This window comes from Enterobacter cloacae complex sp. FDA-CDC-AR_0132, assembly GCF_003010695.1.
Lineage (GTDB): Bacteria > Pseudomonadota > Gammaproteobacteria > Enterobacterales > Enterobacteriaceae > Enterobacter > Enterobacter ludwigii.
The window spans coordinates 3841424-3956071 of sequence record NZ_CP027618.1 but is presented as its reverse complement, the minus strand read 5'-3'; the positions used below and the strand labels follow the sequence as shown (position 1 = coordinate 3956071).

Sequence of the window (114648 nt, the reverse complement as noted above, 5' to 3'; positions counted from 1 at the left end):
AGTACGTTGTCACCACTGAGGGTACTGAAGCCCACGGAAGGCAGACCGGTATCGACGGTCACGTTATGGGTGCCTGATCCGGTATTGCCCGCGGCATCGGTGACGCTGACGCTGACCGTCACGGTGCCGTCGCTGAGGCCAGAAATCACGTTCGCCGGAACGCCCACGCTCCAGTTACCCGCGGCGTCCAGCACGGTGGTGTAGGTCTGGCTGCCAAGGGTCACGGTGACTTTATCGCCCGCCGTCGCGCCGGTGGCGGAGCCGCTGACGATCTGCGCCTGCGCATGCTCAGCCACGTTAATCACGTCGTCGCCTGCCACGGTGTTGATGGTCACGACCGGCACCGTCACGTCGACCGTCAGGTTATGATCCACCGAGGCCGGGTTACCCGCCTTGTCACTGACGGCGGCCGTCACGGTCACGCTGCCGTCCGTGAGCGCCGCCAGGTCGGCTGCCGGAACGTCCAGCGCCCAGTTGCCGTCTGCGCCCACGGTAGTGGTGTAGTTCTTCCCGTTCAGGCTCACGGTGACCGTCTGACCCGCTTCGGCGGTGCTGGTACCGGACACCGTCAGGTCAGCTTTCGCTTCGGTCGCATTCAGGATGTCGTCAGCCGCCAGGGTGTTAATCGTTACGGACGGCGCGGTGGTATCCACGCTGTACTCGCGGCCCGCAGACGCGCTGTTGCCGTTGACGTTGGTGACGCTCACCTGCACGCTGGCATCGCCCTCTTTCAGACCGGCCAGGTCGGCAGACGGCACCGTCGCCGTCCATTTGCCGTCAGCATCCACCGACGCCGTATAGGTTTTACCGCCGAAGAGGATGCTGACGGTCTGATTCTCCTCCACGTTGGAGGTGGTGCCAGAGAGCACCAGGTCCGCGCCCTTCTCAGCCGCGTTAATCACATCATCCGTGGCAATGGCGTCAATCCCGATGGCGACCGCCGCAAGGTCCACCGTCACATTGTGGGTAATGGACACCGGCGTACCGGCGCTGTTCTGCCCCTCAACGGTGACAGCTACCGTGCCTGCCGCCAGCGCGCCAATATCGGCCGCCGGAATAGCCGCACTCCAGGTGCCGTCAGCCAGCATGGTGGCCGGATAGGTTTTATTATTTACCGTTACGGACAGAGCGGTCCCTGCCGCCAGTCCTTCGCTGGTGCCGGTCACGATCAGGTTCTGACCATGCTCGATGCTGTTGATCACATCGTCACCCGCCACGGTATCCACGCGCAGGCCCGGCAGGCTGGCGTCGATGGTGATATCGCGCTCGCCGGTGCCGCTGTTGCCCACGCCGTTAGTCACGCTGGCGGTGACGGTCAGTTCGCCGTTACCCAGTGCGGTTAACACGGACTGCGGGACGTTGACGGACCAGGTCAGGTCATCCTGCACCGTGGCGGTCAGGGTGTTACCGCCGAGGGTCACGGTGACGGTGTTGCCCGCTTCGGCATTCACCACGGTACCGCTGAGAGTCTGGCCGGTCGCCAGCTCCGCGGTATTGATAATATCGTCGCCAGCCACGGTGTTGATGGTGACACCCGGCAGGACAGACTCCACGTTCACGGTGTGAGTCACGCTGGTACTGTTGCCAACAGCATCGGTTGCAGACGCCGTGAGGGTGTAGATCGCTTCACCCAGTGCGCCGACCTGATCCGCCGGAACGGTAGCCGTCCACAGCCCGTTATCATCCACCGTTGCGCTGTAGGCTTTGCCGTTCAGCATCACGGTGACGATCGCGCCCGCCGCCAGACCTGACGCGGTGCCGGTGAGGGTGAGATCCTGCGTTTTCTCGGTGCTATTGATGACATCGTCGTCTGAAACGGTGTCAATGGTCAGCACCGGAGCGGTAAGGTTGACGGCCACGTCGTGCGTCGCACTGTTGCTGTTACCCGCTTTATCGGTCAGGGTCGCGGTGATGGTGTGATCCCCGGCGGCCAGAGCAGTGACGTCGGCCGCAGGCACTCCCACGCTCCAGTTGCCCGCGGCATCCAGCGTGGCGGTGTAAGATTTATTATTGATGGTGACGGTGACCACATCACCCGCTGCCGCGCCGGTGACAGACCCGGTGACAATCAACGCCTGCGCGTGCTCAACGCTGTTGATGACGTCGTCATCCGAAACGGTGTGAATGGTCAACTGCGGCACCGTGGTATCCACCAGCACGTCACGATCCACCGAGGCCGGGTTACCCGCTTTGTCGGATACCGCCGCGGTGATGGTGTAGTTTCCGTCGATAATGCCGCTCAGGTCGGTTGACGGTACGCTCAGGCTCCAGCTGCCATCCGCCTGCACGGTGGTGGTGTAATCCTTGCCGTTCAGCGTAACGGTCACGGTCTGACCCGCTTCCGCGTTCGTGATGCCGTTAACCACCAAATCCTGCTGCGCTTCAGACGCATTAATGATGTTGTTGTCGCTGACAATGTCGATAGTGACCGTCGGCGCGGTCGTATCCACGCTGTATTCACGGCCCGCTGACGCGCTGTTGCCGTTCACGTTGGTGACGCTCACCTGCACGCTGGCATCGCCCTCCTTCAGGCTGCCTAAATCAGCAGAAGGCACGGTAGCGGTCCAGTTACCGCTGGCATCCACGGTCGCGGTGTAAGACTTGCCGCCGAAGGTGATATACACGGTCTGGTTAGCTTCGACATGGGTGGTGGTACCCGACAGGACCAGATCAGTGCCTTTTTCCGCCGCGTTGATCACGTCGTCGGTGGCAATCGCGTTGACGCTGATCGCCACCGCGGCCAGATCGACCATGACGTCATGCGCAATCGTCACCGGGTTTCCTGCGGTGCTCTGACCCTCAACGGTTACCGTCACCTTGCCTGCGTTCAGCGCGCTGACGTCGGCGGCCGGGATCGCTGCCGCCCAGGTCCCGTCTGCCAGAACCGTCGCCGCATAGGTTTTACCATTGACGGTCACCGTCAACGCAGAGCCAGTTTTCAGCCCATCACTGGAGCCGCTAATAATCAGGTTTTGACCATGCTCGATGCTGTTAATCACATCGTCGCCCGCCACGGTATCGACCCGCAGACCCGGCAGGTTGGCATCAATGGTGATGTCGCGGCTGCCGGAGCCGGTATTGCCGTGACCGTTAGTGACGCTTGCCGTCACGGTCAAATCGCCGTTGCCAATGGCCTTTAAGACTTCAGGCGGCACATTGACCGACCAGCTCAGATCATCCTCAACGGTGGCGGTCCAGGTGTTGCCCCCCATTGAAATAGTGACAGTGTCACCACTCGCGGCACCGCTGACTTTTCCGCTCAGGGTCTGTCCCGCAGTCACTTCCGCCGCATTGATGACATCATCAATGGCGACAGCGTTAATGGTCACCACCGGTAGCGCACTGTCGACAAGTGCCTGATGGCTGGTGCTCGCGCTGTTGCCTGCGGTATCGGTCACGCTCGCGGTAACGGTGTAGTTCGCTTCGCCCAGCGCCGAGACGTTTGCTGCCGGTACCGTCACGCTCCAGTTGCCGCTGGCGTCAGTCGTGGCAGTGTAGTTAATGCCATTCAGGGTCACGACGATCGTGGTGCCGTCCGGCTGGTTGCTGGTGCCGGAGAGTTGCAGATCTTCGCCTTTCTCGATGGCATTGATCACATCATCGCCCGCAACGGTATTGATAGCGATAACCGGAGCGGTCAGGGAAACCGCAATCTCATGCGTCTGCGTGGTGCTGTTGCCCGCTTTGTCGGTGAGGGTCGCAGACATCGTATGGTCGCCATTGCCCAGCGCGCCCGCGTCAGCCGCCGGAATACCCATACTCCAGTTGCCGGACGCGTCCAGCATTGCGCTGTAATTTTTACCGTTCAGCGTCACGGTGATCACGTCGCCTGCCTGTGCCCCGGTGACTGTGCCAGAAACGATCAGCGCCTGACCGTGTTCAGCAATATTCAGAATGTCATCACCGGCAACGGTGTTGAAGGTGATCTGCGGCACGGTAGTGTCCACCAGCACAGACGCATCCGTGCTGGCCGGGTTACCGGCTTTATCCGACACGGTCGCCGTAACGACGGCAGTGCCGTCGGTGATACCGGCCAGATCGGCTGCCGGCACGTCAAGCGTCCAGCTGCCGTCAGCCTGTACCTGTGCGGTGTATTGATTGCCATTAAAGGTCACCGTGACCGTCTGCCCCGCTTCGGCAGTCGAGGTGCCGCTCAGGGTGAGATCCTGTGCCGCCTCTGCCGCATTGAGCATGTTGTCGTGACTGACCGTATTGATGGTGACCGCCGGCGCAGTGGTATCGACGCTGAATTCGTGTGACGAAGACGCCGGGTTGCCATTCACGTTGCTCACGCTCACCTGAACGCGGGCATCGCCCTCTTTCAGGCCGCTTACATCCGCAGCCGGAACGGTGTAAGCCCAGTTGCCATTCGCATCCACGGTGGTGGTGTAGCTTTTGCCACCAAAGGTGACCGTCACCGTCTGACCGGCTTCGATCCCAGACGTGGTGCCGGAGAGCGCCAGATCGTGTCCCTTCTCTGCCGCATTGAGCACGTTATCAGGGGTCACGCTGTTAACGCTTATCGCGACCGGGGCGAGATCGACATCCACCACGGTCCCGATATTCACCGGGTTGGCGGAAGCATCCTGTGCGCGGGCTGTAATGTTGAGAGGACCGTCCGGCCACTGGCTGACATCCGCCGCAGGCACAGCCGCTTTCCAGGTTCCATCGGCCAGGACCGTGGCGACGTACTCAATGTTGTTAATGGTCACGGTAACGGTGCTGCCCGCGGCCAGATCGGTGCTGGTACCGGAAACAATCAGATTCTGACCGTGCTCGATGATATTGATAACATCGTCGCCCGCCACGGTATCAATACGCAGACCAGGCAACTGGGCGTCGATGGTGAAGTCCAGCGCGGCAGAACCGGTGTTTCCGTGCGCATTCGTCACGCTGGCCGTAACCGTCAGCTCACCGTTACCGAGCGCGGTTAACTGACTCTGGGTTAACGGCAGGCTCCAGGTAAGATCGTCCTGCACCGCAACGGTATACGTCTGGCCGCCCAGGGTAAGGGTGACAATGTCGCCTGCCGCCGCGTTGGCGACTTTCCCCGTCAGGGTCTGGCCTGCCGCCAGTTCCGCCGCGTTGATGATGTTATCGCCCGCCAGCGTGTTGAGCGTGACCACCGGCAGCGAGCTGTCTACCAGCACATCGTGCGTGGCCGACGCGCTGTTACCCACACTGTCCGTGACGCTCGCCGTCACCGTGTAGTGCGCCTCGCCCAGCGCGCTTACTGCGGATGCCGGTACGGTAACACGCCAGTTACCGCTGGCATCCGTAATGGCGGTGTAGTGAATGCCATTCAGGGCCACGGTGATCGGGGTGCCTTCTGGCTGGTTGCTGGTCCCGGAAAGCAGCAGGTTTTCGCCTTTTTCCGTGGCGTTAATCACGTCGTCCGCTGCCAGAGTGTGAATACCTATCTGCGGCGTCACGGTATTAACCACCACCTCCAGGGTGCTGCTGCCGGTGTTGCCAGATTGATCGGTCACAGAGACCGTAATCGTCCAGGTTCCGTCCGCCAGGCCCTGTACCACAGACGCAGGCAGGCCGAGGCTCCAGTTGCCCGCCGCATCCACCACGGTGGTGTAATCGACGTTATTGATGGTCACCGTGACCCAATCACCCGCTGCCGCTCCGGTCACGGAGCCGCTGAGGACCTGCGCCTGGGTATGGGCAAGCTGGTTTATGGTATTGGTATCGGTGACAAAATCGTTAATGGTCACCTGCGGTACGGTGGCATCCACCAGCCCGACGCGATCCGTGCTGCTGCTGTTACCTGCCACATCGCTCACAGTTGCCGTTATCGTGACGGTGCCATCGACCAGTGCGCCGACGTCCGCGGCAGGTATTGTCAGTTGCCAGCTACCGTCATGTTGAACGGTGGTCTGGTAGGTTTTACCGTTCAGCGCGACGGTGACCGTCTGGCCCGCTTCCGCCGTGCTGCTACCGCTTAACACGATATCCTGCTGCGCTTCGGCGGCACTGATGATGTTGTCATCGGTCAGATTATTGATCGTGATGTCCGGAGGCAGCGTATCGACCGTCACCACGCGCGACGCATCGGCGCTGTTGCCGTTAACGTTCGTCACGCTAACGCTCACCTGCGCGCGGCCGTCAATCAACGTTTCCATGGCGCTGGCCGGTACGGTCAGGCTCCAGGAGCCATCCTGCTGTACCTGCGCGGTATAGGTCCGATCGGCGAATTTCACCACCACAGTCTGCCCGGCTTCCACGCCCTGCGTCTGGCCAGAGAGCGTGAGATCGCTGCCTTTTTCCGCCGCGTTCAGCCGGTCATCACCGGAGATGACATCAACAGTCACCACCACGGCGTTCAGGTCGAGTTCGATCGGATGTTCAGCGGCAACGGCATTGCCCCACGCATCTTCTGCACTGACGTGCACCGCGATATGGCCCGGCGTCCAGGACTGGAGGTCGCTCGCCGGGACACCAATCTGCCAGCCACCGGTGGCGTTGACCACGGTGACATAGTCGACGTTATTGATGGTGACGGTGATCTGCGTGCCTGCGGCCAGATGGCTGCTGGAGCCGGTCACGGTAAGATCCTGATGCTGCTCAATGGCATTGATCACGTCATCACCGGAAAGGGTGTTGACGCGCAGACCCGGCAGCGCCGCGTTGATATTGATATCGCGCTCGCCGCTGCCCGTATTGCCGTGGCTGTTGGTGACTGACGCGGTAATGGTCAGGTCGCCGTCGCCGAATGCCCTGAGATCCGCAGACGGGATAGTGAGGTTCCAGGTCAGATCGCTACCCACGGTGGCGCTGTAATGCTTGCCGCCAACGGAAACAGACACCGTATCCCCCGCCGCTGCACCCGTGACACGACCGCTGATCGTTTGATCGGCGGCCACTTCGGCGTTATTCACCCGGTTGTCGCCGGCAAAGGTATTAATGACCACCTGTGGCAACACGGTATCAACCAGCAGTGTGGCCTCCGCTGAGCCGCTGTTGCCCACGCTGTCGGTACCGCTGACGCTGACGGTGTACAGCGTGTTCGCCAGTTGCAGGACGTCGGAAACGGGTACCTGAACTGACCAGCTCCCGTTCTCGACAACGGTTTGATAATTGACGTTGTTCAGCGTCACGGTGATGGCGCTGCCGTCTGGCAGCGTGCTGGTGCCGGTCAGACTCAGCGGCTGCATAGCCTCCTGAGCATTGAGAACGTTATCCTGGCTGATGGCATGAACGGTAAATTCCGGTGGGTTACCGCTCAGCGTAATGCCGTGTGTGGCGCTGCCGGTATTGCCCGCGGCATCGGTAACGGAAACCGTAATGTTGTGGTTGCCTTCTCCCAGCAAGCCCACCACGGACGCAGGCACCCCCACGCTCCAGCTGCCGTCCGCCTGCACCACACCGGTGAAGGTCTGACCGCCAACGGTTACGCTCACGACATCCCCTGCTGCGGCGCCGCTCGCCGTACCGGAAATAATCTGCGCCTGGCCCTGCTCGCTGGTATTGAGGATATTGTCGTCAGCAACGGTGTTAATCGTCACGACCGGGGCGGCGGTATCCACGGTGAAATCGACGGTCGTGGAAGATCCGTTCCCCGCTTTATCGCTGACGTTCACCGTTAGCGTATGGTCGCCATTCGCCAGCGATTGCACCTCGCTGGCGGGCAGCGTAACGGACCACGTGCCGTTGCTCCCCACCGTGGCGGTATGATTTTTCCCGTTGAGCGTTACCGTCACAATCTGGCCGGCTTCCGCATCGGTTTTACCGGTGAGCATCAGCGCCTGGTTGTGCTCAGCCGCGTTGATGACGTTGTCCTGCGCAATCGTATCAATAGAAAGCGCTGGCGCGTTGGTATCCACACCTATCGTCTGGCTGCCGCTCACGGTATTGCCCGCGGCGTCTTTACCGCTGACGTTCACGGTCCAGGTGCCATCACCCAGCGCCTGTGCATCCGCGGCAGGCACGTTCACGCTCCATGCGCCGCCGGCCCCCACTTCCGCCGTGTAGGTTTTACCGTTCAGCGTGACGGTAAGCCCGGTTCCCTGCGCCAGATTTTTGCTTGTGCCGGACAGCGTAAAGCCAGCGGAGTGTTCGCTGGCATTGATCACGTTGTCACCGGCCGTTGTCCCCAGCGTGATGCTGGCGTCAGCGGTAGAGATTGTGACGGTAATGCTGCCCGCCTGCGTCGTTTTGCTCCCGTCGATTTGCACGACAGACCAGGTATGTTCGCCGTCAGCCTGAGTCGGGAGTTTTACGGTCCAGGTACCCTCTTTCCCGACCATGGTGCTGGCAATGGTGCTTCCGCTGCTGTCTTTAACCTGAATGGTCGCGCCCGGCTGCCCGGTACCGCTAAAGGTTGGGGTGTTGTCGTCCGTGATCGCTTTGCCACTCAGCACACCCTGCTTATCACCCGCGTTGTCCGTCAGCAAAAAGGTCGGCGTCGCGCTTTCAACATCTTTGGTGTTGTCGATGACGTTGGTTTTGGTTTCGCCGTCACCCCCGTGCGCCAGCAGTGCGCCAATGGCACCGCCGCCCAACGCAGCGCCTGCAATCCATCCCCATGGCGCGTCATTGAGAACGCTTCCCTGCTCAAGGAAAGGCTCAATGCTGGCAACCGGCGTAGCCTGCGCGGTTAACTCGGTAACAGCAACGCCAGACGCTTCCCCGGCATCGGCAAAAGAAATATGCGTCAGTTCCTGCTGATCGTTGAAGACCAGTTCTGATTGATTATGGGTCTGTGGATCTTCAACAAAATAGTTATTGCAGCGAATAACGCTGCCGTCTTTCATATAAATAAGCAGGTCTTTACCCTGGCGAACATAACGCACAACATCCTGAGCAGAACCCTGAATTTCAATCACACTCGGCGAAGAAATAGAAACCGACAAATTACCCTCTCCGGTTAATTTCGTTTTCTCGGCCGTTTTGCGAATGATGACATCAACAATTTTTACGTTACTCATTTTCCTCTCCTTGCAGGTGTCCGGATTCCTGTGGATATGTCCACCAAATGGATGTAGCTATCCCTGGGAAAAAGCACCCATTATTTTCTTACTTATTTCGCACAAAAAGACGCGTGTTTTTTAACTCAAATCAGGTAATTTTGCGGCAGCGTTTTTCTCTATGCCGATCATTGGCATCAAATTATCAACGGCAGATGCGTAATTAATCGCCGAACTCCAGCCATCATATTCAGCCATTATTTTGGCTGAGGTGGCTTGCCAGACATCCTGTTCAACGCTGAGCAAATCGTTAATGCTCCGCTTGCTCAGGGTATATTCATTTCTGTAAACATCCCGGGCGCGTAACGCGCTTTCCAGCTGCAGCTTCCCCGCCTGCATTCTCCCCTGCGCGCCGGTCCAGTCAGCCTGCGCGACAGAGGCTTTTTGCAGGACATCGAACCGCGCCTGGTCAACCTGAGACGATGCCATGGCCCTTGCCCCTTCGGCCTGGCGAACGCGGGCTGAAACGGCGCCCCCCTGGTATAGCGGTGCGTCAATATTGAGCTGAATCTGGTCATCCCAGTAAGAACGGTTGTCGGACTCGTAGCGGGTGCGGCCTCCTTTCAGGCTTAACGTCGGCCAGTGCTGAGACTTTGCCGTTGCCACGCCATACTGAGCTGAACGCTCCATATTCTGCGCGGCCATGACCGCGGGAATGGACGAGTAATCAATGCGATTAAGCGAGTCTTGCTCAATGGCAAGCTTCGCCGGTACAGGTGAATAGCGCTCGGCCTCCATGCCAGTCAACACCGCAAGCCGTGCGCGGGCGCTGTTTAACGCCGCGTTATACTGCTCGACCGTGGCCTGCATACCGGCAATGCGCGTGCGCGTCTGAAGCTCGTCAGAGGTTGAACTGACGCCTGCGTCGGCGCGGAGTTTGGCCAGTTGTTCAACGTTTTTGAGCGCCTGAACGTTCTCTTTGGCGGCCTGCAACAGGTCGGAATAGCGTTTGACTTCTACGTAGCTGAGCGCCGTTTTTTCCGCCACCGCAGACAAAGTGCTCATCAACTGGTAACGATAGCTATCGCGCTGCGCCGTGGACTGGTCGATGCTGTTGTTGGTCTTGCCAAAATCGTATACCAGCTGCGTCAGACTCAATCCCCAGGCCGCAGAATTGCGCAGCGAGCCGCTGGAATCGGTGGTCTGGCTATGGCCAGTGCTACCGTTTAACGATATTTGTGGCATCCAGCCGCTGCGTGCTTCATCTATTTGTGCCTGACCTATTCCCAGTTGCGCGGCCTGCTGGCTAATCGACGGATCGCGATCGATGGCAAAAAGAATACTCTCTTTTAATGTTGTCGCGGCAATCGGAGCAATCCCCACCTGGCGGCTATTCGCAGAGGCCGTATTAAAGGCTAGCGAAATTAATGCCAGGGCGACTGGAAATCTCAGCAACATATTATTTCGCATGATAGTCATTTTTATCTCCCTGACTCTGAATGACGCTTAAATATTTACCCCTAAAGGGGTATAAATAATTCGACAAATATCTTACCTAGGTCCGAATAAATATTGGACAAACGCTCCCCAACCCCATTTCCATTGGAGATGAGAGCCGACCATATTCTTATGACAATAAGAATTTACTTATTTCTTTAACTGGTTTGCAGCATAACAAAATGCGCTATAGGCAACTACACCCACAATGTTAATGTGGTGTTACAGATAAGAAAAAAGATGGGGTTTCTGGACAAAACCTTAAAAAGGGGCTTTCAAATGAAACAAATAAAGTCTTTGTTATTTAAGTAAAATTTTAGAATCGCCGGATGCACATTTTTGCGTTAATTTCAGCATGCGTCAGACACAAAGATTTTCAAAGAAATGTCAATTTAAGTAACCATAATGCCATATACAACATTAATATCTATTAATATAAAAATACACAGAATTTATTGCTATTTATTAATTTCATTAAAGCATTAATGGTTGCATATTGGTATCACAATGGTTATATACGCCAGTGTGTTTAATAAAACACAACAATAACATTGCTGTTAACATTTGGAATGAATCACTCACACCGTATTAATAACATTTTAATAATAACCAATCTGAACAATACCGGACATTGATACTTACTGGCGATCAACACCCTTCCCTCTGCGGTAAAATGCTGTAATATGCAACTTATTGCGTCATTTTGCGGGATTTACCCATGCACAAAACGGCCAGACAAAAATATGTGCTTGATATCATTAGTGAGCACGGGCAGGCCAGCATTACGGAACTGGCGGACAAACTGCAGGTCTCAGCGGACACCATCCGCCGGGATCTGACCGATCTCGAGAAACAGGGGCTGGCGCAAAAGAACCACGGCGGGGCAATTGCCCTGAATCTGTCGGCCATGAATCGTCAGGGGCGCAATACACTGCTGCCGGAAACCAAACAACGTCTTGGTAAACAGGTGGCGCAGGCTGTTCCGCCAGGTTCGACGCTGTTTCTGGATGCGGGGAGCACGGTAATGGCTGTCGCCTCGTTCCTGAAGGGACCGCTGACAATCATCACCACCTCGCTGGATATCGCGTGGCACTTCAGCGACCGTGACGATATCGAACTGATCCTGCTCGGCGGAAAATGGGATCACAAGCAGCGACTGTTTGCCGGCAGCGCCACCCTCTCCCTGCTGTCACGCTACCGCGCGGATATCGCCATTCTGGGAGCCTGTGCTATCCATGCTGAACTCGGTCTGAGCGCCGGAAAAGAGGCCGATGCCGAGGTCAAACGGGCGATGCTCGCGGCCAGCCGTGAGCGCTGGATTGTCGCCGACCATCTGAAACTAAACCGCTGTGAACCGTATCTGGTCAGCGGATTATCCAACATCCAGCACCTCTTTTTAGATCGTCCCTGGCCTGAGCTTGGGGACCCTGGCGCAATGCACATTACGGTTTGCGCGAAATAACGTGGAGAAGGTCATGAGTAAAGTGAAGACAATCAACATTGCGCTGATCGGGTATGGATTTGTAGGCAAGACCTTCCATGCCCCGCTGATCCAGTCCGTGGACGGCCTTAAGCTGACGGTGGTTTCGTCTCGTGATGAAGAGAAGGTTAAACGCGATCTTCCTGATGTTCAGGTGGTGGCAACCCCGGAAGAGGCAATTCAGCATCCCGATGTCGATCTGGTGGTGATTGCCTCCCCTAACGCCACCCACGCGCCGCTGGCAACGCTTGCCCTGAATTCAGGCAAACATGTGGTCGTGGATAAACCGTTCACGCTCGACATGCAGGAAGCCCGCGACCTGATTGCCCTGGCGCAAGAGAAGCAACGGCTGCTCTCCGTCTTCCATAACCGCCGCTGGGACAGCGACTTCCTCGGCATTAAGCAGATTATTGAGCAAGGAACCCTTGGCAAGGTCAAACACCTTGAGTCGCACATTGACCGTTTCCGCCCGGAAGTGCGCGTACGCTGGAGAGAGCAAAACGTGCCCGGTAGTGGTCTGTGGTTTGATCTGGGGCCGCACCTGATTGACCAGACGCTGCAGCTCTTTGGACTGCCACAGTCGGTACAGAGCAATATCGCCACGCTGCGTGACGGCGCGGAAATTAACGACTGGGCACACGTGGTCTTAGATTATCCGCAACATAAAGTGATTCTGCACTGCAGCATGCTGGTGGCTGGCGGAACGGCACGTTTTACCGTTCACGGCGATAAAGGCAGCGTGGTGAAAGCCCGAATCGACCAACAGGAAGCGCAACTGCTGGCGGGCGTGATCCCCGGCAGTGAGGCCTGGGGCGAGGACAGTGACAGCATGGTGTTCTTTGGTGCAAACGGTGAGCCGCAGACCGTTACCACGCCGAAAGGCGATCAGCGTCAGTACTACATCAACGTGCGTGATGCGCTACTCGGAAAAATCACCAATCCGGTTCATCCGGTCGAGGCGCTGGCGGTGATGGCGGTACTGGAAGCGGCCGTGAAATCCTCAGAGACGGGCACCACTCAGGCGCTGGAGTTAACCCCGGAAGAACGCGCTCAACTGCAATAAAACGCTAAAAAAAAGCCCTGCAGACTGCTGCAGGGCTCGCGGTTATAGGTTACTGGCGTTTTTTTGGCATCATGCGCAGGAGGGTGTTGTCTTTCCAGAAATAGTGATGCATCAGCGCCGCCATCGCGTGCAGACCAATCACAACGTACCCCACGTTGGCCAGCGTCTCGTGCCACTCTTTCAGAACGTCGACCAGATCAAAATTCGATTCTGCCGCGTGCGGCATCACCAGACCAAAGGCTAACCAGTCAGTACCGCGGTTATACATCATGACAATACCAATCAGCGGCAACGCGATGAACAGTAGATACACCACCAGATGACCAAGATGGGACAGTCCGGTCACCATCGGTTTTGGCTTCGGTTCAATCGGCGGTGCGCGGAATTTAAGGCGAACCACTAAACGCGTCACCATCAACACCAGTACAGAGATGCCGCACGAAACGTGGATCATGTTGATTACCGGCCGGGCGGTGCGTGGGAAGAAGCCTTTGAACTCCATCGCGCAGTAGGCGACGATGATTAACAAAAACACCAGCCAGTGGATAGCAATTTGCAGGCTTGTATATTTAGTACGCATGAGATTTCCTGATAAATAACCGATATCGCGCCAACATAATCCCCTTTCCTTAAAAATTCATTAATTTTTCTGTATGGTTTTTCAAATACTTCCCCTCGCATGAAGCTTCTTCAATTGCCGCCCTGTCCGTGATGGTCTAAGCCTGGATGAGTTCAAACTGTCGCAAAGACGCGTTCACAGGAGTACACCATGAGTAAAATTGGCATTAACGGATTTGGACGCATAGGACGCCTTGTCCTGCGTCGCCTTCTTGAAACCCAGGACAGCAACACCGTCGTCGCCATCAACGATCTTACTTCTCCCAAAGTACTGGCTTATCTGCTCAGGCATGATTCCAACTACGGTGGCTTCCCGTGGAGCGTAGATTTCACTGAAGACGCCCTGATTGTTGATGGAAAAACTATCGCCGTGTACGCCGAAAAAGAGGCAAAACATATCCCGTGGAAAGCCGCGGGCGTCGATATCGTCGTGGAATGCACAGGCTTCTACACGTCGGCAGAAAAATCACAGGCACACCTCGAGGCCGGTGCCAAAAAAGTGCTGATCTCTGCCCCTGCCGGTGAGATGAAAACCATCGTGTATAACGTGAATGACGATACCATTGACGCCAGTGATACGATTATTTCCGTTGCTTCCTGTACCACCAACTGCCTCGCCCCACTGGCAAAAGCCCTGCACGATGCGTTTGAAATAAAAGTGGGCACCATGACAACCATTCACGCCTATACCGGCACGCAGGCGCTGGTGGATGGCCCGCGCGGGAAAGACCTTCGCGCCTCACGCGCCGCGGCGGAGAATATCATTCCGCACACCACCGGGGCGGCCAAAGCCATCGGTCTGGTGATTCCGGCCCTCAGCGGCAAGCTGAAAGGCCACGCCCAGCGCGTACCGGTGAAAACCGGTTCAGTGACCGAGCTGGTCTCGATTCTGGGTAAAAAGGTCACCGTTGAGGAGATCAACGCCGCGCTGAAAAAAGCGACGCAGGGGAATAAATCTTTTGGTTATACCGATGAAGAGATTGTTTCGTCTGATGTGATCGGCTCCCACTTTGGATCTGTCTTTGACGCCACACAGACCGAAGTTTCAGAGGCTGGCGATCTGCAACTGGTGAAAACCGTCGCCTGGTATGACAACGAATACGGTTTCGTCACCCAGCTGGTGCGCACGCTGGACAAATTCGCCTCGCTGTAATGCCTGTCCCCTCTCCGCGGAGAGGGGAATACCGCAAACGGCCTCTGCTCAGAGAAGCGACCGGTGGTTCAGGGCTTCCGTAAGCACAGGATCCTGCTTTAACCGTGCCCACGCTGCAGTCACCTCGTCAGGGAATTCAACGTGTGCAATAAAATCACGCCCGGCCGGGCCATAGCCGTTCATGTCATCACAGAGTCGCGGAAGCTCGCCTAAAATGAGCGAGAGGTAACGCTCTACCGGCCACAGGCCAGCGCTCTCCCCGCTGAACACCAGCCCGTTTTCGCCATTTTTCAGCACCGGTGTATAGCCCGGGTGGCTGACCCACTGCGGCGAAGCAGACTCGTCACGGCACACGCGGGCAAAGGTTGCCATCGTGCGGCGCTGCATGGTCGGATCCTGCACGACCAGCACGCGCCCGGACGTCTGTTGATGCTGTTTGAGCATGTTCCAGCTAAAACGCGCGTTTTCTCCGCAGTTGGTTGATTGATCGTCAACCCACACGCGCGCATCAGGGATTTGCCAGAACTGGCGGGCAATATCGGCCAGAATGCTTGCTTCCGCTCGCCCCGTTACCGGGACAGTGTGATAACGCGGATGCTGAGCGATGGCCGCATACAAAAACGCGGTCGAATGGCCAATCCCTCCGCTAATCAGTAACGGAACGTCGTGTTCAGCGGCAATACGGCAGGCAGCGTCGATGGTCGGCATCACCGCGTTTCCGGCCAGAATAACCCTGTCAACCGCCGCCACGTCGCGGGTATTGCCCAAATCATCCTGTGCCAGCCACTGGCCGACCGTGTTGATTGCCGCCAGGGTTGACTCCGGCAGAAGGGGAAAGTGCGTCTGAACCATGGTGATGTCCTCAGTTGCTCTGGTTCAGATTAACGACTTCAGATCGACAAAACAACGGCCTCCCGGGCCGCTCTTTTTCCTTAACCTGTTCTTCAACATTTGATTAACCTGCGAAAATCATATTCACTTGAATTATCATTTGCGGCAAACGTAGAATCGTTAGCCCACTCATTATTCAATTTTTTCTAAGGTAAAAGACGTTATGCGCCTGCCCGAACGCGACCCTTATGCTCCTCGCGAGTGGCAGCCTCATGAGAAACCCGCCCTGTTGGGTTCGCCCTCCACGCCAGAACACAGCACGCCAAAACGGATTGCCTATGGGGTTGTCGGTCTGCTGGTGTGCCTGACGGGGGCGCTGGGTAATGCGGTGGTCACCGCCAATCTGCAAAATCTGCAGGGGACCTTCGGGGCCTGGTCGACAGAAATCGCCTGGCTCCCGGCGGTGTATGTAATGACCAACATCTCCATCAACCTGCTGCTGGTGAAATTCCGCCAGCAGTATGGTTTGCGCGCCTTCACGGAAGGTTTTCTGGTGCTGTATGTGCTGGTCACCTTTTTCCACCTGTTTGTAAACGATCTCAGCTCCGCGCTGATGGTGCGTGCCGCACACGGGATGGTGGCCGCCGCGCTCAGCTCCCTCGGTATTTACTACCAGATACAGGCCTGGCCCGCGAAACACCGTCTGAAGGCACTGACCATCGGGATTACCGGGTCATCGCTCGCCATCCCCCTCGCCCGCCTCTTTTCGACCGAGCTGCTGCAGCTTGACGAGTGGCGCGGGCTTTACTTCTTTGAGCTCGGGCTGGCGCTCATTTCACTGGCCTGCGTGATAGCGTTGAAATTGCCTCCTGGCGACCGGCGCAAGGTCTTCGAGAAAAAAGACTTCATCACCTTCTTTTTACTGGCCCCGGGGATGGCGCTGCTTTGCGCGGTGCTCTCCTTAGGCCGTCTTTACTGGTGGTTTGAAGCGCCGTGGATCGGCTGGTCGCTGGCATTAGCGCTGGTATTAATCGTGTCTGCGATCGTGTTTGAACATAACCGTTCTAACCCGTTGCTGAATACCCGCTGGCTATCGAGCGGCAGCATCGTGCGTCTCGGGCTCATTATGCTGCTGATCCGCATCGTGCTGGCGGAGCAAAACACCGGCGTTATCGGCTGGCTGCAGTATGTCGGCCTGCAGAATGAGCAGATGACCCACCTGGCGTGGTCTATTTTTGCCGGTATTGTCTGCGGGATTGTGACCAGCTGTTTGACCATCAAGCCCACTAAACTGGCGTGGCCGATCATTACCTCGCTGGCGCTCATGATTGTTGCCTCCCTGCTGGACAGCCAGTCGAACAACCTGACCCGCCCGGACCAGCTGATGCTCAGCCAGTTCCTGCTGGGCTTCGGCAGCGCCTTCTTCCTCGCGCCCGCCATGCTGGCCGCCATTGGCGGGGTTATCGCCGATCCGCGCAACCTGGTGAGCTTCTCGGTGATGTTTGGCATGAGCCAGAACCTCGGCGGCCTGCTCGGCTCTGCCATCCTGGGGACCTTCCAGACCTGGCGCGAGAAATACCACTCCAGTATGCTGGCCGATCAGCTCACAACCCTGAACCCGCTGGTGAATGACCGTATTCAGGCTTACACCGGGCTGTACCGGAACCTGATTGGCGACAGCTCGCTGCTGGGCACCCAGGCCATCACCCAGCTGCAAACGGTTTCAACGCTTGAGGCAAATATTCTGGCTTATAACGATACTTATTTACTGACGGCGAGCATTGCCGCCACCACCCTGGTCTGGATTTTATGGCGCTTGCTGCGCCTGCGCCTGACTGCCCGTATGGCCCTGAAGAAGGCAACAGGCAACAAGTAATGAATATGAAGATGATTTCTCTGGAGATGTTATGAGTCAGCAGGATGCCGCTAAAGAGCAGGCCAACACCCGTAAAAATGTCCGTATCGTTTCGGTTTTCACCGCGGCGGCAATCGGTATTGTCGGCGTACTGGTGATCCTCTACGCCTGGCAGCTACCCCCGTTCACCCGCCACTCGCAGTTTACTGATAATGCCTACGTGCGCGGACAGACGACCTTTATCAGCCCGCAGGTTAACGGCTATATCACTGAGGTGAAGGTGCAGGATTTCGACCGGGTTAAAAAGGGCGAGCTGCTGCTGCAGATTGATGACCGTATCTACCGCCAGCGGGTGCATCAGGCCGAGGCACAGCTGGCGATGAAGATTGCCGCCCTGAACAACAACCTGCAACAGCGCAAGAGTGCCGAAGCGGTGATCGCCAAAAACGAAGCGGCTCTGAAAAATGCCCGCGCCCAGAGTCTGAAATCCCAGGCGGATTTGAAACGCGTAAAGGACCTGACGGCGGATGGTTCACTGTCTATCCGTGAGCGCGACGCCGCGCTGGCAAGCGCAGCCCAGGGCAGCGCCGACATTGACCAGGCGAAAGCCACGCTGGAAATGTCGCGCCAGGATCTGCAAACGGTGATCGTCAATCGCGGCGCGCTGGAGGCGGATGTAGAAAACGCCAAAGCGGCGCTGGAGCTGGCGCAAATTGACCTGCAAAACACGCGCATTGTGGCGCCACGCGACGGCCAGCTTGGTCAGATCGCCGTTCGTCTGGGAGCTTATGTTACCGCCGGAACCCACCTCACCACCCTCGTGCCACCTCAGCACTGGGTGATCGCCAATATTAAAGAGACGCAGCTGGCGGAGCTTCGGGTGGGTCAGCCGGTGAAATTCACCGTCGATGCGTTAAATGATAAGGCCTATCAGGGCCGCGTGGAGAGCATCTCTCCGGCAACCGGCGTTGAGTTCAGCGCCATCACGCCGGATAACGCCACGGGTAACTTTGTCAAAATTGCCCAGCGTATTCCGGTGCGAATTGAAGTATTGGGTGACCAGGAAGCCTATCAGCTTCTGCGTCCGGGCATGTCGGTGCAGGTGACCATTGATACGCGGGAGGCGAAGCAATGACCCTTCGCCCGATAGCCGTTCTGATGATGATGACCGTGCTGGCCGGTTGCCAGTCGGTCGACGTGAAACCGGCGCAGCCGTCGCTGCACATCCCCACGCAATGGCGAGCAACGGCAGGCCCGGCAAGCCCTGCAGAACAGCTCTGGTGGCGTAATTTCCACGACAATAATCTGAACCGCTATGTGGACCTGGCGCTTAAGAACAACAGCGACGTGCTGATTGCCCGCGAACGGATTAACGAGTATCAGGCGCGGGTCTACGCGGCCGACGGCAGCCTGTTTCCGTCGCTGGATGCTGGCGTCACGGGCACCCGCGCGCGGACACAATCTGCGGCCACCGGTCTGCCGATCTACAGCAGCCTGTATAAAGGCAGCCTCACCGCCAGCTATGATGTCGATATCTGGGGCGTAAACCGCAGCACCGCGAATGCGGCTGAAGCCTCGCTGGACGCGCAGAAAGCCGCGGCGGCGGCAGCAGATCTTACCGTGGCGTCCTCGGTCGCCTCCGGCTATATCACCCTGCTCTCCCTCGATGAACAGCTTCGCGTCACCCGCTCCACGCTGAAGTCCCGGGAAGAGGCATTCACTCTCGCTAAACGCCAGTTTGAAACGGGCTACAGTTCGCGCCTGGAGCTGATGCAGTCCGACTCCGAACTGCGCTCCACGCGGGCGCAGGTTCCCCTGCTGCAGCATCAGATTGCACAGCAGGAGAACGCCCTGAGCCTGCTGCTGGGGAGCAACCCGGGCGAGGTCGCGCGCAGTGAAAGCTTCGCGGCCCTGACGCCCCTGACATTGCCCTCGCAACTGCCCTCCTCGCTGCTTAATCGCCGTCCGGATATTGTGCAGGCTGAAAAGCAACTGGTTGCGGCTGATGCCTCGCTGGCTGCCTCACGCGCCAGCCTGCTGCCGTCGATCAACCTGACCGCAACCGGATCGATACAGGATCGCACGCTCTCCGGCTTACTCGACAACCCGCTGCAGCTCTGGAGCGTCGGCGGCAGCATTCTTGCTCCGCTGCTCAACCGCCAGGCGCTGAACGCCCAGGTGGATATTTCGCAGTCCCAGCGCAACCAGGCGCTTTACAGTTATGAAAAAACCGTCCGTAACGCCTTTGCCGAGGTCAATAACAGTCTTGATGCCATCACGCGCTATCAGGAACAACTGACGGAGCTGCTTGCCCAACAAGATGTGGCGCAAGAGACGCTGCGCATAGCGCAAAACCGCTATCGCAACGGCTATTCGTCGTACCTGGATGTGCTGGATGCCCAGCGCACGCTGTTCTCGGTACAAACCAGCGTCGTGCAGGTCAAAAATAACCTGCTGCTGGCGCAGGTTGATTTGTACAGAGCACTGGGCGGAGGCTGGAGCAACGCGTGACCTGATACCCCACAGGCCCTCTCCGGCATGGAGGGGGCGAAAACCGGATCGCAGCGCAACCCGGTGTTTGCCACTCAGGAGTCAATCTATGCAACAACAGTGGTCTGCAGTCGATAATTACATGATCTCTTCACTCATTCCCGAGGATGATATCCTCCAGCGGGTGCTGGAAAACAACCAGCGAGCTGGTTTACCCGAACACGATGTCGCGGCCAATCAGGGGCAGCTGCTGGCGCTTTTTGTCCGCATGACGCAGGCACGGCGGATCCTTGAAATCGGCACGCTGGGCGCCTACAGCACTATCTGGATGGCGCGTGCGCTGCCACCTGACGGGAAGTTGATCACCCTCGAAGCGGACCCCATCCATGCCCGCGTTGCACGGCAGAATATCCAGCTGGCGGGGCTCAGCGATCGGATTGAGCTCATTGAAGGCCCGGCGCTGTACTCTCTTGAACACGTCGGTGATATTCCGCCGTTCGACCTGATCTTTATCGATGCCGATAAGCCAAACAATCCGGGGTATCTGGAGTGGGCACTGTACTACTCGCGTCCGGGAACGCTGATCGTCGGGGATAATGTGGTTCGGGACGGCGAAGTGATTAACGCGCAAAGCGACGATGCCCGCGTACAGGGCGTCAGACGATTTATTGAGATGATCGGGGATAACCCGCGCCTGACGGCGACCGCGCTACAAACGGTGGGCAGTAAAGGATGGGATGGCTTTACCCTGGCCGTGGTGAATCGCTAAACGCAGATGCCCTCTCTCACAGAGAGAGGGCGAACACCCGACGTTACGCCGAAATCTGCTCCATTGCCTGCAAAATACGCTTATCCGAAATGGGATACGGCGTACCGAGCTGCTGGGCAAAGAAGCTGACGCGCAGCTCTTCGATCATCCAGCGGATCGCCTGCACGTCTTCATCGTCACGGCGCGCTGGCGGCAATTTGTTGAGCCACTGCTGCCATGCCTTCTGCACGCTTTCCACTTTCAGCATCTGCGCGCGGTCACGATGCGGATCGATAGCCATTTTCTCCAGACGTTTTTCGATCGCCTGCAGATAACGCAACGTATCGCCAAGGCGTTTGAAGCCGTTGCCGGTAACGAATCCACGGTACACTAACCCGGCCATCTGCGCTTTCACGTCCGACAGCCCCAGCGCCATGGTCATATCCACGCGCCCTTTCAGGCGTTTGTTGATATTGAACACGGTGGTGAGGATCTGCTCGACCTGTTTCGCAATGTCGACCACGGTGTCGTTCAGTTCTGCCCTGACTTTCTCGTGCAGTACCGCAAACTCCGCTTCTGACCAGACCGGACCGCCCGCCTCGTGAATAAGCTTGTCCACGCCACAGGAGATGCAGTCGTCAATCAGATCCAGCACTTTACCGTACGGGTTAAAGTAGAGACCAAGCTTGGCTTTGTTCGGTAACTTCTCGTGCAGATATTTAATCGGTGACGGAATATTAAGCAGCAGCAAACGACGCAGACCACGCCACATCATCTGCTGTTGTTCCTGTGGATTATCAAAGAGTTTGATGGCCACGCTGTCACGCTCATCCACCAGTGCAGGCCAGGCCTTCACCCTGTAGTTGCCGCGTTTTTGCTCGTAGCTTTCCGGAAGCGCGCCAAAGCTCCAGATGTGCAATCCGCTCTGCTCGATACCGTCATCAGCCACCGCAGAAAGCGTCTCCTGGACTTTACCTTTCAGCGCCTCTTTCAGTTCGTTCAGCGATCGGCCTTCCTGCAGCTTTTTGTTTTTGTCGTCCACCACGCGGAAGCTGATTTTCAGGTGATCGGGCACCTGATCCCAGTGCCAGTCGTCGCGGTCGACGGTTACGCCCGTCATGCGCCTGAGCTCACGCTCCAGCGAATCCAGCAGCGGCAACTCCAGCGGCGTTACGCGGCCTAAAAACGCTTCGGCATAGTTTGGCGCAGGCACAAAGTTACGACGCACCGGTTTTGGCAGCGATTTGATCAGCGCAATCACCAGCTCGCGACGCAGCCCCGGAATTTGCCACTCGAATCCGCTCTCTTCGACCTGGTTTAACAGCGGTAGCGGAATGTGTACGGTGACGCCATCCGCATCCGCGCCCGGCTCAAACTGATAGGTCAGACGCAGCTTGAGAGAGCCCTGATGCCAGAAGTTCGGGTAATCGAGTTTGCTGACCGACTCCGCCCCCTCTTTGATCAACATGCTCTTTTCAAAGTTGAGCAGGTCCGGGGTCTCTTTGCTGGCCTTCTTCCACCAGCTGTCGAAGTGGCGGGCAGAAATCACATCGTGGCTGATACGCTGGTCATAAAACTCAAACAGCGCCTCGTCGTCGACCAGAATGTCGCGGCGACGGGATTTATGCTCAAGCTCTTCCACTTCGGCACGCAGTTTGAGGTTTTCACGGAAGAACGCATGACGCGTCTGCCAGTCGCCCTCCACCAGCGCGTGACGAATAAACAACTCGCGGCACAACGCGGGGTCTATCTGGCTGTAGTTAACCTTGCGCGCGCCAACCACCGGCAGACCGTAAACGGTCACTTTTTCGGTCGCCATCACCGCGCCCTGCGCGCGCTCCCAGTGCGGTTCACTGTATGAGCGCTTAAGCAGGTGCTGGGCAACAGGTTCAACCCATTCGGGATCAATGCGCGCCGCAATGCGGCCCCACAGGCGGCTGGTTTCCACCAGTTCGGCCACCATGGTCCATTTAGGCGGTTTCTTGAATAAACCGGACCCCGGGAAGATGGAGAAACGGGCGTTACGCGCCCCAGTATACTCCTGCTTGTCGGCATCCTTCATCCCGATATGGGAGAGCAGACCGGTCAGCAACGCAATGTGAATTTCGCGGTACTCCGCCGGTTCACTGTTAACCGGAATGCCCAGCTCTTTCACCACCTGACGCAGCTGCGTGTAGATATCCTGCCACTCGCGCACGCGCAGATAATTGAGGAAATCGACGCGGCACTGGCGGCGGAACTGGTTCGACGACAGCGCTTTCTGCTGCTCGCCGAGGTAGTTCCACAGGTTCACAAAGGCGAGGAAGTCGGACTCTTTATCGTGGAACCGACGGTGTTTTTCATCAGACGCCTGCTGCTTGTCCATCGGACGCTCGCGGGGATCCTGAATCGAGAGCGCGGAGGTAATGATCATCGCTTCACGCACACAGCCGTGTTTCTGTGCTTCCAGCACCATGCGCGCCAGCCGCGGGTCAACCGGCAGCTGGCTGAGCTGACGGCCCAGCGGCGTCAGTTTGTAGGCGCTAGCCTGCTCGTCGGTGGTGATGGCACCCAGCTCTTCCAGCAGGCGCACGCCGTCCTGAATGTTGCGCTTGTCCGGCGCTTCGACAAACGGGAACGCGGCGATGTCGCCAAGCCCTAGCGCAGTCATCTGCAGGATGACCGACGCCAGGTTGGTACGCAGAATTTCCGGGTCAGTAAACTCCGGTCGCGACAGGAAATCGTCCTCGGAATAGAGGCGAATACAGATCCCTTCCGACACACGGCCGCAGCGGCCTTTACGCTGATTAGCGGAAGCCTGAGAAACCGGCTCAATTGGCAGGCGCTGCACTTTGGTGCGGTAGCTGTAGCGGCTGATACGCGCCGTACCCGGGTCAATCACATATTTGATGCCCGGCACGGTAAGCGAGGTTTCCGCCACGTTGGTGGCCAGCACAATACGACGTCCGCTGTGCGGCTGGAACACGCGGTTTTGCTCGCTGTTTGACAGGCGCGCATACAGCGGCAGAATTTCGGTATGGCGAAGATCGCGCTTGCTGAGGGCGTCAGCGGTATCGCGAATTTCCCGTTCGCCGCTCAGGAAAATCAGAATGTCGCCCGCGCTTTCATTTCCCAGCTCGTCGACGGCATCAAAGATGGCCTGCAGCTGGTCGCGCTCGGTATCGTCCGCGTCTTCCACTATCGGGCGATAGCGCACCTCCACCGGATACGTTCGGCCAGAGACCTCGATAATCGGCGCATTGTTGAAATGCTTTGAGAAACGCTCCGGATCGATGGTGGCGGAAGTGATGATAATTTTCAGGTCCGGGCGACGCGGTAACAGTTCTTTCAGATACCCGAGCAGGAAGTCGATATTCAGGCTGCGTTCGTGCGCTTCATCGATAATGATCGTGTCGTACTGCATCAGCAGACGATCCTGCTGGATTTCCGCCAGCAGAATACCGTCAGTCATCAGTTTGACCATGGTGTTATCGCTAACGTGGTCGCTGAATCGCACCTTATACCCAATGCAGCCACCGGGCTGCGTTTGCAGCTCTTCGGCAATACGGTTCGCCACGGTACGCGCCGCCAGACGACGCGGCTGGGTGTGACCAATCAGCCCTTTCACCCCACGCCCCAGCTCCATACAAATTTTCGGCAGCTGAGTGGTTTTCCCTGAACCGGTTTCCCCTGCGACAATCACCACCTGGTGGTCGCGCACGGCGTCAAGAATGTCCTGTTTTTTCTGACTGACCGGCAGGTTTTCCGGGTAGGTAATCTCCGGACGTGCGGCTTCGCGCAGCACGACTTTCCCTGCCGCCTGTTCAATCTCTTTCGCCATCTCCTGATAAATGGCCTGTTGTGCATCAGGATTTTTAACCTTCTTCACCCCGTGCAGACGGCGGGCAAACCGCTGTTTATCACGCAGCATCAGTGAATCAAGCTGTTGCAGGAGCATCGGGGAGGTTAATTTTTGTTGTTCTGTCATAGCGTTAACGGGCAGTGCACTGCCGGGTAAAATCTCTTTTTAATGATTGCTATAGAGTATCACATTGGCGCTTTGAGTGCCTTATTCAAAAAATTCGAACATAGACTTCGATATATTGCGCTATCCCTGCGACAGGATTGTGAATAGAGTGTCAACAAGCAACGGGGCAACCCCCTTCAATCAAATGCAAAAACAGGAATCACCCATGAGCAAAGTATTAGTATTGAAATCCAGTATTCTGGCAGGGTACTCACAGTCTGGTCAGCTCTCTGACTACTTCGTTGAACAGTGGCGTGAACAGCATTCTGCTGATGAAATCACCGTGCGTGACCTGGCTGCAAACCCGATTCCTGTGCTGGATGGCGAACTGGTTGGTGCGCTGCGTCCAGGCGACGCTCCCCTGACGCCACGTCAGCAGGAAGCCCTGGCCCTCTCTGACGAGCTGATTGCTGAACTGCAGGCGCACGACGTTATCGTGATCAACGCGCCAATGTACAACTTCAACATCCCTACTCAGCTGAAGAACTACTTCGACCTGGTTGCCCGTGCCGGCGTAACCTTCCGTTACACTGAAAACGGCCCTGAAGGTCTGGTGAAAGGTAAGCGTGCGATTGTACTGACCAGCCGTGGCGGTATTCACAAAGACACCCCAACTGACCTGGTTGCACCGTACCTGACTCTGTTCCTGGGCTTCATCGGTATTACCGACGTGAATTTCGTGTTTGCTGAAGGTATTGCCTACGGCCCGGAAGTTGCGACCAAAGCGCAGACCGACGCGAAAGCCGCTATCGACAGCCTCGTAGCCGCTTAATCATCCCCCTCTCACCGCCTGGTGGGAGGGTTTCTTTCTGTCCCCGCCGCTAAAAATTCGCTATCATCCGCACCCACTCTTCTGTCGGACCGTCTGATGTCTGAGATTATAGATTCCTTTATTGCCCCACCGTGTCACGACGAGATCGAGATCCTCTGGCAGGACGAACATCTGGTCCTGATTAATAAGCCTTCCGGTCTGCTCAGCCTTTCAGGCAAAAATCCGCAAAATCGCGATTCAGTGCATTATCGACTGGTACAGACGTTTCCCGGCTGCACGCTGGTGCATCGTCTGGATTTCGGTACATCCGGGCTGATGGTCATTGCGCGCAATAAAGCGATTAACGCCGCTCTCTGTCACCAGTTCAGCCAGCGCGCCGTGCGAAAGGTATACAGCGCCCTGCTTTGCGGGCATGTGGAAAACGACGAGGGCGTGATTGATGCCCCGATTGCTAAAGATCCGGCGCTGTTTCCGCTGATGTCGATTTGTGCAATTACCGGCAAACCCGCACGCTCACGCTATCAGGTGATGGACCGGTTTTATGATGCGGCACTGCCGTTAACGCGGGTCAGACTGACCCCGGAGACCGGGCGAACCCACCAGCTGCGTATTCACTGCCAGCAGTTGGGCTACCCTATTTTAGGCTGCGATCTGTATGGTGGTCTTGCACTGCCGGGCACCGAACCGATACCGCGACTGATGCTGCACGCCAGCGAGCTGGATTTTGTGCATCCGGTGAGCGCAGAGGCAATTAACGCCCGTCACGCCGCACCGTTTTAAGCGCGGCTTACCACATCAAATCGTCAGGAATTTTGAAATCTGCGTACGGATCGTCCTCATCCTGCTCTTCCTGACTCAGGGCGCTGTTTAACACGATACTCTCGGCATCGCGCTGGGCGATTTTATCGGCCACCACTGCCGGGATAATCGCATAGTCGCAGTCGCCATTGGCATTAATCATCAGACGCGCAATCGCCAGGCGGCCATTGATCAGCTGGGCCTGCGTCTGCTTGTCGACCTCGATTTTTTTGATGAGATTGCCGTCGGTAAAGTTAAAGGCGATGGTGCCTCTGGTCACGGTGATGCGGTTCATTTCGATCAGCTGCTTGACCTGCGCTTTAAACTCTTTTGCCAGCGTCGCCTGCTTCTGCTGCTCGCTCAGCTGCTTGTCACGCTCGAGCTGCGCTTTTTTATTCTCTTCTACTGCTTCCCTTGCTTCACGGGCCTGAACGCGCGATTTCTTGGCCGTGCGCTGAACTTTAGCCATCTTCTTACTGCTGACTAAGCCTGCTTTCAGCATCTGCTCTTGTAGGGTGAGTTTTGTCATGATCGTTTCTAAACCGTATTGAAATTTTGGGGATTATACCTGGAAAGGCGCTGTTCATGAAGATAGCTCATGTTGCAGTGAAATTAAGTCACTTCCCCTCCGTCACGGGCTCAGGCATAAATTATGCATTGGTAACTTCTTAGCAACAAGAACTTAGGATGTATAACGACGATGAGTAATGCTTTTACATTTAGCCTTAAGCGTAGTTGCTTTGATGAAAATTATAACCCTTCAGAAAATACGCGTACCACCACCAACTTCGCCAACCTGGCCCGTGGCGAAAAACGCCAGCAAAACCTGCGTAATACGCTGGTGATGATGAATAACCGTTTTAACGCGTTAGCGCGCTGGGATAACCCAAAAGCCGATCGCTATGCGCTCGAACTGGACATTATTTCTGTGGATTTGCATATCGGCGCTGAGAAGCCCTTCCCGGCTATCGAAATATTGCAGACAACGATCGTTGATAAAAAGACCCATGAGCGCATCGACGGTATCGTTGGAAATAATTTCTCGTCCTATGTCCGCGATTATGATTTCAGCGTCTTGCTGCCGGAGCACAATAAAAATCAGTCCCGCTTCGCGATCCCGGATAATTTTGGTGAGCTGCACGGCACTATTTTCCGGCATTTCGTTAACTCACCTGAATACAAAGAGAACTTCAAAAAGGCACCGGTGATCTGCCTGAGCGTCTCCAGCAAAGACACCTACCGCCGCACGGGCAACCAGCACCCGGTGCTGGGCATCGAGTATCGTCCGGACGGTACATCCTTAACCGAGCAGTACTTCGGGAAAATGGGTCTGCAGGTTCGTTACTTTATGCCTGAGAATAGCGCAGCGCCGTTTGCGTTTTATTTCACCGGCGATTTATTACGGGATTACACCAACCTGGAGTTGATTAGCACCATCAGCACCATGGAGACTTTCCAGAAAATTTATCGCCCTGAAATTTACAATGCGAACTCGACCGCCGGAGAATGCTACCAGCCCGATCTGAATCATGAGGATCATTCATTAACAAAAATTGTTTATGACCGTGAAGAACGCAGCCGGCTGGCAATTGAACAGGGCAAATTTACGGAAGCGTATTTCATCAAGCCCTATAAACCTCTTCTTGAGCAGTGGTCAGGTCACAACACGCTTTAATTAATCGATAATAAAGGTCTTCTACTATGAAAACATTGCTCCCGACTTCAACGGCTGGCAGTTTGCCTAAGCCAACCTGGCTTGCGCAACCCGAAACGCTCTGGTCGCCATGGAAATTGCAGGATCAGGAATTACTTGCCGGTAAACAGGATGCGCTGCGTTTATCTCTGGATGAGCAGATCCGTGCGGGCATTGATATTGTCAGCGACGGCGAACAGACTCGTCAGCACTTCGTCACCACCTTTATTGAACACCTCAGCGGCGTTGATTTTGAGAACCGCCAGACCGTGCGAATTCGTAACCGCTATGACGCGAGCGTGCCGACCGTGGTGGATGCCGTCGCGCGTCAAAAACCGGTGTTCGTTGATGACGCAAAGTATTTACGTCAGCTCACGGATAAACCGATCAAGTGGGCTCTGCCCGGCCCGATGACCATGATCGACACCCTCTATGACGCTCACTATAAAAGCCGCGAAAAGCTGGCCTGGGAATTTGCCAAAATTCTCAATCAGGAAGCGAGAGAGTTAGAAGCGGCGGGCGTTGATATCATCCAGTTTGATGAACCAGCCTTTAACGTGTTTTTTGATGAGGTGAACGACTGGGGTATTGCCGCGCTGGAACGTGCCATCGAAGGTTTGCGCTGCCAGACCGCGGTCCATATCTGCTACGGGTATGGCATCAAAGCCAATACCGACTGGAAAAAAACGCTCGGTTCAGAATGGCGGCAGTATGAAGAAGCCTTCCCTAAACTGCAGACGTCCAATATCGACATCATCTCTCTGGAGTGCCACAACTCCCGCGTACCGATGGACCTGCTGGAACTGATCCGCGGCAAAAAGGTGATGGTGGGTGCCATTGACGTGGCGACCAATACCATTGAGACGCCAGAGGAAGTGGCCGATACGCTGCGTAAAGCGCTGCAGTTTGTCGATGCCGACAAGCTGTGGCCATCAACAAACTGCGGGATGGCCCCGCTCTCACGTCAGGTTGCCAACGGAAAGCTCAACGCCCTGAGCGCCGGCGCCGACATTATCCGTAAAGAACTCGGCGCGTAATCGCTACGTCTGCCAGTAAGGCGGGGTGCCGAAAAGCGCCACGTAATGATCAATCACCGCCCTGACGTTCAGGGGCGGGTGACGGGCGTGAGGATAGATCGCCGCAATGTTCAGCGGCTCGGTATTTATGGCGCACTCCCGTTCCGCGAGGAGTGCGACCAGTTCCCCCTTCTGCAGTCTGTCGCCAATCAGCCAGTCCGGAAACAGCACGATCCCCATCCCGCCCAGCGCGGCAATGAGCAGCGACTCCGCATTATTGGAAGTCATCAGCGGCACCACGGGGTAATGCACCCAGGCTTCCCCCTGACCTCGCACCAGCCAGCGATTGGGACCTGACGACCCGCGGTAGACCAGGCACCGGTGGCGACTGAGGTCATCCGGCCCGTCTGGCACACCGTGTTTTCGCAAATAGTCCGGCGACGCGGCCAGATGGTAACGCTGCTGGCCAAAAACCCGCGCGTGAAAGGTTGAATCCGTCAGCATGCCGATGCGAAAGATAACGTCGGCGGCATCTTTGTGCGGGTCGATAAAGTCATCGGTCAGCGTCAGCTCTATATTCAGCCGGGGATACCGCGCCGCCAGTGCAGGCAGACCAGGGGCAACGTGTCGCTGCCCAAAGTACACCGGGCCATTTATGCGCAGCGTGCCGGAAGGCTCCGTCGAACGCTCATCCAGCTCACGACGCGCCTCCTCCAGGCTTTCCACCATCGCTCTGGCGTAGCGGATAAAAAGGTGGCCGCTTTCCGTTGGGATCACCGCCCGGGTATTACGATAGAAAAGTTGCTGGCCGAGCGCGTCCTCAAGCTGATGGATAACGCGTGAAACCTGCGAGGCAGACATCCCCTCCCGCCGGGCGACCACAGAAAAGTTTTGCGCTTCGTAAACCGCAATAAAAACCCGCAGCGAGCGGATATTCATATTTCCGGCATCAACCATTAGTGCATTTCCTGCAAAGGTGTTTCCTGCATTATGGCATTTTTCTCATCGATGTTCAGGGCTAGTCTGTTTCGCCTTCAGAACGTAGAGATAATGAATATGCAATGGATGTTAATTTTACTGGTTATTCTCGGCGGCATGGGCCTCTCCGTAGAGGCTGGCTTGCTGGGGCCACTGGGTGGGGAAGTCGGCGATTTATGGGCCACGTTCAGTATTTTCGGTACAGGTGCCGCGCTGACGTTTCTGCTGATGCTGTTTTTCAGCCCGCGTAACAGTCCGTCGTTTTTCGCACAGCCCGCATGGCAACTGCTCGGCGGCGTACTCGGGCCCGTTTACGTCGTCATTTTGACCCTCGCCACGCCGGCCATCGGCATTGCCCTGACGATGATTGGCATTCTGGCAGGTCAGGTCTTTAAGAGTCTTATCATTGACCACTATGGGTTGCTGGGCACCACGCCCAGAAAGATTAACGGTAAACGCATCATCGCGCTGCTTTTCATCATTGCCGCGCTGGTTCTGGTTGCACAGGGGTAACAAAATGACACTGATTATGATTATGTTGGCAGTGTGTGGCGGTGCGACGCTGAGCATCCAGGCCGCCATCAACGGACAGCTGGGAAGCAGCGTGGGCGTCTTTAAAAGCGCGTTTCTGACGTTTTCCGTTGGTGCGCTGGTCACCGCCCTGCTGATCTTCTTCTTTGAACCCAAACAGGCCGTTACCCTGATGGACGTGCCCAAATGGCAGCTGCTCGGTGCCCTGTTCGGCGTGCCCTACATTGTGATAATGGTACTGGCGGTACAACGTATCGGTACCGCCGTCGCCACGGTCGCGGTGATCTTCGGCCAGCTCACCATGAGCATGTTGATTGACAGCTTTGGCTGGCTGGGTAACGCCGTCATTCCGTTTTCGCTGAGCCGTCTCGGGGCCATCGTCTGCCTGGCCATTGCGCTGATCTTCATCTACCTCAGCAGCAAAACCCCAGCCGAACCGGCGCCCGGGCGCGAGTAACGTCACGCCTTGCGGGTAAAGAACAGCGTCACCGTGGCGACGGTGACGCCCAGTTTCTTCAGCTCTGTTTTATTGAACAGATGGGTTTCATCCTGCAGGTACATCCAGTCGTCAAAGTGCAGCAGCCAGGTGCTGCCATTGGCTTTCACCTGCATGCTGTAATGCCAGTTGAAGGCGTTTCCCGCCGCCTGCCCGGTGACCACCCCTTCGATATCCCCTGCCGTGCCTTCGTAGCGATCGCCCCCCATCCGCCGGATATGCCATACCCGCTGCTGTTTTTCGCCGTCGTCATAGACGAAATGTTCATTGAGCGTCAGCGTATCGCCGATAACGTCCCCGGCAATCTCAACGTGAAACCGGCGCAACTGTGTACCGCTGCGATCCTGCACCATGCCCCACGCTTCGGTTTTCCCCTGAAAATAGCGGAAGATATCCAGCTTCGGCTGCTGCTGACGGTATTCCGTCACCTCTGTACTGCAGCCGGCCAGCAGCATCGTTACCGCAAGCGCGATGACCAGTATACGTTTCATTGTTGCCCTCCTGTCAGCTGCTGACGCAGCGCGGGATATTGCGTGCGGGGACTGAGCCAGATTGCCAGAAAGCGCGTGCTGAACGCGGCGGACTGACGTGGTCCCAGTGGAATAAAGTCTTTCTGCGTCGCCGAAGCACGGTACCAGAACTGCCCCTGCCTGTCGGTGACCACAAACGCCAGCTGGCTGCCCGGCCCAACATCGGGCCAGAGCGACTGGAGCATACGCAGCCAGGCTTCGCTTTGGGGCTCCTGCTCGAGGATCCCCTGCGCCTGCCACTGATCGCGCGTTGCCTCAACCAGGTCATCACGGTCGATTTCACGCGCGTAAGTGATAATCAACGCCCGATCCCCGTTCTCCCCGCTATAACGCCCCTCCGGCGTGCGAAGCTGTGAGGTATAGACGGTGAACGGCCCCCAGGTCAGCGTGGCGTCACCGACCTTGCGCCAGGTCAGCCAGTCGGCAGCCTGAGCCACGGGGGACAGGATTATCAGTAAGAGAAGCAGTGCCGCAGCTCTCATTTTTGTCTCCCCACCAGCAGATGGAAAAACAGCATCAAAACCAGCCAGCCCGGTGCCATCCAACTGATGACAATAAAGGTCGGCTCCAGAAAAGTAATGGCGCCAAGCCGTTCGCCAATCAGATAGGCGACAGGCCCGCCCACGGTTGCCAGCAGGGTCAGCAGCCAGCCGGGTAATGTTGTTGTGCGCGTCAGCTGAGTCCAGACGGTGGCGAACATCAGCCACAGTGCCACCATCCACAGCGGCATCAGTGACTCACCCGTAAACGCAATCAGGCCCGTCAACGCCCAGAGCGCATCCAGCAGGCTCCCTGCCGCGGCCAGCGCAATGGCGTAAAGTCGGTACGCGGACGGCAACAGCAGGCAGGCCACAACCGCCAGCACGATCCAGATAATCAGGCCCTGCTCGCGAAAGAGCACCACCAGCGCCCAGTAAAAATCGAACGCGATAGCCAGCAGAAAGACCTGCAAATAATGTTTCATACGCGCTCGGCGGTCAGCTGCACCACGCTGATGGTGCGGGCGTTAAACCCGGCTTCGCAGTAGCCGAGGTAGTACAGCCACATCCGACGAAACCGCTCATCGAACCCAAGCTTTTCAATCTCCTGCCATGCATGCACGAAGCGCTGGCGCCAGAGAGCCAGCGTGCGGGCATAGTCGGGCCCCATATCAAAGAGATTGCGCATCACGAAATCGGTGTGGCGCGTCATAAGCTCATTCATGGCGGTGATGCTTGGTAAAAAACCGCCGGGAAAAATGTAGCGCTGGATAAAGTCGACGCTTTTGCTGTAGTCGCGATAGCGCTGGTCCTGAATGGTGATGGCCTGTATTGCCATACGACCTCCCGGTCGCAGCCTGGCCTGACAGGTGCGGAAGAAGGTTGGCAGATAGCGCTGCCCCACGGCCTCAATCATCTCTATCGAGACCAGCTTGTCGTACTCTCCGGTGAGGTCGCGGTAATCGCACAGCAGTACCTCAACGCGATCCTGCAACCCGGCGCGGACAATCCGTTCTTTCGCCCAGAGGTACTGCTCCTGCGACAGCGTCGTGGTGGTCACCCGACAGCCATAATGACGGGCGGCATATTCCGCCATCGCGCCCCAGCCGGTGCCAATTTCCAGCAGGTGATCATTGGCGTTCAGCGCCAGCTGATCGCACAGGCGAGCCATTTTGGCCTGTTGAGCCGCCGTGAGATCCTGCTCATCTGCGGTGAACAGCGCACTGGAGTAAAGCAACTCGTTATCCAGAAAATGGGCATAAAAGGTGTTGCCCAGATCGTAATGCGCGGCAATATTTTCGCGGGCCTGGGCGCGTGAGTTTCGCCGCGTCCAGTGACGAAGCCGTTCAAGCGGCCTGCTGAACAGACGAAATCCCTTTTCCAGCCGGCCAAGCACCTGCCCGTTAAGCGCCAGGATCTCAAGCAATGGCGTGAGCTGTGTGGTTTCCCATTCGCCATCCATCCAGGCCTCAGCGGCGGCGAGGCTGCCCCCCCTTAAGACACGCCAGTACACGCCCGGGCTCAGGATCTGAACGTCAGCATGCAGCGCAGCGGATGTCTCGCCGAAATGGAACGTCTGCGCACCCTCACGCAGGGTCAGCGAGCCGCCGCGGATACCGCTTAAGAGACGAAACAGCAGCCAGCGCGCGATGCGGACGTTGCGCGGGATATCGGGTTCAAGCGCAAAGACGGGATCGGTCATGAGCGTTCACTCCTGCTGACGGGATGGTTATACAGCGGCACGCGCTTGAGCCACAGCCGCAGCGCCTGCCAGTAAATAGCGAAAACGGTTTTGAGGGTCATCAGTGGAATGCGCAGCAGCAGCGACCGCAGTGCCGCCCGGGTAAGCGGCTCCCGTCGTAGCGCCAGCGTGGCGTCAAACACCTTCGTTTCCTGATGGTTTTCGATGTGCATATGCAACGAGTCGTCAGGCGGGTTAAAGCGCCAGTGGTAAACCATGTCCATCGGGTTAAAAGGGGAAACATGAAACGTTTTTTCTGTGGGACGCGCATCCTGCCCATTCACCGCGTAGTAATGACGCTCATTCCACGGGGTATTGCGAACTTCCGCCAGCACCCAGCGCAGCGTCTCCGCCCGGTCATAGCAGTAGTAAAAGTTGACCGGATTAAAATGGAATCCGAAGTAGCGCAGCTGCGTCAGGAGCATAACCCGCCCCTGCGGCCGTTCTCCGGTCAGGCTTTCAAGCCTGGTGAGGACGTTCTCTTTAAGCGGCGTGCCTAGCGGATAATCCGCATCATGGAACGAAGCGGCGGCAACACAATTGCGACGGACCCCGACCGAGGGCAGCGTCTCCAGCTCATCGAGATCGAGCCAGGCCATAAAGACGCTGTAGCGGAACTGGTGCGTTTTCGGCCGGAAGCGACGATGGCGTAATACACCGTGATAGAGGCAGCTGTTCATTTCAGTTCCCCTCCCCGGCGGCTATCGCATTCACCACGTCCAGCGCACTGCGCACGCCATCTTCATGAAAGCCGTTGTACCAGTAAGCGCCGCAGAACCAGCTACGCTGGTGGCCGTTAATCTCGCCGCGACGCGCCTGTGCACGCCAGCTTTTGGGGTTAAACAGCGGGTGTTCATAGACAAAGCGTTTCAGAACAAAGCGTTCATCCACGGGAATGTCCGGATTAAGGGTGACGCAGAACAGCGGGCTACCCGCAGGCAACCCCTGCAAAATATTCATGTTGTAGGTGACGCAGGCGCTGGCCTGATCCTGCTGGCTCAGACGGTAGTTCCAGCTCGCCCAGGCACGCTGACGTACCGGTAGCCAGCGCGGATCGCTGTGAAGCACCACCTCATTACGCTGCCAGCTGATATCGCCAAGCACGTCCTGCTCAGCCGCGCTCGGCGCGTCAAGCATCGCCAGCGCCTGCCCGGAGTGACAGGCAAAAATCACCTGATCAACGCTGTGGCTCGCGTTGTCGAGCTGGATCGTTACCCCATTCTCCTGACGAATCACCCGCTGCACCGGGGCGTTGAGGTGCAGCGTCAGACGGTCACCGAGTTTATCCAGCATGGCGCGGATGTATTCTCGCGAACCTCCGGGCACGACGTACCACTGCGGACGATGCGTCACATCCAGCAGGCCGTGATTGTCAAAGAAACGCAAAAAGAGCGGCAACGGAAAACGTTTCATCTCCTGCAACGACGATGACCAGATGGCCGCCCCCATCGGCAGAATGTAGTGACGCGCGAAAAACGGCGTAAAGCGGTGCCTGTCCAGAAACGTCTGCAGCGTCGCGTGCGGGTCTGGCTCGCTCTCCAGCGCCTGTTTCGCCAGGCGATTAAAGCGGACAATCTCCCCGAGCAGCCGCCAGAACGACGGGTTCACCAGGTTTCGACGCTGAGCAAATAACGAGGTCAGGGTGTGTCCGTTGTACTCCAGCCCGGTTTGCGGGTTATGCACCGAAAAGCTCATCTGCGTCTTTTGCCCGCTGATACCCAGCTCGCTCAGCAGGCCCATAAATCGTGGGTAGGTACGGTCGTTGTAGACGATAAAACCGGTATCGATGGCGAAAGCACCCTGTGGCGTCGGCACGTCAACCGTCGCGGTATGCCCGCCGGGAGTGGCCCCCGCTTCGAACAGCGTCACCTCATGATGACCGGCAAGACGCCAGGCACAGGTCAACCCGGCGATGCCGCTGCCGATAATGGCAATCTTCATGAACGCACCATCCTGCGCAGCAATGTGCGCTGAAGAAACGCGGGAAGCCCTGAGAGCAACCGCAAGATAAGGCCAAACCCCACCGGAAACGCAATTTGCATTTTCCCTTTCGCCAGCCCGGTCCGAATGGCCTGCACGGCCTCCTCAACGCTGACCCTGCCCGGCATGGCAAAGTCATTTTTTCGCGTCAGCGGCGTATCAACGAAGCCCGGGAATACCACCGTCACGGCGACCCCTTTCGGCTCCCAGTCGAGCCGCAGACTGTCGGCAAACCAGCTCAACGCCGCTTTGGACGCGCCGTAAGCCTCTGCGCGCGGGAACGTCAGCCAGTGCGCCATGGAGCTGACCAGCACCACGCGGTTGCCTGAAACCAGCTGCGGCTGTAACGCGGCCAGACAGTTCACCGGCCCGAGGAAATTGGTGGTCATCACCCGCTCTACCAGCGCTGCATCCACCCCGCCCTGCTCAAGGTATTCGCAGGTACCGGCGCAGAGAATAACCAGGTCGGCATAGCAGCCCGTCAGCGCCTGGCGACAGGCGTCCCTGTCTGTCATATCGAACAGGCGAACCGTGATAGTGGGGCTGTGCTGATGCAGGGCGTCCAGACGCGCCGGATCGCGCCCGCAGGCGATTACCGTGTGGCCGTCAGCAGCGAAGGATTTCGCCAGCCCGGCGCCGATGCCCGAACTTGCTCCGGTAATCAAAACCGTGCTCATGCGTTCACCCTCCGCTTCACGCCGCGCACTGCCCAACCGAGCAGCGGAAGGTGTTCGTAGATCATCTCTCCGGCGTCGTAATAGTCACGCTGGCGAGTAATCAACCCATGTTCGGTCTCCACCACCGAACATCCCGGCAGGTCGAGCGGCTCGCCTCCGGCAATGCGCGGATGCGACCAGTGCATAATCCACGTGACAACGAAACGGCGGTCACCAAACAGCGGAGGATCAATGGTAAAACGGCAATTTTCAACATTGGCCAGCAGATGGGTGAAATAGCGCTGGAGCGCGAAAATCCCGTCATGCTCGCCGAACGGATCGATAAGCGTGGCATCCGAATGATAAAGCCCGACCAGCGCTGAGGGCGGCTGGCTATCCAGTGCGGTGTAGTACTCAACAAACCGACTCACGACAGAGGGCAAAGTGCTCATGGGTCACATCCTGGCGGTAAACAACGTGGCGTAATCGCATAATTAAAACTTACACAATTAACGTTATTTGTCCAAGTTTGTGTAAGACTATTTTTTATTTATATTATTTTTCAAAATGTTACGCATTTTTTGCCGATGCTTTTTTCAGAACATTTTCTGACGCACCTGTTACCCGTTTTGCTTTTCAGTTTTACCTTAAGGCGAATTTCCCCTTCTTCTTCCAGACTTATCCTTTTTAATCATAAGGATGAGGAAACCCCGCGATGAAACGTTTCTTTCTGTCACTTTTCTCCAGTCCGGAATCATTGCTCCAGGTGATGAGCCAGCAGGAAATTATCGAAGCCGTGGAGGATGGCGATCGCATCATCATCGACCAGGACGGGAACGCCTCGGTGAACTACAAGAGCAACGAGGTGCGACAGGATTTCCTGCGTCATGTTAACGCGCTGAAGAGGGCCTGATATGGGAACGGCTATCTTTATGGTGCTGATGGTCTGTGGGTACTGGTACACCAGCCGTGACCTGTCGACCCGTTTTAAAATCAAGCGATCTTTCGGCTGGGATGTCTATTTTCTCGTTGCCCTGTATGGCTGTATCTTCGTTCTGCAAGGGGTGATCGCCACGGGTCTGCTCTGGCTATTGCTCTATGCACTTTCTGCCGCCGACAACACCTTCCACTTCACGGCGCAGACCTATGCCGACTGGCAAATAGATTTTATGAACTGGAGCTTTTTAGGTATTCAGGCACCGGTTGTCGTCATGCTGGCCTTCGCCATCCTGTTTTGTCTTTATCGTTCTAACTGGGCAGGCAGCGCCAGGCTGGACGGTGAAGGCAGGAAGAAGCTCTACAAACGTCTCGCGCAGTCGAGCGGTATCGAACAACTGCTGTATCAGTGTATGGAGCAAGGGGAGCTGGCGCAGGTGACGCTGCGCTCGAGACGGATTTATGTCGGCATGATCCACACCGCAACGCTCGAGTATGAAAAAACCGCCAATATCGTGCTGATCCCCATGCTAAGCGGCTACCGCGATGAAAAGACAATGCGGATTTGCATCGAAAATAATTACAGCAAATGGTATGCCCGCCACGACATCACTCTGGATTCAGAACCCGGAAGCGCAATGGACTTCAGAAAGGTGATCATGCTGAATCAGATTGAGAGTATTTCCCTGTTTGATCCGGCCAGTGCCAGCTCGCTGGCGATGGCGGAACGGGCAGAAGATGATGACTAAAGGCAGGAGCCTGGCATTTACTGCCAGGCTCAGCGCCAGCCCTTCCATGCTAAGCGTATTTCGTCGACGGCCGATCGTGCCCCGGGTCAGGCGGCGTTTTCTGTCAGCCGTTCTACTCCCTTTTTCAATGAGCTTATGACCTCATCCGCTGCGATCCCCATTTGCGCATGAATAATCGCGCCGTCGATCAGCATCATGATTTCATTAACGGTTTTCTCATCGGTTATGCCGGTCAGGGACGCTATTTTTGCCTTTGTTTCGGTTTTATGATTGCGGCAAATATCTTTTATTTCGCCTTCATTTTCTTCAGATTTTGCTTCTGCGCTGGCATTAATAAAGGCGCACCCATGGAATAACGGTGAAATAAACCATTCATACAGCGTGTCAGATAATGCACTGGCCGGGGTTTTACCCGCAGCAAGATGTCGACGCAGCGTGTTTTCAAACCAGTCAATCCATATTTCGTGTCGATAGTGGAGATAGGCAACAATCAGTAAACTTTTCCCAGGAAAATGGCGATAAAACGTCACTTTCGTGACTTTAGCCTGCTTGATAATGGTATCCACGCCCGTTGCTTTAAATCCGCTGGAATAAAACAGATCGTGCGCGGTAAGCAAGATTTTTTCCCTCACACTGATTGTTTTATCGTTATTCAAGTTGACTCTGTTCACAGATCGACGGCCTCAATTGACAGGTTGACAGCGTTATTTTTCAGGCTTAGATTAACACCAGTAGACAGACCTGTCTACCTAATACCAACCAGAGGTAGCCGAAATGAACACACGCCCCCCTTTACCGCCTTTTACGCGTGAAAGTGCCATCGAAAAAGTCAGACTGGCAGAAGATGGCTGGAACAGTCGCGACCCGGCCAAAATCGCACTTGCCTATTCGCTGGATACCCAGTGGCGAAACCGCGCGGAGTTTGCCACTAACCGTCAGGAAGCACAGGCATTCCTGGAGCGCAAATGGAAAAAAGAGCTGGATTATCGTCTGATCAAAGAGCTGTGGGCATTTACGGAAAACCGTATCGCCGTGCGCTATGCCTATGAATGGCATGATGATTCTGGCAACTGGTATCGCTCTTACGGTAATGAAAACTGGGAATTCGAGCCGGATGGTCTGATGAAGCGCCGCTTCGCCTGCATCAACGATATGCTGATAAAAGCGTCTGAGCGCCTGTTTCACTGGCCGCTGGGCAGACGTCCTGATGACCACCCTTCACTGAGCGACCTGGGGCTGTAGGTTTCGTCAGGATCATGCTTCGCCATTACGGGGGGTCATACGCTCCGGGTAACCTTTCGGTTACCCGGGCGGGCTTATCTTTTACACCATGAAAAGAGGCAGACTATTATTTAAATCACACCCAACTGTTTCATCAGCGTCAGGTTATCTTCAATATGCCAGTTGGACACTATTTTACCGTTGCCGATCTCATAGATATCCGTCGCGATAAAATCAACGTTCTGACCCTGCCCTTTTATTTTGCCAAATGTCCCGCTGAAATGGCCGTGGAAATGCAAATGGGAGACGACACGATTACCCGTAACGATCATTTGTTCCACCTCGCAGCGTAAATCCGGCACCGCGGTGCGAAATGCCCTCGAGGCCATAATGGCGCCCTCTGGCCCCTGTTTACGGCCTTCCGGTGGGGTTTTATCCACAAAATTAACCGCCAGCGCTTCCCGCGCCAGAGACTCTTTCCCGGTATCCCAGAACGTGGCATACGTAACGGCCGCATGTTCGCTCGCCGTTAATTGCGTTTGCGACAGCGTGTTATCCACGATAAGAAGATTCGGTTTCACCCGGTCGCTCTGGGCCGAATAAGCCACGCCGGATACGCCAGCCAGAATTAACGCCAGCACAGCTGGACGTGCATATGTTGAATATTGCATAAACGCTTACAACCTGTGATTACGTTTTCCGCCAGCATGTTCACTGCCGGAATCAATTCGGATCAACGCGGGGTCAGTTAAGTAATGCCCCGCCCTCAATATCAATCACCGAGCCCGTAACAAAGGCATTATCGATGGCAAAGAGATAGCCCTGAGCAACGTCTTCCGCTCGTCCCCACGCTTTAGCGGGCAGCGTTTGCGCTGCAACAGTCAGCATTTTTTCCCGCGCAGCCGCATCCATCCCGGCGTGGGCTTCGGTATCGGTCAGACCCGGGCTGATGACGTTTACGCGACGCGGTGAAAGCTCTTTTGCCAGCACTTTTGTTGCCGCCTCGATGGCGGCGTTCATGGTGGTTTTGACTATGGCACCCGCTACCACGCGGCGTGCAACAAATCCGCTGGTCAGCGTCAGCGTACCGCGGGGCGAAATATTCCCGCTCAGATACCTGGCGACATGCATGCTACCCCAAAATTTGGTATCAAAAGCCAGTCTCGCCGCGCCAGGGTCGAGGGTGGAAAGCGGCCCTCCCGGTGCCTGAGAGCCGGCCGTGACAATAATATTGTCGACCTCACCCAGCGTTTCGCTTAACGCGATCACCTCTGCTTCATTGCTAATATCGAGGACGAGGGTCTCAACAGAGGCGGGAGATGGACTGAGCCGCGCGCGGGCAGCGTTCAGCTTCTCTTTATTGCGTCCCGCGAGAATAATGTCGTCGCCGCGCTCTGCCAGGGCACGGGCTACAGCAAAACCAATACCGGACGCGCCGCCAATAATTAACGTTTTACCGGTCATCATTTTTCCTCACTCAGGTTGTAAGTGGGGTAATCGGTATACCCCACCGCTGTACCACCAAAGAGCGTGGCGGGATCGCTGACGTCATTCAGCGGCCAGTGATGCGCCAGCCGCTGTGGTAAATCGGGGTTGGCAATAAACGGGCGTCCAAACGCAATTAAATCGGCATACCCTGCTGCGAGGATTTTTTCCGCCTTTTCGGGGGTATAATTTCCTGCCACGATCAGGGTGCCACGGAATGTTTCGCACAGTTTTTTGCGGAAACTCTCCGGAACCTGTGGCGCATCATCCCAGTCGGCTTCCGCCAGGTGAATAAACGCAATGCCTCGTTGCTGGCACCAGGCCGCGAGGGCGAGAATGGCTTCGATGACCTGCGGATCGTTCATTCCCCGCTGTGTAATAAACGGCGAAAGCCGGATACCGGTGCGCTCAGCGCCAATGGCCTCTGCAATGGCATCGAGCACCTCCTGCGCGAAGCGGATCCGGTTCACGAGACTGCCGCCATACTCATCCGTGCGGATGTTTGACGTGGTTCTCAGGAACTGATCAATCAGATAGCCGTTTCCGCCGTGCACCTCCACGCCATCAAACCCGGCCTGAACGGCATTGAGCGCCGCCTGTCGGTACTGTTCGACGACGCGCGCGATCTCTTTTCGCGACAGCACGCGTGGCGTCGGGCAGTCAACCATTTGACCTTCGCCATGTTCATTCACCACCCATACTTTCGCATCGGGTGCCAGCGCGGAGGGCGCGACGGGCAGTCCGTCTTCGTGAAAACGGGCATGAGACATCCGCCCCACGTGCCAGAGTTGGGAAAAAATCACCCCTCCCGCCTGATGGACCGCGCCGGTAGTGAGTTGCCACCCCGCAACCTGCTCTGGCGTATGGATCCCCGGAGTCCATGAATAGCCCTGGCCCTGAGGCGAGATCTGCGTGGCTTCGGTGATGATTAAGCCCGCACTGGCCCGCTGTCGGTAATATTCAGCCATCAGCGTCGAGGGAATATTTCCCGGCTGAAGAGCGCGGGCACGGGTCATTGGTGCCATGACGATGCGATTTTTCAGGTTGAGATCCCCTAACCTGTAGCGTTCAAAAAGTGAGGTCTGGTTCATCTGGACGTCCCTTGTGGTTACGATGAAATCACTTTACAGGTGGCATCTGATTTTGATAATTACACTAAAATCAGATGCACTTTTCGGAAAATATGAATAATGGGTAAACTCGAAGATATGGCGCTGCTGGTTGAAGTGGCCGAGGCTGGCGGGCTTTCCGCCGCTGGCCGCCGCCTGTCACTTTCCCCGGCCACCATGACCGCCCGCCTCAAAGCGATTGAAGAACGCTACCAGACGCGCCTGTTTCACCGTTCCACGCGGGCTATCTCCCTCACCCGGGCGGGCGAAGAGTTTTACCATGCTGCACTGCGCGTGCTGGAAGAGATGCATCATGCCGAGTCGTTACTGGCACAAAAAGAGGGCGTGCTCAGCGGCAACATTCGTCTTTCCGCCCCCTCTGACTTTGGCAGGCAGTATCTCAGCCCCGCCGTCATGGCATTTTCCCGCCTGCATCCGGAAATCAAATTTTTCATTTACTTAAGAGAACACGTAGAGGATCTGGTCGCTAACCGGCTGGATATGAGCATTCGCTTCGGCAACCTGCCGGACAGCAGCCTGGTGGTCAGAAATATCCGTCCCAATCACCGGGTGCTGGTCGCATCAGCAGCGTATCTTAACGACCAGGGTATCCCTGCCTCCTGTGACGCGCTGACGGACCACCGCTGTCTGGCGCTGGAGTCGCAAGGGGTGGTGATGAATGAATGGCGGTTTGAGGTTGAGGGGAAAGAGCGCGTCGTTCGCGTAGAGCCTGCCATGGTCTGTGATGACGGGGCACTGCTTCGTCAGTGGGCCCTCGACGGGGCTGGCATTGCGGGCAAATCGTGGTGGGACGTGAAGGACGATGTCGAGAAAGGAAGGCTGAAAGTGTTGCTTGCCGGAAGCTTCACCGGCTTTAGCCGGTTTGATCGCAAAGATGTCGGGCTACAGTTTGTCTATCCGCAACGGAAACTCCAGCCGCTTCAGGTCACCGCATTTAGCCAGTTTTTTATCGACTGGCTTAAAAAGACTGAACGCGGTGAGCTGATGACGTCGTGAAGCCGCCTGTTGCGTTAAACGGCCCGCGTCAGCCGTTTAAAATACATCAACACACGGCTGACCGACTTTATGAAGGGCATCGGTCAAGCGGGTCCGAAGTTCATTCAGCGCCGCTTCTTTCTCCGCCAGTTGCGCCAGTTTGCGCCGCAAAGCGGCCTTTTTTTCCTCCGCGGTAAAGCGGTCATCAACCCAGACCGCCAGAACATCGGCGATTTCAGCCAGGGTAAACCCCAGCATTTTGGCATGCCCGATCAGCTTCAGCCGTTGTAAATCCACAGCCGAGTAGGCTTTGTAGTTATTACTGCCGTTTGGCTGCGGAATTTTTTCCAGCAAGCCCGCCCTTTCATAATAACGCACCGTCTCTTTCGATAACCCAGTTCTGGCACACAGCTCGCCGATCCTCATCGCGTCGTTCTCACCTTGTAAAAATCACGCTTGACCGTGTACCTGAGTACACGGTTTATCCTGTGCCGCACAGACAGGGAAAACGGGATTTATGTTATGAATTCTTTTGATTATACAGGAAAAACAGCACTGGTTACCGGTGCATCCTCGGGCATAGGACGGGAGTTCGCCCGCCAGCTCGCGGCCCGTGGCGTGGGGTTGATCCTGGTTGCCCGCTCCGAGGCAACGCTGCAGGCGCTTGCGGCTGAGCTACACAAAACGCACGGCGTATCACTCACCGTTATCGTGCAGGACTTAACGCTGCCTGAGGCCATTACCCACATTGTGGAACGGCTGGAAGCGTTACGGCTTTATCCCGATATTTTGATTAATAGCGCGGGGTTTGCCACCTACGGGCGATTTGAAAAGCTATCTCTGGCGCGCCAGCGTGAAGAGATCAACGTCAACTGCGTCGCCCCCGTGGCACTCGCGCACGCCCTGCTGCCCGCCATGCTGCGTAAAGGTTCAGGCGTGATGATTAACGTGGCCTCGACCGCTGCCATGCAACCGGATCCGTATATGGCAATTTATGGGGCAACAAAGGCATTTTTACTCTCCTTTTCGAACGCGCTGTGGGGAGAATACCGCGCTCACGGCATCCGCGTGCTGGCGCTTTGCCCCGGCGCAACGGATACCGCCTTTTTTGAGGTGGTGAACGCCGAGGAAGCGTCAGTGGGCAAAAGAATGCCAGCGCAGAACGTGGTCGCGCTGGCGTTACGGGCCGTGGATACGCAACGCAACACGCTGATCCCCGGCTGCGGTAACTGGCTGCTGGGCCAGTTACACCGGTTTGTCACCCGCCGACGTCTGGCGATCATTGCTGAAAAAGTATTACGACCTAAGCCTGCCGGTCAGGGGACGCGCTCAGACGCATAATCCCGTTCAGGCCAAAGCGTGACGTTTCAGTGCCGCGCAATTGCACTGAAACGCGCGCAACCTCTCGCAAAGACTGACAATATCCCGCGAAAAACAGTGATACACTTAGCCGACCTGGTTGATGATGCAGTCTTAACGGCTCAGGGCTAACGAGTATTATCCCTCGGGTTCCACAGACGACTGTGCATGTGCCATCTGCCCACTCAACCATGCGACCTAATTACCAAATGGTCACACGTTGTCAATCGGAGCCTGTCACGCTAAGCTGAAATAATGACTAAAGACATGAACACCCCATCCACACGTGGTCCACTCGATCACACGGTCCGAGAGCAAATCGTCGAAGCTGCGTATGAGCATTTCGGCCATTACGGCTATGAAAAAACCACCGTCGCTGAACTTGCCAAAGCCATCGGTTTTTCAAAAGCCTATATCTATAAGTTTTTTGATTCCAAGCAGGCAATCGGCGAGGTCATCTGCGCGAACCGCCTTGATATGATCATGGCGGCGGTCAATGCAGCCATCGCTGATGCGCCATCCGCAAGCGAAAAGCTGCGTCGTCTGTTCAGGGCGCTCACCGAGGCGGGAAGTGAACTGTTTTTCCATGAGCGTAAACTCTACGACATCGCCGCCGTTGCCGCGCGGGACAAGTGGCCTTCAACCGAAAGGTATTCCGAACGTCTGCTGAAACTGATTGAGAGCATTGTTGTCGAGGGCAGAAAAGCCGGTGAGTTCGAGAGAAAAACCCCTCTGGACGAAGCTACACTGGCGATCTATATGGTGATGTGCCCTTTCATTAACCCTGTTCAGCTGCAGTACAACCTTGAAGCCGCCCCGACCGCGGCGGTTGTCCTCTCCTCTCTGATTTTGCGAAGCCTGGCCCCCTGATTAGTGACCATTGACTTTATTGGTCACTAGAATGAGAATGCGGATACCGTCCTGTTAATGTAATAAGGGTTCCCATGCTCAGGCTTCATTCAGCCCGCCTTGCCGTATGCCTCCTGCCGTTTGCCCTGGTGGCATGCGGCGATAACCACGCCAGTGACGATCCGCGCACGCAGCCACCGCTTGTCAGGTTTGCGTCCGTGATCCCTGCGAACGAGACGTCACGCGCCTTTACCGGCGTGGTGGTGGCAAGAACGCAAAGTGATTTAGGCTTCAGGGTGCAGGGCAAAATTCTCGAACGTCTTGTCGATACGGGTCAAACCGTTAAGCAGGGCCAGCCTTTAATGCGTCTGGATCCTGTTGATCTGAAATTACAGGCGCAGGCCCAGCAGCGCGCGGTGGATGCTGCCCAGGCGCGCGCACGTAAAGCGTCCAGCGATGAGGCGCGTTATCGCGGCCTTGTGGCATCCGGTGCAGTGTCGGCGTCAGAGTACGACCAGATTAAAGCCGCAGCCGACAGCGCCAGAGCGGAGCTCAGCGCTGCCCGGGCACAGGCAGGCGTGGCGCAAAACGCCACCGGTTATGCCGTGCTACTTGCCGATTCAGACGGCGTGGTGATGGAGACGCTTGCCGAGCCTGGACAGGTGGTCAGCGCCGGGCAGGCGGTGATCCGTCTGGCCCGTGCAGGGCAGCGCGAGGCGCTGGTCCAGTTGCCGGAAACCCTGCGCCCTGCCGTGGGAAGTACAGCTCTGGCAACGCTCTACGGTAACGAAAAGCAGCCCGTTAGCGCGAAGCTGCGCCTGCTGTCTGATTCAGCCGATGCGACCACCCGTACCTTTGAGGCCCGATACGTGCTGGATGGCGCGCTGGCGAACGCGCCGCTGGGGGCGACCGTGACGCTGAGCATCGAACACGGCAAAGGCGACAGCCGCGTGATGCAGGTTCCCCTGGCGTCTCTCTACGATGCGGGGAAAGGGCCTGGCGTCTGGCGTATTTCCGCTCAGCCGACAAAAGTCGTCTGGCAGCCTGTCAGGGTGCTTAGCGTAGGGGATGATATCGCCAGAGTGACCGGCGGCGTGCAGCCCGGAGAGAAGATTGTTGCGTTAGGCGTCCATCTTCTGCACGAAGGCGAAGCGGTCCGGCTGGCGGAACAGCGCGATGCCACTCAGGCGGGGATGACACCATGAGTGGAGGTCGTTTCAACCTGTCAGCGCTTGCGGTACGCGAGCGCTCGGTCACGCTGTTCTTGATTATTCTGGTTACCCTTGCCGGTATTTTCTCGTTTTTTGGCCTTGGCCGCGCGGAAGATCCCCCCTTCACGGTTAAGCAAATGACGGTTATCACCGTCTGGCCCGGTGCAACCGCACAGGAAATCCAGGATCAGGTCGCCGAGCCGCTGGAAAAACGTCTGCAGGAACTCAAATGGTATGACCGCACGGAAACGTATACCCGCCCCGGTATGGCGTTTATCACGTTGTCATTGCAGGACAAAACCCCGCCTTCTCAGGTTCAGGAGGAATTTTACCAGGCGCGAAAGAAACTGGGGGATGAAACCAAAAACCTTCCGGCAGGCGTCATGGGGCCGATGATCAATGACGAGTTTTCCGATGTCACCTTTGCCCTTTTTGCACTGAAAGCGAAAGGCGAACCACAGCGTCTGTTAGTGCGTGACGCCGAAGCCCTGCGCCAGCAGCTTTTGCACGTTCCGGGCGTAAAGAAAGTGAACATCATCGGGGAACAGGCCGAGCGGATTTACATCTCCTTCTCGCATGACCGTCTGGCAACACTGGGACTCTCGCCGCAGGATATTTTCACCACGCTCAACAGCCAGAACGCATTAACCGCGGCGGGCTCGATTGAAACGCGCGGGGCGCAAATCTTTATCCGCCTCGACGGCGCTTTCGATAAATTGCAGAAGATCCGCGATACGCCCCTGATCGCGCAGGGCAAAACGCTCCGGCTGTCCGACGTGGCAACGGTTGAACGGGGCTATGAGGACCCACCGACCCTGCAGATCCGTAACCAGCAAGAACCCACCCTCCTGCTCGGTATTGTCATGCGTGAAGGCTGGAACGGCCTGGCGCTGGGTAAAGCGCTGGATGCTGAAACGGCAAACATCAATGCGAATATGCCTCTGGGGATGACCTTAACGAAAGTCACCGATCAGTCGGTGAATATCCGCTCGTCGGTCGATGAGTTCATGATCAAGTTCTTCGTCGCCCTGCTGGTGGTGATGGTGGTATGTTTTGTCAGTATGGGGTGGCGCGTGGGCATCGTTGTCGCGGCGGCAGTGCCGCTGACGCTGGCGGTCGTTTTTGTCGTGATGGAAGCCTCCGGTATAAACTTCGACCGCGTTACCCTGGGCTCCCTTATTCTCGCCCTCGGCTTACTGGTTGATGATGCCATTATCGCCATCGAAATGATGGTGGTAAAAATGGAGGAAGGCTACGACAGAATCAAAGCCTCCGCCTACGCCTGGAGCCATACCGCCGCGCCAATGCTGGCCGGAACCCTGGTGACAGCCATCGGGTTTATGCCGAATGGTTTTGCGCAGTCAACCGCCGGGGAGTACACCAGCAATATGTTCTGGGTAGTCGGCCTCGCCCTGATAGCTTCGTGGTTTGTGGCGGTGGTGTTCACCCCTTATCTGGGCGTCAAAATCCTGCCGGACATCGCAAAAGTCGAAGGCGGTCATGCCGCCATCTATGACACCCCGCGCTATAACCGTTTTCGTCATACGCTGAGCCGCGTGATCGCCCGAAAATGGATCGTCGCCGCGTCCGTCGTGGCCATCTTCACCCTCGCAGTACTGGGGATGGGGCTGGTTAAAAAACAGTTTTTCCCGACGTCCGACCGCCCCGAGGTGCTGGTGGAAGTGCAGATGCCGTATGGCACATCGATTGAGCAAACCAGCGCCGCCACCGCGAAAATCGAAGCGTGGCTGCGCAAACAGCCTGAAGCCAGCATCGTCACCGCCTACATTGGCCAGGGTTCGCCGCGCTTTTATCTGGCGATGGCCCCTGAGTTGCCCGATCCCTCTTTCGCGAAGGTTGTCGTCATGACGGACAGCGAGAAGTCACGCGAGGCGCTTAAGTTCCGCCTTCGCGAAGCGGTAGCCCGCGGGCTGGCTCCGGAGGCACGCGTGCGGGTCACGCAGCTGGTGTTCGGGCCTTATTCTCCCTTCCCGGTCGCCTGGCGAGTAATGGGACCGGATGTCGATAAACTGCGTGATATTGCAGATAACGTTAAAGGTGTGCTGCAGGCCAGTCCGATGATGAGAACCGTCAATACCGACTGGGGTTCACGCGTACCGACCCTGCATTTCACCCTCGATCAGAACCGCCTGCAGGCTACCGGTTTAACGTCGAACGCCGTTGCCCAGCAACTTCAGTTCCTGCTGTCGGGCGTTCCCATCACCTCCGTGCGGGAAGATATTCGCTCGGTACAGGTTACGGGCCGCGCCGCGGGTGATATCCGCCTTGATCCGGCGAAGATAGAGGGCTTTACCCTGGTGGGTAACGCCGGGCAACGCGTTCCGCTGTCACAAATCGGGGAGATTGAGATCCGAATGGAAGATCCGCTGTTGCGCCGTCGCGATCGTACGCCCACGATTACCGTGCGGGGAGACATTGCCGAAAACCTTCAGCCCCCGGATGTGTCAACCGCCATCATGAAACAGCTGCAACCCATTATTGATTCGCTTCCACCTGGCTATCGCATCGAAATGGCGGGATCGATTGAGGAATCCGGCAAAGCCACCCAGGCCATGGCCCCGCTGTTCCCCATCATGATTGCCCTGACGCTGCTGATAATCATTCTGCAGGTGCGTTCACTCTCGGCCATGGTCATGGTATTCCTGACCGCACCGCTGGGGCTTATTGGTGTGGTTCCTACACTGCTGCTTTTCAATCAGCCATTTGGCATCAATGCCCTCGTCGGCCTGATCGCGCTTTCGGGGATCCTGATGCGAAACACGCTGATTCTCATTGGTCAAATCGATCACAACCAGAAGGACGGTCTCGATCCGTTCCATGCCGTGGTTGAGGCGACCGTACAGCGCGCGAGGCCGGTCTTACTGACGGCCATGGCCGCCGTGCTGGCGTTCATTCCCCTGACACACTCCGTGTTCTGGGGAACGCTGGCCTACACGCTGATTGGCGGAACGCTAGGGGGAACCATTATTACCCTCGTCTTCCTGCCTGCGATGTATGCGATCTGGTTTCGGATCAAGCCCGCCGCCTGACGGTGCCGGGCTGGCGTCCGGGATAAGCCCGGCAATCCAGTCTGCAAAGGCACGCACTGCGGGAGAGAGAAAACGCTGATGGGGATAAAGCAACGTGACGGGCACCGAAGGCGGTTGCCAGTCAGCCAGAACCTCAACCAGCCTTCCCTCCCGCAGATGCGCTGAGACAATACTCTCAGCCAGCTGCGCCAGCCCGAAACCCTCAAGGCACATGTTGATATAAAGCCCGGTGGCATTTACGGCCGCTTCGCCGCGGACAGGGATGGAGACCGTCTCTGTCCCGCGGACAAAGCGTAACGCATCCGCCCGTCGGGTCTGATCGGAAAAATAGTGTATCGCCCGATGCTGTGATAAGTCGTCTGGCGAGCGGGGAGTACCGAACTTCCTGAGATAGTCCGGTGAGGCACAGGTCACCCAGCGAAACCGGCCCAGAGGACGGGCAACAAGAGTCGAGTTATTCAGATCCCCCGTTCGGATCACACAGTCCACCCCCTCCTGCACCAGATCAACCTGCCGATCGTTGACGCCCAGCATCAGGTAGATATCCGGATAAAGCCGGTAAAAATCTTTCAGGTGAGGCATCACGATGAAATCCGCGATCCCGCCCGGCATATCCACCCGCAAGCGTCCCTGCGGGCACCGGACTGACGCCGTCAGGCTCGTTTCCGCATGCTCGATTAACGCCAGTATTTCCTGGCATTGCGCCAGATACTGCACACCTTCAGCGGTGAGGCTCACCCGCCTTGTCGTTCTGTTAAGCAGGCGCACCTGGAGGTAATTCTCCAGATTTTTTATGCTGCTGGTGACCGTTGACGAAGGCAGAGAAAGCGTTTCGGCTGCGCGGACAAAGCTTCCGGCCTGCGCTACCCGCATGAAGATCTGCATTGCCTGAATACGATCCATTTTTTCTCCCCCGACCGTCGCTCACATTATTCTTCGTAGATTATGAATAATGAAAACACGTTAAGCATCTTTTTCGCCGTAATCGGGTGGCGTAATTTCTCACCCATGAAGAGACAAAGGACAAGAAGATGAGCGATTACCTGAGAAATATGATTAACAATCAAAGCATAACTCCACCCGCCACGTTGATTAAGGGCGCAACCCTGCTCAGCATGGATGACAGGGTGGGTAATTTTGAGCGCGGAGATATCCTTATCGAAGGCGCAAAGATCGTCGCCATTGGTGAAAATCTGGCAGCAGAAGGCGCCCGCATAATAGATGCCACACATATGATTGCCATGCCGGGCCTGGTGGATACCCATCGCCATGCCTGGGAGGGACAACTGCGCCGCATTAACCCCGACGCCAAAACGCTTGAAGATTACTGCAACGCCACGCACTTCTCATTCGCCAGGTATTATCGCCCTGCCGATATTTATATCGGCAACCTGCTCACCGCCCTGGGGTGTATTGATGCCGGTATCACCACGGTGATTGATAATTCCCATAACAGCCGCACCGCTGCGCATTCGGACGCGGCCGTTGAGGCCCTGCTGGATGCGGGGATCCGCGCCGTACACGCTTCCGGTGCACCGGTGTCCGGAGAATGGGATCGCGCGCACTGGCCCGGTAACTGGCAGCGCCTGCAAGAAAAGTATTTCCAGAATAACCCTGAAAGTCTTGTTTCGCTGGCGGTCATGGCCCAGCTGGAACCGGAGAGATGGCTGGAGGCCCGCAGGCTGGGGTTGCCAATCGTGACCGAATTCTTTGGGGGTGAAATGGCGTCGCAGCTTGAGGCGCTGCATCAGCAGGGGCTTCTGGGACCGGACAATATTTTTAATCACTGCACCGCACTGCCGGACGACGGATGGAAAATTCTGCGGGACGCGGGCGTACGCGTGAACGTCTGCCCCCGTTCCGATGCGCACTATGGGATTGAAGACGGCATGTTTGCCCTTCAGTCCGCGCTGCGCCACGGCATCAGCCCCGGCCTCAGCGTTGACAATGAAACGTCGTACAGCGGCGACATGTTTATGGAAATGCGCGTGGCTTTTTACCTCCAGCGCGTCATGGGCATGCATCAGCAGCACTGCTGTGGTTCAGCGCACACCGTAAATACGCTTCATACCCAACAGCTCCTGAAAGCAGCCACCGTCGATGGTGCGGCCTGTGCAGGGTTACAGGAGAGCATCGGCAGCCTGACGCCGGGCAAACAGGCCGACCTGGTGCTTATTAACGCCGGCGCTCTCAACCTCTATCCGTCCGGCAATGCATTTGGCACGGTGGTCCATGCGGCAGAGCGCAGCAACATCCATACCGTCATGATTGCCGGACGAATCGTGAAGCAAGACGGCAACGTGCTGGGGGTCGACATCACCCGCATTCGCGGGGCCATTGATGAATCACGTCATCATCTCTTTACCTCAGCCGGGTATGAGCCGGACATATTTGCTGACGCCTTCCTGCCGCTGGCGCAGGATTAAGCCCCTTCAACCACAACAAATGTCCCGGTTGCCGCCCCCGCGCGCAACTTTCTGGCGGCCACGTACCCGGGACTGTTATAAAAACGTTTGGCCTCAGCATACGAATCAAACTCTAAAACGACATGGCGTTCATGCGCTTCCCCTTCCAGGTTTTCATATTCCCCGGACCAGACGATGACCCGGGGGTTGAACCCCTGCAGCGCTTCCCCAGCAGCGTTCGCATATTCTGCATAGGCAGCAGGATCTGTGACGGTCACGTGGGCGATTAAATAACCTTTATTCATCTTCGTTATCCTTCCTGAGGACTGTTGCCGGTGGTGTAAAACACATCAACCTGTTTGACAGCGTGACGCGGTATGAAGACACTCTATTAGTCATCAATAAGGGAATAAATCACCCAAAAAATAACGCACTGTTACCCGGAAGGTGAACAATGAAAAACCTGCATGCACTGACTATTTTTGCGCGCGTCGCAGAAATGCAGAGCTTTACTCAGGCGGCAGAGAGCCTGGGCATTAAGAAAGGCCGCGTTTCAACGGTCGTACGTGAGCTTGAGCATGACCTCGGGACGACGCTGTTGCACCGGACTACCCGCGCGGTACAGCTGACCGAAGACGGTCGGGCTTTTTATTCGCGCGCCCAGGATTTGTTAGCAGATGCAGAAGGTCTGCAGTCCATGTTTGCGCCTGGCGGCATGTCACTGCGGGGACGTTTACGCGTCGATATGCCAGCAGTGTTGGCCCAAAGCGTAGTGATTCCCGCCCTGCCACAACTGCTGGACGCGCATCCTGAACTTGAAATAGAACTTTCAAGCACAGACCGGCGAGTCGATCTGGTTCAGGAAGGCTTTGACTGCGTGATTCGTTTTGGGCCCATTGTTGATGAGACCCTCATTGCCCGACCGCTGGGTCAGCTACGGATGATTAACGCCGCCAGCCCACGCTACCTGGAGCGCGTCGGGGTGCCCGAGACGATCGACGACCTGCTTCGTCAGGGACACCGAATGGTGCATTACATGCGAAATTTTGGTGCCCGACCTGATGGCTGGCAGTACCCGGACGGTGATGGCTACCGGTCCGTGATGTTACCCGGCGCCGCGCGGGTCAACAGCGTACCGGCCTATCATGAAGCCGGGCTGGCGGGTCTGGGCTTAATTCAGGGCGGGTATTCCGCGCTGGCGCCCCATATCCAGCGCGGCGCGCTGGTTGAAGTGCTTCCCCATTTGCCTCCTGAACCGCTTAATGCCGCTTTCGTGGTCGCCCATCGGCGTAATTTATCGCAGCGTGTCAGAGCTTTTATGCACTGGACAGAAGTCATTTTAAAACCGTACTTTGATTAATATCCTGCTAAAGATATTCACGCTAATTGTCGGCGGCCGGACGGCAATATTATCTCGCCCAGGGACGTTTCTTGTGAAAGGAATATACAACGCAAAGGCGAATAATGACTAAAACTGGCAGTTGATTGTTATTTGTGTGGCTTTTAAAATTTAATTGCAAGGTATTTATTAAATTTTAATTAGGGACATAAAAATGACAAGAAATACGCTTTTACTGACGATGATGGCCGCCTTTTCAGGCATAGTATACGCAGGGGAAACGCAATTTACGCCGAATTTCTCACCTGACAGCGTCACCGTTTCAGCCTCGGGCGGGATGCTCAGCGGGAAATCCCATGAAATGGTGTATGACGACGTCACAGGCAGAAAAATCAGCCAACTGGACTGGAAAATTAAAAACGTCGCCATCCTGAAAGGCGATATTTCCTGGGATGCGTACCCTTTCCTGACCCTGAACGCACGCGGCTGGACCTCGCTGGCATCCGGCTCGGGTCATATGGATGACTATGACTGGATGAACGAAAGACAATCCAGCTGGACAGATCATTCGACGCATCCGGCAACTAACGTCAATTATGCCAATGAATACGATCTCAATGTAAAAGGCTGGATATTGCAGGGCGAAAGCTATAAAGCGGGCGTGACTGCCGGTTATCAGGAAACCCGTTTTAGCTGGACGGCCACCGGTGGCTCTTATAATTATGATAACGGTACCAACACGGGGAATTTCCCGGCGGGCGAACGCGGCATTGGTTATAGCCAGCGCTTCTCAATGCCTTATATTGGGCTTGTGGGGCAGTATCGTATTAATAATTTCGAATTTAATGGCCTGTTTAAATTCAGTGACTGGGTGCGCGCTCATGATAACGACGAGCACTATATGCGCGACCTGACCTTCCGCGAGAAAACCTCAGACTCTCGCTATTATGGTGCGTCAGTGGATGCAGGATATTACGTCACGCCACACGCCAAAGTCTTTGCCGAGTTCGCGTATAGCCGTTACAAAGAGGGCAAAGGCGGCACGCAGATTATTGATACTAACACGGGCGAATCCGGGTCAATTGGCGGTGATGCGGCGGGCATTTCCAACAAAAACTATACCGTTACCGCCGGTCTGCAATACCGGTTCTGATTTCGCGCAACGCATCAGGCCAGCGTAAACATGCACAGGCCCCTGACGGGGCCTTTTTCGATGCGCTGCTTTGACATCAGCAGGTGCGCGCCCCTTCATGACGCCGATTTTGGTCGCAGATCCTCGTCAAACTCCAGACGTTTTCGACCGGGCTCCACTTCGCGCAGGGGTTCGACCTGATGCAGGGTCAGCTTGCAGCGATCCACCAGCACCTGATACTCACGCGTGCCCTGCTTCTTCCAGGCAATTTCCTGCTCGCTCAGCACACGTATCGCTTTTGCCGGACTTCCAATGATCAAATGGTTGGCGGGCATCTCCGCTTTCGCTTTCACAAAGGCCGCCGCGCCGACAATGCTGTTTTCGCCAATTACCGCGCCGTCCATGATCACCGCGTTCATCCCTACCAGAGCGTTACGGCGGATAATACAGCCGTGCAGAATCGCGCTGTGGCCGATATGTCCGTCCTCTTCCACCACCGTGTCCTGCTCCGGGAAACCGTGCATGACGCAGTTATCCTGAATGTTCGCACCGTCTTTCACCACAATCCGGCCAAAATCGCCGCGCAGGCTGGCATTCGGGCCAACATACACGCCTTTGCCCAGGATCACGTCGCCGATGAGCACCGCCGTCGGGTGAACGTAGCTCTCATCAGGCACCACCGGCGTCAGACCGTCAATTTGATAAACGGGCATCTCCACTCCTTATACGATAGTAAGACCACCAAAGCGTTGATAGTAGAGCGTGCCGGGCACAGGCAGTTCGCCGACGGAGGTTTCACCTTTCTCACTGACAAACGCCAGCGCCCCCGGTGCCACACGCTGATAAATATTAATGCACAGCTGTCGCGCACTTTGTCCGGCCCAGTGTGCGGGCAATAACTCCTCCGGCAACAACGGGTCTTTCAGCACCACGCGACGGTAAAAATGGATCAGCAACAGCTGGATCTGGAAGCAGCGTTCCGGCGTTAATTCGTCCGGCGCGGCCTCTTTCAGCAGCGGCAGAAGAGGACGGAACGAGTGGATAAACGTCTCGTACATCGCGTTCTGTTCGGTCAACTGCCAGCACTCCTCGACCCGGGCACGCAGCGCCGCGCGGGACAGCGCCAGCGGCGAATGGGCCTCGAAGAAGATGACGTTTTCCGCCACGCCTGCGTCGTGTAAAAGCGACTGCACATCCGCCAGATGCTGCGACGGGGAGGCCATCAGGCTGGGAGCCAGGGTGCCAAAACCCTGCCAGATCAGCTGCTTCTTGACGTCAGCAAGGGTGGTTTTATCCAGACCTTCCGAGAGCAGCAACAGCCACTTGCCGTCCCATGCCGGGAGTTCAGCACGGTAGATTTTACTCTCCGCGCGGCGGGTCAAACGCAGCCCTTTGTCGCTCAGCCGGTAAAAGCTGCGTCGTCCGATGCGCGACACATCCAGCCAGCCCTCTTTGTTAAGACGAAACAGCGCAGTGCGCACAAAGCGCTCGCCAAACCCCATGCCTTCCAGTAAGGCGGCGAGGCTGCCAAGCCAAATCTCGCCACCGCGATGTGAAAGCGCGTCACCGTATAATGAGGAGATAAGCGACGTTCCGCTAACGGGAACCGAGCTAACCGCGTGCTGGATAAAGGCATCGAGTTTATTCATATGATTCATTCTGTTGTTATTTTTGGTCTGGATGAATCATAGCATATTCCCCTCACCCCGGCCCTCTCCCAAAGTGAGAGGGGGATAACGTCCCTTCCCCCCTCCGGGGAGAAGGTTAGGATGAGGGGGTGAGGGAAACTCAACCGTTAGCCGCAACTTTACGCAAATCAAACACCCGACAGGCTTTGCCCTCTGAGCGCGGGATACTGCCGCAGTTGACAATCATCACGTCGGTGGAGATCCCGACCATCGATTTAATCCGATGGCGCAGCTGGTGGCACACCTGGCAGCGCTGCTCGTGGGTCAGCGTTAAGCTGCTCTCTTTCAGCTCCACCTTCACGGAAAGTGAATCAAGATGGCCGCGGCGGTTGACCTCCAGCTGGTAGTGCGGGGAGAGGTGTTCGAACTTCACGATCTCCTCTTCCAGCTGGGACGGGAAGACGTTGACGCCGCGGATGATGAGCATATCGTCACTGCGACCGCTGATCCTGTCCATACGGCGCATGGTGCGGGCGGTCCCAGGAAGCAGGCGCGTCAGGTCGCGGGTGCGATAACGAATCACCGGCAGCGCCTCCTTGGTCAGCGTGGTGAACAGCAGTTCGCCCTGCTCGCCATCATTAAGCGGCGTGCCGTCATTCGGGTTGACGATCTCCGGATAGAAATGATCTTCCCAGATGGTCGGACCGTCGGCGGTTTCGATACACTCCATCGCCACGCCTGGCCCCATGACCTCGGAAAGCCCATAGATATCCAGCGCGGTGATCCCCAGACGTTTCTCGATTTCGCGGCGCATGGCCTGCGTCCACGGCTCTGCGCCAAACACCCCCACACGCAGGGAGCAGGCGCTGGCATCGCCTCCCATCTGGCGCTCCAGCTCTTCGATCAGATTAAGGCAGTAGGATGGCGTCACCATGATCATATCCGGCTGGAAATCGCGGATCAGCTGCGCCTGTTTCTCCGTCTGGCCGCCGGACATCGGGATAACGGTCGCCCCTAAACGCTCTGCGCCATAGTGCGCGCCCAGCCCACCGGTAAACAGGCCATACCCATAGGCCACATGAATTTTGTCTTTCGCACTGCCGCCCGCGGCGCGCAGAGAACGGGCCACCAGGTTGGCCCAGTTGTCGATGTCATGTTGGGTATAACCGACGACGGTTGGCTTTCCGGTGGTGCCGGAAGAGGCGTGAATACGCACCACCTGCTCCATCGGTACGGCAAAGGTATCGAACGGATAGTTATCACGCAGGTCCTGCTTGGTGGTGCACGGGAACTTACGGATGTCTTCCAGCGTTTTAAAATCGTCAGGGTGAACGCCCGCGGCGTCAAACTTGCGTTTGTACATCGGAACGTTGTTATAGGCGTGATGCAGCGTCCATTTCAGACGCTCGGTTTGCAGCGCCTGTAATTCGTCAATGGAGGCCGTTTCGATCGGATCAAGCTTTGTTGTATTTGTCATTGTAGGGTACTCACACTGTTATTCGCTCAAACACGCTCAAGGATCATGGCAATGCCCTGACCCACACCGATGCACATCGTACACAGCGCATAGCGCCCGTTGCGTCGATGCAATTCATTGCTCGCGGCCAGCGCCAGTCTGGCACCGCTCATGCCCAGCGGGTGGCCCAACGCAATGGCCCCTCCGTTCGGGTTGACGTGTTCAGCGTCATCCGGCAATCCCAGCTGACGTAACACGCCCAGCGCCTGAGAAGCGAAAGCTTCGTTAAGCTCAATCACGTCCATATCGTTGATGCTGAGCCCGGCACGTTCCAGCACTTTGCGGGTGGCTGGCACCGGTCCTAAGCCCATCAGACGTGGCTCCACGCCAGCGGTAGCCATCGCCACGATCCGCGTGCGCGGGACAAGCCCTTGCGCGTGCGCCATCGACTCGCTGGCGATAATCAACGCCGCAGCGCCATCGTTTACACCGGAGGCGTTACCCGCCGTCACGACACCGTTCTTGCGAAACGGTGTTTTCAGCGCGGCAAGTTGTTCAAGCGTGGTATCAGCACGGGGATGCTCATCTACCGAAACTTCCGTAACCGTTCCTTTTTTGCCGGTCACCTGCACCGGCACAATCTCCTGCGCCAGAATGCCGTTCTGCTGCGCCTGAGCAGTACGCTGCTGGCTGCGCAGCGCGAACGCATCCTGATCGGCCCGGCTGATATTTAACAATTCAGCTACATTCTCTGCCGTTTCCGGCATGCTGTCAGTTCCGAATTGCTGATGCATGAGCGGATTCACAAATCGCCAGCCGAGGGTGGTGTCGAAAATCTCCGCCTGACGCTGGAACGCCGCCGTGGCTTTACCCATTACAAACGGCGCTCGGGACATTGACTCGACGCCGCCTGCAAGCAGCATGTCGCCATCACCCGCCCTGATCGCCCGCGCGGCAAAGCCAATCGCGTCCAGACCCGAACCGCACAGGCGGTTCAGCGTGGTGCCCGAGACCGTCTGAGGCAGTCCGGCCAGCAGCAGCGACATACGCGCCACGTTGCGGTTATCTTCCCCCGCCTGGTTGGCGCAGCCGAAGATCACATCATCAATCCGCTCGAGGTCGAGCTGCGGATAACGGGCCAGCAGCGCACGCAGCGGCACCGCGCCGAGATCGTCGGCGCGAACGCTGGCCAGCGCCCCGCCATAGCGCCCCACCGGGGTTCGAACGCCATCACAAATAAAAGCGTCACGCATCAGGCTTCTCCTGTCACACTGCCGCCGATGCGGTGAGATTTTCCGCGAAACAGGGCAACGGTTTTCTGTTGTTGGTTCTGAATTTCAATGTCATACACGCCGGTCAGTTTGCCCTGATGCTTAACCCGCGCGGTGGCGGTCAGCGTGTCGCCGGCAAACCCCGGGCGCAGAAAATCGATTGAACAGCCTGACGCCACTGCCGCCAGCCCCTGGCTGTTGCAGGCGTAGGCAAAGGCGGTATCGGCCAGTGAAAACAGCTGCCCTCCGTGGCAGGTTTTGTGGCCGTTGAGCATCTGCGGGGTGATGGTCATCGTTACTACCGCGTAGCCATCGTCCATGTCGATGATGTCGATCCCCAGCGCCTGGGCGCAGGCGTCCTGTTCATACATGGTACGGGCGTTATGCCAGGCGTTATGACTCATAGCTACTCTCCAGAAGCGCACGCTGGCGCAGCAGTGAACAAGGGCGATAGCGTTCTTCGCCGTAATGGCGTTGCAAATTTTCCAGCAGCGTTAACAGCCGTTGCCAGCCCAGACGCTCACCCCAGGCAATGGGCCCGTTCGGGTAATTCACGCCGAGGCGCATGGCGGTGTCGATATCCTTCTCGCTGGCCACCCCTTTTTGCAGCGCATCCAGCGCTTCGTTGGCGATCATCGCCACCGTCCGCCAGACCAGCAGGCCGGGGTAATCGGCAATGTGCAGTACCCGGTGTCCCTGCTGCTGCAGGTACCAGACGGCTTTTTGCGTGGCGGTATGCGGGTTATCCGATGCGGCTGCGATCACCGCCACGTCGCGTTCAATGCGGTCAATCACCACGACCGGACAGTGAAAACGCCGGGCCAGCGCCTGAGCGGTCTCCCCCTGGGTTTCAATCAACAGGAGCTCATCAATTTCCGTGACACCGTCACCTCTTCGCTGCACACGCATGGGGGTAAAGCTGTCGTTTACTGCGTCAAGCCACGGCACAGACGGTTTCTCACCGTGCCAGTCGTAAACGCCCTTCCCGCTTTTTTTGCCCAGCCGCCCCGCCAGCACCAGTTCCTGCTGCACCAGCGACGGCAGGAAACGACGTTCCTGCCAGAAGGCATTGAATACGGAACAGGTCACCGCAAAGTTGACGTCCTGACCAATCATGTCGGTCAGCTCCAGCGGTCCCATCGGGAAACCGCCGCCGTCGCGCAGGGCGGTATCAATCACTTCTGGCGAGGCGACCTGCTCTTCCAGGGCGCGCCAGGCTTCAGAATAGAACGGACGCGCAACGCGGTTGACGATAAACCCTGGCGTTGACTGACAGCGAACGGGCTGTTTCCCCCAGTTCAGCGCCAGCTCGCACAGCGCATCGGCCACTTCGGGCGATGTCGCCAGCCCGCTCACCACCTCGACCAGCTTCATGACCGGTGCAGGATTAAAGAAATGCAGCCCCGCGACGCGCTCCGGATGGTGAACATCCGCCGCAATCGCCGTAACAGAAATGGAGGAGGTATTGCTGGTCAGCAAGGTCTGCGGCGGGCAAATCTGAGCCAGTTGCGCAAACAGCGCTTTTTTGACGTCGATACGCTCAGACGCGGCTTCAATCACCAGATCTGCCGCGGCGAGCGCTTCGATATCCGTTACCGGCAGCAGCCTGGCAAGAATCTGGCTGCCAGCATCGGCGGAAAGTTTTCCGCGAGTCACCCGGGAGGCGAGACGCTGGCGGATCCCGTCAATCGCGCGTGAAATCGCGTCCGAAGCAATGTCATACATCAGAACCTGATGCCCATGACTCGCCGCGACTTCCGCAATTCCCGCGCCCATCGTGCCGCTTCCAATGACGGCGACAGTACGAACCGTGATCGCCATCTTATTTCCCCGTGAATGTCGGTGCGCGTTTGGCAAGGAAGGCGCTGACCCCTTCCCGGTAGTCGTCGCTGCGACCGGCCAGACGTTGATAATCGCGCTCCAGGTCAAGCTGGGCGTCGAGGGTGTTGGTCTCTGCCGCGTTAATCGCCTGCTTAATCAGCCCCAGACCAAAGGTGGGCTGAGAAGCAAAGTGCAGCGCCATCTGCTGGGCCGTGGCGGAGAGGTGTTCGTCATCCACCACCTTCCAGATCATCCCCCAGGCGTGTGCCTGTTCGGCGGTGAGTTTGTCTCCGAGTAACGCCAGCCCCATTGCGCGGGCGCGCCCGGCGACGCGCGGCAGGAACCATGTTCCCCCGCAGTCCGGCACTAATCCGAGCTTGCTGAAGGCCATCACAAAGGTGGCAGAACGGGCGGCAATGACCATGTCACACCCCAGTGCCAGGGTGGCCCCGGCCCCGGCGGCCACGCCGTTGACCGCGCAAATCACCGGTTTCGGCAACGTCGCAAGACGGCGAACCAGCGGGTTGTAGAACGTCTCCACGGACATTCCCAGATCCGGTGCCGGGCCGTTAGGGTCGACGTTGCGGTCATTAAGATCCTGACCCGCGCAGAAGCCGCGCCCCGCCCCGGTAATAAGCAGACAGCGGATGGTGTCATCGCGCTCGGCCTGCTTCAGGCACTCAGCGAGTTGCTGATGCATCACGTCGTTAAAGCTGTTCAGACGCTCCGGACGGTTCAGCGTCAGGGTCATCACGCCTTGTTCTACATGACTGAGAATAAATTCCACGATTAGCGTCCTTTAAAGTCGGGGGTACGTTTCTGTAAGAATGCGTCGATGCCTTCTCGCCGGTCTTCGGTCGCTGAAAGCAGCGTAAACAGCTGTCGCTCCTGGACCAGTCCGGCCTGCAGGGAAACCTCCTGAGACTGGCGCAGCGCCTGCTTCGCCGCCTGGAGCGCCAGCGGTGAGTGTCGTGCCATCAGCGCCGCCTGTTTCAGGGCATATTCCAGCGTCAATGAAGCCGGGAACACATCGCTGACCAGCCCGGCGCGCTGCGCCTGCTGCGCGGTAATGCTCTCCCCGGTCAGCACCATTTTGCTGGCCAGCGATTTGCCCACGCTACGAATCAGGCGCTGCGTACCGCCCGCCCCGGGCATGATGCCGAGCGTAATTTCCGGCAGACCAAAACGGGCGTTATCCCCGGCAATCACCACGTCGCACAGCAGCGCAAGCTCGCAGCCCGCGCCCAGCGCGAAGCCGTTGACGGCGGCAATCAGGGGTTTGTTGAAGGCGGTGATCCGGGCCCACAGCTGGGGACGGATATCGTTCAGGGTGGCAGGCAGGTCTTTCTCCGCCATTTCGTTGAGATCTGCGCCGGCAGCAAAGCAGCGTGCGTTGCCGTAAATCACGCAAACGGAGAGATCGCGATCGGCCGCAGCGGCGTCGAGCGCGTCAGCAATCTGCTCTAACAGGGCGTTATTCAGCGCGTTGCGTGCCGCCGGACGGTTAAGCGTCAGCTGCAGGACACGACCATGACGGGTGACCATCAGTTCGCTCATGCCATCCCCCTGGAGTCAAAATCGACGATCACGTCAGCGGTTAACGGCAGCGACTGACAGCTCAGCACATACCCGGCCGCCAGTTCGTCCGGCTCAAGGCTGTAGTTCGTCGCCATATCAACTTTGCCACGCAGCACTTTGCATTTGCAGGTCGCGCATACGCCGCCCTTGCAGGCATACGGCAGGTCGGCGCCCTGACGCAGGGCGGCATCAAGAATGCTTTCATCGTTTGCCGTGAGGGTAATTTCCCGGTCGTGACCGTCCTGACGCACGGTGACTTTCTGCCCTTCAGCCTGCACGCTGACCGTGCGTTTGCCGGTCGAGCCTGGCGTATTAAAACGCTCAAGGTGAATCGATTTCTCTGGCATCCCCAGCGCTTTCAGCGCCGCTTCCGCGTCGTCCATCATGGCGGACGGGCCACAAATAAAGGCTTCGTCGTACTGGCGGAAGTTGATCAGGGTTTTCGCCAGCGCCTGCAGCTTCTCACCGTCGATACGTCCATGCAGCAGATCGCTGTCGAGCACCTCCTGGCTGAAGATGGCGACCAGCTGCAGACGCTGCGGGTATTTGTCTTTCAGATCGGCAAGCGCCTCGCGAAACATCATGCTCTGGCTGCTGCGGTTGCCGTAGATCAAGGTGAAATGACTGTTCGGCTCGGTGGCGAGCGTGGCGGACAAGATGGCCAGCATTGGGGTAATGCCTGAACCCGCGGCAATGGCCAGATAATGCCCTTCCCGGTCAGCGCGCGGCTGGTAACCAAACTGGCCCTGCGGCACCATGACCTCCAGCGCCATGCCCTGTTTGATCTCATCCCGGGCATAGCGGGAAAAACGTCCGCCCTCGATGGCTTTCACCGCTACGCTGATCTCACCCGGCGCGGTACTGCGGCAGATGGAGTAGCAGCGACGCAGCTCATCCTCACCCAGCTTCGCTTTCAGGGTCAGGTGTTGTCCGGGACGGAAGCGATAGGCGTCCTGCAACGCCTGGGGTACCGCGAAAGTGATGGTCACCGCGTCGCGGGTTTCGGGTTCCACTTTTGCCACTGTTAATGAATGAAACGTTGTCATGGCAACCTCAAATACATTTGAAATAGTCGAAAGGCTCACGGCAGTCGTTGCAGCGATAAAGCGCTTTGCAGGCCGTCGAACCAAATTCACTGATAAGCGAGGTATGTGTGCTGGCACAGCGTGGGCAACTCACCTCGGCCGGAGCATGCGCGTGGCAGCTGTGGCCCACCGGTGGGCTGATGCCATATGCGCGCAGGCGTTCGCGCGCATCCGCTGTCATCCAGTCGGTGGTCCAGGCCGGTTCGAGCTGCAGCACAATATGCACTGGCGTAAAGCCGTGCGCGGTCATCGCCTCGCGAATCGCGCCAAGCAAATGTTCCGTCGCCGGGCAGCCTGAATAGGTTGGCGTAAAGCCAATAACCCAGCCTCCGCCCTGCGCCGATACGCTACGCACCATGCCTAAATCGGTGATGGTTAACACCGGCACTTCCGGGTCCGGGATCTGGCTTAACAGCGACCAGATTTGAGGGATCTCCGCGGGTGCAATCCCGGCAAAACGCTGCATCTTCACCTCCGTACTTACCACTGCTGACCCGGATGGGCGCGCTGGAGATACTGCATTTCTGCCAGCATTGGGCCGAGATGTTCGGTATGCAGCCCGCGCTTGCCCCCCGTGCGATACGCCACTTCCGACGGCACGCTCAGGGTGGCCTCCTGCAAACCGGAAAACACTTCCTGCTCCCACGGCTGACGAAGCTCGCGCGGATCAACCGCGACGCCGGAGGCAATCAACGCCAGCTCGACGTCATCGGCTTCAAACAGCTCGGCCGTAAACCGCCACAGGGTGTCGACCGCCTGCTGCATACGCTGTGAAGATGTTTCCGTGCCGTCACCCAGACGCACCAGCCAGCCACGACTGAAGCGCAGGTGGTAGCGCGCCTCTTTAATGGCTTTCGCGGCGATGGCGGCAAGCTGGCTGTCGCTGCTGTGGGTCAGGCGTTCATACAGCGCTACGTTCCAGGCATCCATAAAGTACTGGCGCGCAAGCGTGTCGGCGAAACTGCCGTTAGGCTGTTCCACCAGCAACACGTTGTGAAACTGGCGTTCATCACGCCCAAACGCCAGGGTGTCTTCATCGCCCTGACCTTCCAGCTCTGCGGCATAGGTCAGGAAATTGCGCGCCTGCCCCAGCAAGTCGAGACCGATGTTGGCGATCGCGAGATCGATTTCCAGCTCCGGCGCGTGACCACACCAGGCGCCCAGACGCTGGGAGAGCACCAGACCGTTGTCGCCCAGACGCAGGGCATATGCGGATAATGTTTTCATCCCTGACCTCACATGTGCTCGATGCCATCAGGGATGGTGTAAAACGTAGGATGGCGGTAAACCTTACTTTCCGCCGGGTCGAAGAACTCGCCGCTCTCTTCCGGCTGAGAGGCGACAATCTCGCTCGCCTTCACCACCCAGATAGAGCAGCCTTCACTGCGACGGGTATAGGCATCACGCGCATTTTCCAGCGCCATGCGATCGTCGGCGGCATGAAGACTTCCCACATGACGGTGGGACAACCCTTGTTTGCTGCGTACGAACACTTCGTACAGCGGCCAGTAGACATTGCTCATCGTGTTTCCTCTTAAGCCACTTTGCAGGCGTGTTGTTTTTCCGCGTGCGCCAGTGCGGCTTCACGCACCCACGCCCCGTCTTCCCAGGCTTTACGTTTGGCAGCCAGACGTTCGTGGTTACAGATACCGCGCCCGTTAATGACCTCATCAAACTCGTGCCAGTCGATCTCGCCAAAGCGGTAGTGACCGCTCTCTTCGTCAAAACACAGGTCAGGATCCGGAACCGTCATGCCCAGCATTTCTACCTGCGGAACCGTGTTGTCGACAAAGCGCTGGCGAAGTTCGTCATTGCCGAAGCGTTTGATTTTCCAGGCGAGGCTGCGAGCGCTGTTCGGCGAGTTGTCATCGTTTGGGCCGAACATCATCAGAGCGGGCCACCAGAAGCGGTTAATGGCGTCCTGCAGCATCTGGCGTTGGGCGTCACTCCCCTGCGCAAGCGCCATACAGGCTTCAAAGCCCTGACGCTGGTGGAAACTCTCTTCTTTACAGATTTTCACCATCGCGCGGGCATAGGGGCCATATGAGGTACGGCAGAGCGCCACCTGGTTGACGATCGCCGCACCGTCCACCAGCCAGCCGATCACCCCGATATCCGCCCAGCTCAGGGTCGGGTAGTTGAAGATGGAGGAGTATTTCATCTTGCCGTCGAGCATCTTCTGGTAGATGTCTTCCCGCGCGCAGCCCAGCGTCTCGGCCGCGCTGTAGAGGTACAAACCGTGCCCGGCTTCGTCCTGCACTTTCGCCAGCAGGATCGCTTTGCGGCGCAGCGTCGGCGCGCGGGTGATCCAGTTTCCTTCCGGCAGCATGCCGACAATTTCGGAGTGCGCGTGCTGACCAATCTGGCGGATCAACGTCTTACGATAGGCATCAGGCATCCAGTCCTGAGGCTCAATCGCCGTCTCCTGCGCTATGCGCTGCTCAAAGCGTTGTTCTTGCGTCACGTCATCACCTTTATGATTCGATTATTTACCACTTAAAGTGAAATACTGAATCACTTCATTTCTTAAAAGTTACACAAAGGTTAAATATAACCCCAAGAAATGTTTCCCTATTTTGTGATGGTGCTCGCAAGGCTTTTTGCACTAGGCCTGCACAACGGGGCTTCCGGCCTTCCACTTCATTACGCTGGATCACAATGTTAACAATTCATTAAAACTCAGCTTGCTTTTTATGATTCATGATTAAACTATTGATAGTGAAATTACGTAACACTTGGAGATAAGCGATGCAGCAGTTAGCCAGCTTCTTATCCGGCACCTGGCAGTCTGGCCGGGGCCGCGAACGTACTATCCATCACGCCATCAGTGGCGAAGCGCTGTGGTCCGTGACCAGCGAAGGGCTGGACATGGCGGATGCACGTCGCTATGCGATCGCGCGTGGCGGCGAAGCCCTGCGCGCCATGACCTTTATCGACCGGGCCGCCATGCTGAAGGCGGTGGCGAAACATCTGCTTAGTGAGAAAGAGACGTTCTATGCCCTGTCTGCCCAGACCGGGGCGACCCGAGCGGATGGCTGGGTGGATATTGAGGGTGGGATCGGGACGCTGTTCACCTATGCCAGCCTGGGGAGTCGCGAGCTGCCTGATGACACACTCTGGCCGGAAGATGAGCTGATCCCGTTGTCGAAGGAAGGCGGCTTTGCTGCGCGTCACGTACTGACGTCAAAATCGGGCGTGGCGGTCCATATCAACGCCTTTAATTTCCCGTGCTGGGGAATGCTGGAAAAACTGGCGCCCACCTGGCTTGCGGGGATGCCTGCCATTATCAAACCCGCCACCGCCACCGCGCAGGTCGCGCAGGCGATGGTGAAAGCGATTGTGGAGAGCGGTCTGGTGCCGGACGGTGCTATCAGCCTTGTCTGCGGCGGCGCGGGCGATCTGCTGAATCATCTCGACAGCCAGGATGTGGTGACCTTTACCGGCTCCGCCAGCACCGGCCAGAGCCTGCGCATTCACCCGAATATCGTGGCGAATTCCATTCCATTTACCATGGAAGCCGACTCCCTCAACTGCTGCGTTCTGGGGGAGGATGTGACGCCGGAACAGCCAGAATTCGCACTGTTTATTCGCGAAGTGGTACGCGAAATGACCGCCAAGGCAGGGCAAAAATGTACCGCCATCCGCCGCATAATTGTGCCTCAGGATCGGATGGATGCCGTCAGCCAGGCGCTGATCGCGCGGCTGCAAAACGTGGTCGTCGGCGACCCGGCAGAGGACGGGGTGAAGATGGGTGCGCTGGTGAACGGCGAGCAACGCGCGGACGTGCAGGAGAAAGTCGATCTGTTGATTGCGGCGGGTTGCCAGGTCAGACTCGGCGGAAAAGCCGATCTGCAGGCTGCGGGGGCATTCTTCCCGCCGACGCTGCTTTTCTGCCCACAGCCAGATGAAACCCCCGCCGTGCATTGCACCGAAGCCTTCGGGCCGGTCGCCACGCTGATGCCCTCCCGCAATTCAGACCACGCGATGCAGCTGGCACGGGCGGGTGGCGGGAGTCTGGCCGGTACGCTGGTCACCGCCGACCCGGCTATCGCCCGCCAGTTTATTGCCGGCGCGGCGCGGGCGCACGGACGAATTCAGATCCTTAACGCCGAATCCGCCAGGGAGTCCACCGGACACGGCTCTCCGCTGCCGCAACTGGTGCACGGCGGTCCTGGCCGCGCAGGTGGCGGTGAAGAGCTGGGAGGACTGCGTGCGGTGAAGCACTATCTGCAGCGCACCGCCATTCAGGGCAGCCCGACCATGCTTGCCACCATCGGCAAACAGTGGGTACGGGGTGCTGCGGTTCATGAAGATCGCGTTCATCCGTTCCGGAAATACTTTGAAGAACTGCAGCCGGGCGACAGCCTGCTGACCCCGCGCCGCACCCTGACGGAAGCCGATATCGTTAACTTTGCCTGCCTGAGCGGCGATCACTTCTACGCCCATATGGACAAAATCGGCGCGGCAGAATCCATCTTTGGCGAACGGGTGGTACACGGTTACTTCCTGATCTCTGCCGCGGCGGGTCTGTTTGTTGATGCCGGCGTTGGGCCGGTGATTGCCAACTACGGCATGGAAAACCTGCGCTTTATCGAACCGGTTAAGCCGGGCGATACCATTCAGGTGCGCCTCACCTGTAAACGTAAAACGCTCAAGAAACAACGGACCGCCGATGAGAAGCCAACCGGCGTGGTCGAATGGGCCGTTGAGATCTTTAACCAGCACCAGCAGGCGGTCGCGCTCTACTCCATCCTGACGCTGGTGGCGCGCCAGCACGGCGACTTCTGACACGTTCCTCTCTCGCACGTTGACCGGGGTGTGATATCGCCCCGGTCTTTTTTTAACCTGGCAAGACTAACAAATAACCTGGCAGATGCAGGCAAACGCTTTTCTCGGGCGCCTGTCAGGATAAGGCTGTCACAACACAATAAACACAACAAGATGAGGTCTACGATGGGAAGCAATTCTTCTTTTTCTGCCCGTAGAACGGCACTGGCTATGGCCGTTGCGCTGTGTTGCGCCTGGCAATCACCTGTTTTCGCACACGGCAGTGAGGCGCATATGGTCCCGATGGACAAAACGCTGCAGGCGTTTGGCGCCGATGTGCAGTGGGATGATTACGCACAGATGTTCACCCTTGCGAAGGACGGGGCATATGTGAAGGTCAAGCCCGGCGCGAAAACCGCTATTGTGAACGGCAAAACCCTCACGCTGCAGGTGCCGGTGGTCATGAAAGGCAAAAAAGCGTTCATCTCCGAGACCTTCATCAACGACGTTTTCCAGTCGGGTCTCGACCAGACCTTCCAGGTTGAAAAACGCCCTCACCCGCTAAACGCGCTAACGGCTGACGAAATTAAGCAAGCCGTGGAGATTGTGAAAGGCTCTGCGGATTTTAAACCGAACACCCGCTTCACCCAGATAGCCCTGGCCGAACCCGAGAAAGCCAAAGTGTGGGACTTTGTGCTCAACGGCACGGCGGTGGACTCTCCCCGCCAGGCGAACATCACCATGCTGGACGGGAAACACGTTATTGAAAGTCTGGTGGACCTGAAGGATAACAAGATCCTACGCTGGGACGCCATTAAAGATGCCCACGGCATGGTGCTGCTGGATGATTTTGCGACCGTTCAGCAGATCATCAACGAGAGTGCAGAGTTTGCCGAGGTTCTGAAAAAGCGCGGCATTACCGATACGAAGAAAGTGATCACCACGCCACTGACCGTCGGCTATTTCGACGGCAAAGATGGCCTGAAACAGGAAGACCGGCTGCTGAAAGTGGTGAGCTATCTGGACGTGGGCGACGGCAACTACTGGGCGCACCCGATTGAGAACCTGGTGGCAGTGGTCGACCTTGAGCAGAAGAAGATCCAGAAGATTGAAGAAGGTGCCGTTGTGCCGGTGCCGATGACGCCGCGTCCGTATGATGGACGTGATCGCATTAACACGCCGAAAAAACCGCTTAACATCATTGAGCCGGAAGGCAAAAACTACACCATCACCGGCGATATGATTCACTGGCAGAACTGGGATTTCCATCTGAGTCTGGATTCCCGCGTGGGCCCAATGATTTCTACCGTCACCTACAATGACAACGGCAAAAAACGCCAGATTATGTATCAGGGCTCCCTGGGCGGGATGATCGTCCCTTACGGTGACCCTGACGTGGGCTGGTACTTTAAAGCCTATCTGGATTCCGGCGATTACGGCATGGGCACCCTGACCTCTCCGCTGGTGCGCGGCAAAGACGTGCCGTCCAACGCCGTGATGCTCAATGAAACCATTGCCGATTATACCGGTGCGCCGATGGAGATCCCCCGCGCCATCGCCATTTTTGAACGCTACGCAGGACCGGAATATAAACACCAGGAGATGGGTCAGCCTAACGTCAGTACCGAGCGGCGCGAGCTGGTGGTTCGCTGGGTGAGCACCGTTGGCAACTACGACTACATTTTCGACTGGGTATTCCACGAAAATGGCACCATCGGGATTGATGCCGGTGCAACGGGGATTGAGGCGGTGAAAGGCGTACAGGCGAAAACGATGCATGACCCTACTGCCAAAGACGATACCCGATACGGCACATTAATTGATCACAACATCGTCGGGACCACCCACCAGCACATCTATAACTTCCGTCTCGATATGGATGTGGATGGCATCAACAACACGCTGGTGGCAATGGATCCACAAGTGAAACCGAACACCGCTGGCGGCCCGCGAACCAGCACCATGCAGATCAATCAGTACGCTATTGATACCGAGCAGCAGGCGGCGCAGAAATTTGACCCGGGCACCATTCGTCTGCTGAGCAACACCAGTAAAGAGAACCGCATGGGGAACCCAATTTCGTATCAGATAATCCCTTACGCCGGGGGGACGCACCCGGTGGCGACCGGCGCGAAGTTCGCCCCGGACGAGTGGATCTATCACCGCCTGAGCTTTATGGATAAACAGCTGTGGGTCACGCGTTACCATCCGGATGAGATGTACCCGGAGGGCAAATTCCCAAACCGCTCAACCCACGATACGGGGCTTGGCAAATACAGCAAAGATAACGAGTCGCTAAACGATCAGGATGACGTCGTCTGGATGACCACCGGCACAACCCACGTCGCGCGCGCCGAAGAGTGGCCAATCATGCCAACGGAATGGGTGCATACCCTGCTCAAACCGTGGAACTTCTTCGACGAAACGCCGACACTCGGCAGGAAAAAAGACGCGCAGAAATAAAAACAGACCGGGCGTAATGCCCGGTTTTTTATTCGTTTATTTGCTGAATATCTCATCCTGATTATAGTTATTTTACTCCACACATTCCGATAGCATCTTTTGAAACATTTTCAGCCAGGACGCGAAGTTTTCACAAACGACGTAGTACTTTCTCTGAGAGGTTTTAAATGAAATTGAATCTGATTGTCAGAAGTTTCGTGCTGGCTGGAATGATCATGTCCAACAGTCCCTCTTATGCGGCGGAAGCACCAAAGGACGCGTCTGCCGCAACACAACAAGCCAACAATGCCCTTTTTAACCAGCTTCCTTTCTCCGATAACACTGATTTTACCAATGCCCATAAAGGATTTATCGCTCCACTTCCTCAGGACGTTATCAAAGGCGAACAAGGCAATGTCATCTGGGATCCCCAACAGTATTCATTTATTAAAGAAGGTGATAAATCGCCGGATTCGGTAAACCCCAGTTTATGGCGTCAATCCCAGCTGATTAATATCAGCGGTCTGTTTGAAGTTACCGAAGGGGTATATCAGATCCGCAATCTCGATCTGTCAAATATGACCATCATCGAAGGCAAAGAAGGGATTACCGTCGTCGATCCGCTGGTCTCAGCAGAAACCGCCAAAGTCGGCATGGATCTTTATTACAAAAATCGCGGCCAAAAACCGGTCGTGGCGGTGATTTATACCCACAGTCATGTTGACCACTATGGCGGTGTGCGGGGTGTGGTTGATGAAGCCGACGTGAAGGCTGGCAAGGTAAAAGTTTATGCCCCTTCCGGATTTATGGAGGCGGCGGTTGCGGAAAATATCATGGCGGGCAACGTTATGAGTCGTCGCGCTAGTTATATGTATGGCAACCTGCTGAAGCCTGATGCAAAAGGACAAGTGGGTGCGGGTCTGGGGACGACCACGTCCGCCGGTACCGTCACCCTTATCGCACCGACTAACATCATTGAAAAAGACGGACAAAAAGAGGTCATTGACGGGCTGACCTACGATTTTATGCTGGCCCCCGGCTCTGAAGCACCTTCAGAGATGCTCTGGTTTATCGAAGAGAAAAAAATCATTGAATCCGCAGAGGATGTGACCCATACGCTGCATAACACCTACTCGCTGCGCGGCGCAAAAATTCGTGAACCGCTGCCCTGGTCAAAATATATTAACCAGGCGATTGTGCGCTGGGGCGATAAAGCCGACATCATCATGGCACAGCATCACTGGCCAACCTGGGGCAATGATAATGTCGTCGCACTGCTGAAGAGCCAGCGCGACCTCTACCGTTACATCAACGACCAGACGTTACGCATGGCGAATGAAGGCCTGACGCGTGATGAGATCGCCGCTAATTTCAAACTCCCGGATTCCCTCGCCCATACCTGGGCTAATCGCGGTTACTACGGTTCTGTCAGCCATGACGTTAAAGCCACCTATGTGCTCTATCTGGGCTGGTTCGACGGTAATCCCGCCACGCTGGATGAACTGCCTCCTGAAGAGGCTGCGAAGAAATTTGTTGAGTATATGGGCGGCGCGGAGGCCATTCTGAACAAAGCGAAAACTGACTTTGATCAGGGCAACTATCGCTGGGTGGCGCAGGTCGTGAGTAAAGTGGTGTTTGCCGACCCAAACAATCAGGCCGCGCGTAATCTCGAAGCAGATGCGCTGGAACAGCTGGGTTATCAGGCGGAATCCGGCCCGTGGCGTAACTTCTACCTGACCGGCGCGCAAGAGCTGCGTAACGGCGTAGTGAAAGGCCCGACCCCGAACACCGCCAGCCCGGATACCGTGCGGGCGATGACGCCAGAGATGTTCTTCGACTACCTTGCCGTTCATATCAATGGCCAAAAAGCCGGCGATGCCAAATCGGTGTTTAACATCGATCTGGGCAGCGATGGCGGCAAATACAAACTTGAACTGGAAAACGGCGTGCTGAACCACACGGCAAATGCCGAAGCGAAAGACGCTGACGCTACGCTTACCCTGAACCGTGATACCCTGAATAAAATTATCCTGAAAGAAGTCACGCTGAAACAGGCGCAGGACAGTGGCGATATCAAGATCAGCGGCGACAGTGCCAAACTGGACGCTATGCTTGGCTATATGGATAAGTTCGATTTCTGGTTTAATATTGTGACACCGTAACGGTGCAAAACAGACGGGCGGTCCTTCCGCCCGTTCCTGCTTCACTTGCTCCCAGGAAAGGGTAAAGAGCATTTATGGAAAAAAGAAAAAAAACGACGCCAGAGCGGGCTGCCTGGCCGACGCGTCAGGCGATGGTCATGCACGGGCTGGCGATGAACCTGCCGTGGCTGGCATTCGTCAACATCAGCTTCGCCGTGATGATCCTGCTGCGCCACGTCTCGCTTAAGCCCGACGACCCCCTCTACCTCCGGTCGCTGCCTCTGCTGAAGTTTATCGATGCCTCGATGTTCGGCATTATTATTCTGTCAGCTGCGTTAATCATCATGGCCTGGCGACGTATTGCCGGCATCAGCGTGGTGCTCTTTTTCTGTAGCGTCATCTGGTCGATATCCTGTTTCTGGTTTATCACCGATCTGTTGCTGCCTCACGTCTGGCCCCTGTGCGCGATTCTGTTACTCGCCGGGTTGACGGCGCTCTACTTTTACCCCCGTGGGTTACTCGCCTTCGTGATCCCGCTCTGGGTCACGCTACCGGTCGCAAGCTGGGTACTCAATGATGGTGTCAACCTTCACTTTGCCGCCGTCTGGACCGTCTTTACGCTGATTTTGCTCTGCGGGCGTTTCATCCTGATAAGCTGGTTTGATGAGGCCTGGCGACGTAACCAGCAAAACCAGCTGTTGATTTCGCGGCTGGAAGCGCTGGCGCATCAGGATCCGTTAACCCAGACCGCCAACCGTCGCAAGATGGAAGTGGTGCTGGAGAATGCCGTTGAGCAGAAAAAAGCCTTCTCGCTGATTATGCTGGATATAGATTATTTCAAACTTTACAACGACACCTATGGTCACCAGGCCGGTGACGAATGCTTGACCCGCGTGGCGCAGGTGCTCCGGCAGTCGGTGCGAACACCTGACGATGTCGTTTCTCGCTACGGCGGTGAAGAGTTTGTGGTGATCCTCTTTGATTGCCCGGAAAACACAGTCGAAAAAGTTGCCATGCGTATTCAGGACGGCCTGCGCGCGGAGGCAATAGCGCACGATGCCTCAAAAATCAGCGATCGCGTCACCGTAAGCATGGGCATTGCAGGAATGGCAGAGGGTCTGGCGGGGACGGAGATTATCGCCCGCGCCGATGAGGCGCTGTACCGGGCGAAAGCGGCCGGACGGGACCGCTGGTCACGATAGCCGTGTCGGGTGGCCGTTGCGCCAGCCCGACACGCTTTGTTTTAATACCGTACACATACCGATTTGGTTTCACACCAGCCATCCAGCCAGTCCGGGCCGAAATCGCGCCCGGTGCCGGACTGCTTCATGCCACCAAACGGCAGGTTGGCGTCGATCAGCGTATGGCTGTTCACCCAGACGGTTCCCGCCTGCAGCCGGTCGGTGTATTCCAGCGCCTTGCTGATATTTTGCGTCCAGACGCTGGCCGTCAGCCCATATTCGGTGTCGTTGGCCAGCGCCAGCGCTTCTTCGCCATCCGCGACGCGCACCAGGTTGACCACCGGGCCGAACACTTCTTCGCGGGTGAGTCGCAGCGCGGCATCCGGGTTCACCACCAGCGTCGGCGACACGTAATAACCTTTGCCATCCGGCCCCCGGTTACCGGTGATCAACTCCGCATTGCGCGATTTTGCCTCGTCGAGGAAGGTCTGCACTTTATCGCAGTGCGCGCGCGAGACCAGCGGGTTGATGAACGCCTCCGGCGACATGCCCGGCCCGACGCTGAGGGATTTCACCGCCTGCTCAAACCCGCTGACCAGCGAGTCAAACAGCGGCGCTTCAATATAGATACGGGAGCTCGCCGCACAAACCTGCCCCTGATTCAGGAAGCTGCCGGTCATCAGACCTTCAATTACCCAGGCCGGGTCAGCATCTTTCAGCACGATAGCCGGGTTTTTACCCCCCAGCTCCAGCGTCACCCCCGTGAGCGTATCCGCCGCCGCGCGGGCAATTTGCTTGCCTGTCGCCGTTGAGCCAGTAAAGCTCACTTTGGCAATATGCGGATGTGAGGTCAGCGCGGCACCGCACACCGCACCGCTTCCCGTGACCACATTAAACACCCCGTCAGGGATGCCCGCTTCACTTGCCAGTTCCGCCACGCGCAGCATGGTGAGCGGCGTGGTTTCTGAAGGCTTAATGACAATGGAACACCCCGCCGCCAGCGCAGGCATGACTTTCCACATCCCGATCATCAGCGGGAAGTTCCACGGCACAATCCCGGCCACCACGCCAACCGGCTCTTTGCGCGTCCACGCCTGATAGCGGGCCCCCTGCGGTAAGGGGATGGAGAGGTCGAGGGTTTTACCGGCAATTTTCGTGGTAAGCCCTGCGGTATAGCGCATCCAGTTCAGGGTGCAGCCCACTTCAAAAGCGCGGGAGATATGAATGGATTTCCCCTGCTCCAGCGTCTCAAGCTGGGCCAGCTCTTCGCTGTGCTGTTCAACCAGATCGGCGAAATGCAGCAGGATACGCTCACGCTCCGCCGGTAATTTTCCGGCCCAGCTACGGGCAACAAACGCACGCCAGCCGGACATCACGGCACGGTCGACATCATCAACGCTGGCATCGGCGGTGGAGGCGATGACGTCGCCCGTTGCCGGATTATAGACATTGAGCCGCTTTTCACTGTCCGACGCAGCCTGACGCCCTTCAATCCACAGGCCATGATGTCGGTCTAAAAACTGCTGTACGGCAGGCTGAACGGCTACCTGAGATTCAGACATAGGGTACTCCTTCGTTTTTATTCGCAGGGTGTTAATGCAGTCTAAGAGGGGTTTTGGATTCTCGCTTTTGTCTCTGTGACATTCGCTTTGCCACCTGTGACAGGCTCCGCAAATCGTGATAATTCCGTCTTATAACGCTGTTACCGGTGAGTGTTCTTTCCTATAGTCAGCCTCATAGCTCTGACAAAATGCAACACAAATGCAACAATGCAAAAACATTGACGGTGCAGCGAGATAAGCGATGGCGTGTGCAAGCGAAGAGGAACAGTATCAACAGTGGCTGGCACAAATTAACCAGGTCTGCGGGCGTTTTAATGCGCGTCCGCTGGAGGGGGAATTCGTCGGCGAACTGGAAACCAGCTATGCCCGTAGCCTGAAGTTAAGCACCGTAACCGCAGGTGGCGTTAACCTGTTCCGCTCCCGCCATGAGATTAACGACAGTAACGATGCCTGGTTCTACACCGTATTTCAGCTGGAGGGCAGCGCGGAGATTGAACAGGACGACCGCCGCGCGGTGCTGAAGACCGGCGATATCACGCTGCTTGATGCTTCCCGCCCGTGCTCCATTGCCTGGCATGAAAAATCCCGCCAGATTTCGCTGCTGGTTCCGCGCCAGATTATTGAGCAACAGTGTCGTTTTCAGGAGGTAAGCTGCGCGCTCACCCTTTCGCGCACGCTGCCCACCGTTCAGTTAAGCCACCACCTGCTGATGGAAAGTATGGGGAATGCCGATCTGAGTGACCGGGAGAGTGAAGCGGCGCTGGAGGCGATGATCTGTCTGCTTCGCCCCGCGTTCCAGCAGCGCGACGTGGCTCAGCCACGTAAAGAACGCCTGTTCCGCAATGTGCTGTCATTGATTGACGATCATATTCAGTCTGAGTCACTGCGACCGGAATGGATTGCCGCACAGAGCGGGATGTCGGTGCGAAGCCTCTACCGCATGTTTGCTGATAAGGGGCTGGTGGTCGCCCAGTACATTAAAAACCGCCGTCTCGACCTGTGCGCACAAGTGTTGCGCTCCGCCAGCGATGATGAAAAGCTGGCGGGCATTGGCTACAGCTGGGGCTTTTCCGACCACAGCCATTTTTCAACCGCTTTTAAGCAACGTTTTGGCGTCTCGCCTGGCGAATATCGTAAGCGCTTTCGCTAACTACTTCTTCAGCCATTTCCCGTTGATGCCTTTCACGTACTCGCCCGGCTGGGCGCGGGCAACCAGCTTTTGCCCTGCCATTTTCGCCACTTCATCCACCGGCAGATTGTTGCTGTCAGCCAGCTTCTGATAGCTTTCCGTGCGCGCGGCGTTAATGCGATTGACCAGCGCCAGGGTTTCCGCATCCTGTTTGATTGGCGCAAGATAACCGCTCAGGGTTTCCCCCACGCGCCCCTGCGTCCGGGCGTCATTTAAGGTCAGCGTTGCCGCCTGCACGTTCATGCCGAGCGCCAGTAACATCAGAGCTAATCGTTTCATGGCATCCTCAGAACAGATCGCTGCGTGATTTCAACAGGGTTTCAACGTCTTTATCGACCTTAATGTGGATCTGATGTTCGATTTTGACATTCATATTGATGGTAATCGGCTCCTTCGGCGCGGCGACTTCAATGCGCGGCGTACAGCCGGTCAGTAGCGCGGCAACGGCAACGGTGAGCACACCAGCCATCTTTTTCATTGTTGTTCCTCACTTTCCTTGCCAGTCGAACTGCGGATACCAGGTATTGCCGCGTGTTGCTCAAACCAGGTTTGCAGGTTGTCTCCAAAACGCAGGCTACGCCAGAGGGTAAAGACATTCTCTTCATGGGTATAGTTCAGATTAACGTAGCTGCTTTTACCCTCTACCCGGCTGGTTCCCTTAAGGGTCGCCTGCATGGTTAATTCACCCAGATTATCTAAATTGATTCTTGTCCACGAGCGAGAAATTTCCATATAGCGCAGCCAGTTAATTGCGGCGCCCGCCACCATATTATCTTTTACGATGGCGTCCGCCGTGTCTTTATCGATACGCAGCGTCATCGGGCCGGGGTTGGTCAGCCAGCCATCTTTGATGATCCATTTTTCATTGTCCAGCCAGAACGGCAGCGCCCCGCTCACCGGGCCAGACATCGCAAACTGCTTCGGATTAACGGCACTGATCAGCTCGCTGGAGGAGATATTGTCTACCCGCAACAGCGCCGGATCGTGTTGCGGCATCCTCAACTGCTGCATGGTGATTTTTCCGCCGAGGGTTTCCACCTTCACATTGGTGAGCAGAAGCGGGTTCGCCTCACTCCAGGGGTAGTCACCCTGCAGGTCCGCCGTGATATTCCGCGCGGTCACCAGGTTTACCACCTCGCCAATCCGCAAGGTTACCGGGCCGCGCGTTCCCAGCGACCAGGTGCCCTCACTAAACCGGAACGGCAGGACAAAGTCGACGCCGTTGATCTGGTTGTCTGGCATCCAGGCGCTACCGGCTTTCAGTACGCCGTGACCGCCCGCCTCAAAGCCCTGACCCGCGGCCGCCGAGAAGGCCACCTGCGCATACAGTTCGCCGTCACGCAGCGTCATTTTCCAGTCTGGCGGGATCAACGGCTGGAACACGGTGAGCGATTGTTTCGGCCACCAGGCTTGCCCGCGAAGGCGTTCCCCGTCCCAGCGTCCGTTCACCTGTACCGGTCCGATAGCATCAGCATGCAGATCGCCCTTGAACTGGAACAGTGTCGGGTCTGTTCCGTCTACGCTGAAGGTCAGCACCGACGGCGGCAATACGCTGCCACCGCTGAAACGGGTTTGCCCGGCATTCAGCGACAGCGCTCCGCTGAACGTCGGCTTGTCAGGATCGCGATACCAGCGCACCGGGTTATCCAGCACCAGACGGGGTTTACTGACCTCCATGGCACCGTACTTGAGCTGGTCAAAACCGGTTGAAAGCGCGGTCAGCTCAATAAGTTTGTCGCGCCATTCGCCTTTTCCGGCAACATCCCAGCGCGCATTCATTGGGGTGAAGCCCCCTTTGCCCCAGTAGCGCCACTGCCACAAGCCGTTGTCGGGTAAAAAGTCACTGGCCTGGCCATCCAGATGCAGTTCAAAATCACCCATCTCGTTCTCGTGCGCCCGCAAAATGGCCTGCAGGCGTCCATCGACACCCTTTTGGGTCAGCCTGACGCCCGCCAGCGGCCAGCGAATTTCATCAATATCCAGTGAATCGATAATGCGACCACGTGAGCGCAGCAGCGCGCCCGGCTCAAAGGAGAGCTGCGGTTCATACAGGCTTCCGGTCAGTTTTGCCGGCAGTCTGGCATAGAGCACCAGGTCGTTATGTTTCGCCTCGCCGCTCAGATGAAGCGGCATGTCGCTTTGTTCCATACTGAGCCTGCCCGGTCCGATATTCAGCACCGCGTTACCCTTCCCCGCATCCCCTTGAGTGAGCACATTCAGACGCCCGGTCAGGGTCGCTTTCTCAAGCCCCGCCTGCCAGTTATCGACACGAAGGCCAACCCGCCCGCTCAGCGGCATGCCGGAAAGGTTCCAGTTCCAGCGTCCGTCACTGATATTCAGCTGTTCCGCGGTTATTTGCCACGGCAGATCGAGCAGCGGATCGGGGTTATCCCGCGCCATGACCACCAGTTGCCCCTGATTGGCTTCCCAGTCGAGATCGGCATCGACCAGCGAGGTTAACTGTGGCACGTTAAAGGTCGCAACCGCATGGCCTTTAACCGGCACGCCGTCCGGCACCAGCGGCAGGGTGAATTGTCCCACCAGTTTTATCGGCTGTGGCTGGTCGGGAAGTTGTACATCGAACTGTGTGACAGAGAGGGTCTGACCGCGGAGCATCCCTTTAATGCTGACCTGCTCACCTTTGTAGGCAATCTCCTGACGCGCGGGCGTCAGCGACGCCTGAAGTTCTCCCTGCCACTGCTGCCAGGGCGAGAGCGTCAGACGATGGACAGTAAGCCAGGTATTCGGTAACACCGCCTGCCACTGCGCCAGCGTTTTGGGCGCGACCGTGGACGGTGCGGACTGGGGAATTTTATTGAGGCAAACGGAGTTCAGTTCGAGCGCGCCGATATCCAGTTTCCAGCGGCTGGGGTGCGACAGGGTCGCGTTATCGACTCGGGCAATTTCGCAGTCATCCACAAGATAGCGAAGATCGGGGATGATCAGGGCATGACGCGTGAGTCTGGGACTTTGTTCAAAGGCGATGCGTGTCCCGACAGGAAGCCAGATCCCGGCAAGGGTTGGTACCCACTGGGCAAGGGTCATCAGCAGCGTCAGCGGCACCAGAATGAACAGCAGTAAGAGCGCGATTGCGGCTTTGTATGTACCCCTCATGGGCAGTTAATATCCTGATTTAGCGAAAGAATTAAGCCGACAGTGCCGATCATTGTCGCATGTTTAGCCAGTCAGTTGAAGAGAATGCCAAATTTAAGGATAGATGCTCTGACCGTATGCGCTAAAAATTTTATTATACTTAACGTCAATAAGTCATCTTAAATTCAATGGGTTAGACTGTATTTCAAGATGACTTTCAGCGTTGTAACGTCAAAAGTTAGAATTTGTTGCGCGGCATTGCCAGCAGGTAAACCATCGCAAAAACCAGGGAACCCCAGTACACCGAGTCATATAGAAAAGGATCAAAATCTATGTGCAAAAATCCATTCACAAACTCATGCCCATTCGCAAAAATGTTTATCTGTACGGCAGCGACTGCAATCACGAGCAATGTATAAGCAATGAAGAGAGGGTATTTGCGGAGTCGGTTGATTTTTATCTTCCCCAGATACAGGAGGACAAAAATTGCAATAGATACAATAAAATAGCAAAAAGCGGGCCACATAGGTGGATTTAGGGATAACTCAAGTTGTGGTGACATAATCAATTCTCTTTAGCAATCTGGTACATCTGCCATCCTGTAACGCTTCCACTTCGCCCACCTTCTGACACCTCCGCCCCAGGGTGCATCAAATCTATACTTAAGCAGGGGTGTATATTGAATATCATAGAGTTAACGGGTAAAGATGCTCTAAAATAATTGATAGAACTTATTGAATTCAATAATATTTCAGAAATTGTAAGATAATTTTAATCATGCTAACGTGAATGCAAAATCACTGGAGAAAGTCTTATGAAACTCGCGGTATATAGCACAAAGCAGTACGACAAAAAGTATCTGCAACATGTTAACGAGGCTTACGGGTTTGAGCTTGAATTTTTCGACTTTCTGCTGTCCGAAAAAACCGCCAAAACGGCGCACGGCTGTGAAGGCGTTTGCATTTTTGTGAATGATGATGGCAGCCGTCCGGTGCTGGAAGAGTTGAAAAAACAGGGCGTGAAATATATCGCCCTGCGCTGCGCTGGCTTCAACAACGTGGATCTTGATGCCGCAAAAGAGCTGGAGCTGAAGGTGGTCCGCGTCCCGGCATATTCTCCGGAAGCGGTCGCGGAACATGCCATCGGTATGATGATGTCGCTGAACCGTCGTATTCACCGTGCTTATCAGCGTACCCGTGACGCCAACTTCTCTCTGGAAGGGCTGACCGGCTTTACCATGTACGGTAAAACCGCGGGCGTTATCGGTACCGGTAAGATTGGCGTCGCCGCCCTGCGCATTCTGAAAGGGTTTGGTATGCGTTTGCTGGCGTTTGATCCGTACCCAAGCGCTGCCGCGCTGGATCTGGGCGTGGAATATGTCGACCTGCCGACGCTGTTTTCACAGTCTGACGTTATCTCCCTGCACTGCCCGCTGACGCCGGAAAACTACCACCTGCTCAACCAGGCGGCGTTTGACCAAATGAAAGATGGTGTGATGATCATCAACACCAGCCGCGGCGGGTTGATTGATTCCCAGGCCGCTATTGAAGCGCTGAAGACCCAGAAGATTGGCGCGCTGGGGATGGACGTGTATGAGAATGAGCGCGATCTGTTCTTTGAAGACAAATCTAATGACGTGATCCAGGACGACGTATTCCGCCGTCTGTCTGCCTGCCATAACGTCCTGTTCACCGGACACCAGGCGTTTCTGACTGCCGAAGCGCTGATCAGCATTTCAGAAACCACGCTGGGGAACTTGCAGCAGCTGGAAAAGGGTGAAGAGTGCCCTAACGCTATCGTGTAAACCTATGTGCCGGGTGCGGCTCTGCCCTGCCCGGCCAGCTACGCCCGGTCTGGTGTCCAGCTCCGGTGAGCAAAGCGCCACCAGAGCAGGACAGCCAGCAGCGCAATGGCGCTGAGCACACTAAAGGCCGTCGCAAAAGAGTAATGACCGGCAATTGTGCCGGTTAACGCCGGGCTCATTGCTGCCCCGACACCCTGCATCAGCATTACCACACTCTGCCCGGCATTCACGTGCCCACTCCCGCGCAACAGCACCACGATAAACGACGGCACGACAACGCCCAGGATCCCCGCGGCCAGACCATCAAGAATTTGTACCGGGATCATCATCAACGGGGCGTCTGTGGAGGCTGCCAGTGCCGCCCGAACGGGCATAATAAGCAGGGCCAGCATGATGAAACGCCAGTAACCGTAGCGCTCAATTCGGCCTGCCACCCCCATGGCGACGGGGATCATCACCGCCTGAGAAATGATGACGGTGGCCGCCGCAAATAATCCGGGATTGATTGTTGCCGGTGCCGCAGCAACCCTCATGCTCAGCATCGGCAGCAGTGCGGCATTGGCCAGATGGAACAGCAGCAGCGTCAGCCCGGTTATCAACAGCGCCCGGTTTTTAATCAGCACCGCGACGCCGGGGACCGGTTGACGGGCTGAAGAGGTCAACCCTCGCGCCGCATCGTTGTCGATATCTGTATGACGAATGGCAAGCAGCGCGCACAACGTCAGAAGCGTCGTACAGGTCATCAGCAGGAAAATGCCCCCGACGCCCCAGAACCAGGCAATGCCGCCCGCAATCACCGCCGTCAGGAAATTGCCGGCGTGGTTGAACGCCTCGTTCTTCCCCATCTGCGCGCTAAACCCGCCCGGGCCCGTCAGACCCAGCGTAATACCCGCAATCAGTGGCCCCACAAACGCCGCGCAGATACCGGTGATAATTTGCGAGACGGCGACGACGCCGCTCTGCTGACTAAACCAGAGCAGCAGCGTACTCAGCGTAATGGCGATACAAAGCAGTGCCAGAACCGAACGCTTATTGCGGGAGGTATCCGTAATAAATCCCGCCGGCAGCGTTGCCAGTAATCCCGCCAGCCCCCCGGCGGTCATCAGGATGCCGATATCATCCGGGGTCCAGTGACGTTCCGTCAGGAAGATGCCGAGAAAGGGCCCGAGGCCATCGCGAACATCAGCAATGAAAAAACTTGTCAGGCACAACGCCCGCAGTGAACGAAGAGACATACTTCCTGCCTTTTGCTTATTGGCTGGCTCTGTTAGCGACGGCCTGTACGTTCGACGCCCTGTTAAAATCACGATGCAGTATACCGGAGCGTGTTGAAGCTAAAATGACCACTCCACTCTTCTGCCGCGGCAAACTCTTTTTATAGAACTTCACGCTTTCCAGATACGCCCATTTATGGGAGTATTTAGGAATTGATTGTTTCCTAAATGATGAACACAATGTCTGAGAAGCTACAGAACGCACGCGAGCGCGGACGTCCGCGGCAGTTTGATCTCGATGCGGCCCTGGATCTGGCGATGCCGGTATTCAGAGAAAAGGGTTACCACAGCGCGTCGATAAGTGACCTGAGCGACGCGATGCAGCTCACTGCGGGCAGTATTTATAAAGCCTTTCACGATAAACGTGGCCTGTTTCTGCAGGTATTCGCACGTTATACCTCCCTGCGCAATCAATCGTTGCGCGAGCGTCTGGCGCGACAACCTGATGGCCGGGCCAAAATAGCCGAGCTGCTGAACTTTTATCTTGAATCGGCCAGCGCTGTCGAAGGGCGCCGCGGTTGCCTGGTGGTCGGCAGCACCCTTGAACTCAGCCAGTTTGACGGCGAAATTGCCGGGCTGGTGCAGAGCGCGCTTGCGCGAAATCAGCACGCGATCCTCCAGCTGATTGAACAGGGTATGCAGGACGGTTCGGTAAATTCACGACACGACGCGCAGGCGTTGAGCGGCGTTCTGCTGTGCGTGGTCCTGGGAATGCGTGTGGCGGGCAAAGCCGGCGAATTACCGGCACGCGAACGGCTGGTAGAGACGGTGATGGCGCTACTCGCCTAAAAAATTTACCCATAAAGGAAATAATCATTTCCTAAATAGCTGGAGGTAGTCATGTCTGAGAATTCAATCCCCCTTCCGTGGTCACAGCCTGTCGCGGGCTTGCCCGGTTTTGCGCACTATTACTCAACGGTCGATGGGGTTCGTCTGCACTATGTCAGAGGCGGACAGACGCAAGGTGAAACAATCGTGCTGCTTGCAGGCTTCCCGCAAAGCGGATTTGCCTGGCATAAGGTGATGGCTCTTTTAGCCGATCGTTACGATATCATCGCACTCGACCTCCCGGGCCAGGGCGACTCCGATAAGCCACAGTCTGGCTACGATACTCTTACGCTTGCCAGTTCGGTTTTTGGGCTGGTGCAGGCACTTGGGATTACAAGACATTACCTGGCCGCCCACGATGTAGGTGCATGGGTTGCCTGGCCGTATGCCCTGCGTTATGCACAGCAGGTAATCAAGCTGGCTCTGCTTGATGCCGGTATCCCGGGTATTACTTTGCCGGACGCCCTGCCCGCGACGCCAGAAAAAGCCTGGAAAACCTGGCACTTCGCGTTTCATCTTCTCCCCGACCTGCCGGAAGCCTTAATTAGCGGGCGTGAAGAGATTTACCTCGAATGGTTCCTGCGGCGAAAAACCGCCAGTCCGATGGCCTTTAGCGATGCGGATATCGCCCGGTATGTCCGCCTGATGCAGCAAAACGGGGCGCTGCGTGCCGGGCTGGCCCCTTACAGAGAAGCGGCGGTCTCCGCTGTTCAGAACCGGACGCTGGCTGAAACGCAAAAACTTCGGGTGCCGCTGCTGGCCGTCAGTGCCGATCAGGGTTCGATTGCCGATATGGCTGCCCCGCTTCGCCAGTTTGCAGAGACGGTGAGTGGCATTACGCTTGCTCATTGCGGTCATTTCATTCCGGATGAACAACCTCAGGCACTGAGTGAGGCCCTGGCAAACTTTTTCCGTTAACAGGAAGCGCACGGTGTTGATCACTGCTGGCACCGTGCCCTGCTTCATCAACAAAGACAATTGCTGTCGCCATAAAATAAACCTCGCTCAAAATTTATTAAGGAGTTAATCTCGCAAAGAAAATAAGGGGGCATTATGAAAAACTTGATACTCAGTGTTATCGCAAAAATTTCCAAAATGGACGCTGAAGCTAAAGAGCTGGCGGCCAAAGTAGAAGCACAGTCTTTGTTGATAGGCGCGTTGTTACTGACCATTGGTAAAAATGGCGGTATGAACGAAATGCTCGAGAATGTCAGAAAAGCGATCAACGCGGCGCTTGAAGCAGCAGATACGCCGCTCAAATCCGACGCTGAAATGTTACTGAACGAATTCAATAACCTGATTTTATTAACCCAGCTACTCGAAACTAATGACTCAGAGATAAGTATCGAGTCGTTAAAGGAAGCCCCAGGCGAAACGGCCTCAGATTGAAACCCATTCCTAGAGGCTGGAGTTCAGTCTCCAGCTTCTCGTTAAACCCACGCCTTACGCGCAGCGCGCCATGACCGTGTGAGCGTGATTAGACTTTACCAAGCAGAATATTCAACATCCGTCGCAAGGGTTCCGCAGCGCCCCACAACAGCTGATCGCCGACCGTCAGAACCGAGTATATGGGGTCATTGTTAAGCGACATTTTCTTATAACGGCCAATACCCACCTGCAGCGAACCGCTAATGTTAGCGGGAGTCAATTTACTGACACTGTCATCCTTATTATTGGGCACATAGTTAACCCATGGATGGGAATGCGTCACAAGCTCTGCAAATTCTTCTTCGCTGACTTCACGCTTGAGCTTCAGGGTTATTGCAGCACTATGGCAACGGATCACACCGACCCGAATACACAAGCCATTTACTGCAATCGTACCCGGAGAGAGACCAAGAATTTTGTTCGTTTCTGCCTCACCCTTCCATTCTTCTCTGCTATTACCATCCCCTAAATCGCTGTCAATCCATGGAATAATACTGCCCATTAAAGGCGCGCCGAAATTCTGGATGGGCATGTTAGCACTGTTAATTAATTCACTCACTTTATTGACTAAAGGAAGCACTGAACCTGAGGATTCCAGCTCATCAGCAGATAAATATTTACTGATATAAGCGCTTTGAGCAATTAATTCCCGGACATATTTAGCACCCGCTCCGGATGCAGACTGATAGGTCATCACACTCATCCACTCGATCAGGTCAGCTTTAATTAACCCTGACAGTCCCATAAGACTCAGCGTAATGGAACAGTTGCCCCCAACAAAAAGTTTAATTCCCTCTTTGATGGCACGATCGATATTTGTGCGGTTAACCGGGTCGAGAATAATGCAGGCTTTTTCATCCATCCGGAGCGCTGAGGCCGCGTCAATCCAGTAGCCTTGCCAGCCATGGCTAATCAACGCAGGATAAATTGCTTTGGTATAATCCCCGCCCTGACAGGTTATGATGATATCCATTTCGGCCAGGGCGCTAATAGAATTAGCATCTTTGAGTGTGTGGTTGACGCCACCAATGACTGGACCAGCGGCCCCTGCACTGGAAGTACTGTAAAAATGCGCGGAAATATTGTCGAAGTCGTTCTCTTCGACCATTCTTTGTAACAAAACAGAACCCACCATTCCTCGCCAACCAACAATACCAACCTGCTTCATTTGCTTAACCTTAATGACGTTATGAGAATGTTAATTTTTCAAAACATGTTATATCTCATCCCACATTAATGGTCATTACGAATTGCATCACATTCGGCCATTATTAAAATGTTTCATACGGCATCAGCAATTTTTATACCTTTTACACGGCATAATTAATAAAAATTGTGGGGAAGACATAATCAAACAAAAACCGGGCCTCACGCCCGGTTTTGTGGCTGACCTGAATCAGCGCTACGCACTCAACCCGCGATTCTCCAGCATCGGTTCAATCCTCGGATCGTGGCCGCGCCAGTTCCGGTAAAGTTCAGCTCAATCACTACTGCTCCCGCGCGACAGAATCACCTCGCGGAATGTCTGTCCGTTTTCGCGGGTCAAACCACCCTGCTCGACAAGCCACTGATAGCCATCGTCTGCCAGCATTTGCGTCTATAGGTAATCCAGATTCAGTGTTTGATAATACAGGTCAACCTTTTTTATCTGTGGTAAACGTTGCTATTACTTTTTTTTCATCTGCAATTTTACCAAGATTTTCTGGCGCTATTATTCTGCCAACGGGTGTGTATCCGTAGTTTGTCTGAAAGGTCTCATAAAAAAGTACCAGGGTACGATGGCCGTATAACATGAGATCGCCCTGATTAATGGTTCCAGGTTTGACCTGGCGGGTCGGTAAGGGACGGGGCAGATCAGCAAATTTCTCGTTCCCGTTAAGTTCCTCCATCGTTAGAGTCAGGGGAAGCTGTTCAATAAATGCCTTAGCGGCTGGATTATTCTTAAGTTCAACGTAAAAAGTTTGCTGATTGATAGTCATTTTAACGGTCACGGCTTCTTCCTTGTCTGGCTGCAAAGAATTACTGGCACGAACCGGGAATAAAAAGTTCGTGATGATAATAAATAACAGGAATAATATTTTTTTCATCCAGATTCTCTCCTGCAAATGTGCTGCACCTTTCAGGTGCAGCATCAATGATTATTTTAGATAAGCTTTTAAAAAGAAGTCAATTTATCAAATGGGTTCAGATCCGTATGCTTATCTCCGGACTCCTCTCTTACTGGAAATTCTACACGAAAGATGTATGCTGACTAGCTAATGAATGCTTAATGGGCTTATAAGCTATAGTTATGTTTTGTGAGTATTTCACCGATGAAACGTAATCTGAATGACCTGTTTTATTTCATTACCGTCACCCGCGAAGGGAGTTTAACCCGTCGGGAGGCTCAACCAAGGGGGCGCAACCGGCTCTCAGCCAGGCAATATCGGCGTGGGAATATCGGCTGCAGATCAGCCTGCTCATACGAACTACCCGTAACGTATCTCCAATTAATGAGCTGTACTCATAATCAATATAAGTTTATACGCATTATCGAATTAATGCTCTGCTGCTAAGATTATCCCTGTTCAGGAATGTGTCACTGAAGTCTGAAGAGATTGAACCTGTTCTCAGTCTGATAGTGGTGACAACAGCCCATCTCCTATTCAGGAAGAGTAAAAATGACAGATAACATCATAGGCAAAGTAATTGTAATCACGGGCGCATCAAGCGGTATGGGTGAAGCGGCTGCACGTTATCTTGCTGAAAAAGGAGCAAAGGTTGTGATGGCTGCGCGGAGAATAGACCGCATAGAGGCCATTGCGAGTGAGCTCCAAAAGCAGAATAAAGAAGCCATCGCCGTCGCAACCGATGTGACGAAACTTGATGACGTAAACAACCTCATTGAGACTGCGGTCAACAAATTCGGTCGTGTAGATGTTCTTATCAATAATGCCGGCCTGATGCCTCTTTCCCGCCTTGAACAGGGAAATGTCGATGAATGGAATCAGATGATTGATGTCAATCTGCGCGGGGTTCTACACGGGATTGCTGCGGTGTTGCCTTATATGAAATCACAAAAAACAGGTCATATCATTAACACCGCATCTGTTGCTGCACACCTTGTCTTCCAGAGTTCTGCTGTCTATTCGGCGACAAAATTTGCTGTTCGAGCATTAACCGACGGTTTGCGCCAGGAAATGGCGGCACATAACATTCGCGTCACGTTAGTCTCCCCCGGTGCTGTTAAAACAGAACTGCTGGAGCATATAACGGATAAAGATGTTAAGGCTGCAAACCAGGATTACGTTGAAAATGTTGGCGTGCCAGCAGAAACCTTTGCACGCATGGTAGCCTTCGCAATTAATGAACCAGAAGATGTTGGTGTGAGTGAAATTATTTTCAGACCAACGGCTCAGGAATTGTAATTAGTTTAGTGGCGGCAACTGGAGAAAAACTATCAGGATTTAGGCTTTCAGATTCGGCATACCCCTATGCCTTTTCCTAAGCCTAAAAACACGATTTTTCCTGCACCTAACAGCGAGAAATGTCCGCTTCTGGCACAGGCCTGCTGTTGCAGCCCTGACAACCTTAGACTTAAATCGATTCAGAGATCTCTAACGCATCATCTACTTCAATGCCCAGATAGCGGACTGTGCTTTCCAGTTTCTTATGGCCCAACAGAAGTTGGATCACCCTAAGATTCTTGGTTTTCTTGTAGATCAGGTAAGGTTTTGTTCTTCTCATGGAATGTGTGCTGTAAAGCGAATCTGCGAGACCACGCTTTTCTACCCACCCATGAAAGATTCGGTTGTATTGTCGGGTTGATATGTGCTGATTAGTTCCGACCCGAGACCGGAACAAGAAGTCTTTACTGTGCAAATTGCCAAGTTTTATCAATGCAGCAACAGCTTCTCTTGTTCCTTTGGTTATCTCAAATTGCACAGGACTACCGGTTTTCTGTTGCAACACCGTTGCTCTGCTTGAAAACAAGCTACCATATGCCACATCAGATACTTTGAGTTTAACCAGATCACAGCCTCGAAGCTTACTGTCCAGGGCCATATTGAACAGAGCTAAATCGCGCGTTTTACCCTCCAGTTCAAGCCGGTTTAGGATCCCCCAGATATGAGATATTTGAAGTGGTCTTTTTTGGCCGATGATACGGTCTTTGTTCCACGGTGACGTGTTCATACTCAAATCTCCTGCAATGTGGGAGATTTGAGTATGGTTGTCCCTTGTCAGCGAGGAGCGGACCTTAGTGCTGTCCGCCGATTGGTCATGTTTCGGCGAGCCGAGTGGTAATTCAGCTGGCTGCATAGTCATGCATCCGGATAAATTTTACCGGGCGTGTTTCCAGTCGTTTTCCGGGTCAATACATAGCAGTTTTATCTTTTCTCATCGTAAGCGTTGCCAGTAACTCAAAGGCGCTACCGGTAACGACGTTAGGATAAATCTCCTGCTTTTAACAAGCCGATTGCATGGTCAAGTTGCTTATAGAGTTTGTGTCTCAAATCATCTAACTCGTCATTTTCTCGAATTAGAGGTATTCCATTTTTATGGAGAACAATATCGTTAAATGACCCCATCCCGCCGTAGAGTTTTTTCAATGAGTAAATGGATGACTCACAATCAACATCGAGTTCGATGGCCAGTTTTTCAAATGTTTTTGCCCATGAATCCTCCTCATTTGAGGATAGTATTTTAATGATGTCAGTTACTGTTTTCTTTATTTCATTTTTCATTTCAAACCACCACTTCCAAGTATCTTAACGCCAGGTATTTTCCACGGTGCAGGTACTACAACTTGCTCAGAGCCACCGGAAAAAAGGTCTGTTTGATAGCCTACTTCTCCAACATATACTTTCGTTCCCGCGGGTATTTGGATCTCGTGATAGCTATCAAGAGGAGATTCACTTCCATTAGGCCATTTGGGTAGCAGTGCCTTATCTATCCTGGTTTGGAGCACTCCTTGAGGTCGTTCATACCCGAAAAACTGACCTAATGGTCGCCCCTCAACCCCCCCTCTATAGAAACTCGTATCTGTTGATAGAGTGATCTCTTTGTATGTACCACTGGAAAAAGTTTCTGCTAGCTCTTTAGGTAATGGTCCGGGCTTTATCATCGAGTATTCCCCCTCGATTTTTCCCAGAACATGAAGATTGTTAAGCTCACTCACCGCCCCTATTCTGCCGAGCCCAAGACCCGCAGCAACAGAAGCACCAGCAATGATCAGCCCTTTATTGTCCATAACTTGCTTGTAACCCTCTGGCGCATCGCCACCGAGTTGCTGCGCGGTCTGATGGAATCCATCAATATTGCCATTATAGATCCCACCTGCGGCCAACAACCGGCCTGCTGCTTTGCTATTGATGGTTTTTACAGCCTGAGCATGTTGCGCAGGTGCCGCCGGGCGGACGTGATATCCCGGGCGTTTCAGCTGCCGGGACAGGAGGAAGCTGAGCCGGGTATAAAGGAACAGAGGCAGATCATTGCGAAGGTCACCGGATGTCGTCAGCACACCCGAAATAGTATGCCCGGTTATGTCTTTTCTCAGCAGAACGAGCTTCCCGGATTTGATGTCGGCAAGCGTGTCACGGTATGCCATCCACGGTTGCTGCCAGTGAAACGGTTGATAGCGGCTGACAAACCGGGTGTAGCCCTGCGGTAAATTCCACTCCTGGATGATGCGATTGGGCAATGCAGTTTCTGCAAGATCTCCTGCCGCAGTGTCCGGGTGGATAATGTGAGGGATGCCCTCAAGGTAGATGTCGTCCAGTGACATTGCCTGGCTGTGATGAAGCATGGTGCCCCTTTTTCGCTGCTGTTATGCGCCCCATTATTGCGTATTACAGACAACAGGCAAAGCCCCCTAATGCCCCTGTGGCCAGATGCTGGCTCCGCCAGCATCTGGGTTCTATCTGACCGAGGACTGACTAGAAAAGGTCCGCTACGAGCGAGTAGCGGAAGCTCGCAATTGTTATTACCGCGTAGAATGCATTACTAACGTTGCTATGTGTTAACGAACGGGGAGCGGGTCAAGCGCTCTTAACGTCAGCTTTTGTCTAAGCAGACATCTATTTGCTTACTGAAGGGCCGCTATGAGTGCTATGAGCGAGGAGCGGAAGTTCTCCTTCACGCAGGCCCTGCTGCAGGTAATCAGTAGTTATATGTCATAAGGCTCACAAATTTTAGTTTTCCTCTATAGACGGTGCTATATGTTCAACCCAGCAATCTAAAAGAGGCCAACAGACAAGACGATAAATCAACCAGCAAGCATAAATAGCTGAAGCGCTAAAACACCCTCCTGCAGACAACTTCCCGTGCGCTATTTCATGGCGCAGTGACGGACCTGGCTTGTAATTAAAAAGTAAATCAATAATGTTTATTAAATCCCCACCAAAGACCTGCTCCAACTCAGGGCGAAGGCTTTCTAGCATTCCAGATAGAGAACGATCTTCCTGAAGAAGCTCATTATCTAATTTAGAAGTCTCACGGTTCAATGTGTGCATATAAAACCGTATTGAGTTTTCAAGTTGAGGAACGAGAAGGTAAGTAGCAGAAGCATAATCACCCTGAAAAAAGCGAGAAAAGCCTAACGAAAATATATGTTCATGACCACGTGGAACGAATGGGCTTAATGCGGAAATTGATTCGAAATGACGTTCTTCTATAGAAAACCGGGTTGATAAACAATAACGAACAGGGTCTACATAACCTGAAACGAAGTGATGATAAAATAAATCAAGAGTTCTTATATGCCGAGATTTGTACCACTCATCCGATGGATTCCCATCGACAGAAACTGCAGGCGTTTTGGCGTAGACCTTACCCTCTACATCAGTATGAACCCCTCCCATGAAATTACTAAAAAAACTTTCCTTTCGAACAGTGTCAGCGTGGTGACGTAAGTCGCTCTTAGATATAATGTATGGAGCCAGGGCAAATTCATGCAAACAGGCTGAGAGGGAGAGTTCTGAGTAGATTTTAGATGTTTCTTCTCTCTCATTATCGGCATCTATGGGGAGTGTGAATGTTGCAAATTCATCGCGTGATGACATCTGGAAGTCACGCAACTCGGCAATCAACGCTGCTATTCGCTCTTTGTGCCCACCTACAGAACGCAGTTCCCCTATTGCAATGCTTGTCCAGTATGCTTTTGCTGAAGCCTGACTGACATGCTCTCTCATCTTAAGTGTCTGCTCTACTGCCTTCTCTTGGCACTCTCGCTTAGAATCATTGTCCCCATTTTTTTCAAATGCACTTGCCGCTAAATAAAGTACCTTTTTGACAACATCCGGATTTGTATTAGCATCAGTCTTACTTGCTAGTCTCTTGGCATCCTTCGCAACAACACTCCAATCGATTATCTTCTTATTTGCCCCAAACCGCGCTACTCGTTCAAATACTACATACAACTTTAGCTCTAATGCTTTTGCATATACAACATCAAATGCAGATTGTATATTTTGCGGGAATGAGTTTTTCTTCTGTGTTAACGAGGCTATATCGAACACACGTCTTAAGAATTGCTCGAGCTTCCCCATATGATTAAAGGTGCTATAATTCCCCTCCTTCACACTACGGTTACTGTATGTGTCTATTAGTTCGCAATAAGTATTTATTGCTATTGTAGCTGCGTCTTTTTTTCTTTTATCATTAGTCCATATTATATCTGCCACCCGTGCTCGAAGTAGTCTGTTTTCAATTTTAATAACTACGTTTGAAAGAATGTCATTTTGTTCACCTCGGAAGTCGCTAGGTATGTAAGAACGACCATTTGGACCACTCCATACTGGCCCCCACGGTTGGACAGGGTCATCAGCCCTAAAATGAAATGAGCAAACGGCCTTGAACAATTCATACACGCTTTTTGGAGTCTCATTAGAGGAACGAGCTGATGCTTCCAACTGACTATTTAGCTCGTGATAATCACAAGAGGCCGATTCTGGTAGCAAGGAATCAAAGTTAAAAACGGCGAAATCATCTGCTGCCGCCAGAACTACAGGCATGGTCGCCATATCGCTTATTGGTTGGGTGTCGTCTTGTTTAGTTGCCATGATTATTCCTTAATACGGTTTAGTTGAACCTGCCAGTGCAGTGGTCGACAAAATTTGACCGCGGCATGAGACTTTTTAGAACCACTAAAAGTCCGCTTCTGGCACATAACGGCCCTGGAAATTGGGAAAATCACCGGACCCTTAGCAGATCTGAATATCTGGTCGTATATCTCGGCGACAGCATTTCACGTTTCATCTGCCAATACTGCTGTATGCCCTGCCCTGCAAAGTAAAGCGTGCCTTTCCCGTCTTTCGCATTCAGGTGTTCGAGCACCTCAATCAACTTTTCGCTGCCAGCATACGGTGCGTTCTCATCGAAAAGGTTGAGCTGGCTCCCCCCTGGCTGAAGAAGTCACCCGACATTATTCCGGCTTTCTGGTAGCGATGGCCATCCTTCCAGATTTTATCCAGGCACTTTATGCGGCGTTAATGATTTTGGGGAAGAAAAATCGGACAAAAAACCGGGCATCGCGCCCGGTTCTGTTCCCATACTAAAAAAGCCCTTAAGCACTCAATCCACGATTCTCCAGCATCGGTTCAATCTTCGGATCGTGGCCACGCCAGTTCCGGTAAAGTTCAGCTAAATCAGTGCTGTTCCCGCGCGACAAAATCGCTTCACGGAATTTCTGTCCGTTTTCACGCGTCAACCCGCCCTGCTCAACAAACCACTGGTAGCCATCGTCTGCCAGCATTTGCGTCCACAGGTAGGCATAGTATCCCGCCGCGTAGCCGCCGCCGAAGATATGGGCGAAGCATACTATCCAAATATCGTTTTTATTCTTTCTAAACAATAAGTTAACTTGTTATCAAGCCACTGATTTGCACCATTTTCACTCCTAATAGAACCTTATGCTATTCAGTAGGTTGCGTATCGTTTTGGGGAAGAATCTCTCTCAAAAATGCCCCTTCACCCACTCTAAACATTCGCACTTCGCTCAATTAATGAACGATAACCGCTTCGGAACGTAAATAGCCTAACACTTTAACTTTGCGTAGCTCCTTCCAGTGTCTCAACGACCCGCTTTACCGTCTGCCTGACTTCCATCATGCCCCTGTTTCAAAATCATAACGTTTCGGTGCGCACCTCTTTTTCTCCCTGCCCTATACTTTCATTCTGACATCTGGCTGGAGATTTCTATGTGTGGACGTTTTGCACAAGCCCAAAACCGTGAAGAATATCTGGCATACCTGGCCGATGAAGCCGATCGCGACATCGCATACGACCCGGAACCTATTGGTCGGTACAACGTCTCGCCAGGTACCAAAGTTCTTCTGCTTAGCGAACGAGACGAGCAACTGCATCTCGATCCGGTCTTGTGGTCATACGCGCCAGGGTGGTGGGATAAACCGCCACTCATTAACGCGCGCGTCGAGACGGCGGCTACAAGCCGAATGTTTAAACCTCTCTGGCAGCATGGCCGGGCAATCTGCTTTGCAGATGGATGGTACGAGTGGAAGAAAGTAGGCGACAAAAAACAGCCCTACTTCATTCACCGGGCAGATGGCCAGCCGATATTTATGGCAGCAATCGGCAGCACGCCGTTTGAGCGAGGTGATGAAGCGGAAGGCTTTCTGATAGTGACGTCTGCAGCTGATAAGGGTCTGGTCGACATTCACGACCGCAGGCCGCTGGTCCTGTCACCTGAAGCGGCGAGGGAGTGGATGCGACAGGATATAGGCGGAAAGGAAGCTGAAGAGATAGCTGCCGACGGTTCCGTGCCGGCAGACAAGTTTATCTGGCACGCCGTGACGCGCGCCGTGGGTAATGTAAAAAACCAAGGACATGATCTATTAGAACCAGTCTCGCTCTAGTACTATGTATTCACTAATATTGTTCATGGTATAAGCAGGGAATGCCTTATGAATAACTGTCGTGATTGTAGAAATCCAATACACCACGGAGCTAAAAAATGTCACCACTGTGGAAGCTATCAGAACTGGATCCGTCACCTCAATACGTTTGCTCTGTTTACTGGCTTCTTTCTTACATTGCTTTCAATATGGACAATTCCATTTATTAATGGTGTTTTTCAATCTAAACAGGCAGAAATAGTTACCTCTATCATATCTGGCGAGTCAAATAAGCTTCATTTTATGATCGCCAATAACGGTAATCAGCCGGCAGCAATTACTTCTATTGAAATTGACAGCAAGATGAGTTTCGGGATAGGTACATGGTACCTCGACAATCAGCTTGATGGCACACTCCTTGAACCAGGGCAAGCTAAAATACTTAATGCCTCAAACGGGGCACCTATACCTTCCCCTCTTCCCTATGAAATTCAAACGATTTTAAATTCCAAAGAAGATGTTCCAAAAAACTGTACTTTAGTCATCCAATACGTCGAACTTAATGGCAGCAACAAAACTTTTACTTATCCTTTTACGTGTTCGCCTTTCGAGGTATCTCAATCCCATGGCGGCCTATCTGACCGTCAATAAATCGGCATAACGAGTTGTGTAGCGAGGTGAGAGCATGTCACGTTTCATCTGCCACTGCTGCTGTATGCCCTGCCCAGCAAAGTAGAGCGTGCCTTTCCCGTCTTTCGCGTTGAGATGATCGAGAACCTCCATCAACCTCTCGCTACCTGCCCGCGGCGAGTTCTCGTCGAATAGGTTGAGCTGGGCCACTCCCTGGCTAAAGAAGTCCCCAAGCATAATGCCGGCTTTCTGGTACCGGTGGCCATCCTTCCAGATTTTGTCCAGGCACTTTACCGCGGCGTTGATGATGTCGCGGGAATCCTGTGTAGGGGTGAGAAGCTTCATTGAAGCACTGTTACCGTAATACGGCTCGTTAATCGCAAAGGGAGAGGTTTTCACGAACGCAGAAATAAAGCGGCAATACTGATGCTCGCCCCGAAGCTTTTCAGCACCTCTTGCCGCATAACTGCAGATAGCCTGACGCATCTGTTCGTACTCGGTAACGCGTTCGCCGAATGAGCGACTACAGACGATTTCCTGCTTTGCCGGCGCAAACTCTTCAAGATCGAGACAAGGCTCGCCGCGCAGCTCTCGGACTGTCCGCTCGAGTACAACGTTAAAGTGCTTTCTGATTATCCACGTGCTCTGCTCCGAAAGGTCGAGGGCAGTTTTAATGCCCATTGCGTTCAGCTTCTTGCTGATGCGCCTTCCGACGCCCCATACGTCCTCTACAGGCACGATAGCCAACAGCCGACGCTGGCGATCGATATTGGACAAATCAACAACTCCGCCCGTCTGCCTCTGCCATCTCTTGGCGGCATGGTTGGCCAACTTAGCAAGGGTTTTCGTTTGCGCGATCCCAACCCCGACAGTCAGGTGCGTACGCTTAAGAACCGTAGCGCGGATCTCTTTGCCGAACTCCGTCAGGTCCCGGCAGTTGCGAACACCTGCCAGGTCGCAAAAAGCTTCGTCGATACTGTAAATTTCGACGCGAGGGCTCATTTCCTCAAGCGTCGTCATTACCCGGTTTGACATGTCAGCATAGAGCTCGTAATTACTGCTAAAACAAACAACACCAGCGCGCCTGAATAGATCCTTTTGCTTAAAGAACGGCTCGCCCATGGTAATTCCAGCCGCCTTGGCCTCGGCGCTGCGTGCGATTACACAGCCATCGTTATTTGAGAGAACGACAACCGGCCTCCCTCTCAGGTCCGGCCTGAATACAGTCTCGCATGATGCGTAGAACGAATTCACATCACAGAGCGCGAACATGTTCAGCTCGCCGATTTAACGATGAAAGTCACGACGCCGAAAACGTCCAGCGTGTCTTCACTGCCGACGATAATCGGCGAATAAGCGCTGTTCATCGGATTAAGCTGAACGGTTGGGCGGAGCTGCAGACGTTTGACTGTGAATTCTCCTTCAACTGCGGCAATTACGATATCTCCGTGTTCAGCAGTTCGGGAGCTATCCACCACCAGCAGATCACCGTCGCTAATCCCGGCCTCTATCATCGAGTCGCCTGCGGCCTTTACGAAATACGTCGAGCTGGGATGTGCAACTAAAAGCTCATTGAGATCAATACGCTGCTCAACGTAATCAGCTGCCGGACTCGGGAAACCACACTGCACTAAGTCACTGAAAAGCGGGAGAACAATAATTTCTCTCAGTTCTGTAGGTCTGAAGAATTCCATTACGCACACCTCGAATACTGTATTTATATACAGTAGTTTTATTTTTGAGGGTTCGCAATACACCGGATTCCTTATGGCTGTACAAAGCTTCACCGCTTCGCTTGTAAGTTTCTATCTCTCTTCGAATTATCACCTTTGTAAATTTTTCGAGTTCTGATTCAGATGTGTATATTTAGACCAATCCTTAGTGTTCTTCGCCAGCAAAAGGCATTGAGCATTACTGGCTTCACCGCTACTTACTACCAAACTGGTAACATTACTAACCTTCCTTACACCGAAAAATTAGTAGGTTAACCAGCCGTTTATTATCTATTATCATTCCGGCGAATTGATAATCGAAAACGGGAGTAAGAGCTTGCAGATTTGCATGATGGATTATGGCCGGCTGTCGACAGATGGGAAAACGCTCAAGCTGGATTGTTATGGTATTGGATCATTTGACGTTCTGTCAGGGATCGAACGATATATCAACAATCCTAACTGCTCAGATATTGAAAAGGCCGCGATTCCACCCGGTACTTACTGGATTGTTGATCGACCCACTGGTAGTTTCGTTAACCAGGCGAGAGCTGAAATAATCGATCTGGCACACCTGTATAAAAACCATCACTCTGAATGGTTCGGTTTGTACAGTGCGCAAACCATGAGCGATTACGTCTATGTTAACGGTACGAGACGTGGCAGTTTCAGGCTCCACCCTCTCAATACTGATGGTTCTGGTGTATCGTGGGGCTGCATCACCCTTTACAGAGCAGCTGATTTCCAGATTCTTCGTAATGCATTACTCAAACGGAAAAAAGTGACTGTACCCGGCGGAAAAGGATTAATGGCATACGGGCGTATTGATGTTCGTGGTGTTCCTGACTTCAGTAAATGTGGTGTGAGATGAAAATCATAATATTCGTTGCTTTGCTTATTGTCTGTTTTATCCTCATTCCCGATAGCTGGATTAATGATGTTTTCATGCAACATATCCGGATATCAGGTGATGGTGAAGAGGCCATGAATAACTATGATTTCACAGTAATTTTTATTAAATTTTCTCTGTCTGCATTAATAGCGTTCTTGCTGATAAGACTGAAGAAACTACTGAAGAAATGATTTTGGTCATCAAAACTATCGATGTCGCCGCTGCTTGTTCTTTCGATTGGGCCGCGGCGCTAAACTTCCATGGCTAAGAAAATTTTTTCTTAAGCTCATTAAGTTCTTTCTGTGTTTTTTCCAACTGCTTAATGACGTAATTGAGAGCCAGTGCTGTATCGAGCATGATGACATTGCTATCCAGCGCCAGCGTATCGTCAGCGTCAACCCTGTTGCCTTCGCCATCAAATTTCGGTGTTGCCGGGACCAACTTTACATACTCGCTGTCAATCTTCATGACATCCTGAGCAATGACGCCTCGACGGACTCTTTCACGGGGATCATCGTTGTAGATATATGTCGCCGGTTGGAATTGCTTGATGTTTTCGTACGACTGAGACCCATCATCGTATTTCACGCTATGTTTCAGTGTGACATCACAGTTAGGCTGTTTTGAGAAAATATAGTTACCTGAGAAGCCGCCACTTCCAGATACAGAAATATCAGCGGTGACTGTATTAAACGAGAAAATGCGCGTTCCTGCAGATCCACCATCACCAATTGTTGCCAGTTCAATGGATGGCCAGTTGCTTGGCCCCTGGGAGATAGATCCAAGAGCGGTAACGGCGTGATATCCCCCTGAGCAATAGGTATGCCACCTGCCAAATGGCACAAAACCACTATCGTTTGGAGTTGATAGGTTTGGGCGTGAAAAAGATGTGTTGGTGCCGTAACCGTTAACCACTACCTGATAGCTCCCACCTTGCCCTTCGCCTGGGCAAAAGTTGACTTTTGACTGAAACGCTCCGTAAGGGTACCAGCGGAAATCAGCATTGGTACCTACACCATCATAGATGTTCATTTGTACACGGGCTAAATCCCTTGATGATCCACGTACAGCGCCAAGCCTCCATGTGCCAGCATAGTAATTACCAGAAAGCCAGTTTACATAGTTCTCTACCGGTCCGTCTGATGATGCATTAGACAGTGTGATCGCCTTATTCCCACCAGTCCCCGTTGCAACGCCAACTTCATTACCTGGGGTGGAGATAATACTACCGGTTACTGTACCGCCCGTTTTTCCTTCTATTGTCTTAAGCCGCGTATCATCTCCGGCCGCCACGGTTCCGGCAGCCGTTCCAACGTTCCTGGTGGCGCTGTTTCCTAAACCGAGGTTTGTGCGAGCGTCTTCTGCCTTCGTTGCACCGGTACCGCCGTCAGCAACAGCCAGCGCACCGTTGCTCCCTTTCTGCGCCAGTTTCCCGATGCCGGGGATGGTTACGGAGGTGCCGTTGATTGTTACAGTGATACTCTGATTTGCTGATGTGGTGGCGAACGTCTCCCACGCACCGATATTCTCGTCATACTCGTTAATGAGCTGAGACATCGCCTGCGCCAGGCCATCGACCGAGATATTGTCAGATACCAGAATGCCGTACTTCTGGCCGCTCAGCGCCGGAGAAGCAGCAGGCGTAACCGTCATTGACGTGGCGCTGTTCACGGATGAAATCTGGAACATCTGGACCGGGTTAGACATGACGAAAATCGTCTGGCAAGCGCGAACCTGGCTGGCCGGTGCCGTCCAGTTTGTGCCAGTGCCGGTTGCGGTATTTCCGTTAATAGCGATAGTGCCAGTATTATAAAGCATAGGTGCCTCTTAATTAATTGATCGCTATAAACGATCAATAACTAAATATTGATTCGCATAAACGATCTGAATAATTAATGTTTATTTGTGAATATGGGCACCCCACTAATTAATGGAATGCAAAAATGAAAAAGAACTATTTGTCGATGCTTATGGGCGTGACTTTATTGTCTCTGTCATCACTGTCAGTGGCTTCTGAAACGGGACACACATCTAACCCTGGATATGGCGATGGTGGAACAGCACAAAAACGCCAGATTGACGCCTGTGTTAACGCGAATACGTCCACTGTCACGTCTTACGATAATGTCTCACACGTTAAGCCATGTACTGGTGGCGTCTCTTACAAAGACAGAGAACTCCCGGCCCAAAAAATTAAAGCACCATTCAAGTAAAATAAATAAAGCCCCTGATGGGGCTTTATTTTTATGACGCGGAAAATGAACCTGAGCCACGTGCAATCTGCAACACCGGCGAAAGAATCTCTTTCTTCGATGCGTTAGTTCCTCCCGACATATCATTTACGCTTATTGATGCAGTCACTACCTGTTTCGTAATTCCGCTTTTCGCAAAAATCACCGGGACCGCTACAGCGTTGGTTGTATTTCGGGTTGAACAGGTTACCCACTGATAATCCTTTGTGGTTCCGTCAATGGTCACTGATATCCGCGCAGTGGCATCGTCGCCAGATACGCCATATATCAATACAACCGCTGATACAATTACTGTCTTAGGCTTGCTGGTTCCGGTTGTATCCGTATAAGTCAGATTGGTCGTTACACCTCCTGAGCCGGATCTGGATTTATCCAGACCGACACCTGCGTTAACCACATCACCGACAAAATTCTCAGCCTCCACTGTACCCCTGAATGAACCACTGGTTGCCGTCACTTTCCCGGTAAACTCCCCGTTCGTGGCGTAAACCGTTCCACGCACGGTGACATTATTGAACACGGCATAACCGGATTTGTTGATGTGCCAGCCAACGTTTCCGGTTCCATCCCAGGTTGTCGACTGGATGTAGTTGCCGAGTTTAAGGTTGCCGATTGTCCCGTCACCAATGAGCGTTTCCCGGATGATGGTCTGCCCGTTCTGAATAACAAACGGAAGCGTAACCGTGGCTCCGGCGTACTGGGTCACAGCAAAGCGGTCAGCCAGAAAAACAACCTGCGACTGCATGCCACCAGGGGTATTCTCAACCCCAATCCCCATCCCTGCTGCGTAATACTGACCATTGCTCGATAACCCAACTTTAATGCTGTACATCGCTTCCAGGTCACCATTCACGTTGGCAATGGCCTGCGCGTTGGTTGTGATCGCTGCAGTGTGTCCATTGACTGTCGCTGTGATGCTGTTTACCTGCGTGGCCATAGCCTGCTGGTAATCCGAGAACGTCTGGTTCAGGCTGTTGATGGAAGCTTTGTTGCCGTTCACGTCAGTCTGCAAACTCAGCAAAGATCGCGCCGTTGCCTCCTTCTCGTTGACGATCACCTCATCAATGCGGTCCAGCTGCGCGCTGTTACCGGCAACCGAAGCAGACAGAGTTTTACGCGTGGCTACCTGAGCCAAGTTTCCCTGGATAATAGCGATTGCCGAGTTCTTCACCCCGCCCGTCATGCCGTCCATGGACACACTGATGTTATCGATGCGCTGGCCCAGCGCGGTATCAGCCGTCGCCACGGTCTGCTTAAGCTCCGAGAGAGAAGACGATACATCTCCGACCGTGCTGGAAAGCTCATTAACGCTGGTCTGAACCTTCCCGACGTCCTGGGCGTTTTTGGCGATATCCTTCGCATGCTGCTCAAGTTCATCATTGGCCTGTTTGATGTCGTCAGCCATGCCAGCAATTTTTTCATTGCTGTCCACCGCGTTCTCGATCAGGTCTTTGAAGGTATCAGAGTCTTTAATTTCCTCCAGGATCACATCGGTGATGTCGGAGACATCGATACTGGCCTGTCCTCGCACCCATTCTGTATACCCTGATTCGTTGCCGCTGCGGTCCACCAGCTGTGCGCGGTACCAGAAAATCTGCCCAGCCTTAAGGCCCATCTGCTGATATTTGCGCTGCGGGTATGGCACATCGGCCAGCAGCATCGCATCGTCTTCGGTACCGGTGAGGCTGTACTGAATTTCCGTCTTCAGCGTGTCGCTGGTATTCGCCGGGAATCCCCAATTCAACTCGATACCGAATACCACGCTTTCAGAAGCGATGAAGTCAACCGGCTTCGGTGGATTGCCCACTTTACCCGTCAGCGTTTTCTCTTCTGCATAGCCCCATCCTGATGAAATTTCTGCGGCATTGATTGCGCGCACACGCACCAGGTATCGTCCCGCGTAAATGCCCGGCACGTCGAAAGACGTGGTGGAGCTGCGCGGCACGTTAACCCAGTTCCCATCGTTTCGGCGCCATTGCGCTTCATAGGCGATTGCATTCTGCGCCTGGTCCCAGCTCACGCGCATCGTTTCGACGCTGATATTCTGCTGAACCACTGAAAACGAGCTGATGACAATGTTGGCAGGCGGCGACTGGTTACCCGGCGGGATGACACTCACTGGCCGCTGGTCAATGATGGCTCCGGTATCGATACGGGCATATTTATCCGGATCGTGATTTGCACCGACGATTGTGAACGTGCCGTCATTATTATCAGTTACCGTAATAACGCGATACTGCTGTGCGTAGAGCTCATCAGACTCAATGACCCATACGGCCTCAGCCACAGGCGTTTCACTGTAATCGGTAGTAACGGTCACTTTATTGCCCGTTATCGACTGAATGGTGCGTGACTGCGAAACACCCGATGGAAGATTGACAATCATCCTGTCGGCTGCCGAAGCATCCGGCACCCTGTCCAGCGTCAGCACGCGACCATTCACCGCAGAGATACGGCCGCCCAGGTCGCGCCCGGAAAGATTTCGGTCAGCTACAGCGATCACATAGCCAGGCTGCGGAATGTTACCGTCTTCCCCTACATTGAAAGTAACAACGCGATCTTTGTTATTGGTGAGGATCCCCCAGCGCCCCTTTCGGTTCGCCTCCGATTGCCGGGTACAACCAATAGCTGTTATCTCAAGTTGATTAAATCCATAACGCGAAACCAGCGCCTGCTCAAAAACAGGCTCCATCGCATCAGAATAAGCGTTATCAGGATCAGACCAGGACACCAGCGCATTGGTGTAACGGTTCTTTGTGGTGCTGCTGGAATAGGTAAAGCGGCCATCAATAACGTTCGCATGCGTATATGTAAAATCAACATCTCTCGGCATGTCCGCCAGCGCCACAATCTGGTCGTCGCCCCAGTAGGTCATCCCACGGAATATGGCAGCAAAATCACGCAGGACCGTATAAGCGTCGTTGCGTTCCTGAATGTAGACGTTGCAGGTATAACGTGGTTCGGTACCACTTCCGCCTTTGCCATCCGGTACCATTTGATCGCAATACTGCGCAACCTGATAGAGTGTCCATTTATCTATGTTGGCCGTTGTAAGACGATCCCCAAGTCCGAAACGGTCACTAACCACCAGATCGTAGAAAATCCATGCAGGGTTATCGGTCCAGGCCCATTTAAATGTCCCAGTCCACATACCACTATATATGCGGGTTTCGGGGTCGTAGGTATCTGGAACGCGGATAACGCGGCCGCGAGGCTCGCAGGAGATCTGCGGGATAGAACCGTTAAACTGGCTGGAATCGAATTCGATATAAAGCAACGCTGTGTTTGGATAGCGTAATTTGGCGTCAATTACCTCGGTGAAGCTCTGCAGCATCATCGTGTCGCCGATCTTCGCGCTGTTGGCATCAGACGTAATCTTACGCAGTCGGATTGTCCAGGTACTGCCAGCCTGAGGTAAATCAATACGGTGGCTGCGCTCGTAACCTGAAGTCGTTTTGCCGGTCACGCTGGTATTGAGTACCGTCTGCCATGTGCCGCCGTCCGTCTGCAAGTCAATTGCGTAGTTGACCGAATAGCCAACCAGATCGCCATCGTCCTCCTGTTTGAAGAGAGAAGGCCATTTCAGACGCAGACGAACCGCAGAGAGTTGGGTGTTGGTAAAAGTACGCGTCCATGCAGTGATACTGGAAACTTCGGTACCTACATTGATTTCGTTTTCGGTACCTGGGATCCCTTGAATGTATTTTTGCGCCTGAGTTCCAGAACGAAACTCCCAAGCCACACCGCTGAAGTTCTCGGAACCATCTGCGTTCTCAAGTGCAGTGCCATCGAGATAAATATCGCGCGCAGTGAGGCCACCAGCAAACTCACCCTCTCCCAACGCGAGAAGGATTTTCGCCTTGGCTACTGACTGCAGATCGTCTGGCTGTTCTGTAGGAGTTCTTGAGCTTGAACTGCCGCCCTTGCGGCCTCTAATCGGGGTAGATGTAGCCATATTGCGCCCATAAAAAAAGCCACCCAGAGGTGGCTTTTTGAAATGTGTTTAATCTAGTAGAATTCAACTTTCGTATTTGCAGTCATAAATACTGGTTTCGGCAAAGGATTCCCAGCGTTCTGTACTGTTACTTTACATATTTCAGGAACAAGCTTTTCGCTATAATGGCAAGTATTCGTTGCTGTATAACCTTCCGAGTAAACTGATGTATTTATAATTTTATAATCAAGAGGCTTCCTGTCTTTATCAACATAAGATATTTCGTTTTTAGATAGGACCTTTCCAGAACTATAAAACTCAGAACGTATCAAATTAGAATGACCATCATAAAAATGCTCAGATATTTTCTTACCCAAAAAATAGGTGTCTTTAATTAAACCATTCGAGTAAAGACTATATAGCAACTCGTCACCATTTTCATTTTTACTCAAGATATTACATTTTTCATCGAGCTGTATAGAGAAAGGCTTACCATCTCTCTGACCAACAAGATTTCCATTGCTATTTTTTAGATTGGTTTCATGGCCAGACGAAACGTTGTCAAGATCTAAGCTTTCGACACACCCATTCTTAGCCAGTCTGATGGCGATTTTATAAGTGACCTTACCATTTTCTTCAACATCAGTATCTAATGATTTGACAGCTCCTTTAACTGGATTGAAATCAAACATAGTAGATAAATTATAGAGGAGAGGTATGTAATGGTTCTCAGCTAAAGCCATGCCTGAAAATAAGGAAGTACAAAGAAAAAGAGTAGATATTTTTTTCATTTTTGAATCTAATCTCAAGTTACCCCACATTAAGTAAGCCCATTACAGCATGCTTACTGCTGATCTTCAACATAGATACCGGCTGAAATGATCGCACCACCTATACGGCGCCGACCATACAAGAGTGGTACCGGATTTCCCTGAGCTGTCGTATTTGTTACTCCACCAAAGGCATAGCTGGCCTTGTTGTCTGCCGATTGCTTACTGGCGAGCCCGGTTGTCTGTGGAGAAAGCATCTGGACTACGCCACCGATCGCCATTGATGCCCCAATCCCCGCCACAGCTCCCCATCCACCAGCGAAAGCGGTACCACCAATCCCGATCGCGGCCCCTCCCGTGACGAACGCAGCAACAGCGACAAGGGCAACCCCGAGGATTGTCTGAAACACCCCGGCTCGCTTACTGCCAATGATCACCGGCGCGATACGGATATCAGCGGTACTCTGATCCATAGAGATTTCATCATCGTTCAGGTTACGCTTTCCACTGAATACAGCGTAAGTAAGCCCGCGCTGCTTACTGGTATTCAAAAAACGCTCGAAGCCTGGCACGATAACGCACAATGCGCGGATGGCCTCTTTTGGTGATGCTACGGAAAGTTGGAATTCGCGGCCAAACGTTGCCCCCAGGACGCCATAAAGGCGAATTGTTCTGAATTCCTCAGAAACCACTTTCATGAATAATGGACTCCAATAAAAAGCCCACCAATAATAGTGGGCTGAGATTACATCACGGAAAACGTCTCATATTACTTAAATCACGTATCAAAAAAGCCTTGCTATCCACCCACGCACTTTTAGCCAAAGCGATGAGCACTGTTTGAAGGATGCAGAAGATTTCAATTCGGGGTGGTTATTTTTCAATTGAACGAATGCATCGGGACACTGTGATGATAGTTCATAATAGTTCACTAAACACGGATCAACCTTAACACCATCTGTTGAATGGTATACACCATCAACAATCGAGGCTGTGGGATTCAGATATCGAGCTTTGGCTAGTTGGTAATTCAAATCCATTACATCTAATATGGGCGCAACACCACAAGAGCGTGCGGCATTAATGTAGGGTTGGCTGTCCCCCTTACAAGTTAGTGATGCTTCCACAAACACGCTATACATATCTACTCTGAGCTTGTTGTATGCCGGATCGAGCGCTTTTGAACCTGTAAACACACTGATGATACCCAATACAAATCCGACTGATACCATCACTCCACCGGATGTAAAATCCAAGTCACCCCATAACAGCCATCTAACAAAAAAAATGGTCAGGCCGAAACCGGTAAATAAATAACCACTGCCCGCCCATAAATTCATGGAACAACTGAAGAAACTATTTATAAAAAGGAACCCACCAATAATAAGGGGTAGCGAAACAGCTATCTTTTTGAGATTGTAGTAAGCTTTATTTTTATTTTCCATGAGAAAATCCACCGCATTGATATTGAATATTCATTATCAACGGAAAAGGATATTATGACGAACAATTTTCATTGTCCGATCAATCCAATATCCTCCATAAGGTATCCTCTGACTTAAATGCCCATAAAGGTGATGTAGCAAAATATTACCGCTAAGTAAAATACCAGCATGGTTCCACTTGTTGGCTTGAACTTGCATGATTACCAAATCACCGGGCATCGCCGGACCGCTGAACTCCCGAAATCCACATTCGTACCAGCAATCCTGATAGAAGTTGTCCGGATAGTCGTTCTCCCACCAGGGATAATCCACCCGGTAATCCTTAAGCTCGATCCCGTGCTCCTGCCGGAAATAACTCATCACTAGGCCCCAACAGTCATAGTGTCCGAGCACAAACGGGCGTCCGAGCAGAGGCAATTCACCGCGTGGAGTAATGGTGCGAAAGTCACCTTCAGGCCAGCTCACGATATGCCAGGGTAAAAGGGTTGCATCACATTGAGCTTTATCCAGTTCGCTCGGTTGCGTCGTGGCATCAGGATGACTGTGAGCGATGGCGATCACCTTCCCCCAGTCCTCAGCAGCTGCATAGTCTTCGGGACAAAGGACAAAATTTCCCTCCGGCGCCGCGGCAAGATTCCGGCACGGGAAATAACGTTCAACACGGCTTTTCTGCGCCACCACGCCGCAACATTCTCGAGGATACTCAGCTGCAGCATGTGACATAATCGCATCGATGGTTTTCTGCCGCATATCAGCTCCTGATCAAAGACGTGCCCGGGAAACCACCAAACGAGAGTTCGTTATTTTCACCGAACCGAAGTTTGCAGGCCGTCAGCGTGCCGTTGCATTCGTCCAGAGACGGATCGCTCACCGGGTTGTTGTTTTTATCGAAATAGCGGGTTCCGGCATAGTCGCAGCCGTCGCCGGTGCGATATTTATTCCGGATGCACCAGGTACACAGAGAATGAAGCTGGCGTGTGGGAATCATCTTTCCCTGTAACGACATTGGGCTATCGAGTAAGAACTCGATACGTTCGCCCGGAATTTCGCTGTTTTTACCATCGATGTAAAAAACGCGTTTTCTGACCTGTTGTGGGTCAGCTGTTGCGTTGCCTGCGGGGAAATTCTGCGCATCGAGATAATGCGAATAGGTGTCATGGATGGTAACTTTCGCCTGTAGCATATCGTCATAAGCAAGGCACAGCGCAGTAATCTTGCTTTCGATATCTGCAACCCCCAGTGTTGGCTGGGCGCTGCTGCCGTCTGTTGATGCTTCCAGCCCCTCAATCTGATACGGCCAGGCGGCGTACTCTTCTCCCTGCCACCAGATACTTTTCGCCTTCAGCTTTGATTCATCACCACCAGCGGCGGCGATTTCTTCTTCCGTGTGCGGGAGGTTATACGCATGAAATCGCAGTACATCATCCACGCCGAACGTAGAGCCATCAACTTCGATAAGCCGGACCTTATTGCCGGGTTCAAGGCTTTGATAGTCTGCTGTGATCATGGTGCGTACGCCTGTTTGAATGTTGCGGAAATGGTCAGAACTTTACTGGATAAGGGCTGTGACTTGATTGATTCCGCCTCAATCCTATAGAGGCCCATTTCGCCAACTGGTGATGTCCAGATAAATGATTTCGTAACGTGGGAGCGGAAAAATTTCAGTGCCTGAAGCATGTCCGGTTTTTTGCCAGTTAGTGTTACTGGCCATGACTGCTTTTCAGGGTTGATGCCTTCTCCGGCAATCTGCTCATAGCCGTCGCCAAAGGTTGCAGAGCGGGTTTTATGGCTGAACGTTCCTTCCATTCCTGCCTGTATCTGCGTCCGCCAGGTGAATGTTTCGATTGCCATGCTTTCTCCGGGCATAAAAAAAACCGCCGAAGCGGGTTGAACTCGATTAGTAGCAGAAAGAATTTTTTCTCCAACTGCCTATTCATTACGTATATTTGAATGGCTTTTACACTACTTAACTACACAGCGAGTTCTTATGAAAACACTACTAGTTGCCGTTCTTTCATTAATGCTTGTGGCGCCCTCGATCACTTACGCAAAAGGTTCTCGTGGTCATTATACAAACGGGAAAGGGTCCTCACACAAAGGTGGAACATATACAACCCATAAGTATCTGCCCCGTAAATAATTAATCTTGTGATAGCAGGCTCAAATAAGGGACTGCTATCAATTTTTCAACGGCTTTTCATAGCGTTCCAAATCAACCTTCCGGGTTGCAACTCCTTAGCAATTCCAGCACGAACAGACTGATCAATGGTCTGTTTGTAAGCCCGAGAAATAGCGTCGTTGTTACCAGATGCCTGCTGCTGAGTGTTCTGATTATGAACGACCACGGACGTTTGAACGGTTAAGCCGCCAGTTGCCGAAGATTGCAGCCCATACATCGGTGCGCGGCCAACATAGCCGCCGTTTGCATACCCTTGGGCGCCCCGCATAAGTGCATAAAGATTACCGACACCCAGCGCACTGGTCGCTTCCTTCGTAAAGACAAACTCACCACCGTGAACTACGCCTTTTGGTTGGTATTTACCGCCATCACCGGTGTAACCACCGCTATCGAATCCCGGCACCAGACCGACACCAGAGAAACCAATAAACGCCCCGATACCCGTTCCACCAAAGGATGACTTCATTCCATTAACCAGAGCCAGTTGAGTCAGCATCTGGGCTATGCCCTTCAGGAAGGTAGTCAGGAAGTCTGAGAAGTTAGATTTACCAGTAGTAAAAAAGTCAGTGAGTGTGCTGGCCATCCCGGTGAACGCATTGCTGGTAATCGTCTGCATCTGAGAGTAAACATCGGTCGCGCTGTCTTCGAATTCAGCCCAGCCTTTTTTTGCACCGGTCAGCCAGTCACCACGCAACCTGTCCTCTGCGTCATAGTAATCATTCGCCGCTTTAAGTTGCTTCTGATAACCCTCATCCTCTAGAGAGCCACCTGAATTTTTCCAGCCTGCAGCGAGCTGACTTTTCGCGAGTTCACGCTGAGCCATCCGATCGCTCATCCCGGCGCCACCCAATAACGCAGCCTGTTTCTCAGCCATCTGCGTGACGTATTTCTGCGATGTATCCATGCGCTTGTTGAGTTGTTCCTGCGCGGTAATCTGGTCACCAAGCAGAGCTTTCTGCCTCGCCAGTTGCAGAACCTGGTCTTTGCTAGCCAGGAGAGATTTTTCCTGCTTTGTCAGGGAGCGTGACCGTGATGCCTCTTCCAGTACCTGAAATTTCGCTTCAGTCGTCCACAGATCTTTTCGCTGCTGGCTGATAGTATCGTTCAGACCTTTATGCTGCTGCAGCGCACGTAACTGAGCCTGAAGCGCAAGCAGTTCAGCCTGAGCTGCTTCCGTGGTGCGATCGCCAGCAGATACAGCGCCCTGCTTTCCGGTTTTCGTCTTTTTACCAAACAAAGCGACTTCTTCCCGATCCTTCTGGGTTGTCGCGGTTTTTATCTTGCGGGTGGTATCAAGGTATTTACCTGCGCTAATGTCGGCTGCATCCCAGTCTTTTTTAAGCTGAGAGACGCTGTCGCCATAAGCGCCGGCCATTTGTTCGTTGTAGTCCTGCCATCCCTGCAAAGTATCTGTTTTCGCCCAGTCGGGAACGAGGTTAATCGCGGCAGCGATAGAGGAAGAAATGATCTGGTTCAGCTTCTGGAAAACGATCGCAACGCTGTAATAAATTGCGTTGAACTCCTTCAGTGTGTTCGATGCCAGCTCAGCAACCCACTGACCGATACTCTGCATAGCCTCAGACGCCCAGCCCTTGATATCCAGCCACAGGCGACCAAACGGTGTCAGCGAGTCGTAAGCCTGTTCTCCACGTTGTGCCATCGTATCGCCAAACAGGTCCATTGCCTGAGTCACTGCAGCGGTCTGATTTTTCTGCTTCACCAGATCATCAATGTGCCTAAGTTGCGAAACGGTAAGAAAGTTATACTGATCGTTGAGGCTCTGCAGTGCTTTGACAGGGTCTTTTTCAATGTCTTTATAGGCTTTTGTGATGTCCTGTGCCGAAACAATACCGGTTTGAACGGCCATAGCTGTCGAACTCGTAGCCTTTTCAAGCTGCTGCTGTGTCAGTGATCCCATGCCAACCAGTTCGGTCATGAGCCCCTGGACAGTATCAACCGTAGCGCCAGTTGAAGCGGCAATAGTCTGAGATGAAGCCATAACCTGGAGCGCTGACGTTCCGGCAATATTGCCAGTCCGAATAATGGCTTTGTTAATTTCTTCATAGGCTGTTAAATAGTCGGAGCCTGCTTTAGCAGCAAGCAGAACAGCACCTGCCAGACCACCAATCGCGACACGAACCGGGGTGACCATGGATAACATCGCTTTCAGCGCATTTGCAACGCCACCAAACGAGTCCCGCAACTGGCCGCCCTGCTGTATGGCTACCATGTAGACGGGCATGCCCGAAGCCAGTGACGTCACGATATCCGTCATTTGCATCGGCAGGTATCGCATTGCGTTGCGATATTGCCCCGCACTGATAGCCCCCGATTTCCACGCTTCCTCCTGCTCCTTCAACCGGGCGATCATAGGCGCGGCGCGTTCTGAGACACCTAGTTGAGCAGCCTTCAGTTCAAGCAACTCTGCGCGGGTTTTACCGATTGCAGAAACCTGCTCTTCCAGGGAGTCTATAAACGTTTTACTCGCTGCAGCTGCACGTTGCGCCGCCTGAGCCTGTTCAATCCGGATCCGCCCTTCAGCTGTCTCAGCTTCCATGACCTGTGCCAGTTTTGTGCGTGTCGTTTCAAGCACACTGTTATAGCGTGTGAAATCTTCGTCACCCACCAGACCTTTACTGCGGAATTTAGCCAGGCTCTCCTGAATTGTGTCCAGCTCATCCAGTGCCTTGTTGACCGGGCTGATTTTATTCAGCAGGTTCTGAAGTTCCTGGCGCTGCTGCTTAAGGCTTTCGCTGTTTTTTTTCTGGTTATCAATCCCGGTACGGAACGTACTGTTCAGGTCATCCGCTTTACCGGCCGCCGCGGTCGCAGTTTCCTGAAAGCGATCCAGTTCACGGTTACCGCGCTCCAGTTCGCTAGTGTTCACACGCAGCGAAATCGTTGCGATGTCGTTGCTCATCCCGCCCTCTCTTTATGCATTATTCTTAGCGCAGCGCTTTCCATCACCCTTATATCCGAAAGCGCGGTTGCCTCATCGTCAACGTTATGCAGGCGCATCATCCAGGGGAGTACGTTGTAATCCAGCCCGGACGCACCGCCCATACCTGTGCGCCATTGTGTACTGACGGCCTGAAATACCAGGAAGGAGGGCCAGACATCCGGCCAGACGTCAATGAACTGGACATCGTAATCGTCCGGCGTAAGCCCGTAGGGTGCCAGGTCAGCCGCCGTTGGTTCAGGCGTATAGAACGCAGAGGCAACCGCTATCAGTTTTTTTCGCGGTGTCCCATCAGCTCGCGATAGTACGTTTCCGGAATGGCCTTAATGGCCGCCGGGTAATTCTCCAGCAGCACCGACAGGTTCTCTGCGTTGAACGCATCAGGGAGCGCCCAGCCTGCAATGATTTCCATAAGAAAATCAGTGGCTGTTTTGCCTTCAAGTTTCTCCAGGTCTGCCAGTTCTTTGAGTGGTTTGTGATTAAACGTAAATGTCAGGACTCCATCCTCTTCACCTGCGCGCGGGATCGAGACATTAGCCTTGAAAGTTGGTTTTGGCTGAAGAGTGAATTTGGTCGCCATCGTTGCCCCTTAGCGTAAAAAAGCCTCCAAACAGGAGGCTCATATTATTGTTATCCCCGGCTCACGCCGCGGCGTCGGTGATTTTGTAGAACGTCATCGCAGGCGACTGCAGATTGAGCACAACGGTAACCGTTTCAACTTCGTTCACCTGCGTTGCCGGCGTATCGTCGAAAGACGTTGTTGCCGCCCAGTATCGGTTCTCTTTCGCCTTTGGCACGTACATGTAAGCCGCGACCGTCTCTTCGTCTTCGTCCAGTTGACGCAGCAGTGGGTATACCGGAAGCGTGGAGTCATGAGCGATCGAGTAGGTCTGGGAAACTGCTGATTTGTAGGTGTTCAGGTTGCGCTGTCTGTCATCGCTGAGGAACTGAATCTGCGTGGTGTTCTGATCGCCACCAGCTTTTGATACTTCTGTGATTTGTGGCAGTTCGGTCCACTCAAGCACCTTGCGGATTGAGCCGGTACCGCCACCAGCAGCATATTTGTTTTTGTTAGTGGTATTGATATTGCGCAGAGTTACAGCGCTGTCTGCAATCGCTTCAATTTTCGCGATTACGTTATCAATACCCGACCAGTTGCAGTTCACATGAACGATATCGCCAGCCGCAAGTTCATCGGGGTCACTGACAGTGATCACCACATGCTCGGCATTCGTCGCGCCGGTGAACGTAATAGCCGGGCCGTAGCCCGACGCCAGATAAACGTGAGCGCCGTTAGGCAGTGCAAAGCCCATAATGGTTTCTCCTTCAGAAACAAGAAAACCGGCCTTAAGCCGGTCAGATGTGGAGCATCAGAGAGGGAATCAGCTGATAATGTCAGCCCTGTAATTCAGGCTGACAGGAACGGTGTAGGACACTTGTGTAGGGATACCGCGGAATATGCCAGGTTGACTGCTAATCCAGCAGGTGAAGTCATTGCCTTCGATTTCCAGCCCTTCGGGGAACAACTCCGCAACTCTGCCCGCCAGAGCAACGGCGGAGGTACGGCCGGAACCGGCCGGCGCAACAACATTAATCTGATAGAGGCCTGAATAAGTCCGGCAGCGCAGGCCGAGATCAATTGTTCGCGGCGTAACAGGCATATCGTGAACAGCCAGGTACATCTCGTTAGCAGGAGGTGTAAACGGCACGTTCTCCCATGCAACAGAAACGCCTTCGGCATCGGCCCATGTACCCAGTCTGGCGGCCAGCGCGGATGCAATATCAGGAATCACCTGGACACCTCTCTTACAGCTTCCTCAAAGAATCGTTGAAACTCAGCGGCAGTTATGCGAACCATGCCGCCAGGAGCCTGGGTGGAATGCCCCATTTCCAGCGGATAGGCATAGGGCACGTTATTGCAGAAATAAATGGCCTTCATACCAACTTTAAAAAGTGACAGCGTGTAGTTCCCGGCCGCCTTTGTCAGATCACCTGTCTTATCAACCCGGCCAGTCTCGTCTGTCGTTGGTGCATCAAAGGACACCTGCCAGTTACCGCGAAAACGGCCGCCCGTATAACCCGCTGGTGCTTTGACATCCATCCCATCCACCAGCCGTGCCTTTTTCTTTAGCCGTCCGGTTTTAGTCAGGTTGTCGGGGTTCGCCCGTTGAGCCTCGTTGTGGTCGTAGACAGCGCGATTATAGGAAACGGCTGTCTGGTTAACTTCCCATAACTCCGGGTTGCCCACTGGGGACATCATCACCAGTTGGTTAAGTATTTTTATGCCGACGGCGCGCGCTACCGCTTCCTGATTCTCTTTCGCCTTATTGACGAATGCCGTAATTTCCGCGATGAAAGCAGTATTTTCTCCCATGCTAAGCCCTCAACTGTGCTTTGTAGCAGAGCACCAGCGCAGCAGGCTCTACCGGGTTGGGTTTGACAACACGATGGGCTGTGCCATCAATATCAACCACATCCCCAATTTTGATTTCCTTCTCTGCGGTAAAAACTATCTGAACGTCGCCGTTAATGATGACCGTTCCATCAATTTCTCCTGGCGCGTATTCGGTCTTTACGCCCACAGCAGTAAAACCGACCGCTTCAGTTTTGTGCTCAACGCCGCCGATAACCGTTACCGAACCTTTCCGGGTGACGTTATACGCCACGCCATTCTGCTTGAGCATGCGGGTTGTTCTGTCCTGCATGCGCTGATAGTTGATAGCCACTGGTTAGCGCCTCTCAATTTGCAGATTAATGAAATCGCACTTCAGTGATTCAATGGCTCCCACCATGACATAGGGCAGACCGCCGCTATGCCAGGCGTCAAGAACCGCACCGTCATCTTTGATGAGCAATACAGCCATGCTTCGATAGCTGCCCTCTTTGGCTGCCTGCAGCGCTTCTTCAAGTAGCCTTACTACTTCCGTGCGGTGATGTTCAAGATCTGCATTTTTTCTGGCATTCAGATTAACGAGCTTTAGGTCAGCCATTTCACGCACGCTCCGCAAACGTGTTTATGGCGTAACCACGACCACCAGCAAGGTCGCCCAGCAGCGCCATGACAGCCGGATAAGATGGCGTAAAAACTTCTCCGTCTGCGACCGCATAGGTCATAGTGACCGCACCTTCCACGCGTTCAGTTTTCACAGCAGCCTCGCGAGAACTGGAAAGTAAATCGCCGTCGATTGCCTCTACTGCCAGCATGCACTGCGCAGTAACAACTTCACGTGGAACCTCATCGGCGGGGAAGTCGTAGCCGTCCAAGACAACATTCTCGCGCGGCCACGCCAGCGGCTGCCGAGGGTTTGCCCGGTTACCTACCCAGTCCAG

General features: G+C 54.6%; 106 protein-coding genes and 3 pseudogenes (2 of these 109 only partly in view). 40 read left to right on the top strand and 69 right to left on the bottom strand.

What is annotated here, in order from left to right; genetic code table 11:
- On the bottom strand, positions 1-8936 hold the start of the coding sequence (locus AM379_RS19195; RefSeq protein ID WP_106504093.1) for an Ig-like domain-containing protein. The gene continues 9070 nt to the left of window position 1, outside the view; only the first 8936 of its 18006 coding nucleotides appear in the window; the start codon lies at positions 8934-8936; the stop codon falls past the left edge of the window.
- 120 nt (positions 8937-9056) lie between these two features.
- Entirely contained in the window at positions 9057-10394 is a 1338-nt protein-coding gene (locus tag AM379_RS19190; protein WP_106504092.1) for a TolC family outer membrane protein, read from the bottom strand.
- A 736-nt stretch (positions 10395-11130) separates the two neighbouring features.
- Between AM379_RS19190 and AM379_RS19185 the strand changes: the two genes are divergently transcribed.
- Both AM379_RS19185 and AM379_RS19180 read left to right on the top strand, forming a co-directional pair.
- Positions 11131-11874: a DeoR/GlpR family DNA-binding transcription regulator gene (locus AM379_RS19185; RefSeq protein ID WP_063215359.1), complete on the top strand. Its 744-nt coding sequence runs from the start codon at positions 11131-11133 to the stop codon at positions 11872-11874.
- 13 nt (positions 11875-11887) lie between these two features.
- The gene (locus tag AM379_RS19180) at positions 11888-12955 is read left to right on the top strand and encodes an oxidoreductase (protein WP_106504091.1); all 1068 of its coding nucleotides are present in this window, start codon (positions 11888-11890) and stop codon (positions 12953-12955) included.
- Positions 12956-13004: 49 nt separating this feature from the next.
- Here AM379_RS19180 and cybB read toward each other — a convergent pair whose 3' ends face one another.
- Complete coding sequence (gene cybB, locus AM379_RS19175) at positions 13005-13535, bottom strand: cytochrome b561 (RefSeq protein WP_025204247.1); 531 nt, start codon at positions 13533-13535, stop codon at positions 13005-13007.
- 189 nt (positions 13536-13724) lie between these two features.
- Between cybB and gap the strand changes: the two genes are divergently transcribed.
- Entirely contained in the window at positions 13725-14726 is a 1002-nt protein-coding gene (gene gap / locus AM379_RS19170; RefSeq protein ID WP_020884211.1) for a type I glyceraldehyde-3-phosphate dehydrogenase, read from the top strand.
- Between the two features lie 48 nt (positions 14727-14774).
- Here gap and AM379_RS19165 read toward each other — a convergent pair whose 3' ends face one another.
- Complete coding sequence (locus tag AM379_RS19165; protein ID WP_106504090.1) at positions 14775-15578, bottom strand: YdcF family protein; 804 nt, start codon at positions 15576-15578, stop codon at positions 14775-14777.
- Between the two features lie 202 nt (positions 15579-15780).
- Between AM379_RS19165 and AM379_RS19160 the strand changes: the two genes are divergently transcribed.
- From AM379_RS19160 to AM379_RS19145, 4 genes are all read left to right on the top strand, one after another.
- The gene (locus AM379_RS19160; RefSeq protein WP_047744619.1) at positions 15781-17433 is read left to right on the top strand and encodes an MFS transporter; all 1653 of its coding nucleotides are present in this window, start codon (positions 15781-15783) and stop codon (positions 17431-17433) included.
- Positions 17434-17464: 31 nt separating this feature from the next.
- Positions 17465-18547, top strand: coding sequence for an HlyD family secretion protein (locus AM379_RS19155; RefSeq protein WP_014169974.1), 1083 nt, complete (start codon positions 17465-17467; stop codon positions 18545-18547).
- Complete coding sequence (locus AM379_RS19150; RefSeq protein ID WP_020884213.1) at positions 18544-19923, top strand: efflux transporter outer membrane subunit; 1380 nt, start codon at positions 18544-18546, stop codon at positions 19921-19923. The genes AM379_RS19155 and AM379_RS19150 overlap by 4 nt, the downstream gene beginning before the upstream one ends.
- Positions 19924-20011: 88 nt before the next feature.
- Positions 20012-20671, top strand: a complete 660-nt coding sequence (locus AM379_RS19145; RefSeq protein ID WP_106504089.1) for an O-methyltransferase — start codon at positions 20012-20014, stop codon at positions 20669-20671.
- Positions 20672-20714: 43 nt separating this feature from the next.
- Here the strand turns inward: AM379_RS19145 and hrpA are convergent, their stop codons facing one another.
- A complete protein-coding gene (gene hrpA, locus AM379_RS19140; protein WP_106504088.1) occupies positions 20715-24617 on the bottom strand; it encodes an ATP-dependent RNA helicase HrpA in 3903 nt (1300 codons plus the stop codon).
- A 205-nt stretch (positions 24618-24822) separates the two neighbouring features.
- On the opposite strand from hrpA, the gene azoR reads away from it, so the two are divergent.
- Together azoR and AM379_RS19130 are read left to right on the top strand one after the other, a co-directional pair.
- The gene (gene azoR, locus AM379_RS19135; RefSeq protein ID WP_025204253.1) at positions 24823-25428 is read left to right on the top strand and encodes an FMN-dependent NADH-azoreductase; all 606 of its coding nucleotides are present in this window, start codon (positions 24823-24825) and stop codon (positions 25426-25428) included.
- Positions 25429-25524: 96 nt separating this feature from the next.
- Positions 25525-26208, top strand: a complete 684-nt coding sequence (locus AM379_RS19130) for an RluA family pseudouridine synthase (RefSeq protein WP_106504087.1) — start codon at positions 25525-25527, stop codon at positions 26206-26208.
- Between the two features lie 7 nt (positions 26209-26215).
- On the opposite strand, the gene AM379_RS19125 is transcribed toward AM379_RS19130, so the two are convergent.
- Positions 26216-26755 (bottom strand): DUF2058 domain-containing protein, encoded by a 540-nt coding sequence (locus AM379_RS19125; protein ID WP_106504086.1) that lies wholly within the window; start codon positions 26753-26755, stop codon positions 26216-26218.
- Between the two features lie 171 nt (positions 26756-26926).
- Here AM379_RS19125 and AM379_RS19120 point away from each other — a divergent pair, with 171 nt between their 5' ends.
- Both AM379_RS19120 and AM379_RS19115 read left to right on the top strand, forming a co-directional pair.
- Positions 26927-27901: a DUF1852 domain-containing protein gene (locus tag AM379_RS19120; protein WP_014169967.1), complete on the top strand. Its 975-nt coding sequence runs from the start codon at positions 26927-26929 to the stop codon at positions 27899-27901.
- Between the two features lie 26 nt (positions 27902-27927).
- Entirely contained in the window at positions 27928-28956 is a 1029-nt protein-coding gene (locus tag AM379_RS19115; RefSeq protein ID WP_025204256.1) for a methionine synthase, read from the top strand.
- 3 nt (positions 28957-28959) lie between these two features.
- Here AM379_RS19115 and AM379_RS19110 read toward each other — a convergent pair whose 3' ends face one another.
- On the bottom strand, positions 28960-29892 hold the full coding sequence (locus AM379_RS19110) for a LysR family transcriptional regulator (protein WP_014169965.1): 933 nt from the start codon (positions 29890-29892) through the stop codon (positions 28960-28962).
- A 99-nt stretch (positions 29893-29991) separates the two neighbouring features.
- Here AM379_RS19110 and AM379_RS19105 point away from each other — a divergent pair, with 99 nt between their 5' ends.
- Entirely contained in the window at positions 29992-30426 is a 435-nt protein-coding gene (locus AM379_RS19105; protein ID WP_025204258.1) for a DMT family transporter, read from the top strand.
- 4 nt (positions 30427-30430) lie between these two features.
- Positions 30431-30901 (top strand): DMT family transporter, encoded by a 471-nt coding sequence (locus tag AM379_RS19100; RefSeq protein ID WP_032678109.1) that lies wholly within the window; start codon positions 30431-30433, stop codon positions 30899-30901.
- Between the two features lie 2 nt (positions 30902-30903).
- Here the strand turns inward: AM379_RS19100 and AM379_RS19095 are convergent, their stop codons facing one another.
- From AM379_RS19095 to AM379_RS19060, 8 genes are read right to left on the bottom strand one after another with little or no spacing between them, the layout of a single operon-like run.
- Positions 30904-31431, bottom strand: a complete 528-nt coding sequence (locus tag AM379_RS19095; protein ID WP_106504085.1) for a DUF3833 domain-containing protein — start codon at positions 31429-31431, stop codon at positions 30904-30906.
- The gene (locus tag AM379_RS19090; protein WP_047744610.1) at positions 31428-31952 is read right to left on the bottom strand and encodes a hypothetical protein; all 525 of its coding nucleotides are present in this window, start codon (positions 31950-31952) and stop codon (positions 31428-31430) included. The genes AM379_RS19095 and AM379_RS19090 overlap by 4 nt, the downstream gene beginning before the upstream one ends.
- Complete coding sequence (locus tag AM379_RS19085) at positions 31949-32434, bottom strand: DUF2878 domain-containing protein (RefSeq protein WP_040017417.1); 486 nt, start codon at positions 32432-32434, stop codon at positions 31949-31951. Before AM379_RS19085 ends, AM379_RS19090 begins: the two co-directional genes overlap by 4 nt.
- Positions 32431-33651, bottom strand: coding sequence for an SAM-dependent methyltransferase (locus tag AM379_RS19080; RefSeq protein WP_059306168.1), 1221 nt, complete (start codon positions 33649-33651; stop codon positions 32431-32433). Before AM379_RS19080 ends, AM379_RS19085 begins: the two co-directional genes overlap by 4 nt.
- Complete coding sequence (locus AM379_RS19075; protein ID WP_106504084.1) at positions 33648-34370, bottom strand: DUF1365 domain-containing protein; 723 nt, start codon at positions 34368-34370, stop codon at positions 33648-33650. Before AM379_RS19075 ends, AM379_RS19080 begins: the two co-directional genes overlap by 4 nt.
- Before the next feature lies 1 nt (position 34371).
- Entirely contained in the window at positions 34372-35631 is a 1260-nt protein-coding gene (locus tag AM379_RS19070; RefSeq protein ID WP_025204265.1) for an NAD(P)/FAD-dependent oxidoreductase, read from the bottom strand.
- The gene (locus AM379_RS19065; RefSeq protein WP_106504083.1) at positions 35628-36347 is read right to left on the bottom strand and encodes an SDR family NAD(P)-dependent oxidoreductase; all 720 of its coding nucleotides are present in this window, start codon (positions 36345-36347) and stop codon (positions 35628-35630) included. The genes AM379_RS19070 and AM379_RS19065 overlap by 4 nt, the downstream gene beginning before the upstream one ends.
- Positions 36344-36778 carry a nuclear transport factor 2 family protein gene (locus AM379_RS19060; RefSeq protein ID WP_014169955.1) on the bottom strand — a complete coding sequence of 145 codons (435 nt, stop codon included), beginning with the start codon at positions 36776-36778 and terminating at the stop codon, positions 36344-36346. The genes AM379_RS19065 and AM379_RS19060 overlap by 4 nt, the downstream gene beginning before the upstream one ends.
- A gap of 263 nt (positions 36779-37041) precedes the next feature.
- Here AM379_RS19060 and AM379_RS19055 point away from each other — a divergent pair, with 263 nt between their 5' ends.
- Positions 37042-37239 carry a hypothetical protein gene (locus tag AM379_RS19055; protein WP_008502331.1) on the top strand — a complete coding sequence of 66 codons (198 nt, stop codon included), beginning with the start codon at positions 37042-37044 and terminating at the stop codon, positions 37237-37239.
- Position 37240: 1 nt separating this feature from the next.
- Positions 37241-38011, top strand: coding sequence for a hypothetical protein (locus AM379_RS19050; RefSeq protein ID WP_047744605.1), 771 nt, complete (start codon positions 37241-37243; stop codon positions 38009-38011).
- 86 nt (positions 38012-38097) lie between these two features.
- Here the strand turns inward: AM379_RS19050 and AM379_RS19045 are convergent, their stop codons facing one another.
- Positions 38098-38682, bottom strand: coding sequence for a TetR/AcrR family transcriptional regulator (locus tag AM379_RS19045; protein ID WP_025204267.1), 585 nt, complete (start codon positions 38680-38682; stop codon positions 38098-38100).
- A gap of 103 nt (positions 38683-38785) precedes the next feature.
- Between AM379_RS19045 and AM379_RS19040 the strand changes: the two genes are divergently transcribed.
- On the top strand, positions 38786-39253 hold the full coding sequence (locus AM379_RS19040) for a nuclear transport factor 2 family protein (protein ID WP_106504082.1): 468 nt from the start codon (positions 38786-38788) through the stop codon (positions 39251-39253).
- A gap of 110 nt (positions 39254-39363) precedes the next feature.
- Here AM379_RS19040 and AM379_RS19035 read toward each other — a convergent pair whose 3' ends face one another.
- From AM379_RS19035 to AM379_RS19025, 3 genes are all read right to left on the bottom strand, one after another.
- Complete coding sequence (locus AM379_RS19035) at positions 39364-39903, bottom strand: ester cyclase (protein ID WP_014169950.1); 540 nt, start codon at positions 39901-39903, stop codon at positions 39364-39366.
- A gap of 73 nt (positions 39904-39976) precedes the next feature.
- Positions 39977-40699 carry an SDR family oxidoreductase gene (locus AM379_RS19030; protein WP_181010269.1) on the bottom strand — a complete coding sequence of 241 codons (723 nt, stop codon included), beginning with the start codon at positions 40697-40699 and terminating at the stop codon, positions 39977-39979.
- On the bottom strand, positions 40696-41808 hold the full coding sequence (locus AM379_RS19025; RefSeq protein ID WP_106504080.1) for an alkene reductase: 1113 nt from the start codon (positions 41806-41808) through the stop codon (positions 40696-40698). The genes AM379_RS19030 and AM379_RS19025 overlap by 4 nt, the downstream gene beginning before the upstream one ends.
- 99 nt (positions 41809-41907) lie before the next feature.
- Between AM379_RS19025 and AM379_RS19020 the strand changes: the two genes are divergently transcribed.
- Complete coding sequence (locus AM379_RS19020) at positions 41908-42843, top strand: LysR family transcriptional regulator (RefSeq protein WP_014169947.1); 936 nt, start codon at positions 41908-41910, stop codon at positions 42841-42843.
- Positions 42844-42879: 36 nt separating this feature from the next.
- On the opposite strand, the gene AM379_RS19015 is transcribed toward AM379_RS19020, so the two are convergent.
- Positions 42880-43248, bottom strand: a complete 369-nt coding sequence (locus tag AM379_RS19015) for a MerR family transcriptional regulator (RefSeq protein ID WP_068794597.1) — start codon at positions 43246-43248, stop codon at positions 42880-42882.
- Positions 43249-43344: 96 nt separating this feature from the next.
- Here AM379_RS19015 and AM379_RS19010 point away from each other — a divergent pair, with 96 nt between their 5' ends.
- The 4 genes from AM379_RS19010 (at position 43345) to AM379_RS18995 (ending at position 49291) form a co-directional block, all read left to right on the top strand.
- On the top strand, positions 43345-44163 hold the full coding sequence (locus tag AM379_RS19010; RefSeq protein ID WP_032681083.1) for an SDR family NAD(P)-dependent oxidoreductase: 819 nt from the start codon (positions 43345-43347) through the stop codon (positions 44161-44163).
- Between the two features lie 273 nt (positions 44164-44436).
- Positions 44437-45051, top strand: a complete 615-nt coding sequence (locus tag AM379_RS19005) for a TetR/AcrR family transcriptional regulator (RefSeq protein ID WP_014169944.1) — start codon at positions 44437-44439, stop codon at positions 45049-45051.
- A 74-nt stretch (positions 45052-45125) separates the two neighbouring features.
- Positions 45126-46235 (top strand): efflux RND transporter periplasmic adaptor subunit, encoded by a 1110-nt coding sequence (locus AM379_RS19000; RefSeq protein ID WP_059306173.1) that lies wholly within the window; start codon positions 45126-45128, stop codon positions 46233-46235.
- Positions 46232-49291, top strand: coding sequence for an efflux RND transporter permease subunit (locus AM379_RS18995; protein ID WP_106504079.1), 3060 nt, complete (start codon positions 46232-46234; stop codon positions 49289-49291). Before AM379_RS19000 ends, AM379_RS18995 begins: the two co-directional genes overlap by 4 nt.
- Here AM379_RS18995 and AM379_RS18990 read toward each other — a convergent pair.
- The gene (locus AM379_RS18990; protein WP_032678095.1) at positions 49214-50194 is read right to left on the bottom strand and encodes a LysR family transcriptional regulator; all 981 of its coding nucleotides are present in this window, start codon (positions 50192-50194) and stop codon (positions 49214-49216) included. The two genes, AM379_RS18995 and AM379_RS18990, sit on opposite strands and share 78 nt — an antisense overlap.
- Positions 50195-50322: 128 nt before the next feature.
- On the opposite strand from AM379_RS18990, the gene AM379_RS18985 reads away from it, so the two are divergent.
- Positions 50323-51717, top strand: a complete 1395-nt coding sequence (locus tag AM379_RS18985) for an amidohydrolase family protein (RefSeq protein WP_106504078.1) — start codon at positions 50323-50325, stop codon at positions 51715-51717.
- Here AM379_RS18985 and AM379_RS18980 read toward each other — a convergent pair.
- Positions 51714-52001: a DUF1330 domain-containing protein gene (locus AM379_RS18980; protein WP_014169939.1), complete on the bottom strand. Its 288-nt coding sequence runs from the start codon at positions 51999-52001 to the stop codon at positions 51714-51716. The two genes, AM379_RS18985 and AM379_RS18980, sit on opposite strands and share 4 nt — an antisense overlap.
- A gap of 149 nt (positions 52002-52150) precedes the next feature.
- On the opposite strand from AM379_RS18980, the gene AM379_RS18975 reads away from it, so the two are divergent.
- Both AM379_RS18975 and AM379_RS18970 read left to right on the top strand, forming a co-directional pair.
- Positions 52151-53056, top strand: coding sequence for a LysR family transcriptional regulator (locus AM379_RS18975; protein WP_106504077.1), 906 nt, complete (start codon positions 52151-52153; stop codon positions 53054-53056).
- A gap of 193 nt (positions 53057-53249) precedes the next feature.
- Positions 53250-54188, top strand: a complete 939-nt coding sequence (locus tag AM379_RS18970; protein ID WP_032678092.1) for an omptin family outer membrane protease — start codon at positions 53250-53252, stop codon at positions 54186-54188.
- A gap of 95 nt (positions 54189-54283) precedes the next feature.
- Here the strand turns inward: AM379_RS18970 and paaY are convergent, their stop codons facing one another.
- The 13 genes from paaY to paaA all read right to left on the bottom strand — a co-directional run bounded on the left by paaY (position 54284) and on the right by paaA (position 65470).
- The gene (gene paaY, locus AM379_RS18965) at positions 54284-54880 is read right to left on the bottom strand and encodes a phenylacetic acid degradation protein PaaY (protein WP_032678091.1); all 597 of its coding nucleotides are present in this window, start codon (positions 54878-54880) and stop codon (positions 54284-54286) included.
- A 9-nt stretch (positions 54881-54889) separates the two neighbouring features.
- Entirely contained in the window at positions 54890-55825 is a 936-nt protein-coding gene (gene paaX, locus AM379_RS18960) for a phenylacetic acid degradation operon negative regulatory protein PaaX (RefSeq protein ID WP_014169935.1), read from the bottom strand.
- Between the two features lie 130 nt (positions 55826-55955).
- Positions 55956-57272: a phenylacetate--CoA ligase PaaK gene (gene paaK, locus AM379_RS18955; protein WP_014169934.1), complete on the bottom strand. Its 1317-nt coding sequence runs from the start codon at positions 57270-57272 to the stop codon at positions 55956-55958.
- Positions 57273-57298: 26 nt separating this feature from the next.
- Positions 57299-58504: a 3-oxoadipyl-CoA thiolase gene (gene pcaF, locus AM379_RS18950; protein ID WP_032678090.1), complete on the bottom strand. Its 1206-nt coding sequence runs from the start codon at positions 58502-58504 to the stop codon at positions 57299-57301.
- Positions 58504-58926, bottom strand: coding sequence for a hydroxyphenylacetyl-CoA thioesterase PaaI (gene paaI, locus AM379_RS18945; protein WP_020884240.1), 423 nt, complete (start codon positions 58924-58926; stop codon positions 58504-58506). Before paaI ends, pcaF begins: the two co-directional genes overlap by 1 nt.
- The gene (gene paaH / locus AM379_RS18940) at positions 58916-60343 is read right to left on the bottom strand and encodes a 3-hydroxyacyl-CoA dehydrogenase PaaH (protein WP_032678089.1); all 1428 of its coding nucleotides are present in this window, start codon (positions 60341-60343) and stop codon (positions 58916-58918) included. Before paaH ends, paaI begins: the two co-directional genes overlap by 11 nt.
- 1 nt (position 60344) lies before the next feature.
- Entirely contained in the window at positions 60345-61133 is a 789-nt protein-coding gene (paaG, locus tag AM379_RS18935; RefSeq protein ID WP_106504076.1) for a 2-(1,2-epoxy-1,2-dihydrophenyl)acetyl-CoA isomerase PaaG, read from the bottom strand.
- Entirely contained in the window at positions 61133-61900 is a 768-nt protein-coding gene (paaF, locus tag AM379_RS18930) for a 2,3-dehydroadipyl-CoA hydratase PaaF (RefSeq protein ID WP_032678087.1), read from the bottom strand. The genes paaG and paaF overlap by 1 nt, the downstream gene beginning before the upstream one ends.
- Positions 61897-62967 (bottom strand): 1,2-phenylacetyl-CoA epoxidase subunit PaaE, encoded by a 1071-nt coding sequence (gene paaE / locus AM379_RS18925; RefSeq protein ID WP_032678086.1) that lies wholly within the window; start codon positions 62965-62967, stop codon positions 61897-61899. The genes paaF and paaE overlap by 4 nt, the downstream gene beginning before the upstream one ends.
- Positions 62968-62974: 7 nt before the next feature.
- Positions 62975-63472 (bottom strand): 1,2-phenylacetyl-CoA epoxidase subunit PaaD, encoded by a 498-nt coding sequence (gene paaD / locus AM379_RS18920; RefSeq protein WP_032678085.1) that lies wholly within the window; start codon positions 63470-63472, stop codon positions 62975-62977.
- A 14-nt stretch (positions 63473-63486) separates the two neighbouring features.
- A complete protein-coding gene (gene paaC / locus AM379_RS18915; RefSeq protein WP_032678084.1) occupies positions 63487-64233 on the bottom strand; it encodes a 1,2-phenylacetyl-CoA epoxidase subunit PaaC in 747 nt (248 codons plus the stop codon).
- A gap of 8 nt (positions 64234-64241) precedes the next feature.
- Positions 64242-64529 carry a 1,2-phenylacetyl-CoA epoxidase subunit PaaB gene (paaB, locus tag AM379_RS18910; protein ID WP_003857353.1) on the bottom strand — a complete coding sequence of 96 codons (288 nt, stop codon included), beginning with the start codon at positions 64527-64529 and terminating at the stop codon, positions 64242-64244.
- A gap of 11 nt (positions 64530-64540) precedes the next feature.
- On the bottom strand, positions 64541-65470 hold the full coding sequence (gene paaA / locus AM379_RS18905) for a 1,2-phenylacetyl-CoA epoxidase subunit PaaA (RefSeq protein WP_106504075.1): 930 nt from the start codon (positions 65468-65470) through the stop codon (positions 64541-64543).
- 284 nt (positions 65471-65754) lie between these two features.
- Between paaA and paaZ the strand changes: the two genes are divergently transcribed.
- The 4 genes from paaZ (at position 65755) to AM379_RS18885 (ending at position 73558) form a co-directional block, all read left to right on the top strand.
- A complete protein-coding gene (paaZ, locus tag AM379_RS18900) occupies positions 65755-67794 on the top strand; it encodes a phenylacetic acid degradation bifunctional protein PaaZ (protein WP_106504074.1) in 2040 nt (679 codons plus the stop codon).
- A gap of 165 nt (positions 67795-67959) precedes the next feature.
- Positions 67960-70236 carry a primary-amine oxidase gene (gene tynA, locus AM379_RS18895; protein ID WP_032678081.1) on the top strand — a complete coding sequence of 759 codons (2277 nt, stop codon included), beginning with the start codon at positions 67960-67962 and terminating at the stop codon, positions 70234-70236.
- A 167-nt stretch (positions 70237-70403) separates the two neighbouring features.
- The gene (locus AM379_RS18890; RefSeq protein ID WP_032678080.1) at positions 70404-72377 is read left to right on the top strand and encodes an alkyl/aryl-sulfatase; all 1974 of its coding nucleotides are present in this window, start codon (positions 70404-70406) and stop codon (positions 72375-72377) included.
- Between the two features lie 74 nt (positions 72378-72451).
- On the top strand, positions 72452-73558 hold the full coding sequence (locus AM379_RS18885; protein ID WP_032678079.1) for a GGDEF domain-containing protein: 1107 nt from the start codon (positions 72452-72454) through the stop codon (positions 73556-73558).
- Between the two features lie 41 nt (positions 73559-73599).
- Here the strand turns inward: AM379_RS18885 and AM379_RS18880 are convergent, their stop codons facing one another.
- On the bottom strand, positions 73600-75099 hold the full coding sequence (locus tag AM379_RS18880; RefSeq protein ID WP_032678078.1) for an aldehyde dehydrogenase family protein: 1500 nt from the start codon (positions 75097-75099) through the stop codon (positions 73600-73602).
- 241 nt (positions 75100-75340) lie between these two features.
- Between AM379_RS18880 and feaR the strand changes: the two genes are divergently transcribed.
- Positions 75341-76249, top strand: coding sequence for a transcriptional regulator FeaR (feaR, locus tag AM379_RS18875; RefSeq protein ID WP_014169920.1), 909 nt, complete (start codon positions 75341-75343; stop codon positions 76247-76249).
- On the opposite strand, the gene AM379_RS18870 is transcribed toward feaR, so the two are convergent.
- The 4 genes from AM379_RS18870 to AM379_RS18855 all read right to left on the bottom strand — a co-directional run bounded on the left by AM379_RS18870 (position 76250) and on the right by AM379_RS18855 (position 79943).
- Positions 76250-76567 carry a YdbL family protein gene (locus tag AM379_RS18870; protein WP_014169919.1) on the bottom strand — a complete coding sequence of 106 codons (318 nt, stop codon included), beginning with the start codon at positions 76565-76567 and terminating at the stop codon, positions 76250-76252.
- 7 nt (positions 76568-76574) lie between these two features.
- On the bottom strand, positions 76575-76766 hold the full coding sequence (locus tag AM379_RS18865) for a YnbE family lipoprotein (protein WP_106504073.1): 192 nt from the start codon (positions 76764-76766) through the stop codon (positions 76575-76577).
- Positions 76763-79402: a YdbH family protein gene (locus AM379_RS18860; RefSeq protein ID WP_104439956.1), complete on the bottom strand. Its 2640-nt coding sequence runs from the start codon at positions 79400-79402 to the stop codon at positions 76763-76765. Before AM379_RS18860 ends, AM379_RS18865 begins: the two co-directional genes overlap by 4 nt.
- A 217-nt stretch (positions 79403-79619) precedes the next feature.
- Entirely contained in the window at positions 79620-79943 is a 324-nt protein-coding gene (locus AM379_RS18855) for a hypothetical protein (RefSeq protein ID WP_049022804.1), read from the bottom strand.
- Positions 79944-80195: 252 nt separating this feature from the next.
- On the opposite strand from AM379_RS18855, the gene AM379_RS18850 reads away from it, so the two are divergent.
- Positions 80196-81185, top strand: coding sequence for a 2-hydroxyacid dehydrogenase (locus tag AM379_RS18850; protein WP_106504072.1), 990 nt, complete (start codon positions 80196-80198; stop codon positions 81183-81185).
- Between the two features lie 38 nt (positions 81186-81223).
- On the opposite strand, the gene AM379_RS18845 is transcribed toward AM379_RS18850, so the two are convergent.
- A complete protein-coding gene (locus AM379_RS18845) occupies positions 81224-82420 on the bottom strand; it encodes an MFS transporter (RefSeq protein WP_106504071.1) in 1197 nt (398 codons plus the stop codon).
- A gap of 219 nt (positions 82421-82639) precedes the next feature.
- On the opposite strand from AM379_RS18845, the gene AM379_RS18840 reads away from it, so the two are divergent.
- The 3 genes from AM379_RS18840 (at position 82640) to iraP (ending at position 84676) form a co-directional block, all read left to right on the top strand.
- Positions 82640-83248, top strand: coding sequence for a TetR/AcrR family transcriptional regulator (locus AM379_RS18840; RefSeq protein ID WP_072255854.1), 609 nt, complete (start codon positions 82640-82642; stop codon positions 83246-83248).
- Positions 83249-83299: 51 nt separating this feature from the next.
- A complete protein-coding gene (locus AM379_RS18835) occupies positions 83300-84205 on the top strand; it encodes an alpha/beta fold hydrolase (RefSeq protein ID WP_106504069.1) in 906 nt (301 codons plus the stop codon).
- A gap of 135 nt (positions 84206-84340) precedes the next feature.
- Entirely contained in the window at positions 84341-84676 is a 336-nt protein-coding gene (iraP, locus tag AM379_RS18830; protein ID WP_014169912.1) for an anti-adapter protein IraP, read from the top strand.
- A gap of 88 nt (positions 84677-84764) precedes the next feature.
- Here the strand turns inward: iraP and asd are convergent, their stop codons facing one another.
- The 3 genes and pseudogenes from asd to AM379_RS18815 all read right to left on the bottom strand — a co-directional run bounded on the left by asd (position 84765) and on the right by AM379_RS18815 (position 86802).
- Complete coding sequence (gene asd / locus AM379_RS18825; RefSeq protein ID WP_106504068.1) at positions 84765-85883, bottom strand: aspartate-semialdehyde dehydrogenase; 1119 nt, start codon at positions 85881-85883, stop codon at positions 84765-84767.
- Between the two features lie 234 nt (positions 85884-86117).
- Positions 86118-86312, bottom strand: a pseudogene (locus AM379_RS18820) (M3 family metallopeptidase); the annotation flags it as partial.
- Between the two features lie 37 nt (positions 86313-86349).
- On the bottom strand, positions 86350-86802 hold the full coding sequence (locus AM379_RS18815; protein ID WP_106504067.1) for a cyclophilin-like fold protein: 453 nt from the start codon (positions 86800-86802) through the stop codon (positions 86350-86352).
- A 225-nt stretch (positions 86803-87027) separates the two neighbouring features.
- On the opposite strand from AM379_RS18815, the pseudogene AM379_RS24405 reads away from it, so the two are divergent.
- Both AM379_RS24405 and AM379_RS18805 read left to right on the top strand, forming a co-directional pair.
- Positions 87028-87203: pseudogene (locus AM379_RS24405) on the top strand (helix-turn-helix domain-containing protein); the annotation flags it as partial.
- Between the two features lie 172 nt (positions 87204-87375).
- Positions 87376-88122, top strand: coding sequence for an SDR family oxidoreductase (locus AM379_RS18805; RefSeq protein WP_032681105.1), 747 nt, complete (start codon positions 87376-87378; stop codon positions 88120-88122).
- Between the two features lie 169 nt (positions 88123-88291).
- Here AM379_RS18805 and AM379_RS18800 read toward each other — a convergent pair whose 3' ends face one another.
- The 6 genes and pseudogenes from AM379_RS18800 to AM379_RS18775 all read right to left on the bottom strand — a co-directional run bounded on the left by AM379_RS18800 (position 88292) and on the right by AM379_RS18775 (position 93545).
- Positions 88292-88888, bottom strand: a complete 597-nt coding sequence (locus AM379_RS18800) for a site-specific integrase (protein WP_032678068.1) — start codon at positions 88886-88888, stop codon at positions 88292-88294.
- Between the two features lie 251 nt (positions 88889-89139).
- Positions 89140-89439: a DUF6966 domain-containing protein gene (locus AM379_RS18795; RefSeq protein ID WP_032678067.1), complete on the bottom strand. Its 300-nt coding sequence runs from the start codon at positions 89437-89439 to the stop codon at positions 89140-89142.
- Entirely contained in the window at positions 89436-90500 is a 1065-nt protein-coding gene (locus tag AM379_RS18790; RefSeq protein ID WP_106504066.1) for a hypothetical protein, read from the bottom strand. The genes AM379_RS18795 and AM379_RS18790 overlap by 4 nt, the downstream gene beginning before the upstream one ends.
- Before the next feature lie 385 nt (positions 90501-90885).
- On the bottom strand, positions 90886-92754 hold the full coding sequence (locus AM379_RS18785; protein ID WP_106504065.1) for a DUF4209 domain-containing protein: 1869 nt from the start codon (positions 92752-92754) through the stop codon (positions 90886-90888).
- Positions 92755-92884: 130 nt separating this feature from the next.
- Positions 92885-93174: pseudogene (locus AM379_RS18780) on the bottom strand (DUF4113 domain-containing protein); the annotation flags it as partial.
- Positions 93175-93257: 83 nt separating this feature from the next.
- Positions 93258-93545, bottom strand: coding sequence for a M3 family metallopeptidase (locus AM379_RS18775; RefSeq protein WP_257791438.1), 288 nt, complete (start codon positions 93543-93545; stop codon positions 93258-93260).
- A gap of 346 nt (positions 93546-93891) precedes the next feature.
- On the opposite strand from AM379_RS18775, the gene AM379_RS18770 reads away from it, so the two are divergent.
- Together AM379_RS18770 and AM379_RS18765 are read left to right on the top strand one after the other, a co-directional pair.
- Positions 93892-94566, top strand: a complete 675-nt coding sequence (locus AM379_RS18770) for an SOS response-associated peptidase (RefSeq protein WP_106504064.1) — start codon at positions 93892-93894, stop codon at positions 94564-94566.
- Positions 94567-94614: 48 nt separating this feature from the next.
- Positions 94615-95196, top strand: a complete 582-nt coding sequence (locus AM379_RS18765) for a hypothetical protein (RefSeq protein ID WP_106504063.1) — start codon at positions 94615-94617, stop codon at positions 95194-95196.
- On the opposite strand, the gene AM379_RS18760 is transcribed toward AM379_RS18765, so the two are convergent.
- Complete coding sequence (locus AM379_RS18760; RefSeq protein ID WP_106504062.1) at positions 95179-96447, bottom strand: Y-family DNA polymerase; 1269 nt, start codon at positions 96445-96447, stop codon at positions 95179-95181. The genes AM379_RS18765 and AM379_RS18760 overlap by 18 nt on opposite strands.
- 2 nt (positions 96448-96449) lie before the next feature.
- A complete protein-coding gene (locus AM379_RS18755) occupies positions 96450-96869 on the bottom strand; it encodes a translesion error-prone DNA polymerase V autoproteolytic subunit (RefSeq protein WP_079230832.1) in 420 nt (139 codons plus the stop codon).
- A 367-nt stretch (positions 96870-97236) separates the two neighbouring features.
- Between AM379_RS18755 and AM379_RS18750 the strand changes: the two genes are divergently transcribed.
- Positions 97237-97758: a DUF2778 domain-containing protein gene (locus tag AM379_RS18750; RefSeq protein WP_409196970.1), complete on the top strand. Its 522-nt coding sequence runs from the start codon at positions 97237-97239 to the stop codon at positions 97756-97758.
- A gap of 285 nt (positions 97759-98043) precedes the next feature.
- Here AM379_RS18750 and AM379_RS24125 read toward each other — a convergent pair whose 3' ends face one another.
- On the bottom strand, positions 98044-99336 hold the full coding sequence (locus tag AM379_RS24125; RefSeq protein ID WP_158701861.1) for a tail fiber domain-containing protein: 1293 nt from the start codon (positions 99334-99336) through the stop codon (positions 98044-98046).
- Positions 99337-99379: 43 nt separating this feature from the next.
- On the opposite strand from AM379_RS24125, the gene AM379_RS24400 reads away from it, so the two are divergent.
- Positions 99380-99592, top strand: a complete 213-nt coding sequence (locus tag AM379_RS24400) for a hypothetical protein (protein ID WP_158701860.1) — start codon at positions 99380-99382, stop codon at positions 99590-99592.
- Between the two features lie 130 nt (positions 99593-99722).
- The gene (locus AM379_RS24115) at positions 99723-99992 is read left to right on the top strand and encodes a hypothetical protein (RefSeq protein WP_158701859.1); all 270 of its coding nucleotides are present in this window, start codon (positions 99723-99725) and stop codon (positions 99990-99992) included.
- A gap of 31 nt (positions 99993-100023) precedes the next feature.
- Here AM379_RS24115 and gpJ read toward each other — a convergent pair whose 3' ends face one another.
- The 16 genes from gpJ to AM379_RS18660 form a co-directional block, all read right to left on the bottom strand.
- Positions 100024-103986, bottom strand: coding sequence for a TipJ family phage tail tip protein (gene gpJ, locus AM379_RS18735; RefSeq protein ID WP_106504059.1), 3963 nt, complete (start codon positions 103984-103986; stop codon positions 100024-100026).
- A 53-nt stretch (positions 103987-104039) separates the two neighbouring features.
- The gene (locus AM379_RS18730; RefSeq protein WP_236900303.1) at positions 104040-104786 is read right to left on the bottom strand and encodes a YnfC family lipoprotein; all 747 of its coding nucleotides are present in this window, start codon (positions 104784-104786) and stop codon (positions 104040-104042) included.
- Positions 104787-104809: 23 nt separating this feature from the next.
- The gene (locus AM379_RS18725) at positions 104810-105433 is read right to left on the bottom strand and encodes a tail assembly protein (protein WP_106504058.1); all 624 of its coding nucleotides are present in this window, start codon (positions 105431-105433) and stop codon (positions 104810-104812) included.
- Between the two features lie 87 nt (positions 105434-105520).
- Positions 105521-106180 (bottom strand): hypothetical protein, encoded by a 660-nt coding sequence (locus AM379_RS18720; protein ID WP_106504057.1) that lies wholly within the window; start codon positions 106178-106180, stop codon positions 105521-105523.
- A 36-nt stretch (positions 106181-106216) separates the two neighbouring features.
- On the bottom strand, positions 106217-106930 hold the full coding sequence (locus AM379_RS18715; protein WP_106504056.1) for a C40 family peptidase: 714 nt from the start codon (positions 106928-106930) through the stop codon (positions 106217-106219).
- A gap of 1 nt (position 106931) precedes the next feature.
- The gene (locus AM379_RS18710; protein ID WP_106504055.1) at positions 106932-107687 is read right to left on the bottom strand and encodes a phage minor tail protein L; all 756 of its coding nucleotides are present in this window, start codon (positions 107685-107687) and stop codon (positions 106932-106934) included.
- Complete coding sequence (locus AM379_RS18705) at positions 107684-108031, bottom strand: phage tail protein (protein WP_106504054.1); 348 nt, start codon at positions 108029-108031, stop codon at positions 107684-107686. The genes AM379_RS18710 and AM379_RS18705 overlap by 4 nt, the downstream gene beginning before the upstream one ends.
- Positions 108032-108366: 335 nt before the next feature.
- Positions 108367-111279 carry a phage tail tape measure protein gene (locus AM379_RS18700; RefSeq protein WP_106504053.1) on the bottom strand — a complete coding sequence of 971 codons (2913 nt, stop codon included), beginning with the start codon at positions 111277-111279 and terminating at the stop codon, positions 108367-108369.
- Positions 111276-111539 carry a DUF1799 domain-containing protein gene (locus AM379_RS18695; protein ID WP_335673697.1) on the bottom strand — a complete coding sequence of 88 codons (264 nt, stop codon included), beginning with the start codon at positions 111537-111539 and terminating at the stop codon, positions 111276-111278. Before AM379_RS18695 ends, AM379_RS18700 begins: the two co-directional genes overlap by 4 nt.
- 47 nt (positions 111540-111586) lie before the next feature.
- Complete coding sequence (locus tag AM379_RS18690) at positions 111587-111898, bottom strand: phage tail assembly chaperone (RefSeq protein ID WP_106504051.1); 312 nt, start codon at positions 111896-111898, stop codon at positions 111587-111589.
- Between the two features lie 61 nt (positions 111899-111959).
- Positions 111960-112631: a phage tail protein gene (locus AM379_RS18685; RefSeq protein WP_044856972.1), complete on the bottom strand. Its 672-nt coding sequence runs from the start codon at positions 112629-112631 to the stop codon at positions 111960-111962.
- 69 nt (positions 112632-112700) lie between these two features.
- On the bottom strand, positions 112701-113111 hold the full coding sequence (locus AM379_RS18680) for a DUF4128 domain-containing protein (RefSeq protein WP_106504050.1): 411 nt from the start codon (positions 113109-113111) through the stop codon (positions 112701-112703).
- Positions 113108-113692: a hypothetical protein gene (locus AM379_RS18675; RefSeq protein WP_106504049.1), complete on the bottom strand. Its 585-nt coding sequence runs from the start codon at positions 113690-113692 to the stop codon at positions 113108-113110. Before AM379_RS18675 ends, AM379_RS18680 begins: the two co-directional genes overlap by 4 nt.
- A 1-nt stretch (position 113693) precedes the next feature.
- Positions 113694-114044, bottom strand: coding sequence for a hypothetical protein (locus tag AM379_RS18670; RefSeq protein WP_106504048.1), 351 nt, complete (start codon positions 114042-114044; stop codon positions 113694-113696).
- Between the two features lie 3 nt (positions 114045-114047).
- The gene (locus AM379_RS18665) at positions 114048-114308 is read right to left on the bottom strand and encodes a hypothetical protein (RefSeq protein ID WP_044856976.1); all 261 of its coding nucleotides are present in this window, start codon (positions 114306-114308) and stop codon (positions 114048-114050) included.
- 1 nt (position 114309) lies between these two features.
- Positions 114310-114648: the 3' portion of a DnaT-like ssDNA-binding protein gene (locus AM379_RS18660; protein ID WP_106504047.1), read on the bottom strand. Its footprint extends 144 nt past the window's final position; the window shows 339 of its 483 coding nt (coding positions 145-483); the start codon falls outside the window, past its right edge — the gene reads right to left on this strand; it ends in the stop codon at positions 114310-114312.

What these genes read in the sequence shown, in the direction of transcription:
- AM379_RS19190 (WP_106504092.1), bottom strand. Translation starts at nt 10,394, where the DNA reads ATGACTATCATGCGAAATAATATGTTGCTGAGATTTCCAGTCGCCCTG.
- AM379_RS19185 (WP_063215359.1), top strand. Translation starts at nt 11,131, where the DNA reads ATGCACAAAACGGCCAGACAAAAATATGTGCTTGATATCATTAGTGAG.
- AM379_RS19180 (WP_106504091.1), top strand. Translation starts at nt 11,888, where the DNA reads ATGAGTAAAGTGAAGACAATCAACATTGCGCTGATCGGGTATGGATTT.
- cybB (WP_025204247.1), bottom strand. Translation starts at nt 13,535, where the DNA reads ATGCGTACTAAATATACAAGCCTGCAAATTGCTATCCACTGGCTGGTG.
- gap (WP_020884211.1), top strand. Translation starts at nt 13,725, where the DNA reads ATGAGTAAAATTGGCATTAACGGATTTGGACGCATAGGACGCCTTGTC.
- AM379_RS19165 (WP_106504090.1), bottom strand. Translation starts at nt 15,578, where the DNA reads ATGGTTCAGACGCACTTTCCCCTTCTGCCGGAGTCAACCCTGGCGGCA.
- AM379_RS19160 (WP_047744619.1), top strand. Translation starts at nt 15,781, where the DNA reads ATGCGCCTGCCCGAACGCGACCCTTATGCTCCTCGCGAGTGGCAGCCT.
- AM379_RS19155 (WP_014169974.1), top strand. Translation starts at nt 17,465, where the DNA reads ATGAGTCAGCAGGATGCCGCTAAAGAGCAGGCCAACACCCGTAAAAAT.
- AM379_RS19150 (WP_020884213.1), top strand. Translation starts at nt 18,544, where the DNA reads ATGACCCTTCGCCCGATAGCCGTTCTGATGATGATGACCGTGCTGGCC.
- AM379_RS19145 (WP_106504089.1), top strand. Translation starts at nt 20,012, where the DNA reads ATGCAACAACAGTGGTCTGCAGTCGATAATTACATGATCTCTTCACTC.
- hrpA (WP_106504088.1), bottom strand. Translation starts at nt 24,617, where the DNA reads ATGACAGAACAACAAAAATTAACCTCCCCGATGCTCCTGCAACAGCTT.
- azoR (WP_025204253.1), top strand. Translation starts at nt 24,823, where the DNA reads ATGAGCAAAGTATTAGTATTGAAATCCAGTATTCTGGCAGGGTACTCA.
- AM379_RS19130 (WP_106504087.1), top strand. Translation starts at nt 25,525, where the DNA reads ATGTCTGAGATTATAGATTCCTTTATTGCCCCACCGTGTCACGACGAG.
- AM379_RS19125 (WP_106504086.1), bottom strand. Translation starts at nt 26,755, where the DNA reads ATGACAAAACTCACCCTACAAGAGCAGATGCTGAAAGCAGGCTTAGTC.
- AM379_RS19120 (WP_014169967.1), top strand. Translation starts at nt 26,927, where the DNA reads ATGAGTAATGCTTTTACATTTAGCCTTAAGCGTAGTTGCTTTGATGAA.
- AM379_RS19115 (WP_025204256.1), top strand. Translation starts at nt 27,928, where the DNA reads ATGAAAACATTGCTCCCGACTTCAACGGCTGGCAGTTTGCCTAAGCCA.
- AM379_RS19110 (WP_014169965.1), bottom strand. Translation starts at nt 29,892, where the DNA reads ATGGTTGATGCCGGAAATATGAATATCCGCTCGCTGCGGGTTTTTATT.
- AM379_RS19105 (WP_025204258.1), top strand. Translation starts at nt 29,992, where the DNA reads ATGCAATGGATGTTAATTTTACTGGTTATTCTCGGCGGCATGGGCCTC.
- AM379_RS19100 (WP_032678109.1), top strand. Translation starts at nt 30,431, where the DNA reads ATGACACTGATTATGATTATGTTGGCAGTGTGTGGCGGTGCGACGCTG.
- AM379_RS19095 (WP_106504085.1), bottom strand. Translation starts at nt 31,431, where the DNA reads ATGAAACGTATACTGGTCATCGCGCTTGCGGTAACGATGCTGCTGGCC.
- AM379_RS19090 (WP_047744610.1), bottom strand. Translation starts at nt 31,952, where the DNA reads ATGAGAGCTGCGGCACTGCTTCTCTTACTGATAATCCTGTCCCCCGTG.
- AM379_RS19085 (WP_040017417.1), bottom strand. Translation starts at nt 32,434, where the DNA reads ATGAAACATTATTTGCAGGTCTTTCTGCTGGCTATCGCGTTCGATTTT.
- AM379_RS19080 (WP_059306168.1), bottom strand. Translation starts at nt 33,651, where the DNA reads ATGACCGATCCCGTCTTTGCGCTTGAACCCGATATCCCGCGCAACGTC.
- AM379_RS19075 (WP_106504084.1), bottom strand. Translation starts at nt 34,370, where the DNA reads ATGAACAGCTGCCTCTATCACGGTGTATTACGCCATCGTCGCTTCCGG.
- AM379_RS19070 (WP_025204265.1), bottom strand. Translation starts at nt 35,631, where the DNA reads ATGAAGATTGCCATTATCGGCAGCGGCATCGCCGGGTTGACCTGTGCC.
- AM379_RS19065 (WP_106504083.1), bottom strand. Translation starts at nt 36,347, where the DNA reads ATGAGCACGGTTTTGATTACCGGAGCAAGTTCGGGCATCGGCGCCGGG.
- AM379_RS19060 (WP_014169955.1), bottom strand. Translation starts at nt 36,778, where the DNA reads ATGAGCACTTTGCCCTCTGTCGTGAGTCGGTTTGTTGAGTACTACACC.
- AM379_RS19055 (WP_008502331.1), top strand. Translation starts at nt 37,042, where the DNA reads ATGAAACGTTTCTTTCTGTCACTTTTCTCCAGTCCGGAATCATTGCTC.
- AM379_RS19050 (WP_047744605.1), top strand. Translation starts at nt 37,241, where the DNA reads ATGGGAACGGCTATCTTTATGGTGCTGATGGTCTGTGGGTACTGGTAC.
- AM379_RS19040 (WP_106504082.1), top strand. Translation starts at nt 38,786, where the DNA reads ATGAACACACGCCCCCCTTTACCGCCTTTTACGCGTGAAAGTGCCATC.
- AM379_RS19035 (WP_014169950.1), bottom strand. Translation starts at nt 39,903, where the DNA reads ATGCAATATTCAACATATGCACGTCCAGCTGTGCTGGCGTTAATTCTG.
- AM379_RS19030 (WP_181010269.1), bottom strand. Translation starts at nt 40,699, where the DNA reads ATGATGACCGGTAAAACGTTAATTATTGGCGGCGCGTCCGGTATTGGT.
- AM379_RS19025 (WP_106504080.1), bottom strand. Translation starts at nt 41,808, where the DNA reads ATGAACCAGACCTCACTTTTTGAACGCTACAGGTTAGGGGATCTCAAC.
- AM379_RS19020 (WP_014169947.1), top strand. Translation starts at nt 41,908, where the DNA reads ATGGGTAAACTCGAAGATATGGCGCTGCTGGTTGAAGTGGCCGAGGCT.
- AM379_RS19015 (WP_068794597.1), bottom strand. Translation starts at nt 43,248, where the DNA reads ATGAGGATCGGCGAGCTGTGTGCCAGAACTGGGTTATCGAAAGAGACG.
- AM379_RS19010 (WP_032681083.1), top strand. Translation starts at nt 43,345, where the DNA reads ATGAATTCTTTTGATTATACAGGAAAAACAGCACTGGTTACCGGTGCA.
- AM379_RS19005 (WP_014169944.1), top strand. Translation starts at nt 44,437, where the DNA reads ATGACTAAAGACATGAACACCCCATCCACACGTGGTCCACTCGATCAC.
- AM379_RS19000 (WP_059306173.1), top strand. Translation starts at nt 45,126, where the DNA reads ATGCTCAGGCTTCATTCAGCCCGCCTTGCCGTATGCCTCCTGCCGTTT.
- AM379_RS18995 (WP_106504079.1), top strand. Translation starts at nt 46,232, where the DNA reads ATGAGTGGAGGTCGTTTCAACCTGTCAGCGCTTGCGGTACGCGAGCGC.
- AM379_RS18990 (WP_032678095.1), bottom strand. Translation starts at nt 50,194, where the DNA reads ATGGATCGTATTCAGGCAATGCAGATCTTCATGCGGGTAGCGCAGGCC.
- AM379_RS18985 (WP_106504078.1), top strand. Translation starts at nt 50,323, where the DNA reads ATGAGCGATTACCTGAGAAATATGATTAACAATCAAAGCATAACTCCA.
- AM379_RS18980 (WP_014169939.1), bottom strand. Translation starts at nt 52,001, where the DNA reads ATGAATAAAGGTTATTTAATCGCCCACGTGACCGTCACAGATCCTGCT.
- AM379_RS18975 (WP_106504077.1), top strand. Translation starts at nt 52,151, where the DNA reads ATGAAAAACCTGCATGCACTGACTATTTTTGCGCGCGTCGCAGAAATG.
- AM379_RS18970 (WP_032678092.1), top strand. Translation starts at nt 53,250, where the DNA reads ATGACAAGAAATACGCTTTTACTGACGATGATGGCCGCCTTTTCAGGC.
- paaY (WP_032678091.1), bottom strand. Translation starts at nt 54,880, where the DNA reads ATGCCCGTTTATCAAATTGACGGTCTGACGCCGGTGGTGCCTGATGAG.
- paaX (WP_014169935.1), bottom strand. Translation starts at nt 55,825, where the DNA reads ATGAATCATATGAATAAACTCGATGCCTTTATCCAGCACGCGGTTAGC.
- paaK (WP_014169934.1), bottom strand. Translation starts at nt 57,272, where the DNA reads ATGACAAATACAACAAAGCTTGATCCGATCGAAACGGCCTCCATTGAC.
- pcaF (WP_032678090.1), bottom strand. Translation starts at nt 58,504, where the DNA reads ATGCGTGACGCTTTTATTTGTGATGGCGTTCGAACCCCGGTGGGGCGC.
- paaI (WP_020884240.1), bottom strand. Translation starts at nt 58,926, where the DNA reads ATGAGTCATAACGCCTGGCATAACGCCCGTACCATGTATGAACAGGAC.
- paaH (WP_032678089.1), bottom strand. Translation starts at nt 60,343, where the DNA reads ATGGCGATCACGGTTCGTACTGTCGCCGTCATTGGAAGCGGCACGATG.
- paaF (WP_032678087.1), bottom strand. Translation starts at nt 61,900, where the DNA reads ATGAGCGAACTGATGGTCACCCGTCATGGTCGTGTCCTGCAGCTGACG.
- paaE (WP_032678086.1), bottom strand. Translation starts at nt 62,967, where the DNA reads ATGACAACGTTTCATTCATTAACAGTGGCAAAAGTGGAACCCGAAACC.
- paaD (WP_032678085.1), bottom strand. Translation starts at nt 63,472, where the DNA reads ATGCAGCGTTTTGCCGGGATTGCACCCGCGGAGATCCCTCAAATCTGG.
- paaC (WP_032678084.1), bottom strand. Translation starts at nt 64,233, where the DNA reads ATGAAAACATTATCCGCATATGCCCTGCGTCTGGGCGACAACGGTCTG.
- paaB (WP_003857353.1), bottom strand. Translation starts at nt 64,529, where the DNA reads ATGAGCAATGTCTACTGGCCGCTGTACGAAGTGTTCGTACGCAGCAAA.
- paaZ (WP_106504074.1), top strand. Translation starts at nt 65,755, where the DNA reads ATGCAGCAGTTAGCCAGCTTCTTATCCGGCACCTGGCAGTCTGGCCGG.
- tynA (WP_032678081.1), top strand. Translation starts at nt 67,960, where the DNA reads ATGGGAAGCAATTCTTCTTTTTCTGCCCGTAGAACGGCACTGGCTATG.
- AM379_RS18890 (WP_032678080.1), top strand. Translation starts at nt 70,404, where the DNA reads ATGAAATTGAATCTGATTGTCAGAAGTTTCGTGCTGGCTGGAATGATC.
- AM379_RS18885 (WP_032678079.1), top strand. Translation starts at nt 72,452, where the DNA reads ATGGAAAAAAGAAAAAAAACGACGCCAGAGCGGGCTGCCTGGCCGACG.
- AM379_RS18880 (WP_032678078.1), bottom strand. Translation starts at nt 75,099, where the DNA reads ATGTCTGAATCTCAGGTAGCCGTTCAGCCTGCCGTACAGCAGTTTTTA.
- feaR (WP_014169920.1), top strand. Translation starts at nt 75,341, where the DNA reads ATGGCGTGTGCAAGCGAAGAGGAACAGTATCAACAGTGGCTGGCACAA.
- AM379_RS18870 (WP_014169919.1), bottom strand. Translation starts at nt 76,567, where the DNA reads ATGAAACGATTAGCTCTGATGTTACTGGCGCTCGGCATGAACGTGCAG.
- AM379_RS18865 (WP_106504073.1), bottom strand. Translation starts at nt 76,766, where the DNA reads ATGAAAAAGATGGCTGGTGTGCTCACCGTTGCCGTTGCCGCGCTACTG.
- AM379_RS18860 (WP_104439956.1), bottom strand. Translation starts at nt 79,402, where the DNA reads ATGAGGGGTACATACAAAGCCGCAATCGCGCTCTTACTGCTGTTCATT.
- AM379_RS18855 (WP_049022804.1), bottom strand. Translation starts at nt 79,943, where the DNA reads ATGTCACCACAACTTGAGTTATCCCTAAATCCACCTATGTGGCCCGCT.
- AM379_RS18850 (WP_106504072.1), top strand. Translation starts at nt 80,196, where the DNA reads ATGAAACTCGCGGTATATAGCACAAAGCAGTACGACAAAAAGTATCTG.
- AM379_RS18845 (WP_106504071.1), bottom strand. Translation starts at nt 82,420, where the DNA reads ATGTCTCTTCGTTCACTGCGGGCGTTGTGCCTGACAAGTTTTTTCATT.
- AM379_RS18840 (WP_072255854.1), top strand. Translation starts at nt 82,640, where the DNA reads ATGTCTGAGAAGCTACAGAACGCACGCGAGCGCGGACGTCCGCGGCAG.
- AM379_RS18835 (WP_106504069.1), top strand. Translation starts at nt 83,300, where the DNA reads ATGTCTGAGAATTCAATCCCCCTTCCGTGGTCACAGCCTGTCGCGGGC.
- iraP (WP_014169912.1), top strand. Translation starts at nt 84,341, where the DNA reads ATGAAAAACTTGATACTCAGTGTTATCGCAAAAATTTCCAAAATGGAC.
- asd (WP_106504068.1), bottom strand. Translation starts at nt 85,883, where the DNA reads ATGAAGCAGGTTGGTATTGTTGGTTGGCGAGGAATGGTGGGTTCTGTT.
- AM379_RS18815 (WP_106504067.1), bottom strand. Translation starts at nt 86,802, where the DNA reads ATGAAAAAAATATTATTCCTGTTATTTATTATCATCACGAACTTTTTA.
- AM379_RS18805 (WP_032681105.1), top strand. Translation starts at nt 87,376, where the DNA reads ATGACAGATAACATCATAGGCAAAGTAATTGTAATCACGGGCGCATCA.
- AM379_RS18800 (WP_032678068.1), bottom strand. Translation starts at nt 88,888, where the DNA reads ATGAACACGTCACCGTGGAACAAAGACCGTATCATCGGCCAAAAAAGA.
- AM379_RS18795 (WP_032678067.1), bottom strand. Translation starts at nt 89,439, where the DNA reads ATGAAAAATGAAATAAAGAAAACAGTAACTGACATCATTAAAATACTA.
- AM379_RS18790 (WP_106504066.1), bottom strand. Translation starts at nt 90,500, where the DNA reads ATGCTTCATCACAGCCAGGCAATGTCACTGGACGACATCTACCTTGAG.
- AM379_RS18785 (WP_106504065.1), bottom strand. Translation starts at nt 92,754, where the DNA reads ATGGCAACTAAACAAGACGACACCCAACCAATAAGCGATATGGCGACC.
- AM379_RS18770 (WP_106504064.1), top strand. Translation starts at nt 93,892, where the DNA reads ATGTGTGGACGTTTTGCACAAGCCCAAAACCGTGAAGAATATCTGGCA.
- AM379_RS18765 (WP_106504063.1), top strand. Translation starts at nt 94,615, where the DNA reads ATGAATAACTGTCGTGATTGTAGAAATCCAATACACCACGGAGCTAAA.
- AM379_RS18760 (WP_106504062.1), bottom strand. Translation starts at nt 96,447, where the DNA reads ATGTTCGCGCTCTGTGATGTGAATTCGTTCTACGCATCATGCGAGACT.
- AM379_RS18755 (WP_079230832.1), bottom strand. Translation starts at nt 96,869, where the DNA reads ATGGAATTCTTCAGACCTACAGAACTGAGAGAAATTATTGTTCTCCCG.
- AM379_RS18750 (WP_409196970.1), top strand. Translation starts at nt 97,237, where the DNA reads ATGATGGATTATGGCCGGCTGTCGACAGATGGGAAAACGCTCAAGCTG.
- AM379_RS24125 (WP_158701861.1), bottom strand. Translation starts at nt 99,336, where the DNA reads ATGTCTCAGCTCATTAACGAGTATGACGAGAATATCGGTGCGTGGGAG.
- AM379_RS24400 (WP_158701860.1), top strand. Translation starts at nt 99,380, where the DNA reads ATGCCGTACTTCTGGCCGCTCAGCGCCGGAGAAGCAGCAGGCGTAACC.
- AM379_RS24115 (WP_158701859.1), top strand. Translation starts at nt 99,723, where the DNA reads ATGAAAAAGAACTATTTGTCGATGCTTATGGGCGTGACTTTATTGTCT.
- gpJ (WP_106504059.1), bottom strand. Translation starts at nt 103,986, where the DNA reads ATGGCTACATCTACCCCGATTAGAGGCCGCAAGGGCGGCAGTTCAAGC.
- AM379_RS18730 (WP_236900303.1), bottom strand. Translation starts at nt 104,786, where the DNA reads ATGTGGGGTAACTTGAGATTAGATTCAAAAATGAAAAAAATATCTACT.
- AM379_RS18725 (WP_106504058.1), bottom strand. Translation starts at nt 105,433, where the DNA reads ATGAAAGTGGTTTCTGAGGAATTCAGAACAATTCGCCTTTATGGCGTC.
- AM379_RS18720 (WP_106504057.1), bottom strand. Translation starts at nt 106,180, where the DNA reads ATGGAAAATAAAAATAAAGCTTACTACAATCTCAAAAAGATAGCTGTT.
- AM379_RS18715 (WP_106504056.1), bottom strand. Translation starts at nt 106,930, where the DNA reads ATGCGGCAGAAAACCATCGATGCGATTATGTCACATGCTGCAGCTGAG.
- AM379_RS18710 (WP_106504055.1), bottom strand. Translation starts at nt 107,687, where the DNA reads ATGATCACAGCAGACTATCAAAGCCTTGAACCCGGCAATAAGGTCCGG.
- AM379_RS18705 (WP_106504054.1), bottom strand. Translation starts at nt 108,031, where the DNA reads ATGGCAATCGAAACATTCACCTGGCGGACGCAGATACAGGCAGGAATG.
- AM379_RS18700 (WP_106504053.1), bottom strand. Translation starts at nt 111,279, where the DNA reads ATGAGCAACGACATCGCAACGATTTCGCTGCGTGTGAACACTAGCGAA.
- AM379_RS18690 (WP_106504051.1), bottom strand. Translation starts at nt 111,898, where the DNA reads ATGGCGACCAAATTCACTCTTCAGCCAAAACCAACTTTCAAGGCTAAT.
- AM379_RS18685 (WP_044856972.1), bottom strand. Translation starts at nt 112,631, where the DNA reads ATGGGCTTTGCACTGCCTAACGGCGCTCACGTTTATCTGGCGTCGGGC.
- AM379_RS18675 (WP_106504049.1), bottom strand. Translation starts at nt 113,692, where the DNA reads ATGGGAGAAAATACTGCTTTCATCGCGGAAATTACGGCATTCGTCAAT.
- AM379_RS18665 (WP_044856976.1), bottom strand. Translation starts at nt 114,308, where the DNA reads ATGGCTGACCTAAAGCTCGTTAATCTGAATGCCAGAAAAAATGCAGAT.